Origin of the sequence: Paenibacillus sp. FSL R7-0210 (assembly GCF_038009085.1) — a bacterium.
GTDB classification, from domain to species: Bacteria; Bacillota; Bacilli; order Paenibacillales; family Paenibacillaceae; genus Paenibacillus_AQ; species Paenibacillus_AQ silagei.
Genome location: NZ_JBBPAR010000001.1, coordinates 749730 through 865072 on the forward strand (window position 1 = coordinate 749730; position 115343 = coordinate 865072).

Consider the following 115343-nt stretch of genomic DNA (forward strand, 5'->3'; position numbering starts at 1 on the left):
CTCTGCCGTCACCTCGGGAGGCCCCGGCCAAACCGTGTTCTGCACCGTGCGGTTCGGGAATGTGATGGGCTCCAGAGGGTCTGTCATTCCCTTGTTTGTGAAGCAGGCGAGAGAAGGCAGAGCGATCACCGTAACAGATCTGTCCATGACCAGATTCATGATGACGCTGGAGCAGGCGACCCGGCTCACCGTTCAGTCCCTGCAGCTGGCGAAGGGTGGTGAGACTTTTATTCTGAAGATGCCTGTGATCAGGCTGAAGGATCTGGCTGAAGTTGTAGCCGAAGAGGCGTCGAAGAAATACGGGGTTCGCCTGTCGTCTAAGGTGAAGATCCTGGAGATCGGCCTGAAGCCCGGTGAGAAGAGATACGAAGAGCTGATGACCCATGAGGAATCCTTAACCGCTTATGAATTAAAAGATGTATATATTGTCCCTTCCCCCTATGCTGCACCGCAGTCCTACCGGGAAGCAAGCAGGCCGAAGCCGGGCACCTACAGCTCCGAAGGAGAGATCCCGCTGACCAAGGAGGAGGTAAGGAAGCTGGCGATTGAACAAAATCTAATCTAGTGGAGGCTATTATGAATATACTCGTAACCGGAGGTACAGGGTTCATTGGCAGATGGGTCGTAGGGCGTTTGTTAAAGGATGGACAAAGTGTCTGGGTGATCGATAATTTGGCGAATTCATCCCTGGATAATCTGAAAGAGTATGAAGATAGCGAGCATCTGCAGAAGGTACAGATCATGGACCTCAAGGACAGAGAGGCCTTGAAGGAGCTTTTCCGGGAGAACACCTTCGACCTGTGCTACCACCTGGCGGCAAGCATAAACGTGCAAGACAGCATTGATGATCCTGAAACCACGTTCAATAATGATACGCTGGCCACCTTCTATCTGCTCGAGGAATGCCGCAAGCAACAGGTGAAGATGGTCTTCATGAGTACCTGCATGGTCTATGCCAGAGCCAATGATGAGCAGGGAATTGACGAGCAATCCCCCATCAAGCCAGCCTCGCCTTACGCCGGTGCCAAGATTGCAGCGGAGAATATGGTCCTGTCATATTTCTACGCTTATGATCTGCCGGTGGTCGTTGTAAGACCGTTCAACACCTATGGTCCCTATCAGAAAACCGGGGGCGAAGGCGGCGTCGTGGCGATCTTCATTCACAGCAAATTAAAAGGCGAGCCGCTGAATATCTACGGAGACGGCACCCAATCACGGGATCTATTATACGTGGGGGACTGTGCAGATTTCGTGGTGGAGGCGGGCTACAGCGATAAGTTGCATGGAGAAATTGTCAATGCAGGCACGGGTGAGGATATCACCGTCAATCAATTGGCCGAGCTTATTGCAGACGGGCAGGCCCCCATCCATCACGTTCCGCATATTCACCCGCAGAGTGAGATCCAGAAGCTGTTATGCAATTACAATAAGGCGGAGAAGCAATTGTCCTGGACGCCTAAGGTTACCATTCAAGAGGGCATCCGGCGGACAGAGCAATGGATTCTTGAGACCTTTCACCGAAAGGAGCCGAACCAGTCATGAGAAAAAGCAAACTGGCCATTGACGGCGGGAAGCCTGTACGTGCCCACTACTTGCCGTATGGGAGACAGATGATCGATGACGAGGATATTGAGTCCGTGGTCAAGGTGCTGCAAAGTGATTACTTGACCAGCGGGCCGGCCATTGAGCAATTTGAAGCGGAGATCGCAGCGTTTACAGGGGCGAAATATGCGGTGGCTTTCTCCAGCGGAACAGCAGCGTTGCATGGAGCTTGTTATGCCGCCGGAATCGGTGAAGGGGATGAGGTGATTACAACCCCGATGACGTTTGCCGCCACGGCGAACTGTGTGCTGTATCAGGGGGGCGTACCGGTATTTGCCGATATCGATCCGCGGACGTATAACCTTGATCCGCAGCGGATCAGGGAGAGCATTACCGCGCGGACGAAAGCGATTATCCCGGTCCACTTCACCGGCCAGCCGGCGCAGCTTGATGAGATTCTGCAGATTGCCCGGGAGCATAATCTGATCGTGATCGAAGATGCCGCCCATGCGCTTGGTGCAAGATATAAGAATACAAGCATTGGGGCTATCGGAGACATGACCATGTTCAGCTTCCATCCTGTAAAGCATATAACAACGGGAGAAGGCGGAATGATTACGACCAATAACCCGGTGTATTATGAGAAGCTGCTGCAGTTCCGCACCCACGGCATCACCAGGGATGAGCGCAAGTTAAGGGAGAACCACGGACCCTGGTATTATGAGATGCAATTCCTCGGGTACAACTACCGGATTACAGATATCCAGACCTCACTCGGTATCTCCCAGCTGCGCAGAGTCGGAAGCTTCATTGAGAAGCGCAAGCAGCTTGCAGCCTTGTATCTGCAAGAGTTGAGCGGGACTGAAGAGCTTATTCTGCCGCATCAGCTTCCGGAGGCGGAGTCGAGCTGGCACCTGTTCATTGTCAGACTTCAGCTATCGAAGCTGAAGGCCACCCGCAAGACGGTCTTTCAGGCGCTGCAAAAGGAGAATATCGGAGTAAACGTCCACTACATCCCCGCCTATCTCCATCCGTACTACGAAAGCTTGGGATTCCGCAAGGGAATCTGTCCGGTTGCTGAAAGCTGCTACGAGGAATTCATTACGCTGCCGTTATATGCGGGCATGGACCCCGAAGATGTGATGGATGTGGTCGCCGCGGTCAAGAAGGTGATCCGCCACTACTCCAAGTGAAAAAGAGAAGGGAGTGATTAATGTGGTCAAGGCAAAAGTGATTGCCGAGATTGCCAATGCCCATATGGGCGACTCCGGCCGGCTGCAGGAGCTGATCCTTGCGGCCGCAGGCAGCGGTGCAGACGGAGTGAAATTTCAATGGTTCCATTACGACAGCTTAGCGGTGCCGGATTTCATCCATTATCAGACGTATATCAATTTGTTCATCGGCAAGGAGCAATGGGTGGAGGCTGTACAGCTTGCCAAGGCTGCGGGGCTGGAGGTATGGGTAGATGTCTATGACGAATGGGGTGTCGGGCTTCTCGCGGAGCTTGAATCGCAGGTAGACGGCTTGAAATTACCCACAACCGTCTTACAGTCGCTCCCCTTGATAGAAGCTCTGCACAGGTTCGATAAGCCCTTACTTATCGGTGTAAGCGGCTGGCTGGAGGAAGAGATGGATTCCCAATTAGCATACATCCGGGGTCATTTCAAAGGTCCCATCGTGCTGATGCACGGCTTCCAGGGCTATCCGACCCGGACTGAGGATTCCAATCTGAGCAGGATCGCCCATATTAAGCAAACCTATCAGCTGGAGGTGGGCTTCGCGGACCATGAGGATGCCGATCATGAAATGGCGGTCGATCTTCCGGTCTATGCCTATCTGCTGGGGGCCAGTGTCATTGAGAAGCATATCACCCTGAACCGTGCGGAGAAGGGCATTGACTATTATTCCGCGCTGGAGCCGGAGGAATTCGCGCGGATGGTGGATAAGCTGCGCCGGGCAGAGTGTGTACTGGGCAGCCTCGAAATTAAGGAATCGGAAAGAAGGTATCTGGAGGATTCCTCTCTGAAGATCGTCTCCCGTACGGAGCTGCGCCCGGGTGAAATGATCACGCCTGCGAACATATGCTATAAGCGTTCCTCTATGCCGGATGCCCTCATGGCGCGCAATGCTTCGGTGCAATTCCCTGTGATTGCAACGGCAGCAATACCAGCGAACACACCCATCACGCCCGGGAAGGTAAAAGCACCCAAAATCTGCATCGCCGTCATCTGTAGATTGAAATCTACCCGGCTCCGCCGCAAGGCGCTGCGCGAGATTCACGGCATTCCAGCCATCGAGAGATGCCTGATGAATTGTCTGGCTGTGCCGGGCGGCTATGAGGTGGTGCTGGCCACCTCGGATCTGCCGGACGACCAGCCCCTTACAGCGTTCACCCTGAACCATCAGGTGAAGGTGGTAACCGGCGACCCGGACAATGTGGCTGCCAGAATGCTGAGCGTGGCTGAAGCGGCCCAGGCAGATATTGTAGTCCGGGTCACCGGCGACAATCCGGCGATCTCCCCGGAGATGCTTCAGCTTCTGATAGACCGGCATCTGGCAAGCGGTGCGGACTTTACCTACGCCAAGGAGTCGACCATGGGGACGGTGGGGGATGTGTTTACCGTTGAAGCGCTGAGCAGGCTGCTGCACTATTCCAATCCGCTTACGCATGCAGAGTATCTTTCCTTTTACTTTTTCAACAACCCGACGCTCTTCAAGATCAATGCTGTGGATCTTCCTGCGGAGTGGGTGCATCCCGAGTGGCGGTTAACCATGGATGAGCTTCAGGATCTGGAGCTGTTCGAGGCGATCTACCAGGCACTGGATGTGGGGGCAAGACCGCTGTACTTCGAAGAATTGAAGGCATTCCTGCAGGGCCACCCTGAGATGGCTGAGCGCAACAGGGGCATTCAGGTGAAATGGCGGGATGATACGGAGCTGGTCAAGGAGCTGAATGAAGCAACCACCCTGAAGAAGAGACCCTAACGTTAGCGAGGCTACGGAAGATGATGAATAAAGCCAGGCTTGTGCTGGGTACAGCCCAGTTAGGCGGAAATTACGGAATTGCGAATACAGCCGCCAATCTCTCTGTGCAACAGAGGAATGAGCTGCTCCAATATGCCCTCACCTCGGGGATCGGTTATTTGGATACCGCACCGGGATACGGGGACAGCGAGTCTATCATCGGAGATTGCCTGGAAGATGCAGATCCGCAGACCAAGCCGCAGATTGTGACGAAGCTCCCTTCCGTCCAGCGGTTAGGACTGCACACGGAGGAAGCGCGGAGGAGGTTCGTCACCTCTTCCGTCCGCTCTTCCCTGAACCGGCTGAAGTGCTCTGCGCTGGATGTCTGTCTCTTGCATGATCCGCTCGATCTGACTTACCAGGGCGGCGAAATTCTGCGAATACTGCAGGAGCTGAAGCAGCAGCAGCTGATTCGCAGAATCGGCGTATCCGTGTATGATGCGGAGGATATTGCGAATTTTATGCGCGAGGAAGAACTGGACAGCATTCAAATTCCGTTGAATGTGCTGGACCAGAGATGGATAACGAATGGAATGCTGGAGCGGCTCGCCCGGAAGGGCGCAGAAATCTTCGTCCGCAGTGTCTATCTGCAAGGCCTGCTGCTGATGGCACCGGAGCAGCTTCCGGCGGGGCTGAAGCAAGCGGAGCAGCCGTTGTTACGATTAATCAGGTACAGCGAGGAAACCGGGATACCGGTTAAAGAGCTGTGCTTCCTCTATGTGAGGGATCTTCCGGGGATATCCGGGATCGTGATTGGTTGCGAGACGGTGGAACAGGTGCAGGAGAACCTGCGGATGATGGCATTGCCCCCTCTAAGCCGGGCAGTGAGGCAGAAGCTTGGTGAATCCTTTACGGATATTCCTGTAGAGATCATTGACCCCAGGAGGTGGAAGTAACCGGATGCGTACTCTTCAAGAATTATTCAATCTTCAAGGCCGGACAGCGGTTGTGACCGGAGGGGCTGGTTATCTGGGCACAGCTATAGCAGAGGGGCTGGCTGAGGCTGGCGCGTCAGTCTATCTGGTAAGCTCAAGTGGTCAGCGCTGCAAGGAGACCGCTGAGGCGATCGCCCGCACCACCGGAGCAGCCTGCTTCGGCAAGGCAATGGATATCCGGGATGAAGCATCAGTCAGAGCATGTATTCAGAGCATCGCCGAAGCGGCCGGAAGCATCGATATCCTGGTGAATAATGCCGCGTTCAGCTCAGCGGCCAAGCTGGCCGTCATGAGTGAAGAACAGTGGCTGGCCGGGCTGGACGGGACGATCAACGGAACCTTCAGATGTGTCAAGTCCGTCCTGCCCTATATGGTTGAACAAAAGAGAGGCTCCATCATTAACGTCTCCTCGATGTATGGGCTGGTCTCGCCGAACCCGGAGGTCTACGGAGAAAGCGGGATGGATAATCCCGCCAATTACGGGGCCGGTAAAGCGGCGATTGGCCAGTTTACCCGTTACATTGCCTGCCACTTCGGGCAACATGGAATCAGAGCGAATACGGTATCGCCTGGGCCTTTTCCGAATGCAGCGGTTCAAGCCGACCCGCAGTTCATCCGGCAGCTGGAGAGGAAGAATCCGCTGGGCAGGATCGGCACTCCTGAAGATTTAAAGGGAGTCATGGTATTCCTGGCTTCTGCCGCTTCAAGCTATGTTACAGGTGAGAATATCTCTGTTGACGGAGGCTGGACCGCATGGTAAGCACAGCAGCTAATCAGATGAATATATGGATTCGGGCCGATTCCTCATATTCAATGGGCACGGGCCATGTCATGCGTTGCCTGACACTTGCGGGAGGGCTTGCCGCCAAGGGCGGGAAGGTCTCGTTCATTTGCCGCGAGCTGCCAGGGAATCTGGCTGACTATATCAGGGGCCAGGGCTATGCGGTGGAGCTGCTGCCGCCGCCGGATGATCCGTCGTACGCCGCATTCTGGCTTCAGGTGGATTGGCGGACCGATGCCTTGCAGACAGTTCAGCGGCTGGAGGGGGCTGCTCCTATAGATTGCCTCATTGTTGACCATTACGGGATTGATAAGCGGTGGGAAGCATGGGTGCAGGGGACAGCGAAGAAGATCGTGGCCATCGACGATTTGGCGGACCGCCCGCATGAGTGTGATCTGCTGCTGGACCCCAATCCATCCGCTGCCCGGGACCGCTACCAGGGGCTGCTTCCCGCCTACTGCATTGAATTGACAGGCACCTGCTATACGCTGCTGCGGCCGGAATTCCGCGCGGCTAAGCTGGGGCTGGCTGAACGGGACGGAGGCATAAACCGGGTTCTGGTGTTTTTTGGCGGCACAGATCCTACGGGTGAGACCCTCAAAGCCTTACAGGCCCTGCAAAGTCCCGCCTTCGCTAACCTGCAGCTGGATGTCGTAGCAGGCGGAATGAACTGCCGCAAGGATGAGATCGCAGCGTTATGTGACTCGATGCCACAGGCCAGCTTCCATTGCCAGATTGATTACATGGCTGATTTGATGCAGAAGGCAGACCTCTCCATCGGAGCAGGCGGAAGTACGACCTGGGAGCGCTGTTACCTGGGCCTGCCTTCACTATGTATTATTACGGCGGATAATCAGCGGGAGATCACGGCCTTGGTTCATGCGCAGGGGGCTGCACTTTGCCTGGGGAAGAGTAATGAGGTGACCGCTCAAGCCATTGAGCAGGGGCTTAAGGCTATGCTGGCCGACCCGTCCAAGGTACGGGCCATGTCTGAGCAGGCGCTCCGCCTGATGGGCGAGGATAAATGGAATGAGGTCATAGACAGGATTATGGGAGGGGACTATGGCAGACCTAAGGGACTACAGGCTTGAGAAGCTGGGCCAAGAGCATAGCCGGCTCATATGGGAATGGCGCAATGCCGATCACATCCGGCCCTATATGAATCATGACGGGATCATTGCGCTGGAAGAGCATCTTAACTGGATGCATGCTATAGAGGAGGATACCAGCCGGGTGGTCCGAATCTGTTACTATCTGGACACACCGGCAGGCTTCGTGCAGTTCTCACAGATTGACAGGGTCCACAAGACCTGTGAATGGGGCTTTTATATAGGGGACAAGAGCTGTCCCCCCGGCTCGGGCACCATGATGGGAATCTTGGCGCTGGAGCATATTTTCCAGGTGGAGCAGCTAAATAAGGTGTGCGCGCAAATCCTGGATTTCAATCAGCGGAGCTTGTCCTATCACCGCAAGCTAGGCTTCATAGAGGAAGGCAGGCTAGGCAGGCAACGGATCAGAAATCATCAGCCTGTGGATGTGGTCTTGATGGCCCTATTCCGGGAGAAATGGGAGAAGCACAGGCTACGGCTGACAGAGGAGGCAACGACAGGCCATGAAGGAAATCAGGATCGGTAACCGCACCATCGGCAGCGGGCATCCGCCTTTTGTCATCGCGGAGATGTCCGGTAATCATAATAAGTCCCTGGACCGCGCGCTCGACATCGTTAAGGCCGCCGCCCGGGCTGGCGCACATGCGTTCAAAATCCAGACCTATACGCCGGACACCATGACGCTTAATCTGCAGAATAAGGATTTCATGATTGGGGATTCGAACGGACTGTGGAAGGGAAAATCGCTGTATGAGTTGTATGCTGAGGCGTATACACCATGGGAGTGGCATGAGCCTATCTTTGCTTCGTGCAGGGCGCTCGGGATGATTCCGTTCAGTACCCCGTTCGATGAGTCCTCGCTCGAATTCCTGGAGACCCTCGGTGTCGACTGCTACAAGATTGCTTCTTTCGAAAATAATGATATTCCCTTATTGCGGAAGGTGGCCTCCAAAGGGAAGCCGATGATTATATCCACCGGGATGGCCTCGCTTGGCGATATTGAACAGGCTGTCCACACCATTACCGGCGCAGGCTGCCAGGAATATATACTGCTCAAATGCACCAGCAGCTATCCGGCTTCGCCCGGGAATACCAACCTCAATACCATTCCGTATCTGCGCGACATCTTCCGTGCTCAGGTGGGCCTGTCCGACCACACCCTGGGCGTAGGGGCCGCTGTGGCAAGCGTGGCGCTGGGCAGTACGGTGATCGAAAAGCATTTCACCCTGAACCGTGCGGAAGGCGGCGTGGATGCTGCATTCTCCCTGGAGCCGGCAGAATTCGCTTTCCTGGTCCGGGAGACAGATACGGCCTGGAGGGCACTCGGGGGTATCTCCATCGGTCCCACCCCCGAAGAAGAGAAATCCCTGCAATTCAGACGGTCTGTCTATACCTCCAAGGACATCAAGGCCGGAGACCTGCTCACTGCGGATAACATCAAAGTCATCCGCCCCGGCTACGGCCTCGCGCCCAAATATTATGATCTGCTTCTCGGCAAACGCCTCAGAACCGATCTGCCCGTCGGCACCCCGCTGAGCTGGGACCTGCTGTTGTAATCCGCCTTGACAATTGGGGAGAAAACGTCTATAACTAGAACATATCTGTATCCATTGAATCCAAATTCGATGACGGGACAAGTACGATAAGGTAACGTTCTCCAGAGAGTCGGTGCTTGCTGCGAGCCGATCGTTCACGCCTTACCCGAAGATCCTCCCCTAGAAGCTAAGCTGAAGCGTGTATACGTGCGTAGGCTCCGCCGTCTGCCGGACGTTATCCCGGACCCGCAAGGTTGTCTATTGCCTGCGGACTGAGATTGTACTGAATCCACACCCCTTAGGATGTGCGTGCAGTGCAGATTAGGGTGGTATCGCGAGCGCTGTCTCGCCCCTTTGGGGGCGGGGCGGCGTTTATTTGTGTGTTGGGCATCCCCCTAAATCGTCAGAGATCCCCCTAAATCCCCCTTCCAAGGGGGACCCCAAGGGCTGGCCGCCCTCTGGACACCCGCAGGCAAGTGCTTATCGAGGTTGGAGAGGCGTCCGCGGAAGGGGGGGATTTGTTCGGCGTAGGACCGGCCCTTCTTAGGCTGCCCTATCGGGTACGCCTGCGGGGCCTCAACTGCGCCCCGAGCAAGGGGCCAAGAGCCCCCGGCAAGAACCCCAGGCACAGCGCGGACGGTGTAACGGACTGAGGAGCCCTTATTCTGGAAGAAAGCTACTATTAGGGCAAGTAAAGGACCCCACAGCCCTTATTACCGGAAAATTCGCTTCTAGATGGTTCTTAGCAGGACAATAAGGTCGACTGGGTCCGTTAGCTCGCCAAAAGTGCTGTTTTCTTGAATATAACGGCTCTGCGGTCCGCTAGGACTGATCTACTCGGTTGGTGTGGCTTCTTTTCATCCAACCTTCAGTGGGCCTGGGTTAAAGATTCATGCTGCATTAGCGCGGTTAAGGCCCCGCAGGCGTACCCGTCAGGGCAGCCTAAGAAGGGCCGAGGACCCCGCCGAAGTAATCCTTCCCGTCCACTGACACTGCTCCTCGCACGATGCACTTATTTCGGGTGTCCAGAGGGCAGCGCCCTTGGGGCCCTCCCTTGGCGAAGGGAGGGTTTGGGAGGGATCGAAAATTTTTTAAAAATCATTAAAATCTTTTAAGAAGAAGAAGGCTCGGATGTAATCCGATACAGTTTAAGACTAAACGAAGGGATTGACCATCATGCATAAGGTAGACGTCAAAGAAAAAGCCCGGGCCAGAGATGTCCGGATCTTGAAAAAGTGGAGCGAGGAGGACACGTTCCGCCGGTCTATGGAGAACCGCGAGGGACGCCCGAACTATGTGTTCTATGAAGGGCCGCCGACCGCGAACGGGGTGCCGCATATCGGGCACGTGCTGGGCCGGGTCATCAAGGACTTCATCGGCCGCTATCAGACCATGAAGGGCTTCCGCGTCATCCGCAAAGCGGGCTGGGATACGCACGGCCTGCCGGTAGAGCTCGGGGTGCAGAAGAAGCTCGGCATCTCCGGCAAGCAGGATATCGAAGAATATGGTGTGGAGAAGTTCATCAAGGAATGTAAGGAAAGTGTATTCGGCTATGAGAAGCAGTGGCGCGAGTTCACGGAAGCGATCGGCTACTGGACAGATCTGGATCATCCGTATGTAACGCTGGACAATACGTATATCGAGAGCGTGTGGAACATCCTGGCTACGGTTCATGAGAAAGGCCTGATGTACCGGGGGCACCGCGTTAGCCCGTACTGCCCGAGCTGCCAGACGACCCTCAGCTCCCATGAAGTAGCCCAGGGATATAAGACAGTTAAGGATCTGAGTGCCACCGCCAAGTTCAAGCTGGACGGCAGCGGCGACTATGTGCTGGCCTGGACGACTACGCCTTGGACGCTTCCGGCGCATATGGCGCTGGCGATGAATCCGGCTATGGAATATGTGCGTGCGCAGCAGGAAGACGGCGTGTATGTACTGGCTAAGAATCTGGTGGACGAAGTGTTGAAGGGCGAGTACACCATCCTGTCTACACACACAGGCGCTGACTTTATCGGCCAGAGCTATACACCGCCGTTCGGTTATATCAAGGCAGAGAAGCATAATGTGATTGTCGGAGCCTCTTTTGTAACGGACTCCAGCGGTACCGGGATCGTACATATGGCTCCGGCTCACGGGGAAGACGACTATAAGAGCTGCCGCGAGAATGGGATCAGCTTCGTGAATGTAGTGGATGCTTCCGGGAAATACACGGATGTAGTGAGTGATTTTGCCGGACGGTTCGTGAAGGACTGTGACCTTGATATCGTGAAGGTGCTGTCTGAACGCGGACTGCTCTACCACAAAGAGAAATACGAGCACAGCTATCCGTTCTGCTGGCGCTGCGACACCCCGCTGCTCTATTACGCAACAGATAGCTGGTTCATCCAGACGACAGCAATCAAGGATCAGTTGATTGCCAACAATAACAGTGTGGACTGGTACCCGGACCATGTGCGTGAAGGCCGCTTCGGCAAGTTCCTGGAGGAGCTGGTGGACTGGAATATCAGCCGTAACCGCTACTGGGGTACACCGCTTAACGTATGGGTCTGCCAGGATACCGGCAAGGAATTCGCACCGCACAGCATCGCCGAGCTGAGAGCGATGGCCATCGGCGAGGTCGCTGAGGATATCGAGCTGCATAAGCCGTATGTGGATAATATCCAGCTGCGCAGCCCGTTCAGCGAAGGCGGCGTCATGGTCCGCACCCCGGAAGTGATCGACGTCTGGTTCGACAGCGGCTCGATGCCGTTCGCCCAGAGTCATTACCCGTTCGAGAATCAAGACCGGTTCGAGGACCAGTATCCGGCAGATATGATCTGCGAAGGGATCGACCAGACGCGCGGCTGGTTCTACAGCCTGCTGGCAGTATCGACCCTGTTCACAGGCAAGGCACCGTACAAGGCGGTTATCGCCCACGGCCATATTTTCGATGAGAACGGCCAGAAGATGTCCAAATCCAAAGGCAATGTCATCGACCCTTGGGAGATCATGAACGAATACGGCACGGATGCCTTCCGCTGGGCCATTCTGTCTGACAGTGCGCCGTGGAACAACAAGCGGTTCTCGCGCGGTCTGGTCGGGGAGACGAAGTCTAAGGTAGTGGACACTCTGGTGAACACGCATGCCTTCCTAACGCTGTACGCCGGAATCGACGGCTATGATCCTGCGGATCACCCGTTCAAGGTGTCTGAGCATAAGCTCGACCGCTGGATTCTATCCCGCCTGAACAGCCTGATCGTGCTGGTGGATAAGGGGCTGGCTGTGAATGATTTCGTGAACACCTCCAAGGCCATTGAGAACTTCGTGGATGAGCTGAGCAACTGGTACATCCGCCGTTCCCGTGACCGGTTCTGGGGCAGCGGGCTGGGCGAAGAGAAGCTGGATGCTTACCGCACCTTAACGCATGTCCTGCTGACAACGGCCAAGCTGATGGCTCCATTCACCCCGATGCTGTCCGAGGATATCTTCACGAACCTGGGCGGCGGGGAGAGCGTGCATCTGGCAGACTATCCCGCAGCGGATGAGAACCTGATCGACCTTGCTCTGGAAAAAGATATGGAGTACGCCCGCGGCATCGTCGAGCTGGCCCGTAACGTCCGCAACGAGAGCGGCATCAAGACCCGCCAGCCGTTGTCCGAGCTGATTGCCTCCACTCCGGACGACTTCAACGTGGCGGATTATGAAGAGCTGATCAAAGAAGAGATCAACGTCAAGAATATCGTCATCGAGCACAGCGACAGCGGCTTCGTAGACTTCACCCTGAAGCTGAACCTGAAGGTGGCAGGCAAGAAATACGGCAAGAGCGTTGGCTTCCTGCAGGGCTTCCTCAAAGCGATGGACAGTGACGCTACCCGCAAAGCAGTGCAAGAAGGCGTTATCGCCATTGTGTCACCGGACGGAGAAGAGCTGCAGATTACGTCCGAGGAGCTGCTGGTGGAGAAGCAGGCCAAACCAGGCTTTGCCTCCGCTTCCGGCTATGGACTGACAGTGGCCTTGAACACGGAAATCACGCCGGAGCTGGTACAGGAAGGCTGGGTACGCGAAGTCGTACGTGCGGTGCAGGATTACCGCAAACGTCTGGATCTGCCGATCGACAAGCGGGTTGCGCTGACCCTGCATGTCGATGACGAGCTGAAGGCGGCGGTGACTGCATTCGAGCATGTGCTGCGTGAGAATGTACTGGTGACTACGGTTGATTTTGACGGAGAGTATACCTATGAGACCGTGGATGCCGGCGGCAAGAGTATCGGTATTCATATCGGAGCTTAACTCCGGAGCGGCCGCGCATTTCCTGCATTACTTGTCCATGTATGGCATATACTAGCCGCAAAGGAAAAGTTTCCACGGGTTAGAATGCAAATGACGAGCCCTGTGCTTGAAGAGAAAATTCTCTTTGACCGGGCTCGTTTGTTTTGCGGCTTATAGACAACAGGAGGTGCAGGGGCATGGGCGGATGGAACAACGGGAAGATTCCTGCGGAGCAGCCGAAGCAGCCGGAAGGGCCGGGAAGAATTTCGATCAGAACCACGGACAGAGGGAATAACAGGGAGGAAGCACAGCATGAGCAGCAGCCCACGCATTCTGGAGCAGCCCAACCATCGGGAAAGACAGATCCGGGCGCAGAATATCCTGAGAAAAGTCAGCCAGCTGCTTCTTCCGATCCTAAGCCTACAGTGACTGTCACAGCAGCCGTCGATCCGGCCGATCTTCCCCCGGAAGAGAAGCTGAACGCCCTGTACCGGATGACCACGAGTCTGGCTCAACAGATGGAGAAGTCACGAATCTCGGAATATACCGAGCTGCTGCATTCCCCGTTCCGGCTGATCTGGCTGAACATTCTCTCCGGAACGGCCAGGGGGCTGGGGATTGCGCTCGGGTTCACTTTTTTTGCAGCGACGATTATTTATGTGCTTCAGGTGCTGGGTGCGCTGAATCTGCCGATCATCGGCGATTATATCGCAGACATTGTACGGATTGTCCAGCATCAGCTGGAGCTGAAGACGTTCTGAGCGGCGCTGAACCTGAAATAACCCCACAATGGTGGGGTTTTGCGATTAGTAGGAAGTGAAGCAGGGTTCCAAGACAAGCACAGGGATAGTTGTAAAATGTACACCTAAATGCAGCAAAATAGCCTGTTTTAAACGGATAACTGTAATCTGTACAACTAAATTTGCCTAAAGAGACCCGAACTTAGAGTACAAGGCTTTTTAAATGTACGGAATGCAACTAAACGGGATATCGCGTATGAATCAGATGTTTTAGTTGTACAAAGTGCAATTAAGCCTCTCCAACTCTCTCATCGGATCATTCCCAGCTTTGCTACTTCCGTTCTTTTCGAGTCGGGTCAAGCAGGTAGTCGCCTTCCTCGTCGTCCATGTAATGACGGTAGCTGTTGCCCTTGATAATCATCAGATGATTGCCCGAAATGTCGGTGGCGACGAAATTCTCCCAGGGCTCCACGAAGCCCTCGGTTTCGTCCGCTTCGATCTCCATATCATTGTAGGAGCCGATGTTGTTCCCTTCTGCCATGGCCGGTGAATCCGAGTTGCCCCAGCTCTCCACGATCTGCCAGGCATCCTCGCCATCGAAGCCGTTCTGGTCATCCCGCTCATCCAGGCTGGTGCGGCCAAACGGCGGAGACAGCAGCTCTTCCTCGGCCGGACGGGTGAACGGAGCACTCTGACGGGGAGCATGCTCTTTCGTGTAGCGGGTGGAGGGAAGGGCGGCCAGGCGCTCGTAGGGAATCGGTTCGCCGCTGGCGATGCATATGCCGTAGGTTCCTTCATCCATCGCCCGTAGGGCAGCTTCAATATCGTCCAGCTCATGCTCATCGCGCTCCAGCAGGGAGATATCCATGGAACGGTTATACAGCTCTGTGGCGGCATCGCCGGGATGGTTGTCGATTTCGGACAGCTCGCCGGTGTTGTCGCGCATAGCCTCCTGTAGTCCATATTGTTCGCTGTTGCTCAACCTGTGCTTAATATCCTCCTGCTGCTGCAGGAGAGCAGTACGCAGCCCGGAGAGCTGCTGTGGTGTCAGATGGCTCATTGCTGTGAGCTCCTTTCGGTAGCTAATCGCTGAAACGGTACCGTCCTTTAAAAGGATGGCAAAGCCGGTTCCGCTTGTACGGATAGCTTGGCCTCCGGGGCCCTTTTTTAGCGATGGCAAATAGTGCCCTGCCTTAACCGGCTTACCTGGTCATGCAATAGACGGGTTCTTGAGGCCTGTGCTACAATATACAAGTCTTTATACAGTATTCGTACCGCGTAGCCGCGGGAAAAATAAGAACGGAGTGACAACTTCTGTGGTGTACTTTCTGATTGCGCTAATTGTATTTCTGATTGACCAGGGTACCAAATATCTGATTGCCACCCGGCTGGAGCTCGCAGAGCAAATTCCGGTAATCAAGGATTTCTTCATTATTACGTCACACCGCAATCGTGGAGCCGCCTTCGGAATTCTGGAGGGGCAGCAGTGGTTCTTCATTGTGATTACAGTAATCGTTGTATGCGGAATCGTCTGGTACCTGAACAAGGCCCGCAAGACCCGCAAGCTGCTGCCTACCGCGCTGGCGCTTGTCCTTGGCGGAGCGATCGGTAACTTCCTGGACCGGATTCTTAACGGTGAGGTTGTGGATTTCCTCATGTTCAATTTCGGAAGCTATACGTTCCCGATCTTCAACGTGGCCGATTCCTGTATCGTGGTCGGGGTGGGTCTGATTATTCTGGACACGCTGCTGGAAGTGAAGGGCGAACAGGAAGTCACCGAGGTGAAGGAATCACAGGAAGTCAAAGAAGGGAATGAATGATTTGAACAAAGACGTCACAGAGCTGGCGGATTCAGGCGCCCTCGAGGAAGAAAGAGACGTCACCGAATGGATCGTTGCCGAGGGCAATGCGCGGGAGCGGATTGATAAATACGTTACAGAGGCCTTGGAAGACGAGATCTCGCGCTCCCAGGTTCAGCTATGGATCGGCAGCGGCCATGTTGTGGTGAACGGCTCGCCGGTCAAAGCGAACTACAAGCTGAATGAAGGCGATAAGGTAACCGTTACGGTGCCGGAACCCGAGGTTACGGACCTGATCGCACAGGATATTCCAATTGAAGTGGCTTATGAAGACAGTGATGTGATTGTGGTGAACAAGGCGCGCGGCATGGTCGTGCATCCGGCAGTAGGGCATCCCTCCGGCACTCTGGTCAATGCGCTGATGTATCACTGCAAGGATCTGTCCGGTATTAACGGCGAGATTCGTCCAGGCATTGTCCACCGGATCGACAAGGATACCTCTGGTCTGATTATGGCGGCCAAGAATGACGCCAGTCATGCTTCGCTGTCCGCCCAGCTTAAGGAGCACAGCGTGACTCGCCGCTATATCGCAGTGGTGCACGGCAATCTGTCTCATGACAAGGGAACCGTAGATGCTCCAATCGGCCGTGATCCGCATGACCGCAAGCTGTATACCGTAACCGAGAAGAACAGCAAGCGCTCCGTGACGCATTTTACCGTGCTGGAGCGGTTCGGTGACTGCACACTGCTGGAGCTTCAGCTTGAGACAGGACGCACGCACCAGATCCGTGTTCACATGAAATTCATCGGCCATCCGCTGGTGGGTGATCCGGTCTACGGGCGCAGCAAGGGAACTACTATGAACGGACAAGCCCTTCATGCAGCGGTACTCGGTTTTGTACATCCTTCTACAGGCGAGTACAAGGAGTTCAGCGCACCGATTCCGGCGGATATGGAAGAGCTTCTATTTACGCTGCGCAGCAGATAAGTACAAATCAATAGATTATAAATCCATGGTACACAGGCCGGATTTGCGTCATATTAAGAGCATAGCTTCACAATATAGGCCCAGGAGATGAATAGAAGATTATGAGCATTGAACAATATCAGGCGACATTCATTCAGACGAATTTTGCAGACCGCATCGGCGGCGAAGGATACGGCAAGGACACCTCCATCTACAAATTTGAGAAAATCAAACGCGCCAAAGCTTCGGCGAAGCAGGATTTTCCGAACATTGAACTGATCGACATGGGCGTCGGTGAGCCGGACGAAATGGCAGATGAAGGCATTGTGTCCAGACTTGCGCTGGAAGCGGCTAAGGAAGAGAACCGCGGTTACTCCGATAACGGTATTCCTGAATTTAAGGCGGCTGCGGCTGTGTATCTTAAGGAAGTTTTTCAGGTGGACGGAATTGACCCTGTAACGGAAATCGTGCATTCCATCGGCTCGAAGCCTGCACTGGCTATGCTGCCATCCGTATTCATTAATCCGGGCGATATCACGATCATGACCATTCCGGGTTATCCGGTGCTGGGCACCCATACCAAGTATCTGGGAGGACAAGTCTACTCTGTGGAGCTGAAGAAGGAGAACAACTTCCTGCCTGACCTGAGCTCCATTCCTGAAGAGGTAGCCCGCAAGGCGAAGCTGCTCTACCTCAATTATCCGAACAACCCTACCGGTGCAAGTGCCACGCCTGAATTCTTCAGCGAAGTAGTGGCCTGGGCCAAAAAATATGATGTAGTCGTCATCCATGACGCACCTTATGCTGCACTAACGTATGACGGCGTGAAGCCGCTGAGCTTCCTGTCCGTGCCTGGTGCCAAGGATGTTGGCGTTGAGCTGCACTCCCTGTCCAAGTCCTACAACATGACCGGCTGGAGAATCGGCTTCGTGGCCGGCAACCCGCTGATCGTGAAGGCGTTCAGTGATGTGAAGGACAACAATGATTCCGGCCAGTTCATCGCGATTCAAAAAGCTGCTGCGTTCGGCCTCTCTCATCCTGAGATTACCGAAGCGATTGCCGCCAAATACTCCCGCCGCCACAACATGCTGGTGGATGCGCTGAACAGCCTGGGCTTCAAGGCCGAGAAGCCGAAGGGCTCCTTCTTCCTCTATGTAGCCGCACCTAAGGGCGTCAAGGGCGGACGCCGCTTCGAATCCGGCGAGGATTTCTCGCAGTTCCTGATCCGCGAGAAGCTCATCTCCACCGTGCCTTGGGATGATGCCGGCGCGTTCGTGCGTTTCTCCGTGACCTTCGTGGCCAAGGGTGAGGAAGAGGAGAAGCGTGTCATCTCCGAAATCCAAAGACGTCTGAGCGACGTTGAATTTGAATTTTAAGTTTTGGTTTGAATGGGAGCCGCTGCGGAGAAATCTGCGGCGGTTTTTATTTGTCGCCGTCTATTTACTATGGTGATCGCCCGGCCTGCCTGGCCACCCGCCCCAATTTGTTGCACAAATTGCAACCTCGCACCGCTCAAACCAAGCCCGGACACGCAAATCCTGCACTTTTTACAACATTCCATTCGGTGATGATGAATCTTTGGCATGAATCCTGCAAAAACTGCAACAATTGGCCCAGCAGCACACAGGAGCGGGAGAATTCCTGCATAATGTGCAACATTAGAGCATCAGTAGAGCATCAGTGCAGCCTACCCTTTCCGGTAAGCAACCCGATGGAAAGCATTAATGTAACGAAACAGCGCTTCGCCGTCATCCGGCACATTCCCCGGTTCACCCAGCGGCAGCATCATGGCCTGATAAGGCTCCGGTACCATTCGATATTGATGCACATAAGAGGTCAGGACGAACCCGTTTCGCTCCCAGAAATGAATACGTTCCTTGTGCGATGCCGTAGCCCCCGATTCCGCTTCGATGATGATTCCCCAGATGCCGTGTTCCTGCACAGCCCAAGCTTTGATCTGCTCCAGCATCCAGGTCCCCGTTCCCTCTCCGCGCAATGCCTTATCCACCGCCAGGTAATCGATAATCAGGATCTTGTCCGCAGCTTGTCCCACAACACCCGTAACAGCCATCGCGACAACCACCCCCTGATGCACCCCCGCATGTAAGTAACCAATCCCCCGGTTCAGCATACTGCGCAGTATCCCCTTAGTCTTAGCCCCGCTCGGAAAAGCCTCATGGTAGATCCGCTTCATCCGTCCCCACCACGCTTCATCCCATTCTTCTATAGTAACAAACTCCATGTTCATGATTGTATTCGCCTCCAGCTTCATCATAGCAGAGGGAGCGCAGGAACAAAATTATCCAAAGGTTGGAGGGGAGGTTTCGCACTTCGTATTTAGAGTTGTTACGAAGTACTATCAGCGCAGCGCCATAGTGCCCCCTCTGCCTACCCCTCCCCCAAGGGGGATGGCAAGTCCTTATCTCTTGCACCGTTTAGGTGGAAGCGGCGGAGGGGATTTTGGAACTGTAGGAGCGGCAGCGTTCGCCTTTGTCTCCGGATTTAATCCGCTAAGCGGTTTATTCAAATCAATCTGGAGACAACAGCGACCGAAAGTCCAAAATCACCGCAGCCGCGCCCTTCACCTAAATGTCTGTGATCACCGCAGCCGCGCCCTTCACCTAAATTTCTTTTCCCTATCTGTCACCGTCTTCCCCCCACACTCCCGAATATAATTTGACATCCCCCCATCCATCTGTCATAATTCCCTATAGTTGAATAGCGCCTTTAATTCAGTCCCGTGAGGCTGGCAAGGTAACGTGAATCGAGGTTCGCGTCATGAAAGAAGGAATCCGTAGGAGTACGGAGGGTCTTTTTATGCGCGCGGACACGCCATCTTTTTGAATCTGCGGATTTCACTCCTTGCCTGCTTTGGGCAAGGAGTTTTTTAGTTTATCCGGGGAACTTGAACAGGCGATCAAGCAGGGGGATGGCAAAGAGGATGGTTACTGAAAAAAATGTCATTATGGACGAAACGGCGATTCGCCGGGCACTGTCACGCATTGCACATGAGATTTTGGAGAAAAACAAGGGTATCGAGAATTGCTTGCTGGTCGGCATCCGCACCCGGGGGATCTACCTGGCTCAGCGGATCGCGGAGCGCATTAAGGAAATTGAGGGCGTGGACATCCCATACGGGGAGCTGGACATTACCCATTACCGCGATGACCGCGAAGGCGACGGGGACAACCGGGAAGCGATGGACAAGACGGTTGTGAACAGCAACCTGATCCTGCCTGCCGGCACCAGCGGCACCCGGGACAAGAAAGTGATCCTGTTCGACGATGTACTGTACACCGGAAGAACGATCCGCGCGGCAATGGATGCGCTGATGGATTGCGGACGGCCCCGGATGATCCAGCTGGCTGTACTGGCTGACCGAGGCCACCGGGAGCTGCCGATCCGCCCCGACTACATCGGCAAGAACGTACCCACCTCCAGGCATGAGCAGATTGAAGTGTCCCTGAGCGAATACGACGGCAAGGACGAGGTGTACATTATTTCAAACCGGGAGGAACGATAACAATGATGACGGCAACTAAGGTGAAGGAACGCAGTCTGCTGGGGATGAAGGAGCTGGCGGAGTCGGAGATTACCCAGCTGTTAGACAGAACAGCCTACTGGGATAATCAGAGCGAGAAGCTCACGCCGGTGCTGAGAGCCCATTTTGTTGCCAATATGTTCTTCGAGAATAGTACCAGAACCCGCTTTTCCTTCGAGATGGCCGAGAAACGCCTGGGTGTACAAGTACTGAACTTCACGGCTGCGGCCTCCAGTGTCGAGAAGGGCGAGTCCATCTATGATACAGTGCGCACACTGGAGTCAATGGGCATCGATGCCGGAGTGGTCCGGCTGAAGCCTGCCGGTGTGCTGCAACAGCTTGCCGAGAAGGTAGGCATACCGTTGATCAATGCCGGGGACGGCAACAACGAGCATCCGACGCAGGCGCTGCTGGATCTGTACACGATGCGCAAGCATTTTGGCGGACTGAAGGGCTTGAAGGTCTCGATTATCGGGGATATTATGCACAGCCGGGTAGCGCGGTCCAATCTCTGGGCACTCACCAAAATGGGGGCAAGCGTGCAGTTCTGCGCACCGGCAAATATGCAGGCTTCTGAGCTTGCGGCCTACGCTCCATATGTGTCTATGGAAGAAGCGTTGAAAGCGGATGTGGTCATGATGCTGAGGGTGCAGCTGGAGCGGCATGCTTCGGGCATTATTTTATCAGCCGAGCAGTACCGGGAGCACTTCGGGCTGACCGAGGAACGGGCATCGAGGCTGGACCCGGCAACGATCATCATGCACCCGGCGCCGGTCAACCGCAATGTGGAGATCGACGATGCGGTGGTGGAGAGCAGCCAGTCCCGGATTTTCCCGCAGATGGCGAACGGAGTGCCGGTACGGATGGCTGTCATGGAGCGGGCGCTGCAGTAGCAGAAAAAAACCTCACATAAGCGTATTAATAAATATACACAAAGATGAATTTTTATTATATAATAACTACAGAGCTTACGGCTGCGGCCGGAAGGCACAAAGGAGAATCCTAACCGTGATCATCAAAAATGCCAGTGTACTGAACGAAGAAGGCGTGCTGGAGCGCAAGCATATTGTTGTGCAGGACGGAATTATCTCGAAGATTCAGGATGCCGCCGAGGCGGTAGAGGAAGCCGGCGAGACCGTTGAAGCGGATGGTAAGCTGCTGATTCCGGGACTGATTGATATGCATGTGCACTTACGTGAACCGGGGTTCGAGCATAAGGAAACGATTGAGACCGGCGCACGTTCGGCAGCCAAAGGCGGATTCACAACGATTGCCTGCATGCCGAATACACGCCCGGTAACAGACAGTGCAGAGATCGTACAGCTCGTGAAGGATAAGGCGCGCGAAGCGGGACTAGTTAAGGTGCTGCCTTATGCGGCCATTACCAAGAATGAGCTGGGACGCGAGCTGACGGATTTTGCGGCACTCAAGGAAGCGGGAGCGATCGGCTTCACCGATGACGGTGTAGGCGTACAGAGCGCGCAGATGATGAAGGATGCGATGAAGCTGGCGAAGGGACTGGATATGCCGGTGATTGCCCACTGTGAGGATAACTCGCTGGTGGAAGGAGCGCCGGTAGCCGAAGGCACTTTTGCCGACAAGCATGGCCTGAAGGGAATTCCGAACGAATCGGAAGCCATTCATGTAGGCCGTGACATTCTGCTGTCTGAAGCAACGGGTGTTCACTATCATGTGTGCCATGTCAGCACCGAGCAGTCGGTCCGGCTGATCCGCCAGGCGAAGCAAATTGGCATTAAGGTGACCGCCGAGGTATGCCCGCATCATCTGCTGCTCTCGGAGGAGGATATTCCGGGCATGGACGCCAATTGGAAAATGAATCCGCCGCTGCGCTCGCGCCGTGACGTTGAGGCCTGCATTGAAGGGCTGCTGGACGGCACGCTGGATATCATCGTGACCGACCATGCCCCGCACAGCGAGGAAGAGAAAGCCAAAGGCATGCAGCTTGCACCGTTTGGCATCGTCGGCTTTGAGACGGCCTTCCCGCTGCTGTATACCGCTTTTGTGGCCACAGGCAAATGGGATCTGTCCCTGCTGGTGCGGCGGATGACCGCTGATCCGGCCCGGGTGTTCAGACTGAATACAGGCAGCCTTACCGTTGGGGCTCCTGCGGATCTGACCCTGATTGACTTGAATGAAGAGAAGGAAGTAGATCCTGCAACGTTTGCGAGCAAGGGTCGCAATACACCTTTTACCGGATGGAAGCTTAAGGGCTGGCCGGTGAAGACCTGGGTAGACGGCAGAGCCGTATGGAGTGAGGCTTAACAGAAGTAAGCAGTAGCCCATGCAGCCCGGCTGCATGGCTGTGACATAAGAATCAGACTACAGAAACAAGAAGGAGTGGAAGGCATGCAGGCGAGATTGCTGCTTCAGGACGGAACACTGTTTACAGGCACCGCATTTGGCGCGGAAGGCGAGAAGACGGGCGAGGTTGTTTTTAACACAGGAATTACAGGCTATCAGGAGGTACTATCGGACCCTTCGTACTGTGGGCAGATCGTCACCATGACGTATCCGCTGATCGGGAATTACGGTATCACCCGTGATGACTTCGAGTCCGTTCGCCCTTTTGTACACGGCTTTGTGGTGCGGCGTCACGAATCCGTACCCAGCAACTGGCGTGCTGAATACAGTGTAGACGATCTGCTGAAGGAATATGACATTCCCGGCATCAGCGAGATTGATACCCGTATGCTTACCCGCATTATCCGCCACTATGGCACCATGAAGGCAATCCTCACCACTTCGAACAAGCGTGTGGAAGAATTGATGGAGATGATGGGTGACACGACCATTGAAGAGCTGCGCAATCAGGTTGCACGTACCTCAACTACAGCAGCCTACAGCAGCCCGGGCACCAAAGAACGCATCGTGCTGGTCGATTACGGCGCGAAGACCGGTATTCTGCGCGAGCTGAACAACCGCGGCTGTGATGTGGTGGTTGTCCCTCATGATGTCACCGCAGACGAGATCCGCCGCCTGAACCCTGATGGCATTCAGCTCTCGAATGGCCCTGGAGACCCGAAGGATGTGCCTTATGCGGTACAGACGATCTCCGAGCTGCTCGGCGAATACCCGATCTTCGGGATCTGCCTGGGACACCAGCTGTTCGCCCTGGCCTGCGGCGCCGACACCGAGAAGCTCAAGTTCGGCCATCGCGGCGGGAATCACCCGGTGAAAGAGCTGGAGAGCGGACGCTGCTTCATCACCTCACAGAACCATGGATACACTGTGAATGAGGAATCCATTGCCAGTACAGACCTGGAAGTTACCCATATCAATAACAATGACAAGACCGTTGAAGGACTGAAACATACCCGCTACCCCGCTTTTTCGGTGCAGTACCATCCGGAAGCGGCGCCGGGACCGCATGACAGCAGTTATCTGTTCGACCGCTTCCTGCAGCTGATTGCAGACCACAAGGCGCAGCGGCCGGCCGGATCGCGTCAGGCGCAGCTTGCAGCGAATGCCAGAATCACGGCACCGAAATCAACCGCACCCCAGCTTGAAGCCGTGAAAGGAGCTCTCTAACATGCCTAAGAACAACAAACTCAAAAAAATTCTGGTTATCGGCTCCGGACCGATCGTTATTGGTCAAGCTGCCGAATTCGACTATGCAGGCACTCAGGCCTGCCAGGCCCTTAAGGAAGAGGGCGTCGAGGTCGTGCTGATCAACAGCAACCCGGCGACGATTATGACCGATACCAATATGGCTGACAAAGTATACATCGAGCCGATTACGCTGGAATTCGTGACTGGCATTATCCGTCAGGAGCGTCCAGACGGGCTGCTGCCGACACTCGGCGGACAGACCGGCCTGAACATGGCTGTAGAGCTGGCCCGTGCCGGAGTCCTAGAGCAAGAGAAAGTGAAGCTGCTGGGTACACAGCTTGAATCCATCGAGAAAGCGGAGGACCGCGATTTGTTCCGCGAGCTGATGCGCGAGCTGGATCAGCCGGTGCCGGAAAGTGCGATTATTACCAGTGTGGAAGAAGCTCTGGGCTTCGCCGCAGGAATCGGCTATCCGCTGATCGTTCGTCCTGCCTACACGCTGGGCGGAACAGGGGGCGGAATCTGCGACAACGAAGAAGAGCTGCGCGAGACCGTCAAGGCCGGTATCCGTTACAGCCCGATCGGCCAGTGTCTGGTCGAGAAGAGCATCGCCGGCATGAAGGAAGTCGAATATGAGGTTATGCGTGATGCGAACGACAACTGTATCGTGGTCTGCAACATGGAGAACTTTGATCCGGTGGGCGTACATACGGGCGACAGTATCGTAGTGGCCCCGAGCCAGACGCTGTCTGACCGTGAATATCAGATGCTGCGCAGCGCTTCGTTGAAGATTATCCGCGCTCTGAATATTGAAGGCGGCTGTAACGTTCAGTTCGCCCTGGACCCGCAGAGCTACCAGTATTATGTGATCGAAGTGAATCCGCGTGTCAGCCGCTCCTCGGCGCTGGCGTCGAAGGCGACCGGCTATCCGATTGCCAAGATGGCCGCGAAGATCGCTCTCGGCTACACGCTGGATGAAATCGTCAATCCGGTGACTGGACAGACCTACGCCTGCTTCGAGCCTACACTGGACTATATCGTCAGCAAAATCCCGCGCTGGCCGTTCGACAAGTTCATCTCGGCGAACCGCAAGCTGGGTACACAGATGAAGGCGACCGGTGAAGTGATGGCGATCGGCCGTACCTTTGAAGAGTCGATTCACAAGGCCATCCGCTCACTGGAGATCGGTGTCCACCGTTTCCGTCTGCCGGGAGCGGAACTGCTTGAAGAGAGTGTGCTGCGCTATAGACTTGCCAAGCCGGATGATGAGCGCCTGTTCCTGATCGCGGAAGCCTTCCGCCGCGGCTATGAGCTGCAGGAGATTCAGGATATTACGAATGTGGACTGGTGGTTCCTCTCCAAGATCGAAGGGCTCGTGAGCTTCGAGGACGAGATCCGTGCCGAAGAGACACTGTCTGCTGACATACTGTATCAGGCCAAACGTAAGGGCTTCACAGACCGGGCGATTGCCGAGATCCGTGCCGAAGGCCGTCCAGGCGGGGCATTCACCAAGGAGGCGGAAGTGCGTGTGCTGCGTCTGCAGCAAGGGCTGGTTCCGGTCTTCAAAATGGTCGATACCTGCGCCGCAGAATTTGAGGCTTCAACGCCATACTATTACTCCACCTATGAGACCGAAAATGAGGTCATTCATTCCGATAAGCAGAAGGTCATTGTACTCGGCTCCGGTCCGATCCGTATCGGCCAGGGAATTGAGTTCGACTACTCTACGGTACATGCGGTATGGGCCATACAGAAGGCTGGCTACGAAGCTGTAATTATCAATAACAATCCAGAGACCGTATCGACGGATTTCAATACCTCGGACCGCCTGTACTTTGAGCCGCTGTTCTTCGAGGATGTCATGAACGTGATTGCCCAGGAGAATCCGATCGGAGTCATCGTACAGTTCGGCGGACAGACCGCGATTAACCTGGCTGCACCGCTTGCTGCTGCGGGCGTGAACATTCTGGGTACCAGCCTTGAGAGCATCGACGAAGCTGAGAACCGCAAGAAGTTCGAAGCGCTGCTGGCCCGTCTGGATATCGCACAACCTAAAGGCAAGACCGTAATCAATATTGATGAGGCTGTCGAAACGGCGCAGGCGCTGGGCTATCCGGTGCTGGTTCGACCATCGTATGTCCTGGGCGGACGCGCCATGGAGATTGTCTACAACGACACAGAGCTGCTGAGCTACATGGTTGAAGCGGTAAAAGTGAATCCGGAGCATCCGGTGCTGATCGACCGTTACATGCTTGGCAAGGAAGTGGAAGTGGACGCTATCTGCGACGGAGAGACGGTTGTCATTCCGGGCATCATGGAGCATGTGGAACGCGCAGGGGTTCACTCCGGCGACTCCATCGCTGTCTACCCGCCGCAATATCTGGATGAAGGTCTGAAGCAGAAGATTGCCGAGATCACGATCAAGATTGCCAAGGAGCTCAAGACCATCGGGCTGGTGAACATCCAGTTCGTCATTTATCAGAACGAGGTCTATGTCATTGAAGTGAATCCGCGCTCCTCGCGTACGGTTCCGTTCCTGAGCAAGGTGACCGGTATTCCGATGGCGAACCTGGCGACCAAGATCATTCTTGGCGGCAAGCTGAAGGAAGACGGGTACACCGAAGGCCTGTGGCCGGAGAGCGATTATGTGTCGGTCAAAGTGCCGGTGTTCTCTTTTGCCAAGCTGCGCAGAGTCGAGCCTACGCTCGGACCGGAGATGAAATCCACCGGTGAGGTCATGGGCCGCGATAAGCTGTATGCCAAGGCGCTCTACAAGGGGCTAATCGGCGCAGGCATGAAGATCCCGGCTACCGGGGCAATCATTGTAACTGTAGCCGACAAAGACAAGGCTGAAGCAGTTGAGCTGATGAAGGGCTTCCATGCCATGGGCTATAAAATCATCGCCACCGGCGGTACGGCAGCTGCGCTGGAGCAGGCCGGGCTGAACGTGATGAACGTTAACAAGCTGGATGAAGGCGAGCCGACCATCCTGGATCTGATCCGCGGCGGTCAAGCGAACTTCGTCTTCAATACACTGACCAAGGGCAAAACGCCTGAGCGTGACGGATTCCGCATCCGCCGTGAAGCGGTAGAGAATGGCGTCGTATGTATGACCTCGCTCGATACGGTAACGGCGCTGCTGAGAATGCTGCAGACGATTAACTTCTCGTCCCAGTCGATGCCTGCTTTTGTCGGACAATAAGATAGAGGGTGAGGCAGCTGTAAGAGGCTGCTACAGGAACGGTTTGCGTTAGCGCAGACCGTTCACCTATGCCCGGGACCTGGAAATGTTGCCAGATAACAATGAGAGAGGGTTGACTTTGTGGAGCAGACTTCAGCAGCACAGCAGCATGAACATGAGAACATCGGACAGGTAGAGAAGCGTAATGAAATGGCCGGACGCCTGATGGTCGCCTTGGATTATCCGAATGCAGACCAGGCGCGGGCGCTGATCGAACAGCTCGAAGGCATTCCCTGTTATATAAAGGTGGGAATACAGCTGTTCTATGCAGCCGGACCTGATTTCATCCGGGAACTGAAGGAGCGCGGATATTCGGTATTCCTCGATGTTAAAATGCACGATATCCCCAACACCGTAAAGGGCGGGGCAGAGAGCTTGACTCTGCTTGGCGTTGATATGTTCAACGTACATGCCGCCGGAGGAGCTGCCATGATGGCTGCTGCCGTGGAAGGAGCGGCCCAGGCGGTCAGCCTGAAGCCCTCGTTGCACATGCCGCTGATCATTGCAGTAACCCAGCTTACCAGCACCAGTCAGGAAGTGATGAACCGGGAAATCGGCATAGCCGGACCTGTGACCGATGCAGTGGTGCGTTACGCCAAGCTTGCCGCGGAAGCAGGCCTGCATGGAGTCGTAGCCTCGCCGCAGGAATCCCTGGTGATTGCCGAAGCCTGCGGACCAGAGTTCCGCACGGTTACCCCGGGTATACGGCCCGCCGGGGCATCCCTGGACGACCAGTCCCGGGTCATGACTCCGAGGCAGGCTATCCGCCAAGGCAGCCACTACCTGGTAGTAGGCCGGCCGATTACAGCAGCGGCAGATCCGCGAGCAGCAGCACTGACTATTATTGAGGAGATGAGCCAAGCATGAGCATATTAGAGAATCGAAGTGAACAGGTCGCCAGTCATTTGCTGGAGATCGGAGCCGTAGCCCTGCGCCCGCAGGAGCCGTTCACCTGGACCTCCGGCATCAAATCACCGATCTACTGCGATAACCGTCTGACCATGGCCTTCCCGGCTGTCCGCAATTACATTGCGGAGGCCTTCGCAGAGCTGATCAGAACCAGCTACCCGGACGCCGAGGTGATTGCCGGGACAGCAACCGCCGGTATCCCGCATGCGGCCTGGGTGGCCGATAAACTCGGTCTGCCGATGGCTTACATCCGGGACAAGGCCAAGGGCCACGGCAAGCAGAACCAGATCGAAGGACTCATCAAGCCCGGCCAGAAGGTGGTCGTGATCGAGGACCTGATCTCCACTGGCGGCAGCTCCATCAAGGCCGCGCAAGCCGTACAGGAAGCAGGCGGCCTCCCGCTGGCCGTGCTGGCCATCTTCAGCTACGAGCTGGACCGTGCCGTAGAAGCCTTCGCTGCGGCGGAGCTTCCGCTCCAGAGCCTGTCCAACTACAGCACGCTCATTGACGTAGCGCTGGCTCAAGGCAAGATTGCTGAGAGCGATGTAGCGCTGCTGCAATCCTGGCGCAAGGACCCTGCCGCCTTCGGCGTGTAAGGGCTAGGAAAAGGCGCAGGAAATGAGTAGAGGGTACGTAAAGATAAACATAAAGCGTAAGCGTAGAGCGTATAGAATGCATAGAAGAAGCTTTGTCCCCTTTGCCGGGGGACGGGGCTTCTTTTTTAATGCTTTAATTAGTTTTTGGGCTCTTAGGGAAAAGAAGTGGAAAAACAGCATCTATTCACTGGCCCAGCACACTTATAGAGGATTTAGTTGGAAAAAATACACTTGTTGAAACCTGAAATGGACAATAACGCAGATACTGCCAGAACTAAATGTCCTTAATCCACTTATTTCCTTTGAAAAGGCGATTTCCGCCCAAGCAATTGTATAAAATCCAACTATTTCCCTCAACGGCTCATTACAATTAGCTGCATACGGGCAGAAATTGCCATCCGCTCCGCTGAGCAATCCTCTAATTTTCTTGCAAAACTGGGCATGATAAATAGCACCGGGACATATATTATTGCGATGAAGGAGAAGAGGGTATCATGAATTGGATCTATTTTGCCAAGTTGTTCAGGACCAGATTTCAAGCGGGCTGCCTTGCCAAAAGACTGGAGCAGGACGGCTGGATCTATGGGTATCATGATCCGCGTTTTGTCGAAATATACCGTTCGCGCAAGGGCCGTTATGGAGTTCGTTTTCTGCCTTAGCCAGAAAAACCAAAATCATCCTTGACTTTATCCATGGCTATATTGTATATTATCTATTGTCGCTGTTTAAATAATTATTAACTGACGCGGGGTGGAGCAGCCCGGTAGCTCGTCGGGCTCATAACCCGAAGGCCGCAGGTTCAAATCCTGCCCCCGCAATTACCTTATTACACCGGACAGCACTTGTATAATACGGATATCCTAGTCCGGGCCCTTAGCTCAGTTGGTTAGAGCGGTCGGCTCATAACCGATTGGTCACAGGTTCGAGTCCTGTAGGGCCCACTTCACTTAAACCCTTACTCTGTAAGGGTTTTTTGCTGTATGTAGGCTCGTAGGAGCGAATATGCTTGAGTGGGAAAGGCCGTATTTTTTAGCTTGCTTACGGATTTGCTAACGAAGATTTTTATTCTACAGTTTCAAGCTGTTTTTCTGCGAATTTATTGAGTTCACTTTCAATTCTGTCAACGGCCTCTTCTTGCATGATTGGCGACAGAAGTGAGTACCTCTCATTAAACATCGCTGGAGTCATTCCCAGACGTTCGGCGGCAACCTTAGGATTTATTCCAATCGCTAGTAGAAATGAAGCATGGGTGTGACGCTGATCATGGAACCGTATCTTCTTGACCCCTGCTTTACGAATAAGAACATCCATGCCCTCTGTGATTCGCTTCGGCTTAATATAACCTCCTCCAGGATAACAGCCTACCAGGTCATTGTCCTCGTAGGCTTCCCCATAATCCTTCTTGTAGGCTTCGATTTGTGAATAGCGCTCCTGAAGATCGTCAATAATATTCTGAAAGAGCTTGACCCGCCGGATCACCAAGCCATCCCGTGTCCAATTCGCTGTCTGAATAACCTTCAGCTCTTTCTTCTCAAAATCGATATCTTTCCACCGCAGCCCCAGAATTTCACCGCGCCGCATTCCAGTGTAAATTGCTAATGAAAAAGCAATGTAGTGAACATGATGCTTTGAGGATTGCAAAAACTGAGTAAATTCTTCAATGGTCCAGAACTGCATTTCTTTTTGTTCATTTCCATTACTTTGCTCCGCATGGACACCTTACTCATGATGTCTTCTGCCAGTAACCCCGATTCTGTATATGCAAGCCTGAGCGCGCGTTTCAGCACTCCGTGAATGTTCTTCACATAATCCTTTGATGTTACGTGGAGTTAATGCCTGCAAATTTCCAGACTAATCTCCGTTTTGTTAATATGCATTAAAGTGGAGGGGGTGATCATTAAGCTAACGGGAGGATAGCGAACATTTAAAATCAAAAGCGATACAAACAGTTGCGGACCTTCAGAGATGGAAGATTCGTTTTTTCTATACGCAGATTCCACTTTATGGTATATTTATATGCGTTTATCATATCGAATTCAGATGACGAAGTGGGTGTAAACAAAATGGATTTTCGGAAGTTTTTGCTTATATATGGGGTGATTATCCTGTCTTTAATCTTTTCTGGCTGTACTTATACGAAAAAAGAGAAGGGTGCTGAAGGTGGGGATGGTAAGCTAGTTGCAGCAAGTGAAACAACTGGTGTTCCTTCCACTGTGGTAACACGGGATTATACTCTGAAGGACAGCTCGAACTCGGTGCTGTCCCCGGAAAAGATCGGCAGCCTGGACAACCATATACTGGAGCTTGCGCGCAACGAGATATTTGCAAGGCATGGGTATGTATTCAAGCGGAAGGATTTGCAGGACTACTTTGCCGCCAAGCCTTGGTATCATGCAGACTCTACTTACAAGGAGCATCTTAACCCGACGGAGAAACAGAACGTTGCGTTACTTCATGAATACGAAGCCAAATATGCTGCCTATAAGCTCGAACCTGCCCACATAAATGACGTCCATTTACGGGGTTACACAGGCGATTCGGGCTTTAAACAGAAGAAGATGAAAGTGGATCTGAACGGAGATGGTAGTGAAGAAGAAATCCAGTTAATCCCTCCTGAAACGGAATTAGGGGCTTTCAAGCTGAAGGTGAAGGACATCACGATGGAGGTGGGCAGTGAGCTGCTTCCTTATCTTGATATTGTCGATTTGGATATTGACGATCAATATTTTGAGATTGCACTTCAAATGGATTCGCAAATGGATTTTCTACGATCAACATCTTTCTATGCCTATGACGGTGAAACCCTAAAGCAGATAGGTGAACTTCCCGGTTTCTCGGCACACAGCTCGATGTTTGACGGCCATGGACGAGTGGTCAGCGCAAAAGAAAGCAAGGATTTTCAAACCTGGTTCCGTGAATTGGTATTTCATCTGGATAACGAACATGCTCTTCATGAAGAGCACCAGGACTTTTATCCGATGGAACCACCGACGCCTTTAACGATCAAAAAGGAAATTACCGTGAAGTTTCATAAAGATGATACGGGCGAAACCTTTTCGCTGAAACCCGATGACAACGTAAAATTTCTGGGTGATGACAAACTCGGCCATATCAAGTTTCAAACTAGCACGGGGAAGGAAGTCTGGTACACAATGAGCGATAAGGATGTGGACTATAGTGATTTTTTTGACGGGTTGATTTTATATGATTAGACGGAGAATGGCGTTCTGGACCCGTTGTAAAAGTCGGTTTGGACAATTATTTAATCTCACACGTGATCGGATTGACGAGTAATCAACTGTTTAACGGGACACGATAGTTTAAAAAACAGCGGTAGTATAGGACGGTGGAGTCACCGGTACCGCAGCCATTACTGCAGCAAACTGGAGCGGAGTCTTCAACCGGATCGACGGCTTGGTGTTTGATGTCGTCTATCTGCCGTCCTCCGAGGCGGCGGTACAAGCAGCGGCCAAGCAGTGGCTGCTGGATCGCCGGACCAAGGCGCGCAAGCTGGCGCAACTAGTTATTGCTGGTGCCGCTTCTGCAGACGACGACATCGAGATCCATAATACCCGCAGCCGTGCTGCAAATGCCCGCTTTATTATTAATTGTTCTCTGGCCGGTGAACATACCAACGGTAAGACCTATGACTCTCTTCGGTGGGCTGCGTGGGTGGCTGGGCTGGTCGCGGGCACGCCGGCGAATCGGTCCTTTACAGGTGTTAAGGTGCCAATGACACAGGCTAAGGTGGACTGGAGCCATTCGGAGGTATTGAAGGGTTTGTCTGAAGGAACCCTGATGGCCACGCGAGACGGTTACGACTACATTATCGAGTCTGCTGTGAACACCCTGACCACGCTGGGAGCTGGGGAGCGGGAGGACTTCGGGAAGATCCGCGTGTCGATGACAATCGACCAGATCTTGAACGACATCTACGCTGCCGGTAAAGCCAATAAGGCCAAGCTGGACAATGACAAGGATGGCCGAGGGTTGTTCATTGCTGCGGTTGTCAGTTATTTGAAGGTGCGGGCGCTACAGAAGGCTATCGGTGATGAATTCACTTTTACTGAGCACCTGACAAAGGTGAGCGACGCAGATTACGCATACTTTTCCCTGTCGGCAAAGCCGCTCGATGCGATTGATATCTTTAATATTGATTGGGAGGTGGCGTAATCCATGGAACGCGAGCTGATTGGCCGTAATTTATCGGTGGAGGATGATAATGGAGATTCAATTCAAACGATCAATGAAGTGGAAGTTATTCTGAAGCCGGAGACACTGGATATTATCCGTTCGCGGAAGATGTCCAAGACGAAGCAGATTGTTGGGTATGAAATTACGGTAAAACTGGTGATGTCGAAGTTGGAGTCTGCCCTTCGTTACCGCCTTCTGGCTGACTTCAAGGCGGGAAAGACCATGTTCCTGGACCGAATCACCGGCTCACTTGAGGATATGCAAACTGGGAATGTGGAACGGGTGATGATCAGCGGCGTGCATATTCATGATGAGATGGATCTCCTGGTGGCGAAGATCGACGACAATAACGGAATCGACATTACGCTTTCCGGTACCGCAAATGATTTTGATTTCATTGAGCAGTTCCCAGCTTATATGGCATAAAGATGGTTGCTTCAGTGATTTAATCGGTTTATGATTTGATCAAGGAAAAATAAGGGGTGAATCAATGAAATTACTGGACGGACTCTAGCTTCCCTGAAGGAGGTTAGAGTTGATTTGAGTAGAAGTATTAAGAAAACACCCGTATGTAAAGAGCAGGCAAGTCGTTGGATCAAACGGCAGGCAAGCAAGGCTGTAAGAAGATATCCTCATGACATTTCATTTGGAAAATCCTATAGAAAGATTTTTTCTTCTTGGGATATCAGTGATTGGTGGTTCTACACACCGTACAAAAAGGCAGTTAATGAGTGGGAAACTACTCACAAGACTTGGCGTAAACAGGTGAGTTTTCAAGAAATGACTTTCCAATGGGCTAAGAGCTTTAAACGAAAATAGTAAAAGAGTCGTTGGCAGGGAAGCGCCAGCGACTTTTTTGCATTCTAATACAAAAATATGGAGGTCTTTTGCATGACCGCTAAATTAGAAAAATATCTATCCAAGGGCAAAACAGGTAGGAACGATGAACCATCACGGTACCAGCAGACGGAGAGGATTGGTCAGTACGCCGCCTGACTACCATTGAGGTACGCCGGGCCTATGAGCTGGCTTATGAAGAGAACGGCGATCCGAAAGAGTCTTATAACGAGATCGATGTGATGATCGTCAAGGCAACGGAGCACGAATTTGATTGGAATAACAAGGATTTGCTGCTGGCTTTCAATTGTATCAATAAGTATGAGCTGCCGCCGCGCATCCTGGACAACCCTGCTGATTATGCGGAGCTGAGCAAAGCAGTGACCAAGTTCCAGGAGACAAAGGATGCATTATTGAAAGAAGCAAAAAACTCATCAAGCAAGACGGAGAAGCAAGCTGGATAGCATCCTTTTGGATAAACCAGAAGCGGCTGCCAGCTGAGGTCCTTCCGTATGAGGTAGATAAACAGCGGCAGTATTATTTCTGTCTTGCGGCCGGCATAGTCGCCGAAGAAGAAGCCAAGAGAGTTCTAAGAAAATGATATAGATCTTTATTTGCTTAAATAAAATTTTGAAACAACAGAACCTTGGTCTAGATCCACAGTTAACCAATCAATTGTATCTGTCCCCCCAGATCCTGGATTATAAATCTGAAAAACAAAATTTTCATTTTCCATTTGAGAAAACTCAACATATGTAAGTTTATCGACGTAGCCGTGTTGAACTAAATTATCGGCTGCAAATGATTTAGCAAGTTCCAAAGCCTGTTGCTGTTCTAGGGAAAGCTCGTTTAGATCATCTGTTACCAGGGGAGTGTTGTCATCAAGACAGGTGTCTCCAAGTATCTCGCAACTAATCTCTTGAGTAACTAGATTCACATGGTACCACTCCATAACTTCAGTTGTAGCTTTACTAGATTGTTTAACTATGTAATTCCCTTCATCATCAGTTCCAACTATATTTATAGACGAAATCCTTAATTGCTCTTGATTTAACTTGGAACTCACTAATTTTATTGCTGCGTCTTCACTCGAAATAGACTGGTTTTCTGAGGTGATATTAGAGTTGTTGGGATTTGCGTAAGAGCTAATCTGATTATTAATTTCTGATTCATCGCTAGTTCCAGGGGCTTCACTTGATTCTGCCTTTATTTTAACGGTTGTCTCTACTCCTTTTGTTTCATTTTTGTTTGTATTTATTGAGTTATTTGTAGAAACTTTACTTCTTTCATTATGAGAACAACCAATAAGAACCAAGAAAAATAATATTATCATTACTTTTTTCATAATGCTTCCCTTCAGTATTAAATTTATTAATAAGTTTTGCGTTATCTCTGATGAAATCACTTAACGAACTTCACAATATGCCCATCCCAGTTATTCGTGAATTTGTTTAAATATCCTGCTTTGTAGATTTATATTTCGAATGCTTAAAAGACCTATATCTATAAATGCAAGGTGGTGAAAAACCATTGCAGCGACAACAAAAGTGACGGTCCCGTTTGAAGCGAGGGACTTTATTTCCGGTGCAGTCCGGAGTATGCGGACTGCACTCCGTGGAGCAACTGATGATTTACTCGACTTCCGCCGGGCTGCAGGACAGACGGGGGATAACTTGGTATCTGATCTTCGTCGTTCCCGGAGTGCGGCAAATGATTTAGGCGGCCGAATTGGTAATGCATCGGACGAGGCGCGCCGGCTGGGTCGTGCGAACGTCGATGATATCTTTCGACGCGCTCGATCCGGAGCAGAAGATTTACGCCGCTCAGCATCTCGCGCGGACGCTGAGTCCGCGGTATGAGCGATTCACGGGTGCATATAAAAGCACAAGATGGAGTCAGTCCGGTCATAGATGGGATTTCAAGCAAGCTAACTATAATAGGGTTAAATATACTGACCGGAATAACAGTGGAAACGGGTGATTGTGAACTGAATTATATGTAATTTAACCTTTCCCCAAGCTCAGTTGGTTAGAGCGGTCGGCTCATAACCGATTGGTCACAGGTTCGAGTCCTGTAGGGCCCACTTCACTTAACCCCCTTGCCTAGCAAGGGGGTTTTTAATATGCACCAGCTGCTGTATTCCATGTTAACAAATATTGTATCGGCCTTCCCCATGCGCTCATTGCTATTCCTTAACAGGGCGAAAAGCTTTAAAAGAAAATAAAAACAGGAGTGGTTGGCAGGGAAGCGCCAGAAGCTCCTGTTTTATTGTTAACTTACATCCCTAACCAAACATAGAAGGCAAAAAGAACAAGAAAAAGATTATAAGTACAATCACACTGCTGATTCTGCTCATCATGAGATAAGCCTCACTTGGTTCGGAATCGCCCTTTACCATCCAACCATAACGCATATACCAGCCCATGGCCGGGAAGAAGATATTCAGGATTGCAATCAGTACAAATAGAATAGCAAAGACAACCATTTTTACCAACTCCTTTATCAGTTTTACGTGAATTGTGCATCTGAAGTTGCACATCTTTTATAACGTCAGCTTAATTGATGTAGCATGAGTTTGAAGGAGAATAACCAAAAAACAGACCCGAATTAGAAATTCGGATCTGACAGGGGAAGTATCAGTTGTCCAATCCTAAAATACGAAAAATAATAAAATTTGGTGTGGGACATTGTGATGTATTCAAGGGCGTAACTACTATGGCTAACGCCCGTTTTTTTTGGAATTAGGTTGCTGACTAGTAAAAACTAGTTGTTCGTCCATTTCTAAACCGGATGGGATGCGTACACTACACTATCTTATTAGGGAGGTGTCCGTATTGAGTTGTCCAGACGATAAAAAATGTCATCCTAAAAAAATCGTCACCCTCGTTCCTTCAAAAAGAAAAAGAAAAGAACATCGGAAAGTTGTTAAAAAAGTGATTAAAAAGGTGGTTAAAGTAACCTGTCCACCGCCTGAAGTCAATGTCACTACTCCTACTGTCATTGGTCCCACAGGGCCCCAAGGAGCACAGGGCTCCCCAGGCATACCGGGAATCCCGGGGGCAAGAGGCCCCCAGGGAACAGCAGGTCCTCAAGGACCTGCCGGTGGCCCTCCAGGGCCCCAAGGCCCCCAAGGTGTGCCCGGGCCATCCGGAGCGATAGGCCCCCAGGGAGCAGCGGGGCCCGTTGGCCCGCAAGGGGCGCAGGGAGTTCCGGGAGCGCAGGGCCTCATAGGTCCCCAGGGCCCGCAGGGTGAACCTGGTCCGGCGGGAGCGATTGGGCCGCAAGGCATTGCCGGAGCTACTGGGCCGGCCGGAGCGGCAGGAGCTGCAGGGCCGGCGGGAGCCACAGGAGCCACTGGGCCAGCCGGAGCCGCAGGAGCCGCAGGAGCTGCAGGAGCGACCGGGGCAACAGGAGCAACCGGGGCAACAGGAACGGCGGGAGGGGTATTAGGATTTGCTGATTTCTTTGCTCTGATGCCTCCTGATAATGCGGCAACGGTAGCGCCGGGCACAGATGTAAGCTTTCCTCAAGATGGCCCTACCAGCGGGACAACGATTACCCGGATCGGGCCGAGTTCTTTTAATTTAGCGGCCATTGGGACGTATCAAGTGCTGTTTCAGGTTAGCGTGACCGAAGCCGGACAACTAATCTTGACTTTAAATGGTGCAGATCTCGCTTATACCGTAGTTGGGCGGGCAACAGGTACCTCACAAATCGTAGAAATGGCGATCGTGCAAACAACGGTCATTAACAGTATTCTAACCGTTCGCAATCCTGCCGGAAATGCCGCTGCACTTACGATTACTCCTCTTGCGGGAGGAACAAGACCCGTTTCAGCACATCTTGTTATTACACAATTAGCATAGCGGCTATTTTACGAATAGAGCATAATGAAATTTTGCCACCAGTAGCTTGGTGGCTTTTTTGTGATCACAATAAACCACATGACATTTATGTCACACCAACTCCCATATTGTTAGCTCATTCGATGGGGAATTCCATCTTAGCCTCTTATACTGGAAATATATTGATTCACTTCCGAAAGGGGCTATTCACCAGTGACTGAAGCTATCAAAGCAATTATATTAGGGATTATTGAGGGGTTGACTGAATTTTTGCCGGTCTCGTCTACCGGGCACCTTATCCTGGCAGGGGATCTGCTGAAGTTCGAGGGGGAGGCTGCGGTTACCTTCAAAATCGTGATCCAGCTAGGTGCGGTAATGGCCGTGTTGCTGCTGTATTGGAAGAAGTATGTGAACATCGGGATCAATATGCTGAAGCTGGATTTCTCCAAGAGCAAGGGACTGAACGCCATCCACATGCTCCTGGCTATGGTTCCGGCACTAGTGGTGTATCTGCTCTTCAAAGACACGATCAAGAGCCAGTTATTCGGCCCCAAGCCGGTCCTCATTGGTCTGATTGCCGGTGGTCTCTTGATGATCTTCGCTGCACGCAGCAGGAGATCCGTAACGTCAGAGACGGTAGACGGGATAAACTACAAGCAAGCCTTCGGCATCGGGCTGTTCCAGTGTCTGGCGCTGTGGCCCGGGTTCTCCAGATCCGGTTCGACGATCTCAGGCGGTCTGCTGCTGGGAACCAGCCAGAAAGCCGCTGCGGACTTCACCTTCCTGATCTCCGTGCCGGTGATGTTCGGAGCAAGCCTCCTGGACCTGTATGACAGCAGGGATCTACTCAGTACAGATACGCTGACCCTGATGCTGATCGGATTCGTGACGTCCTTCCTCGTAGCCATGATTGCTGTAGTCACGTTCATCAAGCTGATCAAGCGGCTCCGCCTGGAGTGGTTCGCGCTGTACCGGTTCGTGTTAGCGGGGCTGTTCTATGTAATTGTTATACTGTAAAATCCTGCTCTCAGCCGTATTCCTTAGGCTCCTGCAGCAGGATGGAGAAGGTCTGGGTAACGTGGTCCACTTCAATCGTCTCGATACCCACAAAATCCGGAATTTCAGGATGAACGGCATCCACGCTATATTCAGGATGAGTCAGCAATAATTGAATGACTTTCAAGGCTTCCACGTTGATCTTGATCCCCTTTACAGTAGAATCTAACCCTGTTATAGAGGGGAATCTCCGCCCTCCGGGTCTATAGCGTATTATCCCCGCAGCGCTTAGCGAATATGTCTGTGGATGATATTTCTGTCTTCGTTACGTTCCATAACAGCCATTAATTGCCCCTGGAAAATCCGTCTCTGGATCTGGTCGATCCGCTGCAGCGCGAGGGGAACGGGAACCTGGAACGCTACAGCCAGCTCGGCAACGGCATCCTCACGAAGCTCGGGCAGCGTATTCGCGGAAATCATACTATAGGGCATGGAGGCATACAGAATGAACCGGTCGGATTCATCTCTCTGCGCCTGCGTGAACACTCCGGGCATAAGCGTAGACTTGCCGGCATGCCGCAGCAGATGACAGAGCTCGTGGAGGAATTCCAGCCGCTGCAGCTCGGGAGGGAGGCGGTTGTCGATGAACATACTGTACATTCCGGCCGCAGCCTCAATCGCCTTGCTTCTGACATCCAGATAGTGTACCCAGATATTGAGCTGCTTCGCTATGTAATCAATGGAGATATCGGCCGGCTTGCGGACGCCAATGCGCTGGTATAGATCCTCTGTCCATTTCTCCAAAGCGGTCATCTGATAATAGCCTTGCATAATCAATCACCCCATATATAAGATCGTATGTTCGTGTTATTGGCCAAAAGAAAAGCCCTTAAGGGCTAAGCAGCAGTTCAGCACGTACTCTTCAACGGCTGAAATATGGAACGGGTGTTCCTATGTATGTAAGCATAAAGGAATTACGCCCGAATATCAAGTGTTTTTCCCAAGGTGGGGTGCGTGGCCTGACTCAGCATCTGAACCATATCCTGGGCGCTGCTCTGCGCCTGCTCCTTGGCAAGGCTCATCACCTGCAGCCCTGCGGCCTGCTGTAAGGATGACTGGCTCATCACTACGGATAATGCAGCAATATCCATCCGGCATTCCTCCCTTCATTTGTTGTTAAGCTATTGCTTCATACTCTATATCGACTACTGGACGCCTGTCCGTTAGGTAAAAGGCATTTCTTTGCCAATTGGCCCATGCAACGGGGCGGAATTCCACATATTCTGTGCTGTATTCAATATTCAAGAGGAGGAATTAATTATGGGAGCAGAGTATGGTTGCGGTTGTGGAAATAACGTAGGTGGAGTGAATCAGGGACCTCCAATCGTTCCGGTAGTAAGCCCTTGGACTTCGACAGGTGCCATTCTGGTTCTGTTCATTCTGCTGGTTATCATCACTAAAGCCTGTTTGTTCTAGAACCGCCTATAGCCAGTGTAGCCCTGTCCGGCCTGTGCCGGATAGGGCTATTTCTTTTTCTTCTTATGAGCACGGACCGTTGGCCCGATCTGGCGTTTGATTCTGCCTGTAGCTGCATCGGTTTCAATAATATAGAGCTCCTTGACTGTTCCTGCAAGCGCGAACCATTCCTGTAAGGCTTCAGCTTCGGACATAGGGCCGTACAGCCGTTTGCCCCGATAACAGATATAGAACACTTCCGGCTCTCCATCTAAGTTATATTATCCCATTTCATTCTACGCTTTATCGCAGTGAAATTGAACAACATCCCCCACAGGCCGGCCTATTTGAAAATAAACTCCACACGCGTACCGTCTGCGAACGCCTCCAGCTGATTGCCGACCCAGCTTCCCGCTCCGCGGTTATCACTGGGTGTTATGTACTCAATATGCGCCCCGGCTCCGCCTTCATCACACATGGCCATCGGCCATTCATCCCGGTCATAGCCTTTCTTCGTGGGGACTCCCTTCAGAGACGCCTTGCGGTTCTCCTCCGCCTCCTTGCGGTTGATCGTGCAGATGGCCGACTCTCCCTTACGGATGGCCTTCTGGATGTGCCTCGCGGTCTCCGGGTAGCGGTCTGCCGGGAACTTCAGCTTCACGACCTCCGAAGGATTCGCAGAAGGGGTCTGCGGCAGCCATTGCCCGTTCTCCTCCAGCAGGTAGGCGGCAAGACTGAGCAGGGCGATAATGATGAGACTGATGATGGACTTTTTGGCTTTCATATCTGCTCCTTTGTAAGTGGGTATGGGTATAATGCCTATGCCCTGAATAGTATAGCGTAAGAATACCGGATTGCGACAGTCCGAATTCTGTGCATTTGCCGTGCTGAAGTTCCACAATTCGTCATAATATGTACAAACACAAGGAAAAGGATGGTGGAAAATGTGGAACAGCGCAACCTCAGGGACCTGCTGGATTCAGCCTCGCGGCTGATAGGTGATGTGCAGTGGCAAGCGGCTTTTCGCAAAATACAGATGTCTCCCGCTGACGCGGAGCTGGGGGCGCCTGCACGGAAGCTGCTGGAGACGCTGTACTGGCTGCAGGGCCAGGGAATGATCAGCGGTCAGCATGATTACCTGGAGAGCCCGGATGATATCAACAACAAGCTGAAGAATACCGCTGGCAGCTACGCCGGACTACACGGTTATGAGATGGGGCCGATCAGCGGCCAGACGGAGAAGCTTATCAGCAGCCAGCGGCAGGGAGTAACCGACAGTGCGATCCGCTGGCATAAGGCCGGGGGAATCGTAGCGATGACCTATCATGCCAACTTGCCGGGCAGTGCTCCGGCCTGGACGAATGTCTCCATGAGCCTCAGCGAAGCTAATTTCAGCAAGTACATCACAGCGGGAACGCCAGAGTATACGGCAATGATTGCGGAGCTCGATAAGGTAGCTGTTTTCCTGAAAAAGCTGGATGACGCCGGTGTCCCCGTACTCTGGAGACCTTACCACGAGATGAACGGCGGCTGGTTCTGGTGGGGCCAGAAATCCTCCTTCGTGACCCTCTGGGAGATCATGTTCCAGCGGTACACCGTCTATCATCAGCTGCACAATCTGCTGTGGGTATGGAGTCCGAATGCCAAGAACAAGAATAGTGAGGAGCCGGCGAAGTATTATCCGGGCAGCGGCAGAGTGGATGTGCTGGCAGCAGATATTTTCGAGGGGGATTACAAGGTAAGCCATCATGATACGCTGTGGGACCTGGGGCGCGGCAAGCTGATCGCCATCGGCGAGAACGGGGAGCTTCCTCCGCCAGCTGTGCTGGCAGGCACGCAGAACAAATGGAGCTACCAGATGACCTGGGGCAAGATGCTGTACGAGCGCAATAAGGATGCAGTAATTCAGGCTTTTATGAAGAATAGTGCCGTGTTCTCCAGAGATGATTATTCGGCCAAGGCGGCGGCGTATGCTTCTTCAGGAGGGGTACTCCCTAAGCCGGGCCTCTATGGGCAGTATTATAACAATATTACACTTAGCGGCACGCCTGCCCTCACCCGGACAGATGCCAATATTAACTTCGTCTGGAGGCAGGCGGCGCCTGATCCGGCCGTTCACGCAGATCTGTTCTCCGTACGCTGGAGCGGTCGAATAAGCGCTGCCTACAGTGAGACCTATACGATCTACTCGTATTCAGATGACGGAATCCGGATATGGATCGACGGGAAGCTGATTATTGACAGCTGGATTAAGCAGAGCGGGCAGGAGCGGCAAGGCACAGTGAGTCTGATTGCAGGGAAGCTGCATGAGCTGAAGGTGGAGTACTATGAGAACCAGGGGGATGCGCGGGCGGTACTGATGTGGGAGAGCCCCAGCCAGGCCAAAGGCGTAATTCCGGCAGGAGCCCTCTACCTTCCATAACCAAGTGTAACGAAGCGTCAGATATGCTCGCGGTAGCTGATGTTGTTGGCGATTTTCTCGTCACGGACGGCTTGGCGCAGGATATCCTTGACAGCTTGAACCTTACGGATTCTATAGAAGGGGAGCTGTGGAGATGAAGCATCATCCGACAAAATGATCAGCGTCCCGATGCCCAGCATACGCTGCATAACCGACTGAGTGACAGAGAAATCATTGACCCGCAACAGCTCGATTTCTTCGACATCCTTGCCGATCAGTCCGCTCTTCACCATAATCCGCTGGGACGTAATCGTATACTTGGTGGTATTCAGTCCGATCAGCCCCTTGAGACGGTCGGAGATGCCGGCAGGCTTGCCCTGCCATAATTCTTTTTCGGGACCGGAGCTATGGCCAGCCGCCGGACGGCGTGCTGCTGCCGGAGAACCGGCCTCTTCTGTACCTGCCCCGCATTCCCCGCAGAATTTGGCACCTTCCTTGTATTCCGCACCACATGCTGTGCAATAAGCCATGATAATCTTCCTCTCCTTGAACAGATGAATTCATTATAGTATAACAGGAATTGCCAGTCATCAACGGGTTATGGCCCGCCGTTTCTCCCTATGAATACGCTTAACTGCTGACATATGTTTCATTGCGCCGAATTTTACATTAATTTCATTTGCACTTAACAAAAATCGATATTATTCTGTTAAGTGGAGGGATATTAACTATGAGACAAGCTTTACTTGCAGGACTGCTAGTGGCCGTCATGATACTCAGTGCCTGCGGCAATAACAGTGCTGAACCGGCGTCCCCGGAAGAGGTACAGGAGACGGTACAGAACTTTTACAATGAAATGTCGAAATTCGACGAAATGGGCAAATCCTCGCTAGAGAACTTCAACACCACGCTAACCTCTTATTCCACCGGACAAGCGACAGACAAAGAATTCGAGAAGGCTGTGGACAGCTTCCAGGATACCGCATCTCAGCTTGCAGATCATGTGAACGATATCAAGATTGCGGGTGGCCTGCCGGATACGATCGAGAAGCTGCTTAGAGATTCGGTGATCGCTTTCCAGAGTGCCTATCAGATCAAGGAGAAGGCTTCCAAGGGCGCAGTATCGCCTGATGTGACCGCTGAGGAATTCAACACGATGAATGAGCAGGCGGACATAGCGATGCTCTACGGCATCTCTAAGCTGAATGAAGCCAGAGAAGCCGCCGGACTGATTGAACCGGAGCAAGCCGTACCGGGAACCGTATCAGATGCAGGCACAGATGCCAAGCAGGAACCGGGTGCTGGAAGCGCAGGGACTTCGTCAGTGAAATAAGCAGAGACAAGACTTCTTATACGCCAAAGGATTCAGATGAAGACGCTGTACAGCATTACTGTAGGCGTCTTTTTGCTGCCGATTGAATTATTGGTCCAATCTTTTTGAGAAGTACTTTGGGGCCTCCCTGAAACCTTGTCTTTCATAAAATGTATGAGCCGCTATTCTTCTGGCATGGCAATGAACCTGGATACTGGCACATCCTCTTCGGGTGGCGGAAGCTGAAGCGGATTCCACTAATTCCTGTCCAATTCCCTTACTTCTAGCTGAGGAGTCCACAACCAGATAACTAATGGAGGCGATATCTCCTCTCAGGCCCAGTTGCGGGATATAATGCAGGGAAAGACAGGCGATAACACCTCCTTCCGCTTCATAGACCATTAACTCCTCATTGGGGTCAGCAAGAAGTCTTTCTATATTCTCTTTCATATAAAGCTCGGTATCCGGATAACCTAACTGCGTCAATAGTCTGGAAATACCCTCTCGATCCTCCACATTTGCTGCTCTAATCATAAATATCATCTCCGTCCTTTCTACCCCTTTCCCCTAATGATGGCATCAGATTAGCGAAATTACTAGAACCACAGTATGGCTGTTTCAATGCAGGTGTGGTGCTAGCTCAACCCTTTGTAATGATCAGTTAAAGCCCTCCTTCTGCGTCCTTGGCCTGACATTAATTTCTGCTTGCTTAACAAGCTGAATCGCGGATATAATACAAACATACGTTCGGTTTATGAGCGGAAAGATGATGTAGTCCGGGTTATAAACATCAGAGTGGGGGAATAGCAATGGGCAAGAAGCTTGAAGCGGGCGGTCTGCGGGAGAGCAGCCGAATCATGTTGACGGAGCATAAGGGCGGGATCAGGAGGGACGAACGGGAGACCTGGCATAGCCTGAGGCCGGTTCTGGATGAGCAGAAGCTGGAAGAGATTGAGCATACGCTGGCCTTATCGCTGCGGAGTCATGTGCGGGTAACGCTGGTGCTGTACGATCCTCAGGAGCAGAGGAAGCTGAGCGGGTTCGTGACCTCCATTCACACCCACTCGCGTGAATTCAAGCTGCAGTGGGCGGAGGAATGGAAGTGGCTGCTTGTAGATGACATTGTGGAGGCTTATATTGTCTAAAAGAGTACCTGTTCGCCTGGGATCAGCACGGCACGCTTCATTTACTTGCTGCGGTGTCCATCCGTCTTCTCATAGGCAATCAGCGTGACTTCCGGGTTCCCGGTCATCCGGGCAATCTCCGATTCCGCCTGGCGGATTACCTCCACCACATCCTCCTGGTCGCTAAGCGGAGCTATTCTGTAGCTGTCGCTGTGTATCTCCATGTTCATCCCCCTTTTCGTTTGAATGACTTGACTTACGGTCTGTCTTCTTATTCTGGCCTGTAGATGCACAGTTCATCCGGGGAGATAGGACGCTGCACAGCTCATTTTGTGAAAAAAACGGTCATTGGTGCAAGCAATCCGGCTTAAGCGGGCATTTACTATACCAGGGGGTGAGTAGATGCTTACTTTGGAGCAGGTCAAGCAGAAGTCGGCCGCAAGGCTGGCGAAGCTGCATCCGGCCGTACTGGCCGGGGCGAACGAGCTGATTAGACGGAGCTATAACCGGGGGGTGCAGATCCTCATTACGCAGGGCATGCGCACGATAGCGCAGCAGAATGAGCTATATGCTCAAGGGAGAACCAAGAAGGGCGACATTGTAACCAATGCCCGGGGAGGCGACAGCTACCATAATTACGGACTGGCAATAGACTTTGCGCTGCTTCTGCCGGATGGCAGGAATGTGTCCTGGGATATGAAACGTGACGGGGATGGCGACAAGGTGGCAGACTGGCAAGAGGTGGTGCAGGAGGGGAAGAAGCTGGGGTTCGAATGGGGCGGGGACTGGACCTCCTTCAAGGATTACGCTCATCTGCAGATGAGCTTCGGCCTTAGCATCCAGGACCTGAAGGCAGGCAGACGGCCGACTGCCCAGCAGAGTGCAGCCGCACTAAGCCGTATAACCGGAGGTGAGCCAGAGGTGAACAAGGATATCCCGGTAAATATTACGCTCAATGGAAAGAAGCTGACGACCGGCGTCATGGACGATGCGGTAACCTATGCGCCTGTACGTGCGATTGCGGAAGCACTTGGAGCCAAGGTCACGTATAATGCGTCCAGCAAGACCGTGAACATTGTGAAGGAATAACTTCTCTGCATAGATGCTGTCCCGGATGGGGAAATTATCAGCGATTAACCACATCCATGAAGGGGGCACAACATTTTGAACAAGCTGATCACAAGTCTTGCCTGCGGTACGGTCCTGTCCATGAGTCTGCTGGGAGCAGGTGACATCTCCGCAGCAGCGCCGGGCGGTATGACAACTACAACTCCTGGCGTTATGAGCACCACCGCTCCGGGCATGCACAGCACAACGACTGACGGCCGGATGGGTAACATGGGGAATATGGGCAATCTGGATGACCGTATGATGGACAGCCGGGGCAACACCATGATGAATGAGACCAGAGATTCGATGCACAAGACCGAATCCATCATGAAGGACAAAATCCGTACCGGCGACAACAGCTCCGTCTCCCCGCTGTCCAACAATAACACAACGGGCCGCTACCGGGCACAGAGCACGACCACCACAGGCACCAACAACGACAACCGCTCCAACTGGGGCTGGCTTGGTCTCCTAGGCCTCCTGGGTCTGGCCGGCATGCGCAGCAGAACTGGTGAGCGTGACCGCCACTAGTCCGAGCAGCGCACAGCAGAACGGATCTGACCAGATCCGATTCGGTAAGACGAGCAAAAGGCCCGTGTCAGTCTCGGCTGAGCGGGCTGTTTGCTGCGTCTGCAACAATATTAAAAAAAGGAATTGCGTATCCCCCGGATACATGATATTATATTTCTTGTCGCGTTAGTTCGCGCATCATAACATGCCGGGGTGGCGGAACAGGCAGACGCACAGGACTTAAAATCCTGCGAAGGGTGACCTTCGTACGGGTTCGACCCCCGTCCTCGGCATAAATAGTAGTAGAGAAAGGCGCATTCTGCTGAATGCGTCTTTTCTATACATACTGATATCGAAAACAAGAGTACAGGATAAAAACAGAATTTAGGATAGAAACAGAGTTCACGATAGAGACAGGAAATTGTGCAACTAAGATAGAATTATGCAGGAGAGGAACTCCGCAGCTCATTGAAGAGATAGAGCGCAACCTTGAAGCCTTGCAGGTAGATGGAGCGCTCAGTAATGACTTGAAGAGAGAACTGCGTGTCTTCATACTGGAAAGCAGAATCCTGCTGGTCCTCGGGTAGGGCGTTCCTAAGCTGGTGGAAGTACTGATCACTTTCTTGCAGCAGCATTTTATATGTAGGATCTATATCCAGCAGTTCCCGGTACATCGCTTCAAAGAGGATGTGGAGCATAACTATACATACATAATAACTAGAGGGGAGCTACGCCTCATGTTGAGAAGCAACTTAAGAATCCTAATGGCCAAACACCGGATCGACGACATCACCGAACTGATGGAGAAATCAGGCCTTAGCCGCAATTCGATTAATAAACTGTATCGGGAGACGGACTTGGAGACGGTTAAGCTGGAAACGCTGGTTAGGTTGTGTGATACGTTTCAGTGTAAGTTGTCGGAGTTGGTTGAGTATGTGCCGGGGGAGTAGGGATGGGGGAGTGAGTGGAAGAGTGCCTTTGGGGGTGCTCTTTTTTGTTTGGGATTGTGTATTTTTCTTATTTTCAATAATCATATTGGTGTTGTCCATCAATACTCCAGTAGACACTGCTTAATGGTTTCAGAAGTTATGGTTAAAACTGATGACTCGCAACCGCTTTTTAAACCTTCCTTCGGAACATACAAAGTTAATAAGTCAACTAGGGTGATCTCCAGAGCAGCCGAGATATGTTCTAGTATTTTGATCGTAGGGTTCTTTTCTCCACGTTCCATCTGCCCAATCTAAGATGTGTTTACCCCTGTACTTAGTGCAAGCTGCTCCTGACTGAAACCGTTTTTCAATCGTAAAATCCTGATATTCTCCCCAATAGATTCGATGCTATTCATTTCCCTTCACCCCTAATTAAACGATAGAATTTTTTGGTAGGAGGCTCAACAGGATATCGTACGGATTTCAATGCTTATAGCAGAGAATCGATACGGAGTGTGGTTAAACCGTGGATAAAAGCATTTATGAGGGGTTTTTGAATCTGATTATTTGAGGATTATACAAATGGGAGTTAAAGAAATTTTATAAATGACCATGCTCCTTCAAACTGTAGAAACGGTTGCCACCAATAATTAAATGATCAAGGACTTCTATTCCTATGATTTTCCCAGCTGCTATGAGTCGTTTTGTCATATTAACGTCTTCCATGGACGGCTCCGGGTCTCCGCTCGGGTGGTTGTGAGCGCATATGAGTGAGGCGCTACAGCGTCTAATCGTTGCATGGAATACTTCTCTAGGATGAACGATAGCGGCGTTCAGAGAGCCTATGGAGATTATCTCTTTGAAAATGAGGTGGTTCTTGGTATTGAGGAATAGACAGATGAAGTGTTCTTTCTGTTCGTAACGTAAATCTGATTCGAGTAAGTTGAAAACGTCTTTTGGACTACGAATGATATGTTGATCTTGATTAGGTAAGGTCAGTACCTTTGCAAGTTTAATATGGCGGTGATTTGCCGAGCTTTTCCTTTGCCTATTCCCTGAATAGATACTAACTGTTGCTCTGATACATCCATTAGTTCTGTAGCCGTAGGAAAGCGCTCGAACAGCTCTTGAATTGTGTAGCTGTCATTGCTTTCCCTTAATGATTCAGATACTAACTGTCTCAAATAATGTTCCTTAGCCTGCCGCATATTGTTTAACCTCCCAAGTATTTTCTGATTATCGTATGTATAATATAGATTTGTAATTTTCAAATTTACACCATATTTACATAATTCCCTTAAATGGAACGCGTGTTTGGAAGGAGATGGTAGCTTATTGACGAATTATGTATCTTTAATAATGAATGTTAATTTTCACTTTTAAATCAATTGGTCTATTTTTATCATTGACGAAAAAATTGCCTGTTCAGTAATTACTTAATAAGGAGGGTTCTGAAGTGAAGAGAGATTGGAATGATTTCAAGTCGATATATGGAGGTATAGAAGGAGCCAGAGCAAATTTTGAAGAGGCGTGTGAATCAGTAATCCGAAAACTGAATCCAAATAATAATGTGAGTAGTGTTAGAGCTAACCCTGGTGATGAGGGAATTGATGTTTTTGTAGGCGACATTGGAGTCAATCCAATTGAAGTATATCAATGTAAATTTTTTCTGGGTGAATTAGGAGTATCTCAAAAAAAGCAAATTCGAGATTCGTTTAACAAAGCAATTAATAGCGAACAATTTAAATTTTCCAGTTGGTACTTATGTTTACCTAAAGTACTTGACCTTAAGGAAAATAAATGGTGGACAAAATGGAAAAAGACTATGGAAGAAAAACACAGTATAAGTATTCATCTCAAACAAGGGAATGAAATAATTGAAATAATGAAAGAACAAAATGTTTATAATTTCTACTTTAAAATACAAGAAAGTATCCAATTAGAGGAGATACATAGACATATACTTCTTGGCGGTAAAAAAGAGGATGATTCTCTTGATACACTTGCTAGTGAGGTTCATGAACTTTTTATAGTCTTAGGATATGGTATAGAAGGGACAATAGAGAAAAGAGAATCATACTATGAGTTGGCTATTAATATCAAAAATAGAAGAGGGTATGATAGAATTCTCGTTCATTGTATATGTGATGAAATTGGCGCTTATCATTATAATGTATTATTACGTGAACTTAATGAACGTAAATTTAATGAAGCTTGGGTTATAACAGCTAGGCGGAAAAGTAAAGCTGCTTGTGAAATGTTTGAAAGATCAGAACAACTATTTTGTTACACTCTTGATGAGCTAATTGACCAACATGCGGATTTTAGCAATTATATTGAGTGGCTTGATAAGTACATAAAGTCTAAAGAAATAGAAAAAAAATACGTTTTGCTATCCGGGAGAAAAATGGAAATTGATCCGGAAAACAATTATCAATCGGAAAGTAAGTATGAAGAAGATACTGGCGGTATTGAAGGATATTTAGATAGATGGCTTAGTGACCCGTCAAAAAAACATATGTCAATACTTGGGGATTTTGGGAGTGGAAAAACATGGTGTGCATTGCACTATGCTTGGAACCAACTCCAGCGATATTTGGAAGCGAAAAAGAACGGTACAAGTCGACCACGGTTACCTTTGTTTATTCCCTTAAGAGACTACGCGAAAGCCGTAACAGTTGAATCTTTGTTTTCAGAGTTCTTCTTTAGAAAGCATGAGATACCATTAGCTGGTTATTCAGTATTTGAACATTTAAACAAACAGGGGAAATTTCTTTTGATTTTTGATGGATTTGATGAGATGGCATCAAAAGTAGATAAACAAAAAATGATTAATAATTTTTGGGAAATTGCAAAAGTAATAAATGGGGATTCAAAAGTTATTCTAACTTGTAGGAATGAGCATTTTCCAGAGTCTAAGGAAGGAAGAGATTTACTTAATGCAGAGTTAAAAGCAAGTACTCAATACTTAACGGGTGAGTCACCACAATTTGAAGTAATTGAAGTTATGAAATTCAATAAGAAACAGATTAGGGAGGTCTTATTGAAAGAAACAAATCTAACTGTGGTTAATAGAATCATGAAAGACGGTAGGCTAACTGATTTAGCTAAGAGACCATTAATGATTGAGTTAATTCTTGAGGCTTTACCTGAAATTGAAGAAGGAAGAGAACTCGATATATCGAGGGTGTATTTATATGCAGTTTCCAGGAAAATGATTAGAGATATAAAGTCGAAAAGAACATTCACTTCATTAGCAGATAAACTTTTCTTCCTTTCAGAAATATCATGGGAAATGCTTTATACTAATAAATTGAGTATTAATTACCGTTCTTTTCCAAGCAAATTAACAACCCTCTTTAAAACTGTCATTTTAGAAGATAAAGATTTAGATCATTGGCAATTTGACATGATGGGTCAAACAATTTTGATTCGGAACGACGATGGCGATTACAAACCATTTCACAAATCACTTATTGAATTCTTTTCAGCGTATAAGTTGCTGGCGGAATTAGGCATTTTAGATTTTGATTTTTTAAGCATGGCTAAAGCTCAATCAAATTTAATAGCTGGTACTGAGAAAGAATATACTTGGTCAGAATATTTTCATCGTGAAGTTGATTCGAGCGGTTGCATTGTTGACAAGTTTGGTTTAAGTACATTCGAAACTGATTGGAGCAACCAATGTATTGGTGATATTCCGCTTACTAAAACACTAATTGATCTAATGAAAAATATGATTAAGCATAATCGGACAGAAGCCGAAGAAACTCTACTCAATATTCTTACAAAAGTAAAAAGTAAAGAATTGAAATATGGGAAATATATGGCTGCAAATATCATAACATTACTTGTAAATTGTACAAATACTCATTTTCATAATGAAGACTTCTCGAATCTATGTTTGGATTATGCGATCATAAACAATGGTGTGTTTAAAGATTGTAATTTTAATAACTCATCTTTTAAAATGTCTAAACTAACTTTTAGTGACATGAAAAACTCAACATTTCATAACTGTTCTTTTGATGAATGTATAATTAATCGCCCTTCTGGAGGAAGACTTATTAGAACAGCTTTTTCAGATATTAGATTAGATATAATATATCCTTTTGATTCAGAAAAAGAATCTGCTGGTGATGACGATCATACCGATAAGTCTCTAAAAAATAATGAATTAGCTATTGTATATACTCATAATAAAGAAATCATCTGGAGAAAAGTGTTGGATTCTGGTTCCCAAAATATATTCTTGCACCGTATCTTTGATATGAAGTTGCACTTAATAATGCTTAATGGGAAAACAATTATTATAGATTTATTATCTGGAGACTTTTCTAACGCAGAAGAAAACAGATTAATGCATTGGCAAAATGCTACCCTTAAAGACGTAACAGGATTAAGTAAATATGATATGTACCTTATGACTATCCAAGGAGCAAATATCTTATCTATTGAAAGGGGAAAAAAATTATTTGTTTACAATGATGATGAAATACTAGAACATTATCGAGATAAGCGATTCAATAGAACAAGATCAGCGTTAGAAAACTGAGATGTTTTAACTATTTATATGGCTTTAGGAGGGGTTCGTTTAATTTTCTCTCATATTTCTATTATAACTCGGAAAAATCATATACTCTTAGTTAGGACCTAACTCTGTTCTATTGGTAAAGCTAGAGTAAATGCTTTTGGTGGGGCTTGAAAGGAGTAGAAGCTGGTGCTTCCAACCAATTATTTTGCTAACATTTTTGCTAACATGGCTACATATTCAAATCTCCGAACGCAGGGAGTACGGAACATAAAAAGTGCCTTCAACCCGCATGGTTAAAGGATTTATGCTCGATTTTCCCGTAGTGTAGAAAAGGGTCTACGAAGACTATTTCAAGACTTAAAATCCAGCGAAGGGTGACCTTCGTACGGGTTCGCCCGTCCTCGGCATACGAGTAGTAGTGAAAGACGCATTCAATCGAATGCGTCTTTTTTATACGTACAGGATAGATTCGGCGTACAACATTGAAACAGCGTACAGGATAAGAAACAGGAAAATGTACAACTGGGGAAGCCTGCAGTATTAGAGCAGATTGCCAGCAAAAGATTAGCCAGTAAGTAAGATGCGGTTGATTCGTACATCACTTCGTGATTCTGAATGGGAGTTCGACAAAATGATAATTATTCATTACAATGAGAATAATTATCATATAGAGAACACATGGAGTGCTTAATTATGAACAATTCGATTCAATATAATTTCAATCATTTCTTTGACAAGCTTGAAGGAGGTCATCAAGCCGGAAGTTCAAGCTATATGCTTCATCCTACGACAGGAATAGGACAGGTTCTTCGATTGTACCCACGCTCTGAGTTGGAGATGGTTATGTCAGACTATAAGCTGTACCAGGACCATGATATACGCCTAGATTCACTCGCACCAATGGTAGAGTTTGGGTATTGTTATGAGGGTAGCAGGGAGATAAGTGTACCTGGCGCTCGTCAGGAGTTCATGCCTGCCAATTGGAGTTTGCAACTGATTAATACCTCGGAAGCGAGATTGGAGCTAGGCCAAGCACAATCCTTTCGAATGTTGGGCATCGGGATGTCTGTCGGCGTGTTTCATCATTTTATGACCTCCATCGGGGGAGTGCAAAGGGCTGACTTTAACAGCCTTCTTGGAGGAAAGTCGTATCGGTTGCTTCAGGAGAAGCCGCCAGCCTCCGCCAGCGCTTCGCTTCATCACATTGCAGCAAGCCTAAGAGATGGAACGATGAATAATATTGAGCTGGAGTATACGGTGTTAGAACTCCTGGAACTGGCGCTTCGCACTTTTCTTGAAGGAAAAGAGGAACGGATAGGGCTTAGCCAAGAGACCCAGCTGCGCGTTGGCGAAGCGCGCCGAATAATCCTGGAGCAGATGGATAATCCTCCATCATTGTTGCAGCTGTCGCGTATGGTCGGTTTGAATGATTACAAGCTCAAGGTGGGCTTCAAGGAAATGTACGGTAACACCATCTTTGGATACCTGCGAGAAAAGAGGATGGAGCAGGCTTTAAAGCTACTTCAAGCCGGCAAGTCCAACGTCATTGAAGTGTCTTGCGCAGTGGGCTACTCGAATCCAAGCCATTTTGCCGAGGCGTTCCGCAAGAAATTCGGAGTAAATCCCAGCGCATTACTACGTGAAAATTCTTCCCGGATATAACATGGTAATGACAGGCTTTTATTTAGAACGGACTGTCAACTTATCGGTTAACTCTCTCTCTTCACAAGCAACTGAACTTGCCAGGCATAGAAAAAGCCCTTCAGAACCCACTGAAGGGCTTTTTCATGAAATCGGATGGTTAAATTGCAGAGAATCTCATGGATTCCGTGAAACGGGGATTTTAATCCACCTTGGGGTAGAGGGTGCCGTCAGAAAAACCTTACTATAGTAATAATTATTTTCATATTTTCACAGAAGGGAGAGTGCCCAGGTGCGCTCGAAATACAGTTCTGATTCCAATTTCAATTCAGCCCCTCTCCCATCCTTCTGGCCGTTTGTACTGACCGGGATGTTGATGATTGTGACCACGACAGGGTTTGCGCGAATGGCCTACGGGCTAGTGTTGCCTTATATGCAGGCCGGACTCGGATTGTCAATTTCACAGGGAGGGATGCTTGGCACGATCATGTTTCTAGGTTACCTGGCTTCGGTCGGGTTATCGGGTATACTCGCTGTCCGCTGGGGTAGCAAAGCTGTTCTTATGGCAGGAGGTTGTGCTGTTGTCATCAGCATGTTTGGCCTTTCCGGATCATATTCGTTCATTTGGGTGGCTCTGTTCATGTTCCTGGCCGGAGGGGGCAGTGCACTGGTGTTCACTCCGCTCATGTCCCTCATGCTGGGCCAGTTCCCGGACAAGAAGGGAATCGTCCTCGGGATGTTGCTAAGTGGTGCAGGTATCGGGATGCTGTTAAGCGGATTTTTAGTACCCTTACTAACCGCTCAATTCCCCGTTCTAGGCTGGCGTGCGGTCTGGTTAGGGTTCGGTATCATCTCACTTGTTGTGCTAATCGCGGCTTTATTGATCCTGAGAAATCCCGAGATTGTAGGGAGCGTGAAGGAGACAGACAAACCGAAGTGGTTAAAAAATAAAGCATTGATGCAGGTGGCTGTACTCTATTTTCTAGTAGGTATAGCATATCTTGTTCCCAATCTATATCAATCTGGTTTCATGCTGGCTGAAGGGATTTCGGACCGCGCTGCCGGTCTGGTGTACGCCATAGCTGGCATCTTCAGCATTGCAGGCGGCCCTGTCTGGGGCAGTCTGTCCGACCGATTTGGTGTAAACCGGATGTTTATACTGGTTTGGGCTTGTGCGGCGGCAGGGGATATCATCCCGCTTCTGAATCACAGTATTCCGGGGTTCGTCTCATCATCAGTACTTTGGGGCTCCAGTATCGGTGGTCTGGTTACATTAATTCAGCTGAAGGCTGCGAAACAAGTCAATCCCCGGTACGTTCCAACTGCCATCGGATTTATCTCAATATTCTATGCGGTAGGTCAAATGCTGGGTCCGGGAATGACAGGGTGGATGATTGATCATCTCGGTGGCTACGGAGTGGCTTATGGATTCGGAGCGGTAGTCTACGGCTTTGGATTAGTTGCCAGCCTGATCTCTGGGCGCAAACAGAAATTGCTGGAGCAGAGCAAAAAGATAAAGCAGTAACAGCGAGTCCACAGAAGGCTTTTCCACGAACCATATAGGGCTATAGTAATAGGGCTTTAATAAAAGAGGCTGTCCCAAAAGTCATGTAATGGCTTCTGTGACGCCTCCTTTTTTTGAGAAAGATCAACGCGTGGACTTGAATGGACGCTCCGTGAACGCTACCACGCGATCAATCATAGTGACCACAACGCTTGGAGAAGGGAGCAGCACCATTTATTAATTGGCCACGACGATTTGCCATTGTTGATTCAAGCCGTTGTTGTTACTCCATTGAATCACATTGGCACCGTCGGTGAGTGCGCCGGAGGAGACGTCTATCAATTTGCCGGTAGCGCGGTTCTTCAGCTTGAAGAAGCCGCCGCCTGCATCAATCAGCTGCCAATGCTGGCTGGTCCAACCCCCGTCTGACCACTGTTCGATGACTGTTCCATCGGTCGTAGTGCCATTCTCAGGGCCAAGAATCAATCCGCTGTTGGTATTCTTAAGCTTATAGTACCCGTCGCCAGCGTCGATCAGCGTCCAACGTTCACTCGGTAAGTTAGTATCGGTCCATTGTTCGGCATCTGCACCATTTGCTGTTGCACTCGCTCTAATGTTCAAAGCCTTTTCGCTTTTGCGGTTAATCAGCTCATACGTGAGGCTGCTGTCTACCGTGAATGGAGTTCCTGCGACCGTTCCTGCTGCACTGTCGATGTTAAGCTGCGGGTACCATGAGATGGAGAGGGTGGTCGATGAAGGGAATGTCAACGGCAGCCATACGTATTTGGATTCATTGGCGGGACGCTCCCAGGCTCCGGCCCAGCGGTCACCCATATATAGATAGGACGTGGATGAGCTACCCTCAACAGGAATGATATAGGCGGCTTGTGACTCGGAAGCGCGTGAATCTCCGACATTGGAGAGGGCGCTCCAGGTTCCGCTTATGCTGGAAGCGGTTGCGTATTTCTGCTGGTTAGGAGTCCAGCCTGTTGCGCCGGAAGTGATCAGGAAGTAGGTAGAGCCCCGCTTGAACATAGCAGGAGCTTCACGGTATGAGCCTGCCCACAGGGTCTGGACCAGTGATTCCACGCCCAGAAAATCCGGTGTCAGACGATAAATGTTAAGATCGGCATTCACCCTTGTGGCTGATATCAGATAAGCGGTGCCGTTATCGTTGTATACCGTCATATCACGGGAATCGTAGTCAAGAGGCCTGAAGCTGCCTTGATACGTATACGGACCTTCGATATTGGAGGCTGAGGCAACAGCGACTTTTGCTTCTCCGTAATCTACCCCGTTTTCTTTATGCGCCCATAGCACATATTTTCCGGTTGCCGCATTATAAAGAAGCTTGGGGCGTTCGATATTGGCGGTTGCAAGCTCTGAGGCGCTGCTCTTGGATAGTATATTCGCGCGGAATTCCCAGTTCTTCAGGTCTGTTGAACGGTAAAGTGATACATAGTTCGTTCCATCCCGGTTCTCCCCAACCCAATAATAATAGCTGCCAGACTTGATCATTCCACCGCCATGCGCATTAACCGGATTGCCTGAAGTATCCTTGAACTGAATCCCGTTAAGGAGACTGAGCGGAGCGGCATAGCTCTTGGAGCCAGATCCTCCACAGGACAGGACAATCAGCAGAAGGGACAGAAACAGAATAAAGGGTGTTTTAGCTCTTTTCCATTCATTCACATGCATTCGAGTAATCCTCCTTCATTTTATTCATTATTTAGTTAAGCGCTTACAAAAATCAAACAGAATGTCCTCCTTTCTCTCCAAACATTACCAGTAATACAAATTACGATCAATTTAAACATTTGGATATTTGTAGACAAAATGGATATTTCTTTTGTAACAATTCGCCAGAGCTACCTGAGATGCTTTGGAATCCAAAGCATAACGTCCGTTGTCTGCTCCCCCAATGTCACTTAATGATGATATACTTACCTTGATCATTATGATAATGATAATCAAAATCATTTTAGGATCGGTATATCAATTGGGACAAGTGAGATGGGGGAGCGCGGACTGATGCAGGAAGAAGCAGAAGCTAGCAAGGTATTTACACCGGAGATGATCGATACGATGGCCCGCATTTGGACACGTTCGATCATTACATTAATAGATGTACGCTTTCAGAATATAGCGTCCGCATACCCTTTGGAGCATTATAAAATGCCTAGCAGCATGTTTATCTATGCCTGTGGAGGGGAAGCGCAAATTCAACTGAATGAAACCACATTTGGAATGGAACGCTTCGGTCTAGTTCATGGCGGGAAGGGGAGCCTGCTCAGTATTTCGCCTAAAAGGGAGGGTGTGAAGACCTTTATGGTCTTTTATAAAGCGGAATCCCCTCTTTTCCACAAGAAGCACCTGCAGCAATTACTGGAGGAAGTCAATCCATTTGTTCAACAGTTTGGTTATACACCAAGTAATCCTATCTTGCTGCTCGACTGGTTTCAACAAATGTTGAATGACTGGAACCGCGGCAAGGCGATGGATCAGCTTCAGGCTAAGGGGTTTCTATATCAATTGATCCATAGGGTGTATAGAGATTTTGAGGGTGGCGAGATTCGCTATCTCCAGCCCTTTCCCGCCAGTTCTGCCAAAATATATCTAGATAAACATTACCGGGAGCCGATTATGTTCCAGGATATTGCCGCTATGTTTGGGATCAGTGGCGGGCAATTAACGCGGTTGTTCAAAAAGAAGGAAGGGATGAGCTTACAGGAGTACCTCATTCAGAGGAGGATTGAAGCTGCCTGTCATGACTTGAAGTATACAGAGGCAACCATTAAAGAGATAGCAACAGGATCTGGGTTTGCTGATGAGAAGAACCTGTTTCGGATGTTTAAGAAGTATTACAAGATGACGCCGAGTGATTACCGGAAAATAAACGCACCATCCATGCAGGTTGATGGTATTGATAATGATTCTCATCTTCATTACAATGAGAGGGAACTGGCGAGTCTAGTCAAGTCTTATAGAGATGGGGAATCAAGCATGTTTGGACAAGTACGAAGTAAAGAAATGATCTTTGTGGCGGCGATGAGCCTGATGCTGTTGCTGACGGCATGTACGTCGGGGACGCCAGCGAATAATAGGGGAACGGTGAATCCGTCTGCGGAGACCGGGCAGACGACACAACCGGAAGTACAGGAGACGAAGGCTTCAGAAGCAGTCTCGCAGACCAGAACGATATCTACAGTAAAGGGTGATGTTGAGGTGCCCAGCAACCCTCAGCGTGTTGTAGTCGATTATCTGGTTGGTGATGTGGTAGCTTTGGGTGTCACTCCTCATGGTGTGGCGAGAGCAACAAAAGGCGAGACAGAGGCGGTGTATTCTACCGAGATTAAAGATTCAATTAACATAAAGATGGAGCCGGAAGATGTCATGACTCTTGAGCCTGATCTGATCATATTAGCATGGGGCGAAGAGAATTATGAGGATTTATCCAAAATTGCCCCGACCATTTATGTCCCTTATGGTGATATGACTACAGAAGAGCGTATCCATTTTATTGGCAATGTTCTGAATAAGCCGAAAGAGGCTGAGGCTGTTTTGAGTGCTTATGCTAACAAAATCGAAGAAGCGAAGCTATCCCTTAAGAATGCCGGCCTTGCAGACGTGACGATTACGATGGGAGAATTCGGTGATAAAACGAACTCCATCGCTGGAGCCAAGCATGCGGTTGGCGAGCTTATGTATAATCAGCTTCAAATGAAGGCACCGTCAAAGGTTCAAACTGATATTATTGACGCAGATAAATATTGGGGACAGATCTCAATGGAGGTCTTGCCCGCTTACATGGGAGATTATTTGATCGCCTTAGGAGATACGGAAGTTCCTGCTGATCATGCGGTTTGGAAATCACTACCCGCTGTGCAACATCATCGGATCGTAACGGTGGGTTCATCGCTATCTTGGTCCACGGATATAATGACTTCCAGTGCGTTGATTGATCATATTGTCAATCAATTGCTGGCATTAGCTAAATAAGGGGATCTGGAAATACGATGAAAAACAAGCCTGAACAAAATCGCCGTGGGTTGGTGAACTTCACCATGTACATGGTGGTAGGGCTTGGATTAACGGTTCTCATGTCAGCGGCGTCGATTAGCTTTGGTGCCGCTGACATGAGGTTAGCGACTGCATGGGAGGCTATTTTCCGGTTTGATCCAACGCTCACTGAACATCAAATTATTCAAACCCTACGTCTTCCGCGTACCGTAGCCGATCTGATTGTCGGATGTAGCCTTGCGGTTTGTGGTGCGATCATGCAGGGGACAACGCGTAATCCGCTGGCCGACTCCGGGCTGATGGGGATCAGCTCTGGTGCAGCATTCGCGATTGCGCTATGCCTGGCCTTTCTACCGGGGTATTCGTATGGGCAGATGATGCTGTTTGCTTGTCTGGGAGCAGCACTTGCGACCGGGATCACATACTTCATCGCGTCGCTGGGCAAGCGCGGGATGACACCTCAGCGGCTGGTGCTGGCAGGACTGTCCATCTCCATGCTGTTTGGCGCACTCAGTCAGTATTTGGCGATCAATTACAACCTGGGCCGGGCCTTGGCATTCTGGACCGCAGGCAGTACAGCCGGGGCCAAGTGGGAGGAATTACTGATTATCTCCCCTCTATTTGTTGGTGGTGTACTGCTGGCGCTGGCGCTGGCTCCTTCTGTTACATTGCTTAGTCTGGGGGATGATGTGGCAAGTGGACTCGGTATCAGCAGCGGACTGGTCAAGGGGCTGTCGACAATTACCGTGCTCGTGCTGACTGGATTGGCTGTTGTCGTGGTTGGCCCAATCGGTTTTGTGGGTCTGATTACCCCGCATATTGTACGATACATGGTCGGTGTCGACTACAGGTACATTATTCCGGCTGCTGCGCTATATGGTGCGTTACTGACCGTATCGGCCGATCTGGCTGGCCGTTTGATCAATAGGCCGTTCGAAACACCGATTGGCATTATCTTTTCTATCATTGGTGTGCCGTACTTTCTCTTCCTGGCCCGCAGGCAAAGGAGGGAATTCGAATGATCAAGCAGCGTTATACGGTGCAACGGGGGATCCTCGTCAATGTAGTGCTTATAGTGCTCATCCTTATGTTTGCTGTCATTAGCATGAATTCCGGCAAGATGAATCTTTCACCGCTAGAAGTGCTGAATGTCCTCCTGGGTAACGGCACCGGCAAGCAAAATCTGATCCTGTTCGATTTTCGGATGCCACGAATTGTACTGTCGATCTTGGTAGGTCTGGGAATGGGCGCGGCTGGGGTCGTGATGCAGAGTTTGCTGCGCAATGACATGGCTAGTCCGGGGACACTGGGGATTAGTTCAGGATCGGGTTTGTTTGTCCTGTTCTTCGTAGTATTCATCGCATCGGCAGGAAAAAGTTCTTTCATTGCCCTGCCGCTGCTGGCCTTTGTTGGCGGCCTGCTGGCGGCGGGATTGATCTTCTTATTATCGTATCACCGTGGGCGAAACCTCTCGCCAATCGGTCTGATCTTAACCGGGGTTGCACTCGGAAGCGGGTATGGGGCGCTGACCACCTTCTTGACACTCAAGCTGGATGATTCGCAGATGGACTTCATGCTGAATTGGCTGGCGGGGAGCTTGTGGGGCGCTGATTGGCGCTATATTGCCGTACTGGCACCATGGGTCTTGATTTTAATCGGTTATATTTTCTACAAGTCCCGGATGCTGAACACCCTCCATCTGGGCTATCAGACGGCAGAAGGGCTGGGACTTTCCGTGAAGCGGCAGTTTTTGGGGTTGTCGATCGCTGCTGTTGCTTTATCCTCTGGCAGTGTAGCTGTTGGCGGGAGCTTCTTCTTCGTTGGCTTGATCGCTCCGCATATGGCAAGGAAACTGGTCGGGCCTGATCACAAATTACTCATTCCGGCTGCCAGCCTGACCGGCGGATTAGTCGTGGTGCTGGCTGACACGATTACGCGCACGGTTAACCTGGGGGGAGATGTGCCGACGGGAATCGTCATTACGGTCATCAGTGTTCCGTACTTTCTTTATTTACTAGCGAAGGCCAATTAGGAGGACGTCATGGAAAGTATTACAGCAGAGCAAATTGATATTGCCTATAATGACACGCTTATCGTCAAAGAACTGGATTTGCAGATTCCGCGTGGACAGATCACCTCGATTATTGGTCCCAATGGATGCGGCAAATCAACCGTACTCAAGGCAGTCGGCCGGCTGCTCAAGACGAATAATGGTACGGTCTATCTGAATGGTGCCGATATCCGCACACTGTCCACCAAGGAAGTCGCCAAGCAGATGGCGATTCTGCCGCAGACGCCAACCGCACCGAGCGGCTTGACAGTCGGCCAATTAGTCGCCTATGGGCGTTTTCCTCATCAACGGGGTTTCGGCAAGCTCTCCAAAGAGGATAAGCAAGTAGTCACCTGGGCGCTATCGGTTACACAGCTTACAGCGTTTGAGCATCGTGAGGTGGATACGCTCTCTGGCGGTCAGCGTCAGCGCGTATGGATTGCGATGGCGCTCACCCAGCAGACCGATCTGATCCTGCTGGATGAACCCACCACCTATCTGGACCTGGCGCATCAGCTCGAAGTGCTGGAACTGCTCTATGAACTGAATCGCAGTCAGCAAGTGACGATTGTGATGGTGCTGCATGACCTGAATCTGGCAGCGCGCTTCTCCGACTATATGGTGGCGATTCGTGAGGGCCAGGTGGTGGAGCATGGCTCGCCAGAGCGTGTAATGACGGTACAGACGCTGCGTGAGGTATTTGCCATTGATGCCGAGATTATGCTGGAACCGCGAACAGGGCGGCCGGTGTATGTGACGTACGAGCTATTGCGTGATAAGCGTAGAGACCAAGAAGCAGATCAAGGATTCCTGCAAGCTGAGGAACAGAAGGAGTCGATTGCCACATGAGAACCGCATGGCGTGTCCTGATGGGCGCACGGAAATACTGGCTGCAGTTAGGCATTGGATTTGCCGGTATCGTGATGGCCACGATTGCCGGGTTTTATTTGCCTTGGGCGCTCCGCTCGTTGACACAATTGGCGATCGAAGGCAGCAGCCGGTTTGCCGCGGAAGCGCTGAAGATTGGTCTGTTGCTGCTTGGAGCCACCTGTCTGCAAGCCATCGGAACATCACTGGCCGGCTATATGAACCATTATGCGGCACTTCACTATGTGGCAGATTTAAGAACAAGATTATATAGCAAATATCAGGAAATGAGCTTGCGCTATTTCCATCGAAGCCGGACGGGTGACTTGACCGGGCGCGTGGTGAATGATGCGATGGAAGCGGAAATTTATATTGCCCATGCCATTCCTGACTTTATCATCAACGGGCTGACTTTTATCGGAGTAGGCATCCTGCTCTTGACGATCAATGTGAAGCTGGCACTGATCAGTCTGATCACAATTCCGTTGCTGCTTGCGATCACGGTATGGCAAAGCAAACGCTTGTCACCGCTATGGGGAGAGAATTCCAAGGCGCGGGGAGAGATTGCTGGCAAGGTGCAGGAGAACTTGTCGGGCATGAAGGAAATCCAAATTTTCAATCGGCAGGAGGAGGAGCGGGGCAACGTTTCCCGTCTGGCTATGAAACATACGAAGACCTATTTGCGCGCCAGTCTGTTCTATGAGACCTCTGTGCCGTTGCTGGCATTTGTGACCGCGCTGGGTACTGTGCTTGTCGTGATACTAGGCGGCAGATTGATGGCAACAGGTGAGGTAAGTATTGCTGATATCATTGGATTCATCGCCTACCTGGGTATGTTTTATCAACCGGTAAAGTCCTTTTCCAGCTTGGTGGAAATGTCGGGGAGAGCCGCTGCTGGCCTTAAACGGGTATATGATGTGCTGGAAGAGGAGGAAGACATACAGGAGAAGCGAAATGCAGTCCATTTGCCGCGTATACAAGGACAGATATCCTTTCAGAATGTCACATTCGTATATCCGGATGGTGCCCCTGTACTAGAAGGGCTGAACCTGACTATTGAGCCTGGAAAGACGGTGGCGCTTGTAGGTACAACCGGTGTAGGAAAGACGACATTGGCCAGTCTCGTTAACCGGTTCTACGACCCGCAGACCGGTTCAATTCAAGTGGATGGCATCGACATTCGGGATGTGACACTCTCCAGCCTGCGTGATAATATCTCGATGGTGCTGCAGGATACCTTCCTGTTTGACGGCACGGTGTATGACAATATCGCTTATGGATGGGCGGATGCGACCGGGAAAGATGTGATGGCCGCAGCGAAGGCGGCGAAAGCGCATGATTTCATAGCACAGATGGAGCAAGGCTACGATACGGTGATTGGTGAACGCGGTGTACGATTGTCAGGAGGGCAGAAGCAGCGGATTTCGATCGCACGGGCAATTCTTCGCAATGCACCGATTCTCATTCTGGATGAAGCGACATCGGCGCTGGATACCAAGACCGAGCAAGAGATCCAGCAGGCGCTGGACGAAATATCGAAGGATCGCACAACACTGGTGATTGCCCATCGCCTATCGACGGTCCGTCATGCCGACCAGATCGTCGTGCTGGAGGGCACAGAGATTGCCGAGATGGGTACGCATGAGGAACTGCTGCGTAGCGGCGGCATTTATGCACGATTGTATGCGACGCAAGCTTCTTGAATGTAATCGGATCGGTCTTCAAGGGTCAGGACCCCTAATTAAAGAGAACGGAGCAAGAGGCCCATGCAACCCCGCATGGGCCTCTTGCTCCGTTCAATTCACTTCCCCCCACCCGGAATCGCAACCTCATGTCCAACGGTTGCGGCCATGCGGGCTGTTTGTGCGCCCCAAGGCCGGGCCAGAACCCCACGCGACAGCGGACTGAAGACCATGGTCTGAATCCCCTCGTCGGCACAGAGCGGGATCATCTCGTTTTCTTCTTCGCGGGCGATTAAGTTGTAGTTGTGTTGCATGGAGATGAAGCGGGTCCAACCGTTCTGTTTCTGGAGATGCAGGGCCTTGGCGAACTGCCAAGTTCTCATGGTGGAGGCGCCCTGCTGACACTTTCCTCGCTGGTTCCGTGCGAATACAAATTAGCGGTATCGAATAAGTTGATTCCTGCCTCAAGCGCATGTCTGATCATAAGGCGGCTGCCTTCCTCGCCCAGCTAGGGTAACACTGAGGGGATCTCTACTATCGTAGCTCCTTCACAGAAATCTATTCTGGCATGATCCAGACAATCTCGCAGATTCGTACGAAAAACTTCCGGCCCCTGGTATCCAATACAACGTGGTCTGGCTTAACTTCCACTAAGCAGCCGCTAATCCCTCCGCGAGTGGTTTCGAGCACTACCTGTTTACCTTTTACAGACATTAAGGTTTCGACTACGTAGGGGTCAATAGGATATACCATGATTGCTTGCGGCATTTGTTGCTGCATTGGATACATTTGATTATTCAGCACTTTGTTACCTCCCGAATGGTTATACATCATCCTATGCTAATGCCCACATAAAGAACTGGGCGGATGCCCATGCAATAACGAATTCCCTAATCATTATTAAATAAAAAATGGAAGCAAGTACAAAGCTGTAATGGCACCAAAGGGGATCGGTCTTGGATAAAAGCGGCGGCGCGGGTAGAAACCCGGATAGTATCCGAATTGTCTGTAGGTTGTTGCGTTAGCAGGCATTCCGTTCATCTGGCCCACCATTTCATTGGTGGGAATGGCAAGTGTAATATAGTTCTGATCGATATGAGCAACAAACCCGTCGTGAGACTGACCATCGCTTGTAGTAATACCAACATATTTATTCATACAATTCCAGGCAACTTGTTGATAATTCGTTTCCATGGGTAAACCTCCTCAAATACTATCTCGTCAACAGTCTATGGACTATAACCTATATCCATCACGGCATATGCCCATAGCTTAAAAAAATCATAATGAATTAAGCCTAATTGTAACGAGAGATAAATGATGAGAATGGATATGAACGCAATCATAACTATTACCTCCAACTACCTTGCATTAAACAGTAGTGGATGGTAATCTTTGTATTAGTAACTACTGTGTATTACACAGTACTAAATAAAGCGTGGTGATAAGTATTGAATGTTCAGTTCAAGAAGGGTGTGCTGGAGCTTTGTGTTCTTGTTTTAACATCGCAGAAGGACCGTTACGGATATGAGCTGGTGGAGCAGATCTCGCAGAAATTCGCCATAGCGGAGGGCACGATCTATCCGTTATTAAGAAGACTGGCTACGGAAGGGTTATTTTCCACCTATTTATCTGAATCGGGCGAGGGGCCGCCCCGGAAGTACTATAAGATTACCGATGAGGGAAGGAGAGTCATGAACGACATGATAGAGGAATGGAATGCTTTTGCCATAGGAGTGCAGGAGATCATTGGGGGGGATCGGATTGAATAAAGAGGCCTATCTGAATGAATTGGCACGTTATCTGAAGCTGCTTCCTCCTGAGGAATGTGCCGATCTTATGGGTGAATTCCGGGAGCATTTCGAGTTTGCCCAACTAAGCGGGCGGTCTGAAGCAGAAGTGATCTCCAAGCTGGGCCATCCCCGGTTGATCGCCCGTGAACTACTGACCCAGTCGCAAATTGAGAGAGCGGACAAATCCCCAACGCTCTTAAGCGTTACGAGAGCGGTTATGGCAACGGTGAGCTTAGGATTGTTCAACTTAGTTATCGTTCTGCTGCCTTTTATCACTTCTTTGACTGTGATTGCCGGGGTGTTCGTCTTTGCCATTTGCCTGCTTATTTCTCCGATTCTTTTAATTCTTCAGTATCAGTCGGTCACGTTGTCTATCAATAGCATTTTTCTGATGCTGGGCCTGGTTGGTGTGGGACTGCTAGTAGCCCTTGGAACACTAAAGCTCACCCGGCTGTATTACCATCTTGTGATCCGGTACCTGAAGTATAATCTGACAGTTATTAAGAAGGATGTGACCTCTTTTGAAAAATAGATCCCGGAACGTAACCAGACTTGCTCTGCTCCTGATTGCTGCCGGAGTCATTGGAAATGTAGTGCTGTATCTGTTAGGCAATTCACCATTTAATTTGCATGAGCTATCGGTTGAACAACCTGTGCGGATGGACCAGACCACCAGCGTTCTTCTTCAAAACGAGATTGGAACGATTGATGTGGTTCCCATTCAGGGAGATGAAATCAAGGCAACCTTAGGCGGGAAGACGACCAAGGCATTAATGAAGGATTACAAGCTGCACATCACTCAGGATCGGGGACAAACCAGCATTAAGGTTGTTCAGGATAACCGCTTCCGCTTTTTTGACATCTATACGGAGCTTAAGCTCACGGTTGGGGTTCCTGCGACCCGGCTAGACCAGCTGCAGGTGGTAACGGACTCCGGAAGAATTGATGTCGGCCCCGTCCTGGCGAAGGAATACCGGGTGGTAAGCGACTCGGGTTCTATCAAGCTGGAGATAGAGGAGGGGATCATTCATGCGGAAACGGATACTGGTGAAATCACCGCCTCGCTTGAGCGCATCCTTCAAGATATCCATGCTACCTCAGATACTGGAGATATTACCATCCAGACAACAGAAGCGCCTCAAGCGCTCCGTACTCAATTCTCTGCGGATTCTGGAACCGTTAAGGTGACGCTTCCGGGTTATAAGGACGGTTATATCGGTGAAGGAGGGCCACTTGTCAAGCTTATCTCTGACACTGGCAATCTTAGGATCGAACAGTAACAGTATTTAGGTGAAGAGCAGGAAGAAGAATAAGATTGATTTTAGGAGGCGGCCTTGTGTGATAACACAGAATCCCAGGAAAGAAGTCTTAATCAAGACTGTTGATCTATGCAAAGTTTACTCCTCAGGCCATGAACAATATCTCGCCGCCAAAAGCATTAATCTCAAAGTATACCAAAGTGACTTTACGGTGATTATGGGCAGCTCAGGCTCGGGGAAATCTACGTTGCTCTACCTCCTCAGCGGTCTGGACGGGATCACTTCCGGAGAAGTGATGTTCAAGGGACAGCGAATTGATGCATACACAGAGAAGGAACTTACGGATTTCCGGTCCAACAAAATCGGCTATGTATATCAATCGATCAATCTGGTTCCTGATTTCACTTTGCTGGAGAATGTGGCTTTCCCGGGGTACGTGGCTGGCCGCAGCAAAAGCGGGGTGAACGAGCAGGCATTAAGCCTGCTGCACCAGATGGGGATCGGGGCACAAGCCGGACGCCTGCCGTCCCAGGTATCTGGAGGACAACAGCAGAGAGCGGCGATTGCCAGGGCGCTCATCAATTCGCCGGAGGTGATTTTTGCGGATGAGCCTACAGGGGCATTAAGCCAGGAGCAGGGCGCAGTGATTCTGGATCTGTTGACGGAGATGAACCAGAATGATCAATCGATCGTTATGGTGACGCATGATATCCAGGCTGCGTGCAGGGCGGACCGGTTAATCCTGGTCAAAGACGGCACAATCGACGGAATTCTGGAGCTAGGCAAATATGCACCGGATCAGTTGAAAGCGAGAGAAAACCAAATTTTCATGTTCATGTCAGGGGAGGAGAGGTAGCGGATGTATGCGGTATGGAAACTATGCTGGACGAACCTGAAGCATAAAAAAGTACAAAACAGCTTCATTGCGATCATCATCATGCTGGCAGCCCTGCTCCTCTCAACCGCCATATCCGTTCTGAACAACACCAACCGGATGTATGAGAGTATGCATGAACAGTCCCGTGGCGCTCATCAAATATTACAGATGGAGAATGGCCTCCATGATCCGGTCGAGGTACATAAATGGTGGGAGGAGGAGCAAGGCGTAACGGTCTCGGATTTGATGCGCTACCGCTATCTGTCTAGTATGTCTCACGCCTTGAAAGAGATCCCCAATGTGGACTTGTTCATGATGGATGCGCCAACAGGACCTTTTCCCGTGGACCGGCTGCAGTTCGTGGAAGGGGAAGAACAGAGCACACCGGAAGCAGGAACTGCCTGGATTCCCACCTCGCTGGCGTATCCCAATGATATTCATGTGGGCGATTCAGTTGAATTCAAGACAGATGAAGGGACCATCCGGTTGAACGTTGCGGCCGTCGTCGTGGATATTTCCTACTGTTCGCCATTTGCGACGAGCGGGAGAATCTGGCTGAATCATGAGGATTATACTAAGCATATGACCCTTTTGCCGGGCGAAGATAAGTATATGACCGGACTACGGTTTGAGGATTACAGTCAACAGAGAGCCTACTGGGAGAGATTCGAACAGTATCTGGGGACCCCCTATCTGGAGTCGGTCAAAGACTTCGAGAGCTTGTCTTCCTATTATATGATTGCGAACCAGGTGATCAGCTTCGTGATGATTTTTCTGGCTGCTGTCATGATCTGTGTAGCCTTGTATACCTTGGGATTCACGATTGCCGATGCCATTCTCTCTAACTACAGAACGATCGGGATTATCAAATCTGTCGGATTATCCTCCCGTAAAGTCATTATGGCTTATGTTGCGCAATATACCTTCCTGGCGCTCGTCTCGGTCATCCCGGGGATGCTGGTCAGCAATATCCTCTCCGGCACCATTGTTGCGGGTTCTATGGCTTATCTCAACACAGGTTCATTAGGGATGAACGATGTATTTTCAGGTACAGGTCTGTGGACTGGCGCGGCTGTCGTTGTGGTTATTCTCCTCTCGGCCCTGCTGTTCGCGAATAAGGCGCGTCATGTGGAGCCTGCCCAAGCCGTTCGTTACGGCATGTCCGAGAAGGAGTACTCCCACCAATCAGGAGGAACTGGAACATGGAAAAGAAAGCTCCTGCAACTGGGCGCTCTTCCGACTTCAATGATTATCGGGCTAAGAAGTGTCACCAAGAATATCCGGGGTTCGCTGCTGATTGTGCTGATCTCGGCGTTGTCCACCGCTGTACTCGTCTTCGGGTTCCTGTTCGTATACAGCATTGCTTCTATCCATGGAACCATTGCCAAATGGGGGTATGATTCGGCCGATCTGTCCATCAGAATCGATAACCCGGCTAAAATGACTTTTGAACAGCTGCAAGAAGAAGTCCTCTCTGATCCAAGGGTGAAGAATTACTCGCGGTACGGGGATGCCAATGCGGTTGTGCCGGTTCCCCAGAAGGATGGGGCTGCCATGAAGCAGGATACGATGGGGATCTTACTGACGGTGGCGGATGGGAGCTATGATGAAATAGGCTATGAGAATGTGGAGGGACAGAACCCTGTGTCTGCCAATGAAATCTCGGTTGGTGTGAATGTTGCCAGAACGCTAGGTATCCAAGCAGGCGATACAACGGATATTTATATTGAAGGGGAAAAACATACGCTGACCGTCACCGGGATCTACCAGGCAATCGCGAACATGTCTAATTCGGGGCGGATTACCGCCGACGTCATCAGAACTAGTAATCCGGGCTATGGAAGTGCGATGAACACCACTTTCATGAATCTGCATGAGGGGACTTCAACCGATTCATTCGTGAATGAATTGCAAGAGCGGTACGGCAGTGTAATCGGAATCGCCAGTCAGGCTTCGCTGGTGGATGAGGTATTCTCCCAAGCGGTCAAAATCATCGTGCTTCCAGTATCCGTTATGGCGCTGTTATTCATCATCATTACGTTCGTAATCATCTACAGTATCTGCCGGATTAATATGAAGAAAGAGAGCCGCACCTACGGCATCTACAAGTCCATCGGCATGACCTCCCGCCAGATCCGACTGTCGGAAACCACCGGAATCCTGGTCGTATCGGGGATCGGAGCTTTGGTAGGGATACCTTTAGGCTTATTAGGCCTGCCACCACTGCTGAACGTTATCCTGTCGGATTACGGGATTGTTAAAGTTCCGCTGATCATGAACGGGGGAGGTATAGCCTCGATGATTCCCTTAAGTGTCATCGCCGCAGGCCTGGGCTGCTGGGCAGCATCCAAGTCTATTCAGAGTGCTTCGCCGCGGGTGTTAGTGGTGGATTGAAAGTAGGGCCGGGCGTTCAGTCCGAAAGTATAGGCCGAAGCCCGTCAACCTTAACTGGTCGGCGGGCTATGGGTTACAGTCTTACGACACTGGACTCGCCGGTCGGCAGAGAATGATTTAAGCCTTGGCAGAAGTCCTTCATACCAAATGCAAAAGTGTCTTGAAAAGTTACAGCTGACAACTCACCATGAGCATCTATAAAGTTAAATATCATATAGTGACTAGTTTTCTTTTTATTTCCTATTCCGGACATACCTCCGACAATCGTTCCTAACCCAGGTACAAGAAGCGTTCCAATCATTGCACGACCCACAACGCTTTTGCTTTTATCGATCAATTCTTGCGCACTTTTAACTTCAGCGGCTCTGAATTGCGCAAGATATATTTCAAATCTTTGTCTGCCTGAATCAATAAGCACACGATCAGAAAATCTAAAAATTTTGCACTCGACACTTCCAATGCCAAGTCCCTCCACATGTTCTGCGAATACCCCCTGTAACGCTCCGATGCTTTGGGTTTGTTCTTTTAGCTCATTCCCTTGTTTAATTCCTTTTTTTGCTCCAAAAATAATACCGATAATGAGCACTACAATAAATCCCCAAATAAATAACATCATTATGAACAGCCCCTTATTCTGATAATAATTAGCAAAAATAGTCTATCAGAATAAGAGGGATAATACTATGCATTTTACAATAAACACCAAAGTACTTACGGGTATAAATCTTTTATTAATTTTGCGAAAAAAATTTATAATCCTTCATTTTATCATATTCCCAAGGAAAAAGCCTGTTAATTGACAATGCAGTTTGTTCCCAGTCATCCTTAGCACATTCCGAAATTCTAACTTGAATACAATCTTTAATGGCTTTTAAGTTGAATTCAGGAACTACCACAAAACCTCTACAAATTATAAATGACATGGTTCTAAGAAAATCCGAGATCCCTTGAGCAGTCCCAACTGTAGCATAGAATTGATCAGCACCAAAAACATCTGAAGGACCAATGTCTAAAACTAAGGATACGCAAAAATCTCCGGTCACATCTCCTTCAGCAAAAACATGAACATCCTTAAGTTCTGGAATTATTGCCATCATAAATCCTTTCAAATTTACCGATGTCCTAATTTCGTGCAATTCTTTAAGGGTAACATCTTAATCTATTCCACATTTTACCTCATTAACTCTTAAGTGTATTGTAAATTTCTGTAGAGAAACAGACTGTTTGTTCGCCTTTATATGGTGTAGGCTTGATGTATACATATTAAAGGAGATGGATTTTTTGAAACGTTGGAAAAGTGTAATGATTAAGATGGTAATTTCTCTTACTTTGGTACTATCAATGTTTGGATTTAAAAATCATGCGTTTGCTGATGCTGCTGGAGAAGTAGACTTAACGGATGGGTTACCAAATTCTGCGTTTTCGGCAAGTAGTTTTTGGAATAGACCTGGCGATACCCGGAACTTTGGCCCTGAGAAAGCATTTGATAATGTTTGGATCGAAAATAATGCAGGATTTTCTACTAATACGACAAAAAACGAATGGATAGCTGTTGATTTTGGTAAGGAACAATCCATTTCAAAGTTGAAGTATAAGGCTGATCTATCCTATGAATATGCATATGATATGAAGGATTTTGTTGTGCAAGCCTCAAATGATAATTCAAATTGGGAAAAACAATACTCAGGTACTGCACTAGGAAATGAGACTATTCAAGAATTTGTATGGAAACCAACTGGTAGTTTCAGATATTGGAGAATCCAATTGATCAATAATATTGGAAATAACAGCTATTGTATTATGGTAGGTGAGATGGAGCTAATCGGCTCTAAACAAGAAGCTCCAATAGATCTAGTTGCAGTAGGGAAAAATAAGGTGGTTGATCTAACTTGGTCACCTGTTACAGGTGCAACTGGTTACAATGTAAAGCGTGCTACCGATACAGGAGGACCATACACTTCAATCGCTCCCAATGTTACAGGTGACTCATACACGGATAATACTGTTATCAATGGTATGACTTATTATTACGTTGTAACAGCAACGGATGGAAATAGTGAAAGCCTGAATTCAAATGAAGCATCAGCTACCCCGCAAAAGGTTAATCAGCCCGATCCAGAAGCTTCAGGAGAACGTGCTATACTTACTATTACACTAACAACTGGTCTTGATAAAGAATATGATCTTTCGGCTGAAGAGGTCAGTGCTTTCTTGAATTGGTATGATGCAAGAGATGCTGGAGCAGGGCCTGCCAAGTATGCGATCAACAAACATAACAATAATAAAGGGCCCTTTAGCGCCCGTAAAGATTATGTAATCTTTGATAAGATCCTCACGTTTAGTGTGGATGAATATTCAGCAGAATAACCTTCCTCATATTTAACCCTGTCAGTAATGGCAGGGTGTTTTTTACATCAAGGAAAATCTTCCTTAACTACATATACATAATGTTCCATTACAAATATAATGATAGTTATCTGTATTTGCTGCATATTTTTTCTTAACTTGTGGGAGGAATTTTATTATGTCAAAAAGAATAAGCTTGTCATTTTTATTACTAACTTTTTGTATGATTTTATTTTCATTTTCAGCACAGGCTCAAGTTAATACTATTACTAGCAATGGAAAATTAGTTGTTGATAGTACCAATACAACAAAAGATTATTTTGAAGTATCGGCGAGTGATATATGGTATATGGGGTGGCATAAAGCGGATAATTCTATTGATACTGGTCCTTATTTTGCTGTTTATAAAACCTCGGAAGGGTCAAATTCGGCAAAGTGGTACTCAATGCAAAAAGATAGTAGTAATGTGTATCGCTGGTCTTCAAAAGTATATTTTAACGATTTTTCTAACGCCACAGGTGAATACACAATAACTGTTTATCAAAATGGAATCGCGAATTATCCAGGACAAACGAGTGTGAAAGCAGAGTACTTTCTCGGCGAGCTTAAGGTTAATTATTTAGATGTCAGGACTAGTGAAACAAATACATATAAATCTAATTTCGACCTATATGCGAGAAATTCCCCAAATGTTCAAGGGATATTTTATGCTGTCTGGAGAACTGAAGATGGAGTAAATACAGCGAAATGGTTTGGGATGACAAAAGATTCCAGTGGTCAGTATGTAGATAATGTTGATATTCAAAATTTTGATTATAAAATAGGTGAATATCAAATTAATATATTTAAGACTAATGCAGACGGATCAAACAATCTCATTTCAAATACTAAAGTTAATGTAAACCCTGCAACTTCTAGCAACGAAACCATTCAAGGGGATTCATTTCCTGTATATGCGTATAAGATTAACCCTAATTTAACAAGCGCTTATTTTGCTGTTTGGAAAGATGAAGATGGAATAGATAATTCAAAGTGGTACGATATGACATATGATAATGTAAATAATCGTTGGAATTCAACGGTCAATATTTCAGATTTCAGCAATCGAGATGGAATTTATAATGTAAATGTTTATGGTGAGTTAGTGGATGGAACTTCAATTTTTCTTGGTCAAGTTAAGATTAATATGTTTGCAAAACAGGTTCCTGTCTTGATGTACCATGAAATTGGTGATCCCAGCACTGGGGCTGTATCGGCAACGGATTTCGAACAACAGATGCAGTACCTTAAAGATAATGGATATACCATGTTAACTTTTGATCAAATTGCTAACTATAAAAATTATGAGAAGCCCATCATTATAACGCTTGATGATGGTTACGCAAATAATATGCAGGCATATCAAATATTACAAGGAATGCAAACGAGTTCTTACAATCCAAAAGCTACAATTTTTATGATTGGCTCGTTTATTGATAATCCAAATGTTAATTATTTATCTGTAAGTCAAATGAAAAACATGAGTGATAGTGGGATTATTTCGTTTCAAAGTCATACTTACAACCATGTGGATCTTCGAAGAACAGATGTAGATGAAGGTTTGGAGTATACTACATCAGCACAAAAAATATTTTCGATAACGAATAAGCCTGTTAACGTAATGGCATATCCAGTAGGTGGGTACAATTCAATTGTAGTTGAGACCATAAAAAATACTGGTTACTTATATGCGGTTACAACTGATGATGGCAAATATATTGGTACTAATGATTTTGAAGGGAATTACCAAATTAAACGAATTGGTATTTACGGGAGTTTACCAATTACTGAATTTGCTGAAAAAATTGAATAGAACCTAAGAGACATTACTTTATTGCTTATATAATACCCTGGTTAAGATCGCCGGAAGTTGGTTCAAACGAGATTGATTTGAATTTAGAGCCTACTTAAACAAACCTGTCAGGCACATGCCCGGCGGGTTTGTTTTTATCCGATATTCTCGAGCAATTCTACAGAGTTATTTCGCACATTACCTCCAGCCGAAGGGACTTTATAAGCCCGCATTTTAGAGGCATCATATGGCCTCAGCAGCTTTAATAAGGATTCGACATCGTCATTATCTCTCTCCAGCCAATCGGCTTTATCCTCCGACCGGAGGATCACTGGCATACGGTCATGTATATCAGCCATTAAACTGTTTGGGGTTGTGGTGATGATGGTACATGTGCTGATTTTCTTGCCTTCCGGATCTTCCCATGTGTCATACAATCCGGCAAAGGAGAATATGTTGCCATCACTCATTAAAATTCGGTAGGGCTGTTTGGTGGAACCGTCCTTTTTCCACTCGTAAAATCCATCCGCTGGTATGATGCAGCGTTTGGACTTCAACAAACGTTTGAAAGCAGGCTTCTGCGCAACGGTCTCAGCTCGAGCATTAATCATCTTGCTGCCGACCTTGTCATCCTTGGCCCAGAAAGGTACAAGCCCCCAACGAAGCTCCTCAAGACGTTTGCCATCGTTAGTCGCGATCACTGCTGGGATGTTATGCATAGGTGCGACATTATAGTTTGGCTGAAGGGTAGCTGTTTTGCTATCATCTATTAGGTAATGGGATAGTATCTCTTCCAGGGTTATTGTGATTGTAAAGCGTCCACACATGTTATCCACCTCCAAACATAGATGCCTTTATGATAATCATTAAATGGCGTGTTCAAACAAAAAACTCCTCTATCCAATTATAGCTCTTGGCTACTTTGGATAGAGGAGGTAAGTGTTGGGACTACTTATTAGGTTGTTGTATACTCACTTACTTCAAAGGTTAGGATTTTGTCGAAAACTACATAATCTTTACGTTTTTTGAAAGGGCCTTTGTTATTCGTGTGCTTATCAATTGCAAACGAGCCTGGGCCTCTGCCTGCATCACGGGCATCATACCAGTTTACGAATGCTTCAACTTCAGCGATTGGAAGGTCGTATTCCTTTTCGGTGCCGTTGATAAACGTAACTGTAAGCAGCGCTCGGTCACTTGATGGTTGTTCTGGTGTCGCAGTTGGCTTTGGCGTTGCAGTCGGCACCGGCGTTGCTGTTACTGTTGCTGTAGGCTCCGGAGTAGCTGTCGGTGAAGGACTAGGTGTAGGAGAAACTGTTGGTTCAGGCGTAGCTGTCGGTGTTGCCGTTGGTGTCGGCGATGGGTCTAGAAAGGGGTTGGTAGTCGAAATGTTCGTAGTGTTTCCAGTGCTTCCTGTTGAGCTAGTCCACGACACATTTGTAAGAGTAGCTCCTGCATTAAGTGTTACTTGCATGTATCGCATAACATATATCGAATGCGCATTTATAAAACTACCACTTAAAGGCATAGGCGAACCAACTGGAGTACTGAAAAATAGCTTCCCATTAATATCAAAAAATTTAAGATCTGTTCCTGTACCTGTACCGGTGAATTTAAAATTAGCTATATCTTGTCCATTACTACCAAAATCAATATATACCGTACCTGGACCAACACTTGCAAAAGCACCTTGTACAGGCAAAGCAGCAAACATTAACACTAAAGCTAATAATAGTTTTAACTTTCTCAATTATTACACCCCTCATATACATCTTGTTAGCGTTCTTTAGGTATTAGGTAAGTAATCCGGATTGTTTAAAAGCTGATCAACAATAAAAAGCAAGTCGTCGTCATTCACATATTCATCACTGGCTTGCTGAGCATTATACTTTACCGGATCAACATCAGGCGCAAAATATTTGAAGTACCTGGCATCTATCGCAAGGTCAACAAGGGTGTACGTACCTGACTTGTTGACGTCCGTTGCCTCGATGATGACACTGTCTTCCAGGCAGTTATCTTTCTCCAGGTCATATTCCTCTTCGGTATCTGCAATCCTCGATTTGGTTGCATCGACGACGGCTGTCCCTTTGGCTTTGGCCTTAAACTTGAGTTTTACGACAACAGTATCTTTATTGATGCCGTATTCTTCACCCTGACTTGCCACTACAAAGCGGACAGCACCGTTTTGATCAACGGGTTTATTGTACACTTTATAGCCCGTTACTTCTTCAAATCCGAGATACTGCAAGTGCTCCTTATCGTACTTTACTTCAAAGTCTTCAGCGTAAATATCCTTAACGTTTTTAAGTGATATATCCGCTGTGAACTCTTTGCCTAAACCGATTTTTTCTGGAGCAATGGCTACATCAAGAGTTGGTTTTAATGCGGGTGTTGGAGTAGGGCTTGGTGTAGGTTCAGGTGTGGCCGTTGGTGTAGGCGTTGATGTCGGTGTGGCCGTTGGTGTAGGCGTTGGCGTTGATGTTTCCGCCGGCGTTATAGTTATGAAGACATTAACAGAACTTGCTCTATTAGTACCAGTTAATATTATTTTATTGATATTTTGATACGAACCCACTGATATTACATTATTGTATCCCACGGTACCTATAGGATAAGTCCCAGAATCAGTAATAATACTTACATTAACTACATTAGGAGAACCGTCACTACCAGTGTATGATCCTCCTGCACCTTGTAGCTTGATTGAACTTGCATTAATAGGCTCAGATGCAATGAGCTCATTAGTGTCGTAATTGCGAACAGTAGTGGTGCCACTGTATACTGTTCCATCAAATTGTAAACCAGTAATTGACGGAGAAGCAAATGCAGTAGTTGCTACAAAGCACATGAATATTGTTAAGAACATAATGATTTTTTTCATATTAATCTCCTCACATAATGTTTTTCATAAGTTATTTCTATAACCATCTTATGTATCCGACAACTTGATAGTTTCATTTCTCCTTTCATTGAAAAATATGTATTAATGTTGTAATGTTGCTTGACTATCCTAAGACGAAAAATGTAATTCGTCTAAACATTAATTCTTATATTTGGGATATATAGATTGAAGACATTAAAAGTACATAATTATGGGAGTTAACACATATAATCAGGATTATTTAGAGAGCATTTGTTTGATTTAAATGCAAACAAATGTTCTTTTTTGGATTTGAAGAATATCGGTCATGAGGATGAGAACCGGTCAAACAATAGAAATTATATATCCGGATAAAGTCAGGCAACGAACACAGCGGAAATTGAGGTACTCGGGATTCGGTCATGGACCCCAAGGTTAACAAAAGCAGTAGTCGAACAATGTTGTAATTCAGATGAGAATTATGACAGAAGGTCACGTTAGGTTAGCTTTCTTGCAAGAAAAGCGGGCTATCTTTCCTGTGATTTTCTTTTTTTGAAATAACTCCTCGATAAGTTGTGAATAAATTCACATTTTAGAATTAATACTACATTTGCATTTAACTAATAAGGAGGTTGATTGAAGTGAGTGATAAAGTTCCAGGCTTCCCGGATAAATCTGATTTTGATCAAAGTAAGCTTCACGAAGCAACTGCAAGTTGGGATTTCCATCGTGATCCAGGCACTGGCGGAAAAAACTATGGGGAAGATCTGAAGGCTCCAAATGGTACAGTAGTAGTGGATTTCAACACACATATTGATGCCGACCATAACACCAAAGGAGGGGCAGATATACACGCTTACATTGAAGATAACGGTATGTATAGAATTCCTAGAGGTGTTCATGTAGGTCACAGACTGACGCCTGGTTCTATTGGAGGTCCAGGAGCATCCTATAAAGGGGAAATTACAATGACAGTTGTAAGTGATGCGGATTGGTGGCCTGTGGCAACCGAAGGCCCACATAAATTAATCAATTACAATAAAATAAAAATCCAGTCATGTTCTATGGCTGGATTTTTAGCTAGATCATAGATCTGATAAGGAGAAGCAGGATTTAAATGAATATAAAAGTGTGAGGAAACAGGGATGGCTTTAAAATGGAAATGTGACTATAAATGCATCGGATTCTGGGACCAATATCCTGTTAACTACTCTTAGCTTTGTCTGGAAATGCACTCAACCTGCCAGCAGGCCCCCTCCCCCGATAATACCTCCACCATAATCCCCGCTCCCAAGCGAAATCCATGCTTGAAACTAGCCGCCAACTCCATGCCATGAGTTTGGCCATACAAGTCTAACAGCGCTTCTAATTCGTCGAATTCTTCCGCTGAAAGCCGCTTCTTCCAAACCTCTATGATGTCATATGTTCTTTTTCTTAAAATGGAGTACTGTGGGGCATCGGGTATGATATTTTCATCGGGATGCAAGTTGCCGTGATACAGGCTCTCTAGAATACTATCCACTTGCTCATCTCCTTCATTGTTAAAGTACTTTGTGTTCAACAATAAAAGATATAAACTGGTATATCTACAGAGTATACTCTACAGAAGGATGGAATTGTTTTCTAAATCTTTCAACATCAGTATTTTTAAACGGAGGTACCCATGAATAAGAGAAACCTACTCCTTTCATTCATTCTTCTATTTGTTATTGCCTACATCGCGTTTGGGGCATGGATATCGCATGATACCAAAATCATATTAGAAGAAGCGATGAAGAAGGACGCTGATATGATCTACATGAGTCCTTCAGTATACAGCAAAATAAATCCTGTTGAACGCGGGATGACATCTGATGCTTTTGAGTATCATTCAAGCTCTCATCATATCGGCTTTGTATTGCCGCTGCACTTCTTCGCAGGTTCAAAGGTATATGTAACTCAGAAATATGAAGATAATAATTTTGCATTCAAAGAACCTGTTCAGTTAACGCTGAAATTAAAATCCGGGAAGTGGTACGCGACCAAGGTTAGTATTCAGCCTTAACGGGAATAAGGGGCTGTCCCAAAAGCCATGAAATGGCTGCTTGGGACAGCTTTTTATTTTGGAGTAGGATCAACGTGAGCACTTGGGTGGACGCTTCGCGAACGGACCGTTGTTTGGGTCGCTGTGGTCTCCAGATTTTTTTCATTCCCTTAGCGGTGAAAATCCGGAGACCAAGGCGACCGCTGCCGCTTTTTCACAATCGTTCCGTCCTCTCCGCTGTTTAAGCGGGAAAAGTTTCTTCAAATCTTTCTAAAATCACAAAAAGAAACCTCTCTTTTGTTAAAATGGAGTTACCACACAACCATTTCAAAGGAGAGGTTTCTTTTGTACATTCAATATACCATGGACCAGCTTTGCTTGCCAATGGATCTGGAAGAAGATATCCCGGAAAATCACCTCGTTCGCGTCGTGAATGCCGCCGTCAATCGGCTGGACAACGCCATTTTTGACGCGGCCTATCCCGGCGGCGGCCGTGACAGCTACCATCCTAAAATGCTCACCAAAGTCATCATCTACGCTTACACTCAGCGAATCTATTCGTCTCGCCAAATCGCCAAAGCGGTCCGGGAGAACATTCCCTTCATGTGGCTGGCCGGACGGCAGCGACCCGACTTCCGCACGCTGAATCGCTTCCGTTCCCAGCGGATGAGAAAGGTCCTCGAAACGGTATTTACCGCCGTGCTTCAGTTTCTGGCTGACGAAAAATACGTGTCTCTGGAGCATTATTTTGTGGACGGAACTAAGATCGAAGCGAATGCCAATCGCTACACCTTTGTCTGGAGCAAAGCGGTCAGCAAACACAAAGCGAAACTGCAAGATAAGGTACAGGCCCTATTCGCTGACATTGAAGCAGCGGAAGAGCAGGAAGAACAAGAGAATCAGGGCAAAGATCTGGCTGAACTCAGCACGGGTTCGCAAATGGACAGTGAGAAACTCGAACAAGCCGTGCAAAAGCTTGAAGCTCAGCTTGCCGAAAAACCGAAAGACAAGCCCCTAAAAAAGACGGTTCGGAAGTTGCGTAAGGATTTGCTCCCTCGACTGCAGAAGTACGAACAATATCAAAAGCTGCTTGGGGACCGGAATAGTTTCAGCAAGACCGATCCCGAGGCAACGTTTATGCGGATGAAAGAAGATCACATGCAAAATGGCCAACTGAAGCCAGGTTACAATCTACAGATCGGGACCGAAAACCAATTTATTTTAACCTACAGTCTACATCAAAGACCGGGTGACACCCGCTGTTTAGAACCACATCTGGCAAAAACAAAGCAATTCCTCGGAAAACTTCCAAAGACGGTCATTGCAGATGCCGGCTATGGAAGTGAAGAAAACTACGCCTATCTGGAAAAGAGCGAGATACAGGCCGTCGTGAAATACAGCACCTACCACAAAGAAAAGAGCAAAGCCTGGAAAGCCGACGTCGGAAAAATCGAGAACTGGACCTACGACGCATCCGAGGATCGCTGGACGTGTTTAGCTGGATACCCGCTGTATTTCCAACGAGAGAGCAAGGAAACCACAGAGAGTGGATACGAAATTAAGAAGCGTCATTACCAAAGTCAAAGCTGCGGAGGTTGTCCGCTAAAAGAAAACTGCACGAAGGGAAGCGGAAACCGGGAAATCGCAGTCAGTTTGGAGCGGCTTAGATACCAGAAACAGGCGAAAGAAATCCTCCGAAGCGAGGAAGGCTATCTATTGGCCGTACGTCGAATGACGGAGCCGGAAAGTGTATTTGGACAATTAAAAAATAACCGGGGCTTCCGGCGCTTTCTGCTTCGCGGCATGGAAAAAGTGACGCTAGAGGTCGGTTGGCTTTCGCTTGCTCACAACCTGCTGAAGCAAGCAGCGAATGACCAGAAACGCAAGGGAGCGATCCTCCAATAATGGAGAATCGCTCCCTTTCTTACAAATTAATCCTTTAAGAAGGCATGGAATTTTTCCCCACCAGTAGAGTATCTACTTTTGGGACAGCCCCTTATTTTAGCATGGCAAAACAATCTCAAACTCCGTGCCCTGCCCGATTGTCGAATGTACCTTAATTTCCCCGCCGTGTGCCTCCACGATGGTCTTGGCGATGCTCATGCCGAGGCCGGAGCCGTCGGTGGATTCCTCGGTGTTGGTTCCGCGGTAGTAGCGGTTGAATAGATGATGCAGTGTTTCCTCGTCCATCCCTTTTCCATTATCGAGTACCCGAATGCAAGCTTTATCGTTGACGCGGGCAAGAGTGACGGTAATAGTTGTGCCGGGCGGATTATGCTTGACGGCATTGGACAGCAGATTGTCCATCAGCCGCTGTAACCAGGTTACGTCTGCCTGTATGAGCAGGGAATTCTCTTCCCCGGTGTACTGAAATAGATACTCAGACATAGTGGCGTCATTGACGTACTTTAATACGGAGCGGCGCACCAATTCTGTCAGATCTGTCTCCCGGCGCACCATGATGGAATCGCTCTGCTTAAGCTGATGGATCAGGGAGAAGTCGGAGATCAGCTCCAGCATGTAATCCCCTTTTTCCCGGATGGTCGCGCCCATGATCCGCATTTCCTCTTGGCTCCATTGCTCAGGCAGCTTCTCCAGCATATACCCGTAGCCTTGAATCGTGGCCAGGGGTGTGCGCAGATCATGGGAGATCCCTGACATCCACTCCGCTTGCTCCTTCTCCAGCCTCTTGCGGTCCCTCTCGATTTGCGCCAATTGATGAGTCATCTGATAAAAGGCTTGAATCACTTCCTGATAGAGCCTGTTGCGGGTTCGCATAGTGCCATTACGGCGGAAGACCTTGCGCTTGTCCTTGGCGGTCAGCACCTCATCGTACTGGCCCTGGCCCATCCGTTCGAACCAGCCTGCGAACAGAATCAGGGGCCGCCCGAAGCGGTAGCCATGCCAGATGGAGACCGACAGCGCGAGGATCAGGATCAGCACGGCAGTCCAGATGAGTCTCGGCGTTACATTTTCCAATACAGGATGCTTCAGGGGGAGTCCTGCTGCATGGGGCGTGTAGACGATCCAGGTCATTCCGCTCAGCTCGTCCCGGTGGGCCGCAATCCCCGCGTCATAGTTGTCTGGAGATTGCTGGATGGCCAGAATGTCCAGGGGCCGATATGCTTTTGGTGCATACGTCTGATCACCAATGCCTTGTACGGTGTTACTCTCAGAATCAATCACTTGCAGATAACTGCCAGTCTCCCGAAGCTGCTGTTCCAAGAGGGGAACGGCTTCACTTCTTATCCTTCCTTGCTGTCCGTAAGCGTTGAACCACGCCGTGAGCTGGTCCAGGTCAGGGGTTGGATAGCCGAGTACATATAGAAGCGGGTCCTGAAACGAGAAGTTCAGTTGTGTCTGCACAGCATAAGCTCCCAGTCGCCGTGTCTCCTGGATATTGAGCAATTGAGCAGTGGAGTAGGAGGCAGGGAGTGCAGGGTAGGGAGTTGTATTGATACTGTAGACGACCTCTCCTTCGGCACTAACTACCTGCAGCCACATCTCTTTCTCCTCAATAAGCTTGTTCCACTGGGAGAAGATGTGAAGCTTCCCGTCTTTGTACTGGGCTTCTTGGGCAATCTGCTCCAGGACGCCAACCGGAAAGTTCCGGCGGATCTCATTGCTGGTCATGTTCTGGAATAACATGATGCAGGCAGCCAAGGCAAGGGTCACAATCGCTAGAGCATAGAAAATCAACTGATACGTGAAATGGAAGGCCATGCGCTGCTGGATTTTCATCGATCCCCCGGCTCCTTCACCAGCTTGTAGCCGAGTCCGCGTACCGTAAGCAGCAGCTTCGGGTCGCCGGGATCGATTTCGATCCGCTCCCGGATGCGGCGGATATGCACCATCACGGTCGAATCATCGCCCTGGCCGTTGATGCCCCAGACCTTGTCGTAGAGCTGGGTTTTGGAGAAGACGATTCCGGGATGCCGGCAGAAGTGCAGTAATAGCTGGAAGACCTGTGCAGGGCAAGGAATAGGCTGTCCCTCTACAGTCAACTCACCCTCCGCCTCGTTAACGGTGAAACGGCCGAACCGGTAAATTCCTGCATCGGGAACCTTCGCAGCAGCGGACGCCAGGACTTCCGGCTCCAACCGGCGTATGCGCGCTTGAATTCTTGCGGCCACCTCCAGGGGGTTGAAGGGCTTGGTGATATAATCATCCCCGCCCATGGCGAAGCCTCGTAGAATATCGAGATCAGTGGCCTTGGCTGTCAGGAACAGGATATAAGGATTCCCGTATTCGCGGATCTTGGAGCAGAGCTCCAGCCCACTGCCGTCGGGAAGCATGATGTCGAGCAGGACGATATCGGGGACCACGCGTTGCACCAGGCTGATAGCTTCAGCACAAGTGGAAGCCCCATATAGTTGTTGAAAACCTTCGCGGCGAAGCACCATTTGCAGCATGGTGATGATCGAAGGTTCGTCGTCAATGATCGCGATTTTAATCGCGGATAGATTTGGCATTTTGTCACCCTAGTTCAAAATAGCATAGTTATCTTAACAGAACCTAAACAGCGGGGACAAAATTAAGCCAAAATTCAGCGTTTCGTTTAAGTTCCGTTCCGGCGGGGTTGGTAGGATAGGTCTGAGCAGCACAATAGAGCTTCGATGAGAAGAGTAGGAGGAAAATAGTATGTGTATAAATGGTCACGATCTGGGGGAATGGCAATGAGCAGCCCTTCCATGTCTGAAATGACTCACACCCGGCCCGGCTGGCCGGAGATTCTAACTGCACTGTCCCTCTATATGATCGGCGTCGTATTCCTTGGTGTCTGGATGCTTCAAATTCCTGATGAGCAAGCCATCTTGCGTATTAATATCGGTGGGGCGGGCAATGGTCTGATTGGCTTCCTGGCTCTGTTTGCAGCCTACGCCCTGCGGATTCGCAATTTACGTGCTTTCGGGTTTCGGAGGACGGAGCGGAAATGGCTGCTGGTGGCGGTCGTCATCGGGATTGCCGCGTTCGGGGGATGTTTTGTGATCGAAGGGATCTATTATCACTTTATTACCGAGATCAACACCCAGGCAGACTTCCAGACAGCAGCGCAAGGCGGTCCGCTCTCGCTCTTCATTCTGATTATCACCGGGGCCATCCTCACGCCGCTCAGCGAGGAATTTGTCTTCCGCGGCGTCATTGCCAATGCCCTGAACCGTTATGGCCCATGGGCCGGAATCGTAGGCAGCGCTGCAATCTTCGGCGTGGTTCATGGATTCACCGTGATCCTGTTAGACGCATTCATGGTCGGCGTTCTGGTGGCATACCTGTTCCGCAAGACAGGCTCCATCTGGCCGGGAGTCGTGGTGCATATTGTGTATAATGGCCTTAATCTTCTCTATTATTCTACGTTGTAGATGGAGGAGGGAGTGAGTACTTAGGCTGTCGGGAGATTCCCGGCAGCTCTTTGCATTAGTTTGAAAGACTAACCCCTATAATCTGACAGGTTATTCCTCCCGGATGGAAATGATACTATGAATTAGGGCACGCTTTGCGAGTCTTTCCTATTGTGATTCGTCCCTACCATAATTCATTCCAACAAGGAGACTACATGCTAACTTCAAGAAAATATACAGTATTCGATCTGATCGGGATTCCGCTTCGGGTGATTCCGGTGCAGACGGCGGCGGCGGTGGGATACATGCTGGTGGATGCCCTGATGCCTGCTTATCAGACGCTGGTGATGGCTTATTTCATTAATACGGCGACCGATATTGTGAATGGCCGGGCGGAGTATTCGTTCATCTATAGGCCGCTTGCGCTGATTATGGGTTATGTGATCGTTACTCATCTGCTTCCCAGCCTGATGCAGCTGGTTGAGCTGACGGGGCGCAATCGGCTGAATGTGCGGCTGAAGCGGGAGATGGTGCTCAAGCGGGCGCGGCTGGAGTACCAGCATATTGAGAATAAGGAGACTTCGGAGTTAATCCATAGGGTGTGCGGAGATCCGGTGGGTCATTTCATGGGCGGCTTCAACAATATGATGAGTGGACTCAATCTGCTGATTGGGACCGCTTCGCTGCTTGTGATTGTGATGTCGTCCACGGTCATTACGGGGATTGTGATTGTGCTGGTTGCGGTGCCTTTGTTCTATATTGCCATGAAGACGGGCAAGGCGAATTATGTGCTGGGGATGGATGCGCAGCGGATACGGAGGAGGAGTGCAGAACTGGCGCATATTTTGACTAGCCGGGAGGATGCGGAGGAACGCACGTTATTCGGGTATGGTCCGGCGCTCAGGGATCGGTACGGCAAGCTGTATGATCAGACGTACGCGGTGGAGAAGAAGATACAGATCCGAAGCTTCATTCATCTGAAAAGCGGCTCGATCATCGCCCTGCTGATCGGCATCATTATAGTGGCCTTGCTGTTACCTGCGCTGCACTTGGGTGAGCTAACGATTGGCCTGTACATCTCGCTGGTGACCGCGATCTTCAGTCTCGTGCAGAGGATGTCCTGGCAGTTAGCCGAGACGATGCAGGAGCATGCGCGGATGAAGGAGTATCTGCAGGATTTCTCTGCTTTTGCCGGACTAAGTGAGAAGAAGGATGCTGCTGCTCTACCTGCGGAGTTGGGCGGCTTCGTCTTTCAATCGCTGGAATTCAGGCAGGTGAGCTTCCGCTACCCGGATACGGAGAGATACATATTGAATCAATGCTCGTTCACCATGGTTAGCGGGAAGAACTATGCCATTGTCGGGGAGAACGGGGCCGGTAAGTCCACCCTGATCAAACTGCTTGCCGGGATGTACGATAACTACGAGGGAGAAATCTTCATTAATAATAGGAATCTGCGGGAGTACAGCTACGCGGAGCTGAAGGGCATCATCGCTGTGGTCTTCCAGAATTACGCCAGGTACGCGCTGTCGATCCAGGATAATGTCCGGCTGGGGAAGATCCTGAGGCTGGATGAAGAGCGAATCCGGCACAGCATAAGCAAGATGAATCTGGACGGAATGGTCCAGGGGCTGGAAGCGGGTCTCGATACCTACGTCGGCAAAATCAAAGAGAACAGCCTGGACCTCTCCGGCGGGCAGTGGCAACGGTTGGCGATAGCCAGACTGTTGTACTCTAACTCTGCCATCCATATTATGGACGAACCTACGGCTGCCCTTGACCCGATAGAAGAGAGCAGGCTCTATGAAATGTTCAGTAGCATCCGTGCAGACCGGTTCACCATATACATCACCCACAGGCTGGGCGCTGCGAGAATCTCGGATGAGATCCTGGTGGTGCGTAACGGGCGGATTGCGGAGCAGGGCACCCATGAGCAATTGCTGGAATACCCGGACGGGATATACGGGAAGATGTTCGCCAGCCAGAGGTCGTGGTATGAAGCAGAGAGTATGGTGCAGCATGGATAGAATACAGGGGAAGAGATTCCTGAGCAACGGGGTCAGATGCCTGCGGCTGTTATTCCAGGTGAATCCCGGGATGTCTTATACGTACATCGGCATTGCCTTGCTCCAGGCGGTCTCCTGGGTGCTGCAGGTGTTATTGTTGCAAAGGTTTCTGGATGCGGCGGCTGCATATGCTACTGGTAGAATAGGCTTCAGGATGATTCTCCTGTCCTTGGGCGCGCTGGCGCTCATGTATCTGTTCTATCATGTCATGGATGGACTCGGGAACTGTTATGAGGAGATTTACGGGCTAAGCGTGGGCAAGCACCTGAACCTGATGATTTTTAAGAGAGCAGATTCGTTACAGGTCTCTGAATTCGAGGACACGAAGCGGCTGGATTATATCCACAAGGCTGTGAACGGGAGCGGCAAGCTGATCTGGATCGGGACTACCTTACTGGACATTCTGTTCTACTATACGACTTATTTCGTGTTCATCGGGTGGTATCTGTTCACGCTCAAGCCGGTGCTTGCGCTAAGTATTGTCGTCGTATTCCTCCCGGTGATGCTCTCTCAATGGGTCCTGATGTCGGCATTCAAGAATCTGGAAGCGGCATCTGCCCCGATCCGGCGGGAAAATGACTACTATGAACAGTGCTTGACGGACAAAGCGTATCTCTCAGAGACCCGGTTGCTGGGAGCTACTGCATTTTTTGAGAATCTGTATACCTCTTCCCTGCAACGGTTGAACGCTATTGTACTTAGGACGCAGGTACGCAAGCATCTCGTTCAGCTCATACTGAATATAGTGACGGTTATGGGCTACGGCCTGATCGTATACATGTTGTTTGTCTCTGTGATGAGACAGGAGATTTCTATTGGAGCTTTTGCGGCGGTGCTGGCTTCGATTGGCAGTCTATACCGGTTCATGAACAAGCTGATCTCCGAGAGAATCGCCTGGGCTACGGAGAATATCGGGTCTACTGAGAATTTTCTGGATTTCATCGACGAACCTGTTCAGAGGACCAGCAACATGCCAAGGCCCGCAGACAGTAATATTGAGCTAAAAGGTGTCCGGTTCCACTATCCGCTGGCGACCCGAAATGCGGTGGAGGAGATCGACCTGATCATCCCGAATAAGCAGACGCTGGCGATTGTAGGTGAGAATGGAAGCGGGAAGACCACGCTGTGCCGCATCATTATGGGGTTATACCCGCCTACGGAAGGGGAAGTGTGGTACGGGAAAGTGGAGGCCTCGCTGACTAGCTATGAGCGAACGTCGGCTGTTTTTCAACATTATCGCAAGTATAATGAGACTTTACGGGAGAATGTGCGGATCAGCCAATATTCCAAACCAACAGATGATGCCGCAGTAGTATTCACGTGTGAGGAGGCCGGGGTGCTTTTATCCGGTGAAGGGGTTAAGGAAGGGCTGAATACGATGCTGGGACGGGAGTTCGGCGGCACAGATCTATCCGGCGGCCAGTGGCAGCGTGTAGCGATTGCGCGCGGATTGTTCCGGGACAGCGACTGTATGATCTTGGATGAACCTACGGCGGCCATAGATCCCCTGGAGGAGACCCGTCTGTATAACGACTTCGCCGCCCTGTGCCGGGATAAAACCGCAGTCCTCGTGTCCCACCGGTTAGGCTCCGTGAAGCTCGCGGATCGAATCCTCGTGATGAAGGACGGAAGGATCGTGCAGGACGGCACGCATGAGCAGCTAATGAGCATAGAGGGCGAGTACCGGACGATGTATGAGGCGCAACGGAAGTGGTATGTGTAGTAGGGGGCGGAGGATTCATATAGAAGGAACTGATATAATTCTAAATACAAGAATGAGTTAGATTGAACTTGAAACTATTCGGATAGGGAAGAGTGACGGAGGAGAATTTTGGAGCTGGAGGAGCGGTAGCGTCCGCCTTTGTCACCGGATTTCTACTGCTAATATAGTTCAAATTAAGAAATCCGGGGACAACAGCGGCCGGAAGGCCAAACATTCTCTGGAGTCACGACTATCCCGGAACGGACATCCTTAAGTTCAATCTATCTGCCAAACACCAAAGTCACAACAACAAGGAGAGAACCATGACCATCCAAATCGTAAACGGCGATCTATTAGAGGCCAGTGAAGATATTCTAGGGCACCAGGTGAATTGTCAGGGGGTGATGGGGTCGGGGATTGCGAAGATTCTGCGGGACCGCTATCCGAACTTATATCCTGAGTATAAAAAATACTGTGACCAGTACACGCCTGACGAGCTGCTTGGACACTGCCAGCTGGTGCAGACGGGCGCGAAGTACACGGCGAATCTGTTCGGCCAGCTTAACTATGGAAGAAGCAAAATCCGGTATACCGATTATGCTGCGCTGGAGCAAGCGTTAACCACTCTGAAGATAGAAGCGCAAGCCAAGGGTCTGTCTGTAGCGCTCCCGTACAACATTGGCTGCGGGCTGGCGAATGGGGAGTGGAGTGTGGTGGAGCGGATGATAGGCAAGGTTTTTGCAGACTATGAAGTTACTTTGTATAAGATTTAAATTATCTGTGCGCTATACTTCTGCTATCTATAAGCTTTAAGTTATGAAGCAGTCCGCCTTAGAGGGGGCTGTTTTTTATAGATTTATATTGCGAATTACTATAATATAGAATTATATTATGAAATTAAGTTTCATTAGATGAAACTTTTGAGGAGGAAGAGGTATGGCTTACAATTTTTATGGTCTAGACCATGTACAACTGGCAGCCCCGGAAGGTTGTGAAGCTGAGGCCCGGAGATTCTTCAATGGGTTGTTAGGCTGGATGGAGATACCCAAACCAGAATTGTTGCAAAAGCGTGGCGGAGTTTGGTTCCAATGTGGGATGCATCAAGTACATATCGGGGTTCAACGGGATTTTGTTCCCGCAACCAAAGCGCATCCGGCATTTCATGTACAGCACTTGAATGAGTTGTGTGAGTACCTGCTGCAGAATAACATTCAAGTCACGAATGATGAAGCGAGGGCGGATGAAGGCGTTAAGCGCTTCTATGTAAACGACCCTTTTGGGAATCGTCTTGAGTTCTTGGAATATCACTAAAAATAAAGCCAGACTGCTTATCAGCGGTCTGGCTTTATTTTGTGCTCCCTGTACTGGGTGGGCGTCTGGCCCAACTGCTGCTTGAACTGGCGCATGAAGTGGATCTCGCTGGCGTAGCCGCTCATTTCGGCGATTTTTTTGACGGAAATGTCTGTGGTGGTGAGCAGGTATTTGGCATGTTCGATCCGGCTGGCAATAACGTCCGCCATCGGGCTTACGCCGAAGTAATCTTTATACAGGTGCTGGAAGCAGGAGCGGCTCATGGTCAACTCGTGGGACAGCCCATCGATGGTCCAGTTCAGGAAGGGCTGGTTGAAGATTTTGGTGCGGATGACGGACATCTTGTTGAAGTGCGTGTTGCCGACTTCCTTCTGGGTAGAATGAATCCGGTTGCTCAGCTTAATGAAGAATAAGCGCAGATATAATTCGATGGTCTCGTCCTTATGCGGGTTCTCGGAATACACCTCATAGCACAAATGGTTAATGATGATCGACAGCTCGTTCAGGTCGCCAATCGGGATGACTTCATCCCTGGGGATCGCCAGCCGCTCCAGCAGCGCTTCATCGTCCGGGTTGTCCAGCCTGAAATGGAACCAGTCATTGGTGAACTGCGGCCCGTATGCCCGGTAGAGCTGAGGAGTATGCTCGCTGTACAGGATGAAGGAGTCCGGCCCCGTTACCCGGCTCTCTCCCTTCAAAGTGAAGATGGCAGGGGTCTTCAGCAGCAATAGCATATAGTCTCCCGAGCCCTGGGGCCGGTTAATGATGAAGTCCGCGTCATGGCTGTGATTGTAGCCGATATTCTGTATGTTCATAGGAGCCTCCCGCATAGCAGATAGATCTATTGTAAAAGCAAACAGGATGCCTTGCAAAGGGAGATTGCACAATATGTTAGTACTTACGCACGATGTGTAATTGTTCTGCGGCCAGGGTTTATCTATGCTTAAGACAGGTAGAAGTAAGAGCTTACAATGAAGGCTGAGGCCGGAGAGGATGATCGTGATGAAAGAATGGACGGGTTATACCAGAGGTGTGAATCTAGGAGGCTGGCTGTCCCAGTGTCCGTATCAGCATGCCCATTATGAGAGCTTCATTACGGAGAAGGATATCGAGACCATTGCTTCCTGGGGCCTGGACCATGTCCGGCTGCCGGTGGATTATGAAGTGATAGAGGATACAGGGAATGCAGAGGCTTACGCCGGGTTCAAGCATATCGACAACTGCATCCGCTGGTGTGCTGCTAACGGGCTGAATCTCATTATTGATCTGCATAAAACGCCCGGGTTCTCCTTCAACAGCGTGGCCGAGAATTCCCTGTTCGATGACCCGGAGCTCCAGGAACGGTTCCTGAATCTGTGGAAGGCGATTGCCAGCCGTTATGCCAGTTACAAGGACACTGTAGCTTTTGAATTGCTCAATGAGATTGTGGAGCAGGATAGCAGCCGCTGGAATGCGCTGGCCCAACGGACGATTGCCGAGATCCGCAAGCATGCCCCGGAGACCAAAATTGTCATCGGCGGCATCCAGTGGAACAGCGTGCATACCCTCGGGCTGCTGGATCAGCCTTTTGATGAGAATATCGTCTACACCTTCCACTTCTATGAGCCGTTCCTGTTCACACACCAGCGTGCGGCTTGGGTGGAGCAGATGCCAAAGAGCAGCATGGACTATCCGGGTGACCTGGAGAACTACCGCAGCACTTCGGCGGCCATTGGCGCTTTTGGCTCGGGGCTTCATGCAGAGGGTATCAGCGAGATGGGTCCAGGATACATGACCAGCCTGATTCAGAACGCTATCGATGTCGCCGCTGAGCGGAACGTCTATCTATACTGCGGGGAATACGGCGTCATTGAGCAAGCTCCTTCGCAGAGCGTGGTGAACTGGTATAAGGATGTACATGGAGTGTTCGAGCAATACAAGATCGGCCGGGCCGCATGGACATATAAAAAGATGGACTTCGGCATCTCCGACCGCTACGACAGCAGCATTACGTCTGAGATTATTTCTTATTTGTAGGCGTGGATAGAGAGAACTGGAAGAAATACAGACAAGGGAAAGTGGCGGAGGGAAATAAATGAAACTACAAATTACAGATAAGCCCGCTGTATCGATATACAAGGGGATGATTGGGCTGTTCTTCGAGGATATCAACTATGGTCTGGACGGCGGGCTGCATGCCGAGATGATTGAGAACCGTTCCTTTGAGTTCATGAAGGCGCAGGGCGACAGGGGGAGCTACAGCGAGAGCTATAACGGCCTCTACGGCTGGACGGCATATCCTGCAGAGGCCAGCGGGGCCACGCTGAAGATTGAGATGGAGCATCCGCAGAATGAGGTGAATCCTCATTACCTGGCGTTTACCGCCGGGGAGATGCAGAACGCTTTTACCAATAAGGCCTATGATGGAGTCTCTCTGAAGCAGGGACTATCGTATGAGGTATCCTTCTATGCCAGAGCGGAGGGTTATGCAGGCGGCATTGAAGTTTCGGTTGAGCAAAATAGTACGGTTATGGCGCAGGCTGTCATCGCGACAGCGGTAGGGGAAGAGTGGACACGCTATACAGCGCAGCTTAGCTGCAATGAGCCTGTGTCGTATGGGGATTTCGTCATCCGGCTGGATGCTCCGGGTACGGTCTGCTTCGACTTCGTCTCCATGATTCCCTCCGACGCGGTGCTGGGTCTGTTCCGCCGGGATCTGGTCGGGCTGCTGGAGGAGATGAAGCCAGGCTTCCTGCGGTTCCCCGGAGGGTGTATTGTTGAGGGCTATAACCTGGAGAACCGCTACCAATGGAAGCGGAGTGTGGGCGCCGCCGAGCAGCGCAAGAATAACAGCAGCCGCTGGGCGCTGCACGGCAATCATGAAGAGAATCAGTACACGAGCGAGTACAGCCACTATAATCAGAGCCTGGGGATTGGTTTCTATGAGTATTTTCTGCTGTGTGAATACCTGGGGGCGCGGCCGATTCCGGTGCTGAATGTCGGGCTGGCCTGTCAGTTCCAGTCTACTGAGCATGTGGGCGTACATGATGAAGATTTCCAGGAGTATATCCAGGATGCGCTGGACTTGCTGGAATTCGCCAACGGACCGGTGGATTCACCGTGGGGCCACTTGCGGAGTGAGATGGGTCACCCAGAGCCATTCGGTCTGGAGATGATTGGAATCGGCAATGAGCAGTGGGAGACGGAGCATGCGGACTTTTTCACCCGGTACGATCTGTTCGAGCAGGCGATTCATGCATCGTACCCGTCTGTGCAGCTAATCGGGTCTGCGGGGCCGGATGTCAGCTCGGACAACTATACCCGGGCGTGGGAGTATTACCGTAAGCGGGCCGAGGGTAATCCGAACTTCGTCTACGCTATCGATGAGCATTATTATGTGAAGCCGGAATGGCTGTGCGAGAATGTGCATTTCTATGATGAGTATCCGAGGGAGATCAAGGTGTTCGCTGGAGAATATGCGGGTCACTATGGCAACGGGATGAATGCGCCGCACTTCAACAGCTGGGGCGCTGCGCTGGCAGAAGCTGCATTCCTGACAGGCCTGGAGCGCAATGCCGACATCGTCGTGCTGGCCTCCTATGCTCCGCTGTTCGCCAGACTCGGATACGCCCAGTGGTCGCCGGACATGATCTGGTTCGACGGAGAGAGCAGCTACGGTACGCCAAGCTATTATGTGCAGCAACTGTACAGTACGCTGATGGGAACGAAGGTGCTGCAGACGGTGCATAATCAGGAGGAGATTCCTTACACGGTCTCTTATGATGAGAGGCAGCAAGTCCTGTACGTGAAGCTGGTGAACACGCAGGACCGTACCGTTCAGGTGGAGCTGGAGACAGCACTGTCCTTGACCGGAATCGGCGAGGCGTATGTCATGCAGGGACAGGAAGCGGAAGTGAACTCTATTGAGGCTCCGCGCAACATCGCGCCTAAGCGTGTGCCGCTTGAGACCGCGAACTCCATGGTCTATACGCTTGAGCCCAAGTCGTTCCATGTGCTGCGGATGGAGTGTGGGGTGGAATAGGTTAGGTGAGCTGAGGATCGCAAGATTAAATATAAGGAATATGGGGGAGACGGTAGGTTGCCGTCTTCCCTTCTTTTTGTAGGAGTGAGTTTAATTGTATTCCGTACATCTAAAAGTAAGCTGAGTTAACTGCATTCTGTACAATTAAAATGAGGCGAAAGCAGACTTTTAGATCATTTACTTATAAATAGATGTACCAAATGCAATTAAACCGCAACATAGAGCCTGCATTGTTCAGTTTAGTTGCATGAAATACAGTTAACCCTTCGCCAACGTGCATTGGAGGTTTGACACCACCCACCTCCCGGTATAAAATAAACTTAAATGATAGATAAACATCTCATTATAATAATTAAAGTATCATTATGTTAACTGAAATATCACTCATCCTACAGCAGAGGCAGGCCTATATTCATGAAAACCAGTGTTAAAGATACCAAACGGAAGGCCATTCTGGATGCATCGACGGAGCTGCTGGCGATGAAGCCGACGGCTACACTGCAGGAGATAGCAGATCACGCAGGGATCGGTATTGCGACGCTGCACCGGTATTTCTCTACCAGGGAGCTGCTGCTGGATGCGCTGGCGCTGAATGCGATCGGGCTAGTGGAAGAAGCGCTCGGGGGAGTTACCGCAGAGGAGCATGATATGCTCCCGTTCCTGACGGAAGTGTTCGAGGTGCTGATTCCTTTGGGCGGCAAGGTGTCTTTTCTCAGCTCTGCAGCCTCAGTGGACGAGAATCCGCATATTGTAGCCGAGGAAGCAAGGATCAAGCAGCCGCTGCGTGAAGCGGTGGAGGGCTGGCAGGCACGCGGTCTGCTGAATACCGGAATGCCCGCCCACTGGATCATCACGGTCATGTATAATCTTTTGTTCGTTGCCTGGCAGGAGATCCAGAAAGGGAATCTGGCGAAGAATGACGCTCCGAAGCTGCTGGTAAATACAGTCCTCCAAGGCTTCGGCAGAACAGGGCAAGGGGACTGCACGTAACCGTGAAGAGGGCACATTCACCAAGGCAGATAGAATCTGGAGTGGAACAATAAGGAGGAACCTGTATGTCAACGCTGCAAGTAGAGATTGTGAGCCGGCTGGATGAAGAACAGAAACGTGAGGTCGCCAGGCTATATTATCAGGCTTTCACCTTGAAATTCAGTGGAATATGGATCTTCTCCCGTGAAGAGCAGGATATTGTGGAGGTGCTGAGCCGCTGCCTGCGTTATGACAACGCCCTGTACGCGGTGTATGAGGGAAGGGTCGTAGGCTTTGCCGGTCTGGAGACAGGCGATGGCTTCTTCATGATGCTGAGCTACCGTTCGCTCAGACAGACCTTCGGTGTGCTCGGCGGCGCTTGGCGTTACGCAGCTTATGGCTTCTACCGCCTGCTCAATGGCAATACCCCCTCTAATGCAGTGCATATCGATCCGCTTGTAGTGTCCGAGCAGGCCAGAGGACTGGGCGTCGGAACCCGGCTGTTGGAGGCCGTCTTCGCGTGGTCCCGGGAGGCGGACCGCAGTAAGGTGATGCTGGAGGTTGTTGATACCAACCCGCTGGCTAAGAAGTTGTATGAGCGGGTGGGCTTCCGGACCTTCAAGGTACAGAATACCCGCTTGTTCTCCGCTCAGGCCGGCTTCCACAAAGTGCTGCATATGGAGAAAATGCTGAACTAGCCCGGCACTCATTCCCGATCCGCAGGAGGATCGGGAATTTTCGTGTTTTGGGAGATGGGGAGATGAGGAAAGAGGGGCTGGATAAATCGCCCGAAAGACTGTATATTAGACTATACATTAAGTTAGTAAACTTAATTAACTATATATAGAACGGAGTATGAATCGTGAGAATTCAAACGGCCGGGACCCCCAAGGTCATGCGCAATCTGAATGAATTTCTGATTCTGGACCAGATCATCGGCGGCGGACCGCAATCCAGAGCGGATCTTAGCCGGTATACCGGCTTAAGCAAGCCTACGGTATCCTCGGCCATTGCTCATCTTATAGAACGCGGACTGGTCAGAGAGTCCGGCAGAGCGGAGAACACCCAGGGCCGCAAAGCGACTCTGGTGGAATTCAACCCGAAATGCTTCTATACCCTAGGGGCAGAGGTGGGGGGGAGCAGCCTGCGGATAGCACTTGCGGATATGAGCGGAGAGATCTGCTATTTCAAGCAGCTGGCTATGCCGGATAGCGGGCTGACAGCGGCGGTGTGTCAAGACTACCTGGTTCAGAGTATAGAGGGACTGCTTGCGGATTCCGGGATCTCCCGGGAGAAGCTGCGGGCCGCGGCCTTCGGGATTCCAGGCGTAGTGGACCCGGCAGATGGCAGCGTGTCTGACCTGGTTGCCCCACTGCGCGGGTGTGAAGCGGTGCTCGCGAGGGTTAATCTGACCCGGCTGATCCCCGTGCCTGTCGTGACGGAGAATGATGTCAACCTCGCCGCTCTGGCAGAGTATACCTCTTCGGGGATGGCGGCAAGCGGCTCTCTGCTGTACTTCTCCATCGGCGCAGGAACCGGGGGCGGCCTCATTATTCATGGGGAGATCTACCGGGGGCTTGGCGGCGGTGCAGGCGAACTAGCCAATCTGATGCTGAGCGCAGGCAGGCTGGAGGATGTGTTGTCTACAGACGGATTAAGGCAACTGGCCAACCGGATGGCAAAAGAATATACAGGCGCAGGTGATACAGCGCATCTGCTGTCTACACCTGGAGGAACGGCAGCACAGATATGGGATGCAGTGCGCAGAGGCGAGCCTCTTGCACTGGCTATTATCGAGGCCTACTGCAATCTGCTTGCAGAGGCAGTGGGCAGTATTTGTACCGTGATGGCTCCAACGACTGTGGTCCTTGGAGGCGAACTGGGCAGCCATGGGGATATCCTGCTGGAGAGGCTGGAATCCCGGCTCGGGGGGCTTCACCGGAAGCCCCGGCTGGCTGCTTCCAGCCACGGGGACAAGGATGTGGTACTTGGAGCGGTCCAGACCGCGGTCCAATTGGCTTTTCGTGAGATGCGGGCATAAGGAGCATAAGCTTATATTTTATAGAATGACGGGGGAATCCTAGATGAATATGTTAACTGCCGGAATTGATGTTGGCGGCACCAAGACACTGCTATGCCTCACAGATGAAGTAGGAACGGTGCTTGAACAGTACAAGGTAGAGACGCAGCTGAGCCGGGAGCCGGAGGTGTTCTTCCGCTGGTTATTCGCCGAACTGGAGCAGCTCTGCAAGCGTAACGGTACTACGCTAGCTTCTCTGAAGGGAGTGGGTATCGGATTCCCGGGAGTCATGAATGAACGTACCGGCACACTGACCAGCGCACCGGCGCTCAATTGGCCTGCAACCATGGATATTCGTCCGGTAATTGCCGCTTATTATCCCGGACTGGTGGTGCTGGACAATGATGTGAATATGGCAGCTATGGGCGAGTATGCAGCGGGCTCGGCTGCTGGGTCCGAGCATTTCATTATGATCACGGTCGGTACTGGTGTGGGCAGCGCCTTGTTCCTGAACGGCCAGCTCTACCGGGGAGCCAGCTTCGCTGCGGGTGAGATTGGCTATCTCATCGTTGAGCCGGGAGCGGTTCATGCTGCTGCCGATCCGGAGTATAGTGAGTTCGGCCCGTTTGAGATGGAGGTATCCGGCACGGGAATCGGGGCGAGGGCGGCGGCCAGGCTGCACGGGAATAACAGCAGTTCATTGATACGGGAGCTGGCGCAGGGCGATGCGGTCCGGGCGGAGCATGTATTTGCAGCCGCGCAGCAACGGGATGAGACGGCACTGGCGCTGCTGGATCATGCGTATGAACAGATGGCGGCGGCAGTCAAGAATATTGCAATTACGCTGGATCTGGAGCTGGTCATTCTCGGCGGCGGTGTCGTGGAGAAGAACCCGGGCTATGTGCAGGAGGTTGCAGCGCGGGTCAGCCGGTATACTCCTGAGCAATCCTTAACCATCCGGCAGGCGGTGCTCGGCAATCAGGCGGGAGCGATAGGTGCTGCTGCGGCGGCCCGAAGCAGGCTGAGCGCAGGAACCGGGCAGAATTGAGGCTATGAAAATGAGACGCGGAACAAGTATAATGAGATTCTCTGTAGGCAGCAAGGAGAGCGAGGTCCTGCTGAAGATGCGCGGTCTGTATCTGTTCACAGGTCTGGCCGGGGGCAGCTTCAACCCGTATGTCACCTCTCTTCTGGTTCATCAGGGCATGACGAGCCAGAGGATTGGAATTATGATGGCATTCGGCACCTTGCTGGCGATTCTGTTTCAGCCGTTATGGGGAATTCTGGTGGACCGCTATCAACGAACAAGACTGGTACTGATGCTTACCCTGATTGTTCCCGGCACCATAGTCTATCTCTACAATGTAAAATGGCTTGTCGTCATTGTGCTGGTATACAGCTTGTATACGATTTTTCAGAGCACCCAGACGCCGATTGCCGACGCTTATGCAGTGAATGCAGCTTCAGCCGCAGGCACCTCGTTCGGGACCATCCGGCTGTTCGGGAGTATCGGCACGGCGCTGGGAGGGTACTTCGGCGGACTGTATCTGAACTGGATGGGGGTCACCGAGCTGTGGATTCCCTTCCTGCTCTTCAACCTGCTTGCTCTTATCCTCGTGATGACCATTCCCGTGAATGTGGAGCGGCGGGCGCAGCATGTAACGTTCACCAGCGGAATCAGGCAGTTGCTGGGTAACCGGGTCTTTCTGCTATTTCTCGCCGGTTGTTTTCTGGTGAACCAGACGCTTACGGCCTTCAACTCCTTCTTTGTGCTGACCTTCCAGATGGCGGGCGGGAGCTTCGCGTGGTCAGGCATCGCCCTGATGATTGCTTCCATTACCAGTGTTCCGGCAATGCTCGTGGCCGCAAGAGTCCTGAAGAAGTACGGCTATGAGAAAACATTGATGCTGGCCTCCGTTGTCTACATGCTCCGCTGGGCGATCCAATGGCTCATTCCTGTTCCCGGTGTTATGATAGGTGTCCAGACGCTGCACGGCATGTCTTTTGGTTTCTTCTACATTGCAGCCGTAGAATATGTGGCCTCCATTACGGGTAAAGAGCTGCAAGCCACAGGACAAAGTCTGTTCAATATGGTGTTTGTCGGTCTTGGTGGCATTGCCGGGAATCTGCTGAACGGGTATCTGCTGGAGACCGGCGGACCGGGACTGATGTATTTCTCCTGTACGGTCAGCGCCGCGCTCGGCGCATTGCTGCTGTACAAGGTAAGCTCAATTTCAAGTAAGCAGCAGTCTGAATAAGAAGAAGGGGGAAGCTCTATGAAGCGCAGTTGGTATAGTCGGATGCTATTCTCATACTTCCCTGTCTTCCTGCTTGTAGTCACTGTTCTAATCTTCCTGGCCTTCATGGTCATTACGGAGCTGTCCCGCAGCGAGACGGAGAAGGCTAACTACGTATCCACCAGCTATGTGGCGGATACGGTGGAGCGGACCTTGAATGAGATAGAGCTGGGGGTGCTGCAGGAGATCGGAAATAACTATTCCTATAATGACTTCCTGGATGCGCCCGGCACGGACTCACCGGCAGGCAGCTCGTATGAAATTGTGCAAAGTATGAACCGTCTATCCGAACGCTTCAGCCTGATTGATTCAATCTATGTCTACCGTAACAAGGACAAGCTGATGCTGGGCCAGAGCGGATACGTGAATCCGGGGCAGGGCCAGGGGCTGGAGGCGGAATATTTGCAGCAGCTCTCTGCGAATAAGAATAAGCAGCAACAGGGGTGGAGCGCTGTACGGATGGTTCAGCCCAGGAACTCTAAGGACTTGCGGCCGGTGATCAGCCTGGCCAGCAGGCTGCCGATTCCTTGGGGCTCCGACGGTTATATTGTTATTAATGTCAGTGTGTACCGCGTAGAGCGTCTAGTGGACAGCTTGACGAGTGGAGAACTGTCCTTCCTGCGGATCAAGGATGTCTTGGGGACACCGATCTATGATTCTGCTCCGGCCGCAGACGGCGAGAATAACAGAACGCTCTCGAAGGTCGAGGCGAAGAATCTGGGCTGGACCTTCGAGAGCGGACTCCGGGCCGGGCGCTTATTCGATTGGATCTCGGTGATCTCCTACGTCTGGTTCATTCTCGGGCTGCTGACGATTGCGCTGGGCGTAGTGTATATCATCTACATCACCCGGCGGAATTACCGGCCCATCCATCAACTGATGGTGCGGATTCAAGGACTTCAGCCTGCGGCCCAGGACGCCGCTCCTGGCGTAGCTTCCGATGAGCTGGCCCTGATGCATAACGCGCTGGACCGGCTGGTGCAGATCACTACCGACTATGAGCGGGAACGTTATGAGAATCTGGTTATTCAGCGCCGGGAGCTATTCCTGGATTTCCTCAGCGGGCAGAGGCTGGAGGATGCGGCAGAGCGGCTGGAGACGCTGGACCCTTTCGAGGGCACCAGGGAGTTCGAAGCGTTCGTTGTATTCACAGCCGAGCTGAACCGGGAGAAGGACTGGCATGCGCTGCCTGCTCAGGATCAGAACCTGCTGAAATTCGCCTTAACCAATGTGCTGGGGGATCTGATGGCAGATAAGCAGCTTCAGGCCTGGGCCGAATGGATCAGCGGGGAGCGGCTGGGGATGATTATTGGCTTCCGGTTCCAGCCGGTGAAGGATGACAGTGATACGATGCTGGAGCTGGCAAGAGACTGCCACCGCTGGATTATGGATAATCTGCGGGTATCCCTGACCTTCGGAGTGGGTACGGTCGTCCGGGACTGGCGGGAGATCCGGGATTCTTACGCGGCAGCGGCTGAGGTGCTCAGTCACAGGCTGGCCTTGGGAACAGATATTGCTGCAGTCCAAATGGATCAGCAGGACGATTCCGGATTGAAGAGCTATAAATACTTCGGAAGCTTCACCCAGCTGGTCCGTGAATTCCGCCTGTCGGGCGAGAACTGGCGAATCCGGCTGGACGAAATCTTCGATTCCTTCCGCAAGGACCGCCTGAAGGACGAAGAGATCTATATGCTGCTGGAAGTGCTGCTCCAGGCGCTGGAGCAGGAGCTTAAGGGGATAGCGGAGACGCTGGACCGTCAGCTCGCGGCAGCATGGAGCGGCGGTCTGCGGGAACGCATCCGGGGCAGCACCAATCTTGAAGAGATCCGGGAGCTGCTGACCGGCTGGCTGAATGAAACCTACCATGTCTATGTGTCGGTCAATGAGCTGAAGAGCCACCGGGTGATGATTACCGAGGTTAAGCATTATATAGAAGAGCATTATGCGAATCCTGATCTGTCCTTGAATCATCTGAGCGAGCGGTTCCAGATCTCTGCGAAATACGCCAGCTACCTGTTCAAGGAAGAATTCAATATGAAGTTTGTGGACTTTCTCGCAGAGCTGCGGCTGATGAAGGCCAAGGAACTGCTGGAGACGACTTCAGAGAGCATACAGGATATTGCCCTCCAGATTGGATATGCTAATTCCATTACCTTCGGACGGGTCTTCAAGCGTATTACGGGCATGACCCCGGGGGATTACCGCAAATCGAAGCTCCATAAAGATGAATAAGCACTGCGTAAATCCGGCTTCAGCAGATTCCGGGTTTGCGCTTTTTTTGATTATTGGGGAGACGGGGTTTAACGATTCGACAAATACATGACATATAAGGTTATGTATAAGTTATGTATTTAGGTTTATGGATACGATTTTCGTGAAGCATTCCTGCGATAATTGTATATTCAGAATGAAAAATGCTGCAATTTCATTGGATTTTTCATGAAAATTCAATAAGAAACATGTATATTGTCGAATTCCGCAAACGATGTAATAATTCATCACATGGTCAAGCCGTAAGCATCATACAGAGACAACAGGCTGATTGAAATCAGAAATCGAAAGGGATAGGTGATAGGAAATATGACAAATGATAACGGTAAAAGAAAGTTGGCTCTCGGTCTCTCAGCGGTCCTTATGTCATCCATGGTATTGTCTGCATGCTCGTCTAAAGATTCCAGTGAAGCAAGCGGCAACGGTGCAGCGCCAGCCGGCAGCTTGAAGATCGAAATTTTTGACCGTGGCAATGCGCCGGCCGGTGTTACGGCATCCGATAATTTCCTCACCAATTATGTTAAAGAGAATTTCGGAAAGGCTAACAATATTAATGTGGAATTCGTCCCTATCCCCCGCTCGGAAGAAGTGACTAAGCTAAATGTTCTGATGGCCAGCGGAACCGATGTTCCTGATATCGTCTTCACCTATGATTCCGGGACCTTCAACAAATATGCCGAGCAAGGCGGGCTGACGGATCTGACTCCGCTGCTGCAAGAACACGGACAGAACCTGACCAAGTTCCTTGGCGAGGATACTTTGCGCTACGGTCAATACGATGGCGTCCAGTATAGCATTCCCGCCAAACGCTCTACGATAGGTAAATATGCTTCCTTCATCCGTCAGGATTGGCTGGATAAGCTGGGGCTTCCCGTTCCGGCTACCTCAGAGGAGCTATATAATACACTGACCGCCTTCAAGACCAAAGATCCGGGTGAAACCGGCGGCAAAGTGATTCCTCTGGGCATGACGATTGCAGCGGCGCAGTATGATTCGCTGGTCTGGTCCTTCATCAAGCCGGTTACTGAGCAGGAGCGCTTCGAGCTTACGCAGAATCTCAGCTCCCGGGACTACCCGATTCTGCTGCCCGGATTCAAGGATGCCATTCAATATATGAACAAGCTGTATAACGAAGGGCTGATCAGCAAGGACTTTGCCCTGGATGAGAATAAAGAGACCCTTACACAGAATATCGGGAACGGGCTTGTGGGCGCATTCAGCGATGATAACGATGCGATCTTCTACCCTGACGGTACTTATGATGTTCTGACGAAGAATAACCCGAAGGCTGTGCTGAGCGCCATTGATCCGTTCACGAACAGCGAGGGGAAGACGGCCAAGCCGGTATCTGCTCCGAACGGGATGTATATCATGATTCCGAAGTCCAGCAAGCATGCGGTGGAAGCTATGAAGTATCTGGACTGGATGTCTGCAGATGGTCATCTGCAATATATCCAGAACGGGATTGAAGGCGAGCATTACAAGCTGGAAGACGGCGTGCCGGTCTCCATTCCGGATCTGTCTGTCGAATCCTCGAACAAGCTGTCTGGCGGCGGGGATATCGGGATTATTGCGAACGGACGGATTTTTGAGAGCCAGGAGAAGAATAATGAGGCCTTCGTGAAGAGCTTCCGCACCCAGTATCAGGATATCATCGCGAAATCACTGACGATTTCCACCACTAACCCGATTGAGCCGGTATTCACCAGCCGTCCGATTGAGGCCGAGAGCAAATACGGCACGACACTTAGCGATAAAATCAAGCAGCTAATGGTGAAAGCTACAATGGTCCCCCCTGGTGAATTCGAAGTCACCTATGAGAGTATGCTGAAGGACTACATGTCGAGCGGCGGACAGGCCATTCTGGATGAACGCAAGGCTGCCTACAGCGAGCAGAAATAATTGAATTCGAGGTCCGTGAGGGAGGGGAGCGGCAGGGCTGCCGTTCTTGGCTGCTTCCCCTTACAGCCTCAGGGGCACAGTGGAGGAGGAATCGTTGTGGGATACACCCGTTATTTCCGCAGAAATTGGCAGATGTACGCATTGCTGGTCTTACCCATGCTGTTCTTTATTATTTTCAAATACGGTCCAATGTATGGTGTGCAGATTGCGTTCAAGGACTTCAACTTCTTCAAAGGCATTGGTGGCAGTGAATGGATTGGTCTTGACGGATTCCGCGAGGTATTTGCGAATCAGGACTTTTATATAACCTTACGCAACACGTTGATGCTGAACTTTCTGGATTTGATTGTTTCTTTTCCCGCCCCCTTGATTATTGCCATTATGCTATTTGAGCTGAAGGTGGTCTGGTTCAAGAAGCTGTCTCAGACGATTCTGTATATTCCGCATTTTATTTCCTGGGTAATCATCGGCGGGATTGTGTACCAGCTCTTTGGCCAGCAGTCCGGGATGATTAACAACCTGTTAACGAGCCTGGGGCTGGATGCCATTCCTTTTCTCTCTGACAAAAATTATTGGTTGATCACTTACCTGCTGACTGGTGTCTGGCAGAGTGCTGGCTGGGGGACGATCCTCTATCTGGCGGCACTCGCGGGCATCAATAAAGAGCTGTTCGAAGCGGCGGAGGTCGATGGGGCCGGAAGAATCAAGCGCATTCTGCATATTACAATTCCGGGGATCAAGCCGACGATTGTTACGCTGCTGATCATTAATCTGGGCAACATGATCTCGATTGGCTTCGAGCGGCCGTTCGTGATCGGTAACCTTGCGGTTATGGAATACTCGGATGTGCTGAGTACCTTTGTCTACCGGATCGGTCTGGAATCGGGGCAGTATACGCTGGCTACGGTGGTTGGATTGTTCCAGGCGGTGGTCGGACTTCTGTTCCTGCTGGTGGCGAACTATATTTCCAAGAAGCTTACAGACGAGAGCATCCTCTAATCAACCTTTGGATCGGGAGTGTACATTATGAATGAAAGAGCAGCTAACAAGGCGTTTGATACATGGATTGTGATCTGCTTAACCTTATCGGTGCTGGCATGTCTGATTCCGTTCGTGCATATTCTCGCGGTCTCCTTCAGCGGAACCGTCCCGATTGCTTCGGGCAGAGTCACTCTGTTCCCTATGGACTTCAATATTGAGGCGTATAAAAAAGTGTTCAGTGATGCCGCGATGATCCGCTCGCTGGGCTTCACGATATTCCTGACAGTGCTGTTCACAGCGCTGTGCATGATGATGACGGTTGCGGCGGGCTATGCCCTGTCGAAGAAGGATCTGAAGGGCCGTAAAATCTTCATGTTCCTCATTGTCGTCACCATGTTCTTCAGCGGCGGTATTATTCCAGAGTATATTCTGACACGGGAGCTGCATTTGCTCAATACGATCTGGGCGCTGGTTCTCCCTGGACTTATTAGCCCCTTCTATATGATTATCCTGATTTCTTTTCTGGCAGGTATTCCTGACGCGCTCAAGGAATCTGCTGAGATTGACGGCAGCAGCCAGTTCGGGACGCTGATCCGTATCATTCTGCCGTTATCCATGCCGGTGCTTGCTACCCTAAGCCTGTTCTATGCCGTCGGCAGATGGAACGGATTTCAGGATACGCTGATGTATATCACGAAGCCGGAGCTGTATCCGCTCCAGCTTAAGCTCTATCATATGATCCAGAACAGCCAGGTATCCGATCTGATGAGAATGGAGGGGAACGCGGTCAGCACGGTTGTGCAGGAGAGTCTGAAGGCGGCTACTGTAATGTTCGCCACAGTTCCTATTCTGCTCGTCTATCCATGGCTGCAAAGATACTTCGTCTCAGGTGTGATGACCGGAGCTGTGAAGGGTTGAGGCTATTGACTGGTACTGTATTGGCTGGTGCAAGTGCAGGTTCAGTATAAATCATGCCCTAACAGGGCTGGCAGATAGGGGAGTCGAGCAGATGTTCAAGAAGATAACGGACATTAATGACAAATGGACAGAGGAATCTATGGAGCTGCAGATCCGTGACCGGGAGAGCCGGTACTTCGGGGGCGTGCGTGATCCGCTGAGCGGTGTAGCCTGGCCGAATCATACCGGCACGGCCCAGTATCTGGCGGCATGGGCGGCAGCCCTGGTGAATCCGCAGTCCCGGTATTACCGGGATCTGGAGCTGCTGGAGCAGCTGCATGAGGGGATGGCATTCATGCTGCGCTTCCAGCATGAGGACGGCACGATCTCGCCGGGCTGGACGAATTATCATTCCCCGCCGGATACGGCGTTCGTCGTGGTCGGATTAGCCAATATCCTCACGCTGCTGGAGCGGCAGAGCTGGCCGCCGCTGCAGCCGGTGACGGATCAGATTCGTGCCTTCCTTGTGCGGACGATTCCGGCGATGCTGACCGGGGGTGTACATACCCCCAATCACCGCTGGGTGCTGACTGCCGCGCTGGGGTCTTTGTACCGGATATTTGCCCTGGAGGAGTTACAGGCAAGAGCCGGGGAATGGCTTCAGGAGGGGATGGACATTACGCCGGACGGCGAATGGACGGAGCGGAGTAACGGAATTTACAATACGGTCAGCGATATCATGCTCTATTACGCCGCGCAGGATCTGAACCGTCCAGAGCTGTTGGAGCCGGTCCGCCAGAATCTGCGGATGATGAAATACCTGGTTCACCCGGATGGTGAGGTGGTCACCGATTACTCGGGTCGGCAGGATTTCGGCAGCGTCTACTCGCTGGCTGACTATTATCTGTGCTACCAGCTGATGGCTGAGCATGACCGAGACCCGGAATTCGCTGCTCTTGCGGAGCTGGCAGGCCGCTCGGTTATCCATCCGGGTTCGCTGCCCAATCAGATTATGCTGGGGTTCCTGCTCTATCCGCAGATGCAGGCGGCTTCAGTCTCGCCGGGAGAATTGCCGGACAGCTACCGCAAGGTGATCAATGGCACGTTTAATCGTCAGGAGCTGATGGGCCGAATCGGTCAGGACGGCTACGGCGGGCCTGTCCGCCACAGCAAGCAGCATACGGAATTCGGTGCTCCGGTTGCCCGTGTGCGCAGCAGAGAGACCAGTGTAAGCGTGATGACCGAAGCTTCCTCACTGTTCTCGCTGCGGCATGGCCGGGCAAGGCTGCTGGGGGTTCAGCTGGCTTCAAGCTTCGAGCCTGGACTGATTACGATGGATACGCTGACGGAGATTTCGGGCGGCTATCGTCTGGAGTCTGTAGCCGGAAAGGGCTATTACGGCACCATTCCGGCGGACAAGCTGCCATCCCGGACCGGCTTGCCTTGCAGCCCGTGGTATCTGCTGCCTCATGGAGAGCGGCCGCTTACCCATAACCAGACGAGCAGTGTCTGCGTGAAGGTAAGCGAGTGGGAAGCTGGTTGGGATCTGCATTTCTCAGCGATGTCTCCGGCAGATGTGCTGACCCAGATCGTCCTGCTCTTCGGCAGCGAGGGCAGACTTGAGGGCTCCGAGCTGACGCCGGTGCCGGGGATGAGCGAGGCTTCCTTCTGGACCGCCGGAACACTCCGCTATAGCGCAGGGGAGGACTGGATGGAGCTTGAGCAGGGCTGTCATGAGCATCACCTGGCCGATATCCGCGGGATGAGCTATCCCGAAGGCTGCCAGAAAGTCATCGTAACACTCATCACTCCTCTGGAATATAGCCTGCGGATTCGTCTTTCCTGACAGATGCCTATATAATGAAAGGGTTATCAGGATTTATCAGGACTTAAGGGTTCAGCCAGATTAGAAATTACGGTGTATGGAGGTAAGCTGCGCAATGAATATTTCATTTAATACCCCCGCCACTTATTGGGTGGAGGCGCTTCCAGTCGGGAACGGACGGCTGGGGGCTATGATTTTTGGCGGCATCGAGAAGGAACGTCTGGCGCTGAATGAGGACACACTGTGGTCCGGGTACAAGACAGACTGGAATAATCCGGAGGCCCGTGAGGTTCTCCCTGAGGTCAGGGCGCTGATTGCAGAAGGCAGGAATGAAGAAGCGGATCAGCTATGCAAAAAAATGATGGGCCCCTACGCCCAGTCCTACCTGCCCTTCGGGGATCTGCTGCTTACGATGGAGCACGGGCAGACCATAGACGGGGAATATAGCCGGAAGCTGGACTTGTCCACGGGTGTTGGTACCGTCTCCTATGTAATCGGCGGTGTCCGCTATACCCGGGAGGTCTTCGCCTCTCACCCGGACCAGGCGATCATTGTCCGCTTAACGGCCAGTGAGGAGCACCGGCTCAGCTTCCGGGCGAAGCTGGACAGTCCGCTCCGCCACCGTTCGGAAGCAGACGGGGAGCACTACACGATTACCGGACATGCTCCTGAATATGTGGCACCGAATTATTACGAAGTCGATCAGCCGGTCCGTTACGGTGGAGAGTCCCCCCGGAGTCTGGAGTTCCACGGCCGTCTGGCTGCGGTCCAGACTGGAGGCCGCCTGGAAGCTACTGCTGACGGTATCCAAGTTACCGGCGCAACGGAAGCGGTTCTATACTTCAGTGCGGCGACCTCGTTCGATGCGGAATCGGGCACAGTGAAGGCGAATTACGATGTGCGGCAGCAGACTGCGCAAACGGTACAGCGTATCATTAATGAGCCTTATGCCGGGCTGCTTGGCCGTCATGTTGACGACCACCGGGAGCTGTTTGACCGGGTAGAGCTGCATCTGGGAGAGAGCCTGGCTCCGGAGGGCATGCCGACAGATCAGAGAATTGCCGCCTACGGCAGCAATGATCCGGGGCTGGTAGAGCTTCTGTTCCATTACGGCCGTTATCTGCTGATTGCCAGCTCCCGCCCCGGCACACAGCCGGCAAACCTCCAGGGCATCTGGAATCAGGATACCCGGGCACCGTGGAGCAGCAATTACACGCTGAATATCAATGCGGAGATGAATTATTGGCCGGCAGAGATCTGCAATCTGTCCGAGCTGCACCAGCCGCTGATTGACTATACCCGGAGGCTGGCGGTCAACGGCAGCGAGACGGCCCGGATTAACTATGGCGCACGCGGCTGGGTAGCCCATCATAACGCCGATCTCTGGGCGCAGTCGGCTCCCGTTGGCGGCTACGGCGACGGAGATCCGGTCTGGGCATCCTGGGCGATGGGCGGGGTATGGCTTACCCAGCATCTGTGGGAGCATTATGCCTTCAGCGGCGATCTGTCCTATCTGCGGGAGACCGCGTATCCTGTGATGAAGGAAGCGGCCTTGTTCTGCCTGGATTGGCTGATCGAGAACCCGGACGGGTACCTGATTACCTCACCATCCACTTCTCCTGAGCACAAAATCGTAGACGGCGGCAAGAAGTATGCCGTCAGCGAAGCGGTAACCATGGATCTGTCGCTGATCGCGGAGCTGTTCACGAACTGCAGCCTTGCTGCCGGATTGCTTGGAATGGACGGCGAATTTGCAGCTGAGCTGGAGACTGCCCGCGCGCGGCTGCTGCCGTTGCAGGTAGGTGCAGGCGGCCGGCTTCAGGAGTGGTCAGCGGATATGGAGGATGAGGATGTGCATCACCGCCATGTCTCCCATCTGGTCGGGGTCTACCCGGGCAGATCGATCACGGAGAAGTTAGTTCCCGAGCTGTATGAAGCAGCCAGAACCTCGCTTGAGATTCGCGGAGACGGCGGAACCGGCTGGAGCCTGGGCTGGAAAATCGGACTATGGGCCAGATTCAGACAGGGTGACCGCGCCAAGCAACTGATCACGAACCTGCTGACGCTGGTTCAGCCGGAGGCCGTTAACAATGAACGCGGCGGTGTCTATCCGAACCTGTTCGACGCCCATCCGCCGTTCCAGATTGACGGGAATTTCGCGGCTACAGCCGGAATTGCCGAGATGCTGCTGCAATCCCACCAGGGTTATCTGGAGCTTCTGCCCGCCCTGCCTTCAAGCTGGAGCGAAGGAAGAGTGAAGGGGCTGCGGGCACGCGGCGGCTATGAAGTGAACCTGACCTGGAGCGCTGGCGTTCTCGGACAAGCGGAGGTTACCGCTCATCTTGGTGGAGTCTGCCGGGTTCTGGCAGAAAGCCCTCTGGAGGTCACGCGCGGAGAAGACAGCCTATTGGTGGAGCCGGATTCGGACGGTCTGGTGAGTATTGAGCTGCAGGCGGGGGAACGTGTAAGTGTACGGTATGCTTAGCAGATAAGGCAGAGTGAATAATAGTTATGCAAATTACAGCACGCTTCAGATTGTGGAGTGTGCTGTTTTTGCGTTGTTTGAGTAGGCGCGCGGGCCGGATGTATGCGAAAAACCGAACACATTGGTTAGTGGGGAGGCGCGTGGACCAGATATAGGCGAAAAACCAAACACAATGGGTGCAGCGTGCTGGTGCATGGGAGGGGGAGCCGGGTGTATGCGGAAAACCGCTAATTTCCCCAGCCCCGCTTATTATTTTGTTATCAATCCTATCAAATTGTTATTTGTAAACGATTTCCAATAGGCTATAATTCTTTGTGTAAGCGCTTTATAAAGATGATTCTTAGGAGGGTACAGATGCTCAAGCCTAAACGAATAATGAGCCTCACGCTGGCGTTGGTCGTCCTGGCAGCTTCGGTGTTGCCTATGCGCACACCGGCTCATGCGGCGGCCGAGGGAGGCCCGGCGGTTGTTCTCACTTCGGACTATGAGGACGGCACCGCGCAGGGCTGGACCAAGAAAGGGGACGAACAGCTTACAGTCACGAACGAGGTCTATCATGGAGGCTCCTACAGTCTGTATGTGGATGGACGGACCAAGGATTGGGAAGGGCCCAATCAGTTGCTAACGGACCAGATGACTCCGAATACAGCCTACACCGTGGGAGCGTGGGTGAAATCTCCGGCGCCGGTCAAATTCACGGTACATACCAAAATCGGCAAAGTCGAGGATTGGAAGCCTGTAGCAGAATTTAACGGAACGCAGTGGTCGGATGAATGGACTTATCTGGAAGGTACTTATATTACAGGCGATAAGGTAGGCTTCACGGAGATTTATGCAGAAGCCGCAGCAGGGACCGCATTCTACGTGGACGATATCAAGATCACTGCCGCTGCGGTTGACGTCCCGGAGGGGGAGGAAGGGCTGCGTACGGATTTTGAAGACGGAACGCTTCAGGGCTGGAAGAACCGGATTGGCCCGGAATCGTTGTCGGTGAGTCAGGATACGGCTAATACCGGAACTCACAGTATGCTGGTAGAGGGAAGGGAGCGCAGCTTCTACGGGCCAAGCCTGAGTGTGAAGGAGCATCTGCGGCCGGGCAAGAGCTACCAGTTCTCGCTGTATGTCCGCCTGAAGGAGAAGCCGGAGGCAGACAAAAGCCTGCAAATGACAGTGTATAAGAAGGCTGGCTCCGAGAGCTGGAATGCGATTGATAAGGTTAGCATTAAGGCTGATGAGTGGGATCAATGGCATCTGCTGAAGGGGAATTTCCAGTACAGCGACCAGCCGTCCGAGCTGAACCTGTTCGTGGAGACGCCTTATATTACAGAGGATACCGTCGATACCTTATCCTTCTATGTGGATGATGTAACCGCCCAGCCTGCTACAGAGCTGAGCATTGAACAGGATATTCCGTCGTTAAAAGACATCTACGCTGACGACTTCGCCATCGGAGCCGCAGCGTATTCCTGGCAGATGGAAGGGGTCTACGGAGAGCTGCTGAAAAAGCATTTCAACAGCATCACAGCCACCTATGAAATGAAGCCCAAATTCCTTGCTCCTTCCGAGGGCACTTATGTGTTCGACGGTGCGGATAAATATGTGAATTTTACCCAGGCAAACGGGATGGGACTTCGCGGACACGCACTGCTCTGGCACATCGATGCTGCGGAGTGGATGTTCACGGGTCCTGACGGCCAGCCGGCCAGCCGGGAGCTGCTGCTTGAGCGTCTGCAGAATTATATTGAGACCATTATGCACCGCTATAAGGGCAAAATCTATGCCTGGGATGTAGTGAACGAAGCGATTGCCGACAATGGCGGCGGTCCGGACGGCATGAGAATCACGCCTTGGTATACCCTGATCGGCCCGGATTATATCGAGAAGGCGTTCGAATTCGCACGTGCGGCCGACCCGGAAGCGAAGCTCTATTACAATGACTATTACACCGAGGTTCCCGAAAAGCGTGAGCATATCTACAAGCTGCTGAAGACGCTCAAGGCGAAGAATCTGATTGACGGCGTGGGCCTCCAGTCTCACCATGGCCTGTACTCACCGTCCATTCCGGAGATCGAGAAGACCATTCAGCAGTTCTCCCAGCTGGGGCTGGATATTCAGATCACCGAGCTGGATGTCGATTCGGGCATTAGCCCGTCCTCCCCGCTGCCGGCGGATATCGCTGCACGGCAGGGCAAGCGCTATAATGATCTGTTTGAGCTATACAAGAAATACAAGGACACGATCTCCTCAGTCTCCATCTGGGGCGTGCAGGATGAGAAAAGCTACAATAACCATGCCATGTTATTCGATGAGCAGCTGAAGGCGAAGCCTGCTTTCTGGGGAGCGGCTGATCCCTCCAAGCTGCCGGACATCCATAATGTAGCTATAGCGCTTGAGGGTACGCCTCAGACAGGCGCAGCCGGGAAAGCCCTGTGGAGCAAAACAGCAGGGATTCCGCTGGAACAGGGCAGTACAGTAACTGCCAAGGTTCATACGCTGTGGGATACGAACAATCTGTATGTGAAGGCAGACGTTACCGATGCTAGTCGGAACGCGGAAGACAAGGTTGAGCTTTTCCTGGATGAGAACAATGGGAAGACTACGGCTTATCAGCCGGATGACCGCAAGATCAGCTTGCCGCGTTCGGGATCCGGGACAGCAGGGATCAGCTTCACCAGCACAGAACGTGAGGGCGGTTACACCATTGAAGCCCAAATCCCGCTCGTAACGCTCAAAGGCTCCTCAGGCAAGGAGCTTGGCTTCGATATCCGTGTCAGTGACGCCGGTGTTCCGGGTTCTGTTCCTGCCTACTGGAATGACAGAAGCAGCTCCCAGGATACGGATACCAGCCATTACGGGGTTCTCCGGCTCTCTACAATGCCTAATTCGGCGGAAGCGCCGAAGGGTCAAGTTCAGATTGACGGGCAGATGGATACGGAATGGGAGAAGGCGGAGCCTTTTCAGGTGAAAATATCTGCCGCGCCTTACAGCACCACCGCAGAAGCCAGATCAATGTGGTCGGAGGACAGCCTCTACCTGATCGTTGATGTGAAGGACGCCTTACTGAAGGCGGATGCCGCGAATCCATGGGACCAGGACTCCGTGGAAATCTTCATCGATGAGAATTTCAACAGAACCCCTTATTACGAGGGGGATGATGGTCAATACCGGATCAATATCAATAATGTGGCGTCCTTTGGCGGAGGCGCCTCGGACAGCAGATTGACCAGCGCGGTAGTCCATACGGACACCGGGTACCGCGTGGAAGCCAGGATTAATTTCGGCACGATCAAGGGGGCGGCGGGAAGCTCCATCGGGCTTGACCTGCAGATCAATGATGATCGGGGCGACGGCACCCGCAGTACGAGTAAGTGGAATGACAGGGGAGAGGATACCTGGCGGGATACCTCGAATTTCGGGATCTTGACCTTTGTGGCACCAGCAGAGGGACCGCAAGCGGGAACTGAAGGTACATCCTCGTCCCCATCGTCTGGCTCTGCTCCATCGTCCCAGGCACCTGCTCCAGCAGCGGTCTTCGCAGACGGTAAGCTGACTGTTCAAGCTTCCCCGGATAAGGCAGGAATCCTGCATGTGAATCTCATGCCTGAGGCCGTCCGCCAGGCGGTGCTTCAGTCGCTGGACAGCGGCATTCTGAAGATCGCCGTTAAACCTGCAGCAGGAGCCGAAATGCTACAGCTCGTGCTTCCGCTTCAGAGTCTGGCCGCACAGCCGAAGATTAAGGAGATTCAGATTGAGAGCGGCTTCGGGGCGGTTCTGAGCCTGAACACCCAGCTGCTGAAATTGCAGGATACACAGGCAGGAGATGTTCTACAGCTTCAAGTGAAGCGTGTGGCCCAGGACGGATGGCCGGCATCGGTGAAGGCCCGCTTGAATGGAGCGGCTGTACTGGACTTCTCGCTCACTATCCATGGAGCCAAGATTACAGCGGTTGACGCAGCTGCGCTTACCCTGTTGCTTCCTTATGAACTTAAGTCAGGCGAACGGGCGCACCAGCTTGCGGTATACCGGGTGCTGGAGAATGGCAAGCTTACAGTTGTGAAGGATCGTAAGTATGATCCGGCTTCAGGCTATGTCTCCTTCAAGGCCCAGGAGCTTGGACAATATGCAGCTGCCACGGTGAAGCTGCCGGATCATAAGGGCAGCAAATGGGCTGCCGAGAGTGTTGAAGCTCTGGCTGCAAAAGGAATACTTCCTCTGGGAGCAGAGGCTTCCTATGAGACCGGGGTATTGATGAACCGTGCGGAGTTTGCCCAGCTGCTGGTCGATGCTTTTGACCTTCAAGCTGCAACAGCCGCTCCAGGCTTCAAGGATGTCAGTACGGATTCCCCATATGCCGAGGCTATTAATATTGCAGGAGCCTTAGGTATTGTAAAAGGTAGAGCAGATGGGCTCTACAGTCCTATCGCTACACTCAGCCGTCAGGAAATGGCGGTCATGCTGAACCGGCTCGTCCAGCTAGAGCAAATCATGCTGAAGGGCGATTCTGCTGCTGTTCACAGCTTCAAGGATCTGAACCAGCTGAGCGCGGAAGCTGCGGGCGCAATAGAGAAGCTGCGGGCTGCCGGAGTCATCCAAGGCGCACAGAACGGCAACTTCCTGCCGAAGGCCCAGATGACCAAGGAGCAGGCTGCCGTGGTAGTATACCGGATAATCAGCCTCAATTAGTAGAGTAGTGTCCGCAAGTCTATAGCATTGATTCGAGCAGCGGTTCTCCCAGGTAAGGGGGGCCGCTGCTTTTTGTGATGGGAGTAACATGTCTGCAATGTCTGCATTGGGCGACTGTTTTATCTGCATTGCCCGCGTAGTCCGGCTTTCACGTCAGGAAATAGTTGGATTTTAGGCACTTGTTCGCGCGCGGAAGAGACCCGGCCAGACAATAGGTGGAAAAAAGGCACTTGTTACGCCGGGGTCGGAGCAAAAAGAAGAAATTCACAAAAATATATAGCATAAATCCACCTAATTTCCTCAAAAGCTCCAAACCGGCTAAATTAAGATACATTTGTCCAACTAATTCTGTAGTAGGCTGTGCAACCATCGTTTGGACGGCGGTACAACTGGAAGGTACTCGATGTTGCCGGGGTACCTCAGAGTTGCCGAAGTTTCTCATTGCTGTTTGAAGTTGTTTGAACCTATTCTAAGCTACAATCCACGATGTCATGTCCGTAACGGATTGTCCTTTTGTAGTAACCTTGCCCCCGCTTAAACAGCGGAGAGGACGGAACGATTGTGGAAAAGCGGCAGCGGTCGCCTTGGTCTCCGGATTTTCACCGCTAAGGGAAATAAATAAAATCTGGAGACCACAGCGATTGTAACAACGGTCCGTTCGCGGAGCGTCCACCCAAGTGCTACCGTAATGCTACGTCCAAAACTGTTGTGGTTATCATTTTGTTATCAATGCTTTGTATTTATCATGTATCTGTCATGTCCGGCTAGGTATGATTAATTTATAAACAAAGTAAACGGATACACGTTGACCAGCAAAGGGGAGCAGAAGCATGAAAAACATGGTTACGCCAGCCAGCGTAAAAGGCGAGAAACTGGATGTCAATGCGGGGAGTCCCCGAAAAAAATCGAAATGGACCAAGAACCTTAGTCTCGATCTGATGGTTCTGCCGGCTTTGATCCTAACCGTGATCTTCGCCTATATTCCAATGACGGGCCTTGCGATTGCCTTCAAGAATTACAAGCCGGGCTTAGGCTTTAGCGCCTCCAAGTGGGTGGGGCTGGAGCATTTTGAATATCTGTTCAGTATTCCCGAGAACGTTCAGATCATCTGGAACACACTGATTATTGCCGGTCTGAAAATGATCGCCAACCTGATCGTTCCTTTCTTGTTCGCACTGCTGCTGAATGAGATCCGCAAGATGGCATTCAAAAAAATGGTACAAACCATTGTCTATATGCCCCACTTCCTGTCATGGGTGATCCTGGGCGGTATTCTCTCCGACCTGCTCGCCAGAGACGGCGGCCTGATCAACCAGGTGCTGGTCAGTGTATTCGGCATCCAGCCGATTTTCTTCCTGGGTGACGGGAACTGGTTCCGGTTTGTCGTTGTAGTGAGTGATGTCTGGAAAGAGTTCGGCTTCAACACTATCGTCTTCCTGGCCTCCCTGGCGGGAATTAACCCGGCACTCTATGAAGCGGCTGAGGTAGACGGAGCAGGACGCTGGCAGCAGACATGGTCGATTACGATGCCGGCCATGCTGCCGATTACCATCGTGGTAGGAACACTGGCGCTGGGTAACGTGCTTAACGGAGGCTTTGACCAGATCTTTAACCTGTATAACGCGCTTGTCTTCGATAAAGGG

The 115343-nt window shown here is 50.5% G+C and carries 104 protein-coding genes and 4 tRNA genes (2 of these 108 cut by a window edge); 78 read left to right on the forward strand and 30 right to left on the reverse strand.

Going from position 1 to position 115343, the window contains the following annotated elements:
• The 11 genes from MKY64_RS03300 to MKY64_RS03350 all read left to right on the forward strand — a co-directional run.
• Nucleotides 1-565, forward strand: partial view of an SDR family NAD(P)-dependent oxidoreductase gene (locus MKY64_RS03300; protein WP_036724384.1) — the 3' portion only. 443 nt of this gene lie to the left of the window's left edge; 565 of the gene's 1008 nt are visible here — the last part of the coding sequence; the start codon falls outside the window, past its left edge; its stop codon occupies nucleotides 563-565.
• A gap of 11 nt (nucleotides 566-576) precedes the next feature.
• Entirely contained in the window at nucleotides 577-1542 is a 966-nt protein-coding gene (locus MKY64_RS03305; protein WP_036724383.1) for an NAD-dependent epimerase/dehydratase family protein, read from the forward strand.
• Entirely contained in the window at nucleotides 1539-2735 is a 1197-nt protein-coding gene (gene pseC / locus MKY64_RS03310) for a UDP-4-amino-4,6-dideoxy-N-acetyl-beta-L-altrosamine transaminase (RefSeq protein ID WP_340950870.1), read from the forward strand. Before MKY64_RS03305 ends, pseC begins: the two co-directional genes overlap by 4 nt.
• A 22-nt stretch (nucleotides 2736-2757) precedes the next feature.
• A complete protein-coding gene (locus MKY64_RS03315; RefSeq protein WP_340950872.1) occupies nucleotides 2758-4527 on the forward strand; it encodes an N-acetylneuraminate synthase family protein in 1770 nt (589 codons plus the stop codon).
• A 20-nt stretch (nucleotides 4528-4547) separates the two neighbouring features.
• Complete coding sequence (locus MKY64_RS03320) at nucleotides 4548-5462, forward strand: aldo/keto reductase (protein ID WP_340950873.1); 915 nt, start codon at nucleotides 4548-4550, stop codon at nucleotides 5460-5462.
• 4 nt (nucleotides 5463-5466) lie between these two features.
• Nucleotides 5467-6261, forward strand: a complete 795-nt coding sequence (locus MKY64_RS03325) for an SDR family NAD(P)-dependent oxidoreductase (protein WP_036724249.1) — start codon at nucleotides 5467-5469, stop codon at nucleotides 6259-6261.
• 17 nt (nucleotides 6262-6278) lie between these two features.
• Nucleotides 6279-7373 (forward strand): UDP-2,4-diacetamido-2,4,6-trideoxy-beta-L-altropyranose hydrolase, encoded by a 1095-nt coding sequence (gene pseG, locus MKY64_RS03330; protein WP_340950875.1) that lies wholly within the window; start codon nucleotides 6279-6281, stop codon nucleotides 7371-7373.
• On the forward strand, nucleotides 7345-7917 hold the full coding sequence (pseH, locus tag MKY64_RS03335; RefSeq protein ID WP_340950877.1) for a UDP-4-amino-4,6-dideoxy-N-acetyl-beta-L-altrosamine N-acetyltransferase: 573 nt from the start codon (nucleotides 7345-7347) through the stop codon (nucleotides 7915-7917). Before pseG ends, pseH begins: the two co-directional genes overlap by 29 nt.
• Nucleotides 7895-8947, forward strand: a complete 1053-nt coding sequence (gene pseI, locus MKY64_RS03340) for a pseudaminic acid synthase (RefSeq protein WP_340950879.1) — start codon at nucleotides 7895-7897, stop codon at nucleotides 8945-8947. Before pseH ends, pseI begins: the two co-directional genes overlap by 23 nt.
• A 1155-nt stretch (nucleotides 8948-10102) precedes the next feature.
• Nucleotides 10103-13195, forward strand: a complete 3093-nt coding sequence (gene ileS / locus MKY64_RS03345) for an isoleucine--tRNA ligase (RefSeq protein WP_076075965.1) — start codon at nucleotides 10103-10105, stop codon at nucleotides 13193-13195.
• 404 nt (nucleotides 13196-13599) lie between these two features.
• A complete protein-coding gene (locus MKY64_RS03350) occupies nucleotides 13600-13935 on the forward strand; it encodes a DUF5665 domain-containing protein (protein ID WP_339314958.1) in 336 nt (111 codons plus the stop codon).
• 310 nt (nucleotides 13936-14245) lie between these two features.
• Here MKY64_RS03350 and MKY64_RS03355 read toward each other — a convergent pair whose 3' ends face one another.
• Nucleotides 14246-14974: a TraR/DksA C4-type zinc finger protein gene (locus tag MKY64_RS03355; protein WP_340950881.1), complete on the reverse strand. Its 729-nt coding sequence runs from the start codon at nucleotides 14972-14974 to the stop codon at nucleotides 14246-14248.
• Between the two features lie 256 nt (nucleotides 14975-15230).
• On the opposite strand from MKY64_RS03355, the gene lspA reads away from it, so the two are divergent.
• The 3 genes from lspA (at nucleotide 15231) to MKY64_RS03370 (ending at nucleotide 18056) form a co-directional block, all read left to right on the forward strand.
• Complete coding sequence (gene lspA, locus MKY64_RS03360; RefSeq protein WP_076075971.1) at nucleotides 15231-15734, forward strand: signal peptidase II; 504 nt, start codon at nucleotides 15231-15233, stop codon at nucleotides 15732-15734.
• Nucleotides 15727-16701 carry an RluA family pseudouridine synthase gene (locus MKY64_RS03365; RefSeq protein WP_036724243.1) on the forward strand — a complete coding sequence of 325 codons (975 nt, stop codon included), beginning with the start codon at nucleotides 15727-15729 and terminating at the stop codon, nucleotides 16699-16701. Before lspA ends, MKY64_RS03365 begins: the two co-directional genes overlap by 8 nt.
• Before the next feature lie 101 nt (nucleotides 16702-16802).
• Nucleotides 16803-18056 carry an LL-diaminopimelate aminotransferase gene (locus MKY64_RS03370; RefSeq protein ID WP_340950884.1) on the forward strand — a complete coding sequence of 418 codons (1254 nt, stop codon included), beginning with the start codon at nucleotides 16803-16805 and terminating at the stop codon, nucleotides 18054-18056.
• A gap of 311 nt (nucleotides 18057-18367) precedes the next feature.
• Here the strand turns inward: MKY64_RS03370 and MKY64_RS03375 are convergent, their stop codons facing one another.
• Nucleotides 18368-18928, reverse strand: coding sequence for a GNAT family N-acetyltransferase (locus tag MKY64_RS03375; protein ID WP_340950887.1), 561 nt, complete (start codon nucleotides 18926-18928; stop codon nucleotides 18368-18370).
• Between the two features lie 693 nt (nucleotides 18929-19621).
• Here MKY64_RS03375 and pyrR point away from each other — a divergent pair.
• The 10 genes from pyrR (at nucleotide 19622) to MKY64_RS03425 (ending at nucleotide 29478) form a co-directional block, all read left to right on the forward strand.
• Nucleotides 19622-20203, forward strand: coding sequence for a bifunctional pyr operon transcriptional regulator/uracil phosphoribosyltransferase PyrR (gene pyrR / locus MKY64_RS03380; RefSeq protein ID WP_340950889.1), 582 nt, complete (start codon nucleotides 19622-19624; stop codon nucleotides 20201-20203).
• Nucleotides 20204-20205: 2 nt separating this feature from the next.
• A complete protein-coding gene (locus MKY64_RS03385) occupies nucleotides 20206-21114 on the forward strand; it encodes an aspartate carbamoyltransferase catalytic subunit (protein ID WP_340950891.1) in 909 nt (302 codons plus the stop codon).
• Nucleotides 21115-21229: 115 nt separating this feature from the next.
• A complete protein-coding gene (locus MKY64_RS03390) occupies nucleotides 21230-22504 on the forward strand; it encodes a dihydroorotase (protein ID WP_445671688.1) in 1275 nt (424 codons plus the stop codon).
• Between the two features lie 84 nt (nucleotides 22505-22588).
• Nucleotides 22589-23770 carry a glutamine-hydrolyzing carbamoyl-phosphate synthase small subunit gene (gene carA / locus MKY64_RS03395; RefSeq protein ID WP_339250166.1) on the forward strand — a complete coding sequence of 394 codons (1182 nt, stop codon included), beginning with the start codon at nucleotides 22589-22591 and terminating at the stop codon, nucleotides 23768-23770.
• A gap of 1 nt (nucleotide 23771) precedes the next feature.
• Complete coding sequence (gene carB, locus MKY64_RS03400) at nucleotides 23772-26993, forward strand: carbamoyl-phosphate synthase large subunit (protein WP_036724235.1); 3222 nt, start codon at nucleotides 23772-23774, stop codon at nucleotides 26991-26993.
• A 189-nt stretch (nucleotides 26994-27182) separates the two neighbouring features.
• Nucleotides 27183-27899 carry an orotidine-5'-phosphate decarboxylase gene (pyrF, locus tag MKY64_RS03405; RefSeq protein WP_340958006.1) on the forward strand — a complete coding sequence of 239 codons (717 nt, stop codon included), beginning with the start codon at nucleotides 27183-27185 and terminating at the stop codon, nucleotides 27897-27899.
• Nucleotides 27896-28537 (forward strand): orotate phosphoribosyltransferase, encoded by a 642-nt coding sequence (pyrE, locus tag MKY64_RS03410; RefSeq protein ID WP_036724234.1) that lies wholly within the window; start codon nucleotides 27896-27898, stop codon nucleotides 28535-28537. The genes pyrF and pyrE overlap by 4 nt, the downstream gene beginning before the upstream one ends.
• 494 nt (nucleotides 28538-29031) lie before the next feature.
• Nucleotides 29032-29196: a hypothetical protein gene (locus tag MKY64_RS03415; RefSeq protein WP_019909365.1), complete on the forward strand. Its 165-nt coding sequence runs from the start codon at nucleotides 29032-29034 to the stop codon at nucleotides 29194-29196.
• A gap of 85 nt (nucleotides 29197-29281) precedes the next feature.
• Nucleotides 29282-29355: transfer RNA gene (locus MKY64_RS03420), tRNA-Met, on the forward strand.
• A gap of 49 nt (nucleotides 29356-29404) precedes the next feature.
• Nucleotides 29405-29478, forward strand: a tRNA-Ile gene (locus MKY64_RS03425).
• A gap of 121 nt (nucleotides 29479-29599) precedes the next feature.
• Here the strand turns inward: MKY64_RS03425 and MKY64_RS03430 are convergent.
• The gene (locus MKY64_RS03430) at nucleotides 29600-30214 is read right to left on the reverse strand and encodes a site-specific integrase (protein WP_235191838.1); all 615 of its coding nucleotides are present in this window, start codon (nucleotides 30212-30214) and stop codon (nucleotides 29600-29602) included.
• 386 nt (nucleotides 30215-30600) lie between these two features.
• On the opposite strand from MKY64_RS03430, the gene MKY64_RS03435 reads away from it, so the two are divergent.
• From MKY64_RS03435 to MKY64_RS03455, 5 genes are all read left to right on the forward strand, one after another.
• A complete protein-coding gene (locus MKY64_RS03435; RefSeq protein WP_340950896.1) occupies nucleotides 30601-31749 on the forward strand; it encodes a YARHG domain-containing protein in 1149 nt (382 codons plus the stop codon).
• A 157-nt stretch (nucleotides 31750-31906) separates the two neighbouring features.
• Nucleotides 31907-32710: a phage tail sheath subtilisin-like domain-containing protein gene (locus tag MKY64_RS03440; protein ID WP_340958008.1), complete on the forward strand. Its 804-nt coding sequence runs from the start codon at nucleotides 31907-31909 to the stop codon at nucleotides 32708-32710.
• A gap of 3 nt (nucleotides 32711-32713) precedes the next feature.
• A complete protein-coding gene (locus tag MKY64_RS03445; protein WP_340950897.1) occupies nucleotides 32714-33157 on the forward strand; it encodes a phage tail tube protein in 444 nt (147 codons plus the stop codon).
• A 114-nt stretch (nucleotides 33158-33271) separates the two neighbouring features.
• A complete protein-coding gene (locus MKY64_RS03450) occupies nucleotides 33272-33550 on the forward strand; it encodes a hypothetical protein (RefSeq protein WP_036724232.1) in 279 nt (92 codons plus the stop codon).
• A gap of 260 nt (nucleotides 33551-33810) precedes the next feature.
• The gene (locus MKY64_RS03455) at nucleotides 33811-34032 is read left to right on the forward strand and encodes a hypothetical protein (RefSeq protein WP_340950900.1); all 222 of its coding nucleotides are present in this window, start codon (nucleotides 33811-33813) and stop codon (nucleotides 34030-34032) included.
• A gap of 146 nt (nucleotides 34033-34178) precedes the next feature.
• Here the strand turns inward: MKY64_RS03455 and MKY64_RS03460 are convergent, their stop codons facing one another.
• The gene (locus MKY64_RS03460; protein WP_340950901.1) at nucleotides 34179-34913 is read right to left on the reverse strand and encodes a hypothetical protein; all 735 of its coding nucleotides are present in this window, start codon (nucleotides 34911-34913) and stop codon (nucleotides 34179-34181) included.
• A 672-nt stretch (nucleotides 34914-35585) separates the two neighbouring features.
• On the opposite strand from MKY64_RS03460, the gene MKY64_RS03465 reads away from it, so the two are divergent.
• Nucleotides 35586-35651: transfer RNA gene (locus MKY64_RS03465), tRNA-Met, on the forward strand.
• Nucleotides 35652-35852: 201 nt separating this feature from the next.
• Here the strand turns inward: MKY64_RS03465 and MKY64_RS03470 are convergent.
• Nucleotides 35853-36053 (reverse strand): DUF6199 family natural product biosynthesis protein, encoded by a 201-nt coding sequence (locus MKY64_RS03470; protein ID WP_036724228.1) that lies wholly within the window; start codon nucleotides 36051-36053, stop codon nucleotides 35853-35855.
• Nucleotides 36054-36702: 649 nt separating this feature from the next.
• Between MKY64_RS03470 and MKY64_RS03475 the strand changes: the two genes are divergently transcribed.
• Together MKY64_RS03475 and MKY64_RS03480 are read left to right on the forward strand one after the other, a co-directional pair.
• A complete protein-coding gene (locus tag MKY64_RS03475; protein WP_340950903.1) occupies nucleotides 36703-37434 on the forward strand; it encodes a collagen-like protein in 732 nt (243 codons plus the stop codon).
• 192 nt (nucleotides 37435-37626) lie between these two features.
• Nucleotides 37627-38430 carry an undecaprenyl-diphosphate phosphatase gene (locus tag MKY64_RS03480; RefSeq protein WP_036724204.1) on the forward strand — a complete coding sequence of 268 codons (804 nt, stop codon included), beginning with the start codon at nucleotides 37627-37629 and terminating at the stop codon, nucleotides 38428-38430.
• Nucleotides 38431-38440: 10 nt separating this feature from the next.
• Here the strand turns inward: MKY64_RS03480 and MKY64_RS03485 are convergent, their stop codons facing one another.
• The 3 genes from MKY64_RS03485 to MKY64_RS03495 all read right to left on the reverse strand — a co-directional run bounded on the left by MKY64_RS03485 (nucleotide 38441) and on the right by MKY64_RS03495 (nucleotide 39560).
• The gene (locus MKY64_RS03485; RefSeq protein ID WP_155991360.1) at nucleotides 38441-38605 is read right to left on the reverse strand and encodes a hypothetical protein; all 165 of its coding nucleotides are present in this window, start codon (nucleotides 38603-38605) and stop codon (nucleotides 38441-38443) included.
• A 92-nt stretch (nucleotides 38606-38697) separates the two neighbouring features.
• The gene (locus MKY64_RS03490) at nucleotides 38698-39240 is read right to left on the reverse strand and encodes an ImmA/IrrE family metallo-endopeptidase (protein ID WP_036724201.1); all 543 of its coding nucleotides are present in this window, start codon (nucleotides 39238-39240) and stop codon (nucleotides 38698-38700) included.
• A 143-nt stretch (nucleotides 39241-39383) separates the two neighbouring features.
• A complete protein-coding gene (locus MKY64_RS03495) occupies nucleotides 39384-39560 on the reverse strand; it encodes a YjfB family protein (protein ID WP_076076056.1) in 177 nt (58 codons plus the stop codon).
• Nucleotides 39561-39729: 169 nt separating this feature from the next.
• Between MKY64_RS03495 and MKY64_RS03500 the strand changes: the two genes are divergently transcribed.
• On the forward strand, nucleotides 39730-39885 hold the full coding sequence (locus MKY64_RS03500) for a hypothetical protein (protein WP_155991357.1): 156 nt from the start codon (nucleotides 39730-39732) through the stop codon (nucleotides 39883-39885).
• 47 nt (nucleotides 39886-39932) lie between these two features.
• Here MKY64_RS03500 and MKY64_RS03505 read toward each other — a convergent pair whose 3' ends face one another.
• Nucleotides 39933-40121 carry a hypothetical protein gene (locus MKY64_RS03505; protein WP_036724199.1) on the reverse strand — a complete coding sequence of 63 codons (189 nt, stop codon included), beginning with the start codon at nucleotides 40119-40121 and terminating at the stop codon, nucleotides 39933-39935.
• A gap of 86 nt (nucleotides 40122-40207) precedes the next feature.
• Entirely contained in the window at nucleotides 40208-40648 is a 441-nt protein-coding gene (locus MKY64_RS03510; protein WP_209871837.1) for a NucA/NucB deoxyribonuclease domain-containing protein, read from the reverse strand.
• Between the two features lie 162 nt (nucleotides 40649-40810).
• Here MKY64_RS03510 and MKY64_RS03515 point away from each other — a divergent pair, with 162 nt between their 5' ends.
• Nucleotides 40811-42286 (forward strand): glycosyl hydrolase, encoded by a 1476-nt coding sequence (locus MKY64_RS03515; RefSeq protein WP_340950906.1) that lies wholly within the window; start codon nucleotides 40811-40813, stop codon nucleotides 42284-42286.
• 17 nt (nucleotides 42287-42303) lie between these two features.
• Here MKY64_RS03515 and MKY64_RS03520 read toward each other — a convergent pair whose 3' ends face one another.
• Nucleotides 42304-42795, reverse strand: coding sequence for a PH domain-containing protein (locus tag MKY64_RS03520; RefSeq protein ID WP_036724191.1), 492 nt, complete (start codon nucleotides 42793-42795; stop codon nucleotides 42304-42306).
• A 200-nt stretch (nucleotides 42796-42995) separates the two neighbouring features.
• Here MKY64_RS03520 and MKY64_RS03525 point away from each other — a divergent pair, with 200 nt between their 5' ends.
• Nucleotides 42996-43598 carry a hypothetical protein gene (locus MKY64_RS03525; RefSeq protein ID WP_036724189.1) on the forward strand — a complete coding sequence of 201 codons (603 nt, stop codon included), beginning with the start codon at nucleotides 42996-42998 and terminating at the stop codon, nucleotides 43596-43598.
• A gap of 87 nt (nucleotides 43599-43685) precedes the next feature.
• Here MKY64_RS03525 and MKY64_RS03530 read toward each other — a convergent pair whose 3' ends face one another.
• A complete protein-coding gene (locus MKY64_RS03530) occupies nucleotides 43686-44111 on the reverse strand; it encodes a GNAT family N-acetyltransferase (protein ID WP_036724186.1) in 426 nt (141 codons plus the stop codon).
• A gap of 275 nt (nucleotides 44112-44386) precedes the next feature.
• Here MKY64_RS03530 and MKY64_RS03535 point away from each other — a divergent pair, with 275 nt between their 5' ends.
• Entirely contained in the window at nucleotides 44387-44722 is a 336-nt protein-coding gene (locus MKY64_RS03535; protein ID WP_340950910.1) for a YolD-like family protein, read from the forward strand.
• Between the two features lie 41 nt (nucleotides 44723-44763).
• On the opposite strand, the gene MKY64_RS03540 is transcribed toward MKY64_RS03535, so the two are convergent.
• A complete protein-coding gene (locus MKY64_RS03540) occupies nucleotides 44764-44925 on the reverse strand; it encodes a hypothetical protein (protein WP_200869526.1) in 162 nt (53 codons plus the stop codon).
• A 178-nt stretch (nucleotides 44926-45103) separates the two neighbouring features.
• Between MKY64_RS03540 and MKY64_RS03545 the strand changes: the two genes are divergently transcribed.
• The 3 genes from MKY64_RS03545 (at nucleotide 45104) to MKY64_RS03555 (ending at nucleotide 46614) form a co-directional block, all read left to right on the forward strand.
• Nucleotides 45104-45790, forward strand: a complete 687-nt coding sequence (locus tag MKY64_RS03545) for a M15 family metallopeptidase (protein ID WP_340950913.1) — start codon at nucleotides 45104-45106, stop codon at nucleotides 45788-45790.
• A 75-nt stretch (nucleotides 45791-45865) separates the two neighbouring features.
• Nucleotides 45866-46342: a WGxxGxxG family protein gene (locus MKY64_RS03550; protein ID WP_051477936.1), complete on the forward strand. Its 477-nt coding sequence runs from the start codon at nucleotides 45866-45868 to the stop codon at nucleotides 46340-46342.
• Between the two features lie 186 nt (nucleotides 46343-46528).
• A tRNA-Leu gene (locus tag MKY64_RS03555) sits at nucleotides 46529-46614 on the forward strand.
• A 147-nt stretch (nucleotides 46615-46761) separates the two neighbouring features.
• On the opposite strand, the gene MKY64_RS03560 is transcribed toward MKY64_RS03555, so the two are convergent.
• The gene (locus MKY64_RS03560) at nucleotides 46762-47019 is read right to left on the reverse strand and encodes a hypothetical protein (protein ID WP_036724182.1); all 258 of its coding nucleotides are present in this window, start codon (nucleotides 47017-47019) and stop codon (nucleotides 46762-46764) included.
• Between the two features lie 39 nt (nucleotides 47020-47058).
• On the opposite strand from MKY64_RS03560, the gene MKY64_RS03565 reads away from it, so the two are divergent.
• On the forward strand, nucleotides 47059-47271 hold the full coding sequence (locus MKY64_RS03565; RefSeq protein ID WP_076154267.1) for a helix-turn-helix domain-containing protein: 213 nt from the start codon (nucleotides 47059-47061) through the stop codon (nucleotides 47269-47271).
• Between the two features lie 579 nt (nucleotides 47272-47850).
• On the opposite strand, the gene radC is transcribed toward MKY64_RS03565, so the two are convergent.
• Together radC and MKY64_RS03575 are read right to left on the reverse strand one after the other, a co-directional pair.
• A complete protein-coding gene (gene radC, locus MKY64_RS03570; RefSeq protein WP_340958009.1) occupies nucleotides 47851-48333 on the reverse strand; it encodes a RadC family protein in 483 nt (160 codons plus the stop codon).
• Entirely contained in the window at nucleotides 48246-48458 is a 213-nt protein-coding gene (locus MKY64_RS03575; protein ID WP_340950915.1) for a hypothetical protein, read from the reverse strand. The genes radC and MKY64_RS03575 overlap by 88 nt, the downstream gene beginning before the upstream one ends.
• Nucleotides 48459-48706: 248 nt before the next feature.
• Between MKY64_RS03575 and MKY64_RS03580 the strand changes: the two genes are divergently transcribed.
• The 3 genes from MKY64_RS03580 (at nucleotide 48707) to MKY64_RS03590 (ending at nucleotide 54950) form a co-directional block, all read left to right on the forward strand.
• The gene (locus MKY64_RS03580) at nucleotides 48707-51805 is read left to right on the forward strand and encodes an NACHT domain-containing protein (RefSeq protein ID WP_340950916.1); all 3099 of its coding nucleotides are present in this window, start codon (nucleotides 48707-48709) and stop codon (nucleotides 51803-51805) included.
• Between the two features lie 672 nt (nucleotides 51806-52477).
• Nucleotides 52478-53446 (forward strand): helix-turn-helix transcriptional regulator, encoded by a 969-nt coding sequence (locus MKY64_RS03585; protein WP_340950919.1) that lies wholly within the window; start codon nucleotides 52478-52480, stop codon nucleotides 53444-53446.
• A gap of 271 nt (nucleotides 53447-53717) precedes the next feature.
• Nucleotides 53718-54950: a YbfB/YjiJ family MFS transporter gene (locus MKY64_RS03590; RefSeq protein ID WP_340950921.1), complete on the forward strand. Its 1233-nt coding sequence runs from the start codon at nucleotides 53718-53720 to the stop codon at nucleotides 54948-54950.
• A 216-nt stretch (nucleotides 54951-55166) separates the two neighbouring features.
• Here the strand turns inward: MKY64_RS03590 and MKY64_RS03595 are convergent, their stop codons facing one another.
• A complete protein-coding gene (locus tag MKY64_RS03595; protein WP_445671718.1) occupies nucleotides 55167-56636 on the reverse strand; it encodes an RICIN domain-containing protein in 1470 nt (489 codons plus the stop codon).
• Between the two features lie 324 nt (nucleotides 56637-56960).
• Between MKY64_RS03595 and MKY64_RS03600 the strand changes: the two genes are divergently transcribed.
• The 5 genes from MKY64_RS03600 to MKY64_RS03620 are packed head-to-tail and all read left to right on the forward strand — an operon-like array spanning nucleotide 56961 to nucleotide 63569.
• Nucleotides 56961-58928 (forward strand): AraC family transcriptional regulator, encoded by a 1968-nt coding sequence (locus MKY64_RS03600; RefSeq protein ID WP_340950924.1) that lies wholly within the window; start codon nucleotides 56961-56963, stop codon nucleotides 58926-58928.
• 17 nt (nucleotides 58929-58945) lie between these two features.
• Nucleotides 58946-59971: a FecCD family ABC transporter permease gene (locus tag MKY64_RS03605; protein ID WP_445671689.1), complete on the forward strand. Its 1026-nt coding sequence runs from the start codon at nucleotides 58946-58948 to the stop codon at nucleotides 59969-59971.
• On the forward strand, nucleotides 59968-60981 hold the full coding sequence (locus MKY64_RS03610) for a FecCD family ABC transporter permease (RefSeq protein ID WP_340950928.1): 1014 nt from the start codon (nucleotides 59968-59970) through the stop codon (nucleotides 60979-60981). Before MKY64_RS03605 ends, MKY64_RS03610 begins: the two co-directional genes overlap by 4 nt.
• 9 nt (nucleotides 60982-60990) lie before the next feature.
• Nucleotides 60991-61848: an ABC transporter ATP-binding protein gene (locus tag MKY64_RS03615; RefSeq protein ID WP_339250120.1), complete on the forward strand. Its 858-nt coding sequence runs from the start codon at nucleotides 60991-60993 to the stop codon at nucleotides 61846-61848.
• Entirely contained in the window at nucleotides 61845-63569 is a 1725-nt protein-coding gene (locus MKY64_RS03620) for an ABC transporter ATP-binding protein (protein WP_340950930.1), read from the forward strand. Before MKY64_RS03615 ends, MKY64_RS03620 begins: the two co-directional genes overlap by 4 nt.
• 98 nt (nucleotides 63570-63667) lie before the next feature.
• On the opposite strand, the gene MKY64_RS03625 is transcribed toward MKY64_RS03620, so the two are convergent.
• From MKY64_RS03625 to MKY64_RS03635, 4 genes are all read right to left on the reverse strand, one after another.
• The gene (locus tag MKY64_RS03625; protein ID WP_340950932.1) at nucleotides 63668-63931 is read right to left on the reverse strand and encodes an aldo/keto reductase; all 264 of its coding nucleotides are present in this window, start codon (nucleotides 63929-63931) and stop codon (nucleotides 63668-63670) included.
• The gene (locus MKY64_RS33365; protein ID WP_339250114.1) at nucleotides 63928-64032 is read right to left on the reverse strand and encodes an aldo/keto reductase; all 105 of its coding nucleotides are present in this window, start codon (nucleotides 64030-64032) and stop codon (nucleotides 63928-63930) included. The genes MKY64_RS03625 and MKY64_RS33365 overlap by 4 nt, the downstream gene beginning before the upstream one ends.
• A 74-nt stretch (nucleotides 64033-64106) precedes the next feature.
• Nucleotides 64107-64352, reverse strand: coding sequence for a YuzF family protein (locus tag MKY64_RS03630; protein WP_405115755.1), 246 nt, complete (start codon nucleotides 64350-64352; stop codon nucleotides 64107-64109).
• Nucleotides 64353-64448: 96 nt separating this feature from the next.
• A complete protein-coding gene (locus MKY64_RS03635) occupies nucleotides 64449-64742 on the reverse strand; it encodes a phosphatidylinositol kinase (protein WP_339250112.1) in 294 nt (97 codons plus the stop codon).
• 257 nt (nucleotides 64743-64999) lie between these two features.
• Between MKY64_RS03635 and MKY64_RS03640 the strand changes: the two genes are divergently transcribed.
• From MKY64_RS03640 to MKY64_RS03660, 5 genes are read left to right on the forward strand one after another with little or no spacing between them, the layout of a single operon-like run.
• The gene (locus MKY64_RS03640) at nucleotides 65000-65320 is read left to right on the forward strand and encodes a PadR family transcriptional regulator (RefSeq protein ID WP_339250110.1); all 321 of its coding nucleotides are present in this window, start codon (nucleotides 65000-65002) and stop codon (nucleotides 65318-65320) included.
• On the forward strand, nucleotides 65313-65873 hold the full coding sequence (locus MKY64_RS03645; RefSeq protein ID WP_339250108.1) for an HAAS signaling domain-containing protein: 561 nt from the start codon (nucleotides 65313-65315) through the stop codon (nucleotides 65871-65873). The genes MKY64_RS03640 and MKY64_RS03645 overlap by 8 nt, the downstream gene beginning before the upstream one ends.
• Complete coding sequence (locus tag MKY64_RS03650; protein ID WP_340950935.1) at nucleotides 65863-66621, forward strand: DUF4097 family beta strand repeat-containing protein; 759 nt, start codon at nucleotides 65863-65865, stop codon at nucleotides 66619-66621. The genes MKY64_RS03645 and MKY64_RS03650 overlap by 11 nt, the downstream gene beginning before the upstream one ends.
• A 58-nt stretch (nucleotides 66622-66679) precedes the next feature.
• The gene (locus MKY64_RS03655; RefSeq protein ID WP_339250104.1) at nucleotides 66680-67456 is read left to right on the forward strand and encodes an ABC transporter ATP-binding protein; all 777 of its coding nucleotides are present in this window, start codon (nucleotides 66680-66682) and stop codon (nucleotides 67454-67456) included.
• A 3-nt stretch (nucleotides 67457-67459) separates the two neighbouring features.
• A complete protein-coding gene (locus MKY64_RS03660) occupies nucleotides 67460-69871 on the forward strand; it encodes an FtsX-like permease family protein (RefSeq protein WP_340950937.1) in 2412 nt (803 codons plus the stop codon).
• A 73-nt stretch (nucleotides 69872-69944) separates the two neighbouring features.
• Here MKY64_RS03660 and MKY64_RS03665 read toward each other — a convergent pair whose 3' ends face one another.
• Together MKY64_RS03665 and MKY64_RS03670 are read right to left on the reverse strand one after the other, a co-directional pair.
• Nucleotides 69945-70487 carry a hypothetical protein gene (locus MKY64_RS03665; protein ID WP_340950938.1) on the reverse strand — a complete coding sequence of 181 codons (543 nt, stop codon included), beginning with the start codon at nucleotides 70485-70487 and terminating at the stop codon, nucleotides 69945-69947.
• 115 nt (nucleotides 70488-70602) lie between these two features.
• Nucleotides 70603-70980 (reverse strand): Imm8 family immunity protein, encoded by a 378-nt coding sequence (locus MKY64_RS03670; protein ID WP_340950939.1) that lies wholly within the window; start codon nucleotides 70978-70980, stop codon nucleotides 70603-70605.
• Between the two features lie 172 nt (nucleotides 70981-71152).
• Between MKY64_RS03670 and MKY64_RS03675 the strand changes: the two genes are divergently transcribed.
• Complete coding sequence (locus tag MKY64_RS03675; protein WP_340950940.1) at nucleotides 71153-72238, forward strand: discoidin domain-containing protein; 1086 nt, start codon at nucleotides 71153-71155, stop codon at nucleotides 72236-72238.
• Nucleotides 72239-72395: 157 nt separating this feature from the next.
• On the forward strand, nucleotides 72396-74069 hold the full coding sequence (locus tag MKY64_RS03680; RefSeq protein WP_340950942.1) for a GBS Bsp-like repeat-containing protein: 1674 nt from the start codon (nucleotides 72396-72398) through the stop codon (nucleotides 74067-74069).
• A gap of 134 nt (nucleotides 74070-74203) precedes the next feature.
• Here MKY64_RS03680 and MKY64_RS03685 read toward each other — a convergent pair whose 3' ends face one another.
• The 3 genes from MKY64_RS03685 to MKY64_RS03695 all read right to left on the reverse strand — a co-directional run bounded on the left by MKY64_RS03685 (nucleotide 74204) and on the right by MKY64_RS03695 (nucleotide 76929).
• Nucleotides 74204-74875 carry an SOS response-associated peptidase gene (locus MKY64_RS03685; RefSeq protein ID WP_340950944.1) on the reverse strand — a complete coding sequence of 224 codons (672 nt, stop codon included), beginning with the start codon at nucleotides 74873-74875 and terminating at the stop codon, nucleotides 74204-74206.
• A 128-nt stretch (nucleotides 74876-75003) separates the two neighbouring features.
• The gene (locus MKY64_RS03690) at nucleotides 75004-75795 is read right to left on the reverse strand and encodes a hypothetical protein (protein WP_340950946.1); all 792 of its coding nucleotides are present in this window, start codon (nucleotides 75793-75795) and stop codon (nucleotides 75004-75006) included.
• 36 nt (nucleotides 75796-75831) lie between these two features.
• Entirely contained in the window at nucleotides 75832-76929 is a 1098-nt protein-coding gene (locus MKY64_RS03695) for a cohesin domain-containing protein (protein WP_340950948.1), read from the reverse strand.
• A 620-nt stretch (nucleotides 76930-77549) separates the two neighbouring features.
• Between MKY64_RS03695 and MKY64_RS03700 the strand changes: the two genes are divergently transcribed.
• A complete protein-coding gene (locus MKY64_RS03700) occupies nucleotides 77550-77999 on the forward strand; it encodes a hypothetical protein (RefSeq protein ID WP_340950952.1) in 450 nt (149 codons plus the stop codon).
• A 122-nt stretch (nucleotides 78000-78121) separates the two neighbouring features.
• On the opposite strand, the gene MKY64_RS03705 is transcribed toward MKY64_RS03700, so the two are convergent.
• A complete protein-coding gene (locus tag MKY64_RS03705) occupies nucleotides 78122-78430 on the reverse strand; it encodes a DUF6809 family protein (protein WP_339250088.1) in 309 nt (102 codons plus the stop codon).
• A 141-nt stretch (nucleotides 78431-78571) separates the two neighbouring features.
• Here MKY64_RS03705 and MKY64_RS03710 point away from each other — a divergent pair, with 141 nt between their 5' ends.
• On the forward strand, nucleotides 78572-78952 hold the full coding sequence (locus tag MKY64_RS03710; protein WP_339250086.1) for a hypothetical protein: 381 nt from the start codon (nucleotides 78572-78574) through the stop codon (nucleotides 78950-78952).
• Nucleotides 78953-79276: 324 nt separating this feature from the next.
• Nucleotides 79277-80836: an IS1182 family transposase gene (locus MKY64_RS03715; protein ID WP_340950956.1), complete on the forward strand. Its 1560-nt coding sequence runs from the start codon at nucleotides 79277-79279 to the stop codon at nucleotides 80834-80836.
• A 96-nt stretch (nucleotides 80837-80932) separates the two neighbouring features.
• On the opposite strand, the gene MKY64_RS03720 is transcribed toward MKY64_RS03715, so the two are convergent.
• Both MKY64_RS03720 and MKY64_RS03725 read right to left on the reverse strand, forming a co-directional pair.
• A complete protein-coding gene (locus MKY64_RS03720) occupies nucleotides 80933-82672 on the reverse strand; it encodes a HAMP domain-containing sensor histidine kinase (protein WP_339250084.1) in 1740 nt (579 codons plus the stop codon).
• On the reverse strand, nucleotides 82669-83403 hold the full coding sequence (locus MKY64_RS03725) for a response regulator transcription factor (RefSeq protein ID WP_339250082.1): 735 nt from the start codon (nucleotides 83401-83403) through the stop codon (nucleotides 82669-82671). The genes MKY64_RS03720 and MKY64_RS03725 overlap by 4 nt, the downstream gene beginning before the upstream one ends.
• A 204-nt stretch (nucleotides 83404-83607) precedes the next feature.
• On the opposite strand from MKY64_RS03725, the gene MKY64_RS03730 reads away from it, so the two are divergent.
• The 5 genes from MKY64_RS03730 to MKY64_RS03750 all read left to right on the forward strand — a co-directional run bounded on the left by MKY64_RS03730 (nucleotide 83608) and on the right by MKY64_RS03750 (nucleotide 89349).
• Nucleotides 83608-84291, forward strand: coding sequence for a CPBP family intramembrane glutamic endopeptidase (locus MKY64_RS03730; RefSeq protein ID WP_340950960.1), 684 nt, complete (start codon nucleotides 83608-83610; stop codon nucleotides 84289-84291).
• A gap of 194 nt (nucleotides 84292-84485) precedes the next feature.
• Nucleotides 84486-86297 (forward strand): ABC transporter ATP-binding protein, encoded by a 1812-nt coding sequence (locus MKY64_RS03735; RefSeq protein ID WP_340950961.1) that lies wholly within the window; start codon nucleotides 84486-84488, stop codon nucleotides 86295-86297.
• Nucleotides 86266-88059 (forward strand): ABC transporter ATP-binding protein, encoded by a 1794-nt coding sequence (locus MKY64_RS03740; protein WP_340950962.1) that lies wholly within the window; start codon nucleotides 86266-86268, stop codon nucleotides 88057-88059. The genes MKY64_RS03735 and MKY64_RS03740 overlap by 32 nt, the downstream gene beginning before the upstream one ends.
• A 302-nt stretch (nucleotides 88060-88361) precedes the next feature.
• Nucleotides 88362-88811, forward strand: coding sequence for a macro domain-containing protein (locus MKY64_RS03745; protein WP_340950963.1), 450 nt, complete (start codon nucleotides 88362-88364; stop codon nucleotides 88809-88811).
• 163 nt (nucleotides 88812-88974) lie between these two features.
• Complete coding sequence (locus MKY64_RS03750; RefSeq protein ID WP_340950965.1) at nucleotides 88975-89349, forward strand: VOC family protein; 375 nt, start codon at nucleotides 88975-88977, stop codon at nucleotides 89347-89349.
• A gap of 20 nt (nucleotides 89350-89369) precedes the next feature.
• Here the strand turns inward: MKY64_RS03750 and MKY64_RS03755 are convergent, their stop codons facing one another.
• Nucleotides 89370-90164: a helix-turn-helix transcriptional regulator gene (locus tag MKY64_RS03755; protein ID WP_340950967.1), complete on the reverse strand. Its 795-nt coding sequence runs from the start codon at nucleotides 90162-90164 to the stop codon at nucleotides 89370-89372.
• A gap of 187 nt (nucleotides 90165-90351) precedes the next feature.
• Here MKY64_RS03755 and MKY64_RS03760 point away from each other — a divergent pair, with 187 nt between their 5' ends.
• The 15 genes from MKY64_RS03760 to MKY64_RS03830 form a co-directional block, all read left to right on the forward strand.
• Nucleotides 90352-91365, forward strand: a complete 1014-nt coding sequence (locus MKY64_RS03760; RefSeq protein ID WP_340950969.1) for a glycoside hydrolase family 5 protein — start codon at nucleotides 90352-90354, stop codon at nucleotides 91363-91365.
• A gap of 58 nt (nucleotides 91366-91423) precedes the next feature.
• Nucleotides 91424-93370, forward strand: coding sequence for an alpha-L-arabinofuranosidase C-terminal domain-containing protein (locus MKY64_RS03765; protein WP_340950971.1), 1947 nt, complete (start codon nucleotides 91424-91426; stop codon nucleotides 93368-93370).
• A 414-nt stretch (nucleotides 93371-93784) separates the two neighbouring features.
• Nucleotides 93785-94360, forward strand: coding sequence for a TetR/AcrR family transcriptional regulator (locus tag MKY64_RS03770; RefSeq protein WP_340950973.1), 576 nt, complete (start codon nucleotides 93785-93787; stop codon nucleotides 94358-94360).
• Between the two features lie 65 nt (nucleotides 94361-94425).
• Nucleotides 94426-95037, forward strand: coding sequence for a GNAT family N-acetyltransferase (locus tag MKY64_RS03775; protein ID WP_209877540.1), 612 nt, complete (start codon nucleotides 94426-94428; stop codon nucleotides 95035-95037).
• A gap of 164 nt (nucleotides 95038-95201) precedes the next feature.
• Entirely contained in the window at nucleotides 95202-96380 is a 1179-nt protein-coding gene (locus tag MKY64_RS03780) for an ROK family transcriptional regulator (RefSeq protein ID WP_340950977.1), read from the forward strand.
• A gap of 43 nt (nucleotides 96381-96423) precedes the next feature.
• On the forward strand, nucleotides 96424-97407 hold the full coding sequence (locus tag MKY64_RS03785; RefSeq protein WP_340950979.1) for an ROK family protein: 984 nt from the start codon (nucleotides 96424-96426) through the stop codon (nucleotides 97405-97407).
• A 31-nt stretch (nucleotides 97408-97438) separates the two neighbouring features.
• Nucleotides 97439-98617 (forward strand): MFS transporter, encoded by a 1179-nt coding sequence (locus tag MKY64_RS03790; RefSeq protein ID WP_340950981.1) that lies wholly within the window; start codon nucleotides 97439-97441, stop codon nucleotides 98615-98617.
• 18 nt (nucleotides 98618-98635) lie between these two features.
• On the forward strand, nucleotides 98636-100888 hold the full coding sequence (locus tag MKY64_RS03795) for an AraC family transcriptional regulator (RefSeq protein WP_340950984.1): 2253 nt from the start codon (nucleotides 98636-98638) through the stop codon (nucleotides 100886-100888).
• Nucleotides 100889-101236: 348 nt separating this feature from the next.
• On the forward strand, nucleotides 101237-102829 hold the full coding sequence (locus tag MKY64_RS03800; RefSeq protein ID WP_340950985.1) for an extracellular solute-binding protein: 1593 nt from the start codon (nucleotides 101237-101239) through the stop codon (nucleotides 102827-102829).
• Nucleotides 102830-102961: 132 nt separating this feature from the next.
• The gene (locus tag MKY64_RS03805; protein ID WP_051477937.1) at nucleotides 102962-103828 is read left to right on the forward strand and encodes an ABC transporter permease; all 867 of its coding nucleotides are present in this window, start codon (nucleotides 102962-102964) and stop codon (nucleotides 103826-103828) included.
• Nucleotides 103829-103855: 27 nt separating this feature from the next.
• Nucleotides 103856-104728: a carbohydrate ABC transporter permease gene (locus MKY64_RS03810; protein WP_036724121.1), complete on the forward strand. Its 873-nt coding sequence runs from the start codon at nucleotides 103856-103858 to the stop codon at nucleotides 104726-104728.
• 91 nt (nucleotides 104729-104819) lie between these two features.
• The gene (locus tag MKY64_RS03815) at nucleotides 104820-106553 is read left to right on the forward strand and encodes a hypothetical protein (protein ID WP_340950987.1); all 1734 of its coding nucleotides are present in this window, start codon (nucleotides 104820-104822) and stop codon (nucleotides 106551-106553) included.
• 94 nt (nucleotides 106554-106647) lie between these two features.
• Nucleotides 106648-109017, forward strand: a complete 2370-nt coding sequence (locus tag MKY64_RS03820) for a glycoside hydrolase family 95 protein (RefSeq protein ID WP_340950989.1) — start codon at nucleotides 106648-106650, stop codon at nucleotides 109015-109017.
• A gap of 354 nt (nucleotides 109018-109371) precedes the next feature.
• Complete coding sequence (locus MKY64_RS03825) at nucleotides 109372-113700, forward strand: endo-1,4-beta-xylanase (protein ID WP_340950991.1); 4329 nt, start codon at nucleotides 109372-109374, stop codon at nucleotides 113698-113700.
• Between the two features lie 839 nt (nucleotides 113701-114539).
• A protein-coding gene (locus MKY64_RS03830; RefSeq protein WP_051477928.1) for an ABC transporter permease crosses the window boundary here: on the forward strand, nucleotides 114540-115343 show its 5' portion. Its footprint extends 156 nt past the window's final position; the window shows 804 of its 960 coding nt (coding positions 1-804); it begins with the start codon at nucleotides 114540-114542; its stop codon lies off the right edge, out of view.

Coding starts and splice junctions, on each gene's coding strand:
- MKY64_RS03305 (WP_036724383.1), top strand. CDS start 577: ATGAATATACTCGTAACCGGAGGTACAGGGTTCATTGGCAGATGGGTC.
- pseC (WP_340950870.1), top strand. CDS start 1,539: ATGAGAAAAAGCAAACTGGCCATTGACGGCGGGAAGCCTGTACGTGCC.
- MKY64_RS03320 (WP_340950873.1), top strand. CDS start 4,548: ATGATGAATAAAGCCAGGCTTGTGCTGGGTACAGCCCAGTTAGGCGGA.
- MKY64_RS03325 (WP_036724249.1), top strand. CDS start 5,467: ATGCGTACTCTTCAAGAATTATTCAATCTTCAAGGCCGGACAGCGGTT.
- pseG (WP_340950875.1), top strand. CDS start 6,279: ATGAATATATGGATTCGGGCCGATTCCTCATATTCAATGGGCACGGGC.
- pseH (WP_340950877.1), top strand. CDS start 7,345: ATGGCAGACCTAAGGGACTACAGGCTTGAGAAGCTGGGCCAAGAGCAT.
- pseI (WP_340950879.1), top strand. CDS start 7,895: ATGAAGGAAATCAGGATCGGTAACCGCACCATCGGCAGCGGGCATCCG.
- ileS (WP_076075965.1), top strand. CDS start 10,103: ATGCATAAGGTAGACGTCAAAGAAAAAGCCCGGGCCAGAGATGTCCGG.
- MKY64_RS03355 (WP_340950881.1), bottom strand. CDS start 14,974: ATGAGCCATCTGACACCACAGCAGCTCTCCGGGCTGCGTACTGCTCTC.
- MKY64_RS03365 (WP_036724243.1), top strand. CDS start 15,727: ATGAATGATTTGAACAAAGACGTCACAGAGCTGGCGGATTCAGGCGCC.
- MKY64_RS03370 (WP_340950884.1), top strand. CDS start 16,803: ATGAGCATTGAACAATATCAGGCGACATTCATTCAGACGAATTTTGCA.
- MKY64_RS03375 (WP_340950887.1), bottom strand. CDS start 18,928: ATGAACATGGAGTTTGTTACTATAGAAGAATGGGATGAAGCGTGGTGG.
- pyrR (WP_340950889.1), top strand. CDS start 19,622: ATGGTTACTGAAAAAAATGTCATTATGGACGAAACGGCGATTCGCCGG.
- MKY64_RS03385 (WP_340950891.1), top strand. CDS start 20,206: ATGATGACGGCAACTAAGGTGAAGGAACGCAGTCTGCTGGGGATGAAG.
- carA (WP_339250166.1), top strand. CDS start 22,589: ATGCAGGCGAGATTGCTGCTTCAGGACGGAACACTGTTTACAGGCACC.
- carB (WP_036724235.1), top strand. CDS start 23,772: ATGCCTAAGAACAACAAACTCAAAAAAATTCTGGTTATCGGCTCCGGA.
- pyrF (WP_340958006.1), top strand. CDS start 27,183: ATGGCCGGACGCCTGATGGTCGCCTTGGATTATCCGAATGCAGACCAG.
- pyrE (WP_036724234.1), top strand. CDS start 27,896: ATGAGCATATTAGAGAATCGAAGTGAACAGGTCGCCAGTCATTTGCTG.
- MKY64_RS03415 (WP_019909365.1), top strand. CDS start 29,032: ATGAATTGGATCTATTTTGCCAAGTTGTTCAGGACCAGATTTCAAGCG.
- MKY64_RS03430 (WP_235191838.1), bottom strand. CDS start 30,214: ATGCAGTTCTGGACCATTGAAGAATTTACTCAGTTTTTGCAATCCTCA.
- MKY64_RS03435 (WP_340950896.1), top strand. CDS start 30,601: ATGGATTTTCGGAAGTTTTTGCTTATATATGGGGTGATTATCCTGTCT.
- MKY64_RS03445 (WP_340950897.1), top strand. CDS start 32,714: ATGGAACGCGAGCTGATTGGCCGTAATTTATCGGTGGAGGATGATAAT.
- MKY64_RS03455 (WP_340950900.1), top strand. CDS start 33,811: ATGATCGTCAAGGCAACGGAGCACGAATTTGATTGGAATAACAAGGAT.
- MKY64_RS03460 (WP_340950901.1), bottom strand. CDS start 34,913: ATGAAAAAAGTAATGATAATATTATTTTTCTTGGTTCTTATTGGTTGT.
- MKY64_RS03470 (WP_036724228.1), bottom strand. CDS start 36,053: ATGGTTGTCTTTGCTATTCTATTTGTACTGATTGCAATCCTGAATATC.
- MKY64_RS03490 (WP_036724201.1), bottom strand. CDS start 39,240: ATGCAAGGCTATTATCAGATGACCGCTTTGGAGAAATGGACAGAGGAT.
- MKY64_RS03495 (WP_076076056.1), bottom strand. CDS start 39,560: ATGGATATTGCTGCATTATCCGTAGTGATGAGCCAGTCATCCTTACAG.
- MKY64_RS03500 (WP_155991357.1), top strand. CDS start 39,730: ATGGGAGCAGAGTATGGTTGCGGTTGTGGAAATAACGTAGGTGGAGTG.
- MKY64_RS03510 (WP_209871837.1), bottom strand. CDS start 40,648: ATGAAAGCCAAAAAGTCCATCATCAGTCTCATCATTATCGCCCTGCTC.
- MKY64_RS03520 (WP_036724191.1), bottom strand. CDS start 42,795: ATGGCTTATTGCACAGCATGTGGTGCGGAATACAAGGAAGGTGCCAAA.
- MKY64_RS03525 (WP_036724189.1), top strand. CDS start 42,996: ATGAGACAAGCTTTACTTGCAGGACTGCTAGTGGCCGTCATGATACTC.
- MKY64_RS03530 (WP_036724186.1), bottom strand. CDS start 44,111: ATGATTAGAGCAGCAAATGTGGAGGATCGAGAGGGTATTTCCAGACTA.
- MKY64_RS03535 (WP_340950910.1), top strand. CDS start 44,387: ATGGGCAAGAAGCTTGAAGCGGGCGGTCTGCGGGAGAGCAGCCGAATC.
- MKY64_RS03540 (WP_200869526.1), bottom strand. CDS start 44,925: ATGGAGATACACAGCGACAGCTACAGAATAGCTCCGCTTAGCGACCAG.
- MKY64_RS03545 (WP_340950913.1), top strand. CDS start 45,104: ATGCTTACTTTGGAGCAGGTCAAGCAGAAGTCGGCCGCAAGGCTGGCG.
- MKY64_RS03560 (WP_036724182.1), bottom strand. CDS start 47,019: ATGCTCCACATCCTCTTTGAAGCGATGTACCGGGAACTGCTGGATATA.
- MKY64_RS03565 (WP_076154267.1), top strand. CDS start 47,059: ATGTTGAGAAGCAACTTAAGAATCCTAATGGCCAAACACCGGATCGAC.
- MKY64_RS03575 (WP_340950915.1), bottom strand. CDS start 48,458: ATGCGGCAGGCTAAGGAACATTATTTGAGACAGTTAGTATCTGAATCA.
- MKY64_RS03585 (WP_340950919.1), top strand. CDS start 52,478: ATGAACAATTCGATTCAATATAATTTCAATCATTTCTTTGACAAGCTT.
- MKY64_RS03600 (WP_340950924.1), top strand. CDS start 56,961: ATGCAGGAAGAAGCAGAAGCTAGCAAGGTATTTACACCGGAGATGATC.
- MKY64_RS03605 (WP_445671689.1), top strand. CDS start 58,946: ATGAAAAACAAGCCTGAACAAAATCGCCGTGGGTTGGTGAACTTCACC.
- MKY64_RS03610 (WP_340950928.1), top strand. CDS start 59,968: ATGATCAAGCAGCGTTATACGGTGCAACGGGGGATCCTCGTCAATGTA.
- MKY64_RS03615 (WP_339250120.1), top strand. CDS start 60,991: ATGGAAAGTATTACAGCAGAGCAAATTGATATTGCCTATAATGACACG.
- MKY64_RS03620 (WP_340950930.1), top strand. CDS start 61,845: ATGAGAACCGCATGGCGTGTCCTGATGGGCGCACGGAAATACTGGCTG.
- MKY64_RS03625 (WP_340950932.1), bottom strand. CDS start 63,931: ATGAGAACTTGGCAGTTCGCCAAGGCCCTGCATCTCCAGAAACAGAAC.
- MKY64_RS33365 (WP_339250114.1), bottom strand. CDS start 64,032: ATGATCAGACATGCGCTTGAGGCAGGAATCAACTTATTCGATACCGCT.
- MKY64_RS03635 (WP_339250112.1), bottom strand. CDS start 64,742: ATGGAAACGAATTATCAACAAGTTGCCTGGAATTGTATGAATAAATAT.
- MKY64_RS03660 (WP_340950937.1), top strand. CDS start 67,460: ATGTATGCGGTATGGAAACTATGCTGGACGAACCTGAAGCATAAAAAA.
- MKY64_RS03665 (WP_340950938.1), bottom strand. CDS start 70,487: ATGATGTTATTTATTTGGGGATTTATTGTAGTGCTCATTATCGGTATT.
- MKY64_RS03680 (WP_340950942.1), top strand. CDS start 72,396: ATGTCAAAAAGAATAAGCTTGTCATTTTTATTACTAACTTTTTGTATG.
- MKY64_RS03685 (WP_340950944.1), bottom strand. CDS start 74,875: ATGTGTGGACGCTTTACAATCACAATAACCCTGGAAGAGATACTATCC.
- MKY64_RS03695 (WP_340950948.1), bottom strand. CDS start 76,929: ATGAAAAAAATCATTATGTTCTTAACAATATTCATGTGCTTTGTAGCA.
- MKY64_RS03710 (WP_339250086.1), top strand. CDS start 78,572: ATGAATAAGAGAAACCTACTCCTTTCATTCATTCTTCTATTTGTTATT.
- MKY64_RS03720 (WP_339250084.1), bottom strand. CDS start 82,672: ATGAAAATCCAGCAGCGCATGGCCTTCCATTTCACGTATCAGTTGATT.
- MKY64_RS03725 (WP_339250082.1), bottom strand. CDS start 83,403: ATGCCAAATCTATCCGCGATTAAAATCGCGATCATTGACGACGAACCT.
- MKY64_RS03730 (WP_340950960.1), top strand. CDS start 83,608: ATGAGCAGCCCTTCCATGTCTGAAATGACTCACACCCGGCCCGGCTGG.
- MKY64_RS03735 (WP_340950961.1), top strand. CDS start 84,486: ATGCTAACTTCAAGAAAATATACAGTATTCGATCTGATCGGGATTCCG.
- MKY64_RS03740 (WP_340950962.1), top strand. CDS start 86,266: ATGAAGCAGAGAGTATGGTGCAGCATGGATAGAATACAGGGGAAGAGA.
- MKY64_RS03745 (WP_340950963.1), top strand. CDS start 88,362: ATGACCATCCAAATCGTAAACGGCGATCTATTAGAGGCCAGTGAAGAT.
- MKY64_RS03750 (WP_340950965.1), top strand. CDS start 88,975: ATGGCTTACAATTTTTATGGTCTAGACCATGTACAACTGGCAGCCCCG.
- MKY64_RS03755 (WP_340950967.1), bottom strand. CDS start 90,164: ATGAACATACAGAATATCGGCTACAATCACAGCCATGACGCGGACTTC.
- MKY64_RS03760 (WP_340950969.1), top strand. CDS start 90,352: ATGAAAGAATGGACGGGTTATACCAGAGGTGTGAATCTAGGAGGCTGG.
- MKY64_RS03765 (WP_340950971.1), top strand. CDS start 91,424: ATGAAACTACAAATTACAGATAAGCCCGCTGTATCGATATACAAGGGG.
- MKY64_RS03770 (WP_340950973.1), top strand. CDS start 93,785: ATGAAAACCAGTGTTAAAGATACCAAACGGAAGGCCATTCTGGATGCA.
- MKY64_RS03775 (WP_209877540.1), top strand. CDS start 94,426: ATGTCAACGCTGCAAGTAGAGATTGTGAGCCGGCTGGATGAAGAACAG.
- MKY64_RS03785 (WP_340950979.1), top strand. CDS start 96,424: ATGAATATGTTAACTGCCGGAATTGATGTTGGCGGCACCAAGACACTG.
- MKY64_RS03790 (WP_340950981.1), top strand. CDS start 97,439: ATGAGATTCTCTGTAGGCAGCAAGGAGAGCGAGGTCCTGCTGAAGATG.
- MKY64_RS03795 (WP_340950984.1), top strand. CDS start 98,636: ATGAAGCGCAGTTGGTATAGTCGGATGCTATTCTCATACTTCCCTGTC.
- MKY64_RS03800 (WP_340950985.1), top strand. CDS start 101,237: ATGACAAATGATAACGGTAAAAGAAAGTTGGCTCTCGGTCTCTCAGCG.
- MKY64_RS03805 (WP_051477937.1), top strand. CDS start 102,962: ATGTACGCATTGCTGGTCTTACCCATGCTGTTCTTTATTATTTTCAAA.
- MKY64_RS03810 (WP_036724121.1), top strand. CDS start 103,856: ATGAATGAAAGAGCAGCTAACAAGGCGTTTGATACATGGATTGTGATC.
- MKY64_RS03815 (WP_340950987.1), top strand. CDS start 104,820: ATGTTCAAGAAGATAACGGACATTAATGACAAATGGACAGAGGAATCT.
- MKY64_RS03820 (WP_340950989.1), top strand. CDS start 106,648: ATGAATATTTCATTTAATACCCCCGCCACTTATTGGGTGGAGGCGCTT.
- MKY64_RS03825 (WP_340950991.1), top strand. CDS start 109,372: ATGCTCAAGCCTAAACGAATAATGAGCCTCACGCTGGCGTTGGTCGTC.